Consider the following 115343-nt stretch of genomic DNA (forward strand, 5'->3'; position numbering starts at 1 on the left):
GATAGCTCCAAACCATAACAAGCCGTAGGACCACATCCCTATAATTATTGTAAATGCAGCAAAAGATACTATAAAAGGCCAACCATGAAAGTGAATGGGTACTAAAATTTTGCGAATCGCTTGGATGAGATTCATGAATACCATTTCTCCTTTATACAGTGCATTCACGCTATTGCACTCAAAAAATTACCTAGGGATACCTAGAATAGAAGACCTCTTTTATCAGAGTATACCAGCGATGTAAACATTTAAGACTGCTTGATTGCATATTTTACTGATATCTTAGTGATATAAAAAAACCTTTAAATTTATTTTATTGATTCACATTGTTTTTTCCACATAGAAGTATAAATACCACCTTGTGATATTAGATTTTCATGAGAACCACTTTCTACTACAGTTCCTTGATCGAAGACAATAATATTATCAGCATCGGTAATAGTAGACAGCCTATGAGCAATCACTAAGGTAGTGCGATTTTTTGAAAGAGTAGCTAATGCTGTTTGAATATGTCGTTCCGTGATGATGTCAAGGGATGAAGTGGCTTCGTCAAAAATAATGATAGGTGGATTTTTGAGAATGGCACGTGCTATAGAGACGCGCTGTTTTTCTCCTCCGGAGAGTTTTAACCCACGTTCTCCTACTACAGTATCATATCCATTCGGCAACTTCATGATGAATGATTTGAGTTGTGCAACTTCGACTGCAGCGCATAGTTCTTGGTCAGATGCGTTGGGATTTCCATAGAGAATGTTATAGCGTAAAGTGTCATTAAAAAGAATGGTGTCTTGTGGAATAATACCAATGGTTTGTCGCAGTGATTCTTTCGTAATTTTTTTTATATCTTGACCATCAATCGTGATAATACCGCCTTTTATATCATATAATCTATAAAGAAGTTTAGCGACAGTTGATTTTCCGACTCCTGATTCTCCAATTAATGCTGTTTTTTTGCTAGGAGCAATTTCAAAAGAAATCCCTTTAAAAATGCAATTATGGTGATTGTACGAAAAGGAAACGTTATTGAACACTATATGGCCATTTTTTATCTTTAAATCTTTGGAATTTACAGCATTTTGGATTTCTATTTTTTCGTTTAAGATATTGAGCAATTCTTCTATCTCTATAAAACTCTGACGAGAATCACGGTAGATTGTTCCAAGAATATTTAATGGTATGGCGAGTTGAGTGAGTAAGGTGTTGATGAAGACAAAGTCTCCAACAGTTTGTTCTCCTATATAGACGGCATGGGATGATATAATCATGGTTATGACCATACCTATGCTAAAAATCAAACCCTGTCCAAAGTTTAACCATCCTAAAGAGGTTGCGACAGATATTGCTGATTCTTTGTATTTAGATATATATTTTTCAAGCCTGTTTATTTCGAATTTTTCAGAATTGAAATATTGAATTGTTTCAAAATTAATCAAAGTGTCAAATACTTTAGCGTGGCATTCATGAAGTAAGTTATTCATTTTCTTAGAAAGACCGACACGCCAATTGCTTGTTATTATAGTAAACCAAACATAAAGGATTACGGTAACTGCCATGATGCTAACGTAAATATCGCCATAGCTATACCATAGGAAAGCCATGGAGATAGCGAATTCTAAAATTGTTGGTATCAGGTGGACAACTATGATGCGGATGATCATTTCGATGGATCGTATGCCATTACTTATTGCAGAAGATAATTTGCCAACTTTGTAATTAATGTGGAAACGTTGTGATAGTTTATAAACGTGTGAGACTACTTGATGATACAAGGTGCATGTAGCTCCTTGACCTATCTCCACATATAAAAAGTCACGAATATGATTTGAGATCAGATTTACAACGCGCATCGTTCCATAGGAAGTTATTAAAATCACTATTCCTATCGTTAGGTAGGATGTCGTTTTGCTGGCGGTTGACTGCTCAATTAAACTTTCTGTAACCCACTTCAATAAAAAAGGAATTCCGAGTATCACAAATTTAGATGCAATGACAGAAAACATTGCTCCTATAATTCGAACCTTTAGATCCCAGCGGTTCGCAGGCCACATATAGGGCCAAAGTTTTTTTAAAGTCCTCAGCGAAGGAAAGCGTGCAAATGCCATGTTGAAAGATCTTCCTTTATTATACTAGCTGACCTTAAAAGACCTATATTACTTACTAAGTATAATCAAGGGTACGCTGATTTTTATATGTAGAAGAGAAAATGAGAGCCATCACTAGCACCTATAAGATATAAAATAGTCACTCGCATTAAAGAAAGATAGAAAAAATGTAGAATAAACGCAAAACTTGAAGAAAAAAAATAGAATCTGCCAAAAAAATTTTTTTGGCAGATTGCTACGTTAAGATTTTTTCGTTTTATTCTTTCCACTATTTATAACGGTCGGCAACAAATAAACGACCATAGCAATAACAACTATACCAAAAACGATGGTACGTACCGTATCAATAGGTTGTTTTAGTATGAAAACACTACTTACGATCATCAAAAGTGGTGCGGTGTACTCCATAATTCCTACAGTAGATAGTTTAGCTCTCTTAATGCCATATGAAAAAATACAGAAAACAAACGAATTAAGAAGTCCGTATCCTATCAAGAATAAGGTGTCTGGGATATTCCCGAGGAAAAAATGTTCTCCACCCGAAAACCCATTCCACACAACATAAAACAATGCAGGAATAGCTAGAACACACATTTCTATAAAGAATCCCTCGCTGGAACCTACCGGAATTGTTTTACGCGCAAAGCAATAAGCACTCCATGTCACCGCGATAGCCAAGGACAAAAGCGGAATTCCACTGTGCAATGTCATGATCAACAAGGACAAAATAATGAGTAGTGCCGCAATAATTTGCAGATGATTTAGACGTTCTTTTAGAAATACCGATCCCAAAAATACGGAGATAACAGGAGTCACAAAATAACTAAAAGACGTTAAAAATCCTTGCCTTGTTAAGAGTGCATAAATGAAAAACCCCCAATGAACAGCGAGAATAGTTGCACTGAATACAAGCATGCCGACCGCTTTGGGATTTTTCAGGGTGTCCTTCAATAAAGATAATCCACCGGAGAAATAAACAATTGCAAAGAAAACTCCAGGCAAGGACCATAAGACACGATGAGAGATCACTTCAAGTACAGATACCTGTTCTAAGAATTGTGTATAGAGAGGTGTTATCCCCCAGAGGATATATGCACAAAATACAAAGAGAGTACCCATCATTGTTGGCAGGGAAGCATTTTCCTTGCTCAAGCCTTTTGAATATTCTTTTTTAGTTGCTCCTTTTCCCATGGTTTTTTCCTTTTAATTAATACTTTATTAGACGTATTGAAAAAGAGTACGCTAACACAATAAAAAATTATTTTGAAGATAAATGTGATATTTTATTGTTATTTTAACGATATTAATTATGTTATTCGATTAAATATAGAGATAAAAATTGATTGAACTTATTTGTAAACTAGAATATCCGAGTATATTGTCTCTTATTTCCTTTTAGTATAGTTTGCTGTAGATGAAGTTATGGCTATTATTCTAATCATTTCTTCATATAACCTCGTATACACTTTTATAATTACGTCCTATTTTATCTCGCTCATTTAGTAATATTATAAGGTAATCAAATAGGATTACGTATATTCCATTATATTTACCTAGTTCATTTAAAGATTTACAAATTATATTTTCTTAAGGGATATTTTTATTTGAATGAAACAAAGAAAAAACAAGGGGCGAAGATGTTGTAAACAAAAATTGGTTCAACCACTATTTTTTTGATTCTGGATAAAAATATTTTGAATTTTTGATTTAACATTATTATTTACAATTATTCTTCCATTTTCGGTGGATCCTGTATCTTAGTCAAAGAATCGTCATATTGTAAGCCATATGTTGCCAACATCAACATATCGGCGGCTTTCTGATTTGCTGCTTGGGCTGTGGCATAACGTTGGAAATCGTCCCTAGACTGCTTGGCTAACGCTCTTTTTTCTTGCTCCGTTTTTCCCTTATAATCCATATGTTGGTATCTGTGCCATATTATTGATGCTATAGCTTCCTCATTATTTGTTTTTTGGTACCTGTCTCTGGCTGCTAATATTTTTTCTTTTTCCGCCTCTGTTGGCTTTCTGAGATTTTCTATGACGGGCTGATTTCGTCGGAACGTTGGCTTCTCGGATTTTTTTATGGGTTCGTCGCCATGCGCATTATTTTCTGAATTTGGAAGGACTGGGGGATGTTGTGAATCTGAATGATCCAAGGGCGTTGGTTTCCTAGGTTCACCATCGTTTTTGTCATCTTTTAATATCGGAATCACTGGAGGATGCTGTGAATCTGAATGATCGCAGTTACTTACACCTAATACCACAGGGATAAGAACGGATACAATACCTAACTTTTTAATACTCACGCTATAACCACTTAACGGCAACGCCACCTATTCTGGTCAAGTGGTCGACTAGTAATATAATTTCGAGTATCTGTCAATATATTTTGACTTCTAAAGGAAGATACTGGCATGGATGCTTGTGTTGGTATTTAGTGATTATTATAACTGAGCATACTTTTCTTATGTTCATTTATTCTTTGAAGGTAACGGTTGATTGATGCCAGAACGTGCACTGATTTCTCCTGTTATCAATCTACAATATGATATGGGAGCACTTTTTTGCTGACCTGCATATCGATTCACTGTGATGATAACTATTTAGTATTTTGAAGATTGGGGAATGAGATCAAGAAAGATGTATGGAACCACTAATATGAGCTATAGTGTTTTTGAGATTAGGGTTTATCGAAGCGCTGTATTTTACTTTATAAAAAGGATATTTCCCTCCAATTTAACATAATGGACTTGCGATTATGGTTTCTGTTTCCACCGAGTCATGCGCTGTCCGTTGTCAGGATTTTTGTAATCTTCTAAAATAAATCCCTTACTTTCCAATTGTTTTCTGATGTAATCTGCCGAAGAAAATTTTTTCATTTTTAAAAGAATTAGACGTTCTTGTACTAATTTTTCAATAGCTATTGATATATTTTTATTAAGATGTTCTTTGCAGACTTCGATTCCTAAAATATGGGCACTGGCATTAAATATGGGAAGCAAATCATGGTTCTTTGTGCTTTCACGGGCCAATTTGTGGAGTGCTTGTATCGCTGATACAGTATTAAGATCATTATATAAGGCGGAAAGAACTGCAGGATCAATTATCCCCTTGGATGTTGAGGTTTGCGGCCATTTAGACAATAGTATTTCGGCTTCTGTTAATCGTTGGACAGTAAAATCAATTGGTTCTCTATAATGCGTCATGAGCATGGCCAGACGTATGACGGGAGCAGGCCAAGATCGTCCACCAAACTTTTTTGTTTCAAGGAGCTCGTTGATCGTAATAAAGTTGCCATTTGATTTTGACATTTTGCGGCCTTCTAAATTGAGAAAACCATTGTGAATCCAAATATTAGCTGTTTTTTCTATGCGATCAGCGCAACAAGATTGTGCTATTTCGTTTTCGTGGTGTGGAAAAATTAAATCCAGTCCTCCTCCATGAATATCAAATACTTTTCCAAGATAATGGGAAGACATTGCTGAGCATTCTATATGCCATCCAGGTCTCCCTCTACCCCAAGGGGATTCCCATCCTGGTTCCATCGGAGTAGATCTTTTCCAAAGAATAAAATCAGCAGGATTTTTCTTATGATATTTTTCTGGAACACGTGTTCCCATTTTTTGCTCATCGATTTTACGTCTGGAAAACGATCCATAATTTGGAATAGAGCTGGTATCAAATATAATTTCATTATTAGCTTCGTAGGCATGACCATGTAAGATGATGTTTTGAATTAAGTATATCATTTGAGGGATATGATTAGTGGCACGTGGTTGATGTGTAGGGGCAAGACATGCTAGTCGCGTTGTGTCTTTGACAAATTGTTGAGTATTTTTGCTTGTAATAATACTTATGGCATCGTTGATGGGTATAGATGGATGTTCTTGGCGTGCGCGTTCAATAATTTTGTCATCGATATCAGTGATATTGCGAACGTAAGTTACGCATTTTTCTCCATAATAGTACCGCAAAAGACGGTATAATACGTCAAAGACGATCATGGGTCTAGCATTGCCGATATGGGCAAAATCATAAACGGTTGGGCCACAGACATACATTCTAATATTCGAAGGATCGATCGCTTGGAATTCCGTTATTTTTCGTTCCAGAGTATTATATATTTTTATTTTTTTTTTCATAAGGACAGCCTCGTGAATGAGTGAATTCTAGTTCAAATTCAAATTATCGCATATTTTATCGCGAACAACCGTTTTATTCCTTTTATTATATATGATTAGAGAGAATATCAAAAAGTTTGATAGGTTTCGCTCCTCATCGGCGATTGTGCTCAGTATTAATCATATTTTTTGATATTATGAGGTAACTAGTTTTCTGGGGAATAGAAAATACCTTGAATGTTTAAATTTTTTCTATCAGAATCTCAGGATATTAAGATTTGTATAGATATATATATCATCAATTGATTGTTCATGTTAAAGATGTCACGTTTAAAAGGTTTTCATTTTCAGGTGGATTATGAGAAAAAAATTATTACAAGGGATAAGGCGTTCAATTTTGATTCGTGAAGGGGCTGTAGCTATTGAATTTGCAATATTAGTTATGCCGTATTTCATGTTAGTTTTTGCTATATTGGAAATTTCTCTTTCTTTTACTGCTGGACAGTTGTTTGAGAGTGCGGCGTATGATGTTGCGCGTAAAATTCGTACAGGTGAGATATCTAGCAAGAACACGCATTCCCTTACGGAATTTCGGCGGGTTTTTTGTAATGACCTGCGAGTTCTATTTAATTGTTCGGAAAATGAGATAGGAAGGCCATATGATTTGTACTTGGATGTCAAGCAAATTAAATCATTGCAGGAAATTACTGAGACAGTACCCCGTAAGGATAAATCTGATTCCAGTTCCGAAATAGATGATCGGAACTTTTCTTTTCATCCTGGTGGTCCTTCTACTTATAACGTATTGAGAGCATATTATCATTGGCCATTATTTACAGATCTTATGCGTCAGTACATTTCTTCAGTCAAGCATCCAGGTAAAAAAGGCGATTTTTTACTTTCATCGATTGTGGTATTTAAAAATGAGCCTTTTTAATGGATAAAATATGGTGAATAGTTCACGCATATATGTAATAGGAGCTATAAAAATTCAGTGGTTCTTTAATTTTCTGACTCGTGTCGTTCACGATACAGGCATTTTTTCCTAATAAAGAGAATGTCATATGAAATGTATTAAAAATTATATCTTACGATTTTTATCTCGGGAAAATGGTGTGGTTGCAGTAGAAATGGCAATTATTCTACCTATTTTGTTGCTAATTTACATGGCAGTATATGAGATAACCATGCTCTATACTTTGTCTAAACGTTTAACGCGTTTCGCAAGTCACATGGGAGACATGGTTGCACAAGAAACTTCAATCAATAAACAATATTTACAAGGTTTTGAGAATTTTTTACGTGCCACTATGTATCCTTATAGAACTCCAAATCATTCTATTATTGTGACTGGTTATTGGCTCGATAATAAGCAAATAGTTAGGAAAATGTGGAATTGGTCTTCCAGCAATGTGAAGGTTGAAAGAGAGGATATTCCTGCTTCCATCAAGGATGCTTCTACGTTTATTGTACGTGCTGAAGTTTCTATTAATTACCGTACGCTTGTTTTTTCAAAAATATTACCAGATTCTCTGAAAGGGGATATTGTTCTAAGGAAAGTTTACTACTATCGTCAACGTTTAGGTGATCAGATAGTTTGTAGAGATTGTTAAAATCTATCAAAAATTGAGTTATTGGAAAGAGACTCTAGAAGAATCAATAGAATTATTGGGATATAAGCTCAATATATAATTGGATCTTTTGATTTTATTTTCCTTGATAAATGGTCACGATTTTTGGTTGATAATGCATTTCTTTTTTAAACGTATTAGGAAAATTATTTATCCTATTCCGATGAGGTGATGATGGTCGTTGGAGTTAGACGTTTTCCCCAGAATCGTATATTTAAGCGCTAAAGGATATAGTAAGTGTTCGGCGGATAGAACTTTTTGAGAAAGGCTTGATTCCGTATCCTGTGAGGATACAGGTACAGCTGCCTGAGCAATAATTGGGCCTTCGTCCATATTTGCAGTAACCATGTGTACCGTACATCCGGTGATTTTAATGCCGGATTGTAAGACGCGACGGTGCGTATGAAGCCCTGGGAAGAGGGGGAGTAGGGACGGGTGGATATTAAGAATTTTATTCTTATAGGATTCCACGAAATCTCTGCTCAGAAGACGCATATATCCCGCAAGGCATATTAGATCTGGCTGTATAGAAGAGAGTTGCATGAGAATTGCTTTTTCATGCTCTCGCCGAGAAATATAATCTTTATACGGAATGGGAAAAGTAGGTACTTTTTCTTTTCGTGCTTTGACAAGTCCTTGTGCATTAGAATTATCTGAAAAAACCCCTACGATTTCAGCAGGATAATCATTTTTCTTAGTAGCTTGAATAAGAGAGAGCATATTTGTGCCTTCTCCGGATATAAATATCACAATGTTTTTACGAATCATAATATCAGCGATCCTTGATAGAGAATAGGGGGGCTTTTTTCACTACGTTGTGTTACTTCTCCTATGAGGATTATATTTTCATTGTTTTCTTGAAATTTTTTTATAATACAATCCTTGTTGTCAGGATGCACAATAATAACCATTCCAATTCCACAATTAAAAGTACGTAACACTTCAGCAGGCTTTACATGTGCTTTTTTAGATAGCCATGAGATAATTTGAGGAACTTCAACGGAATTCAAGTTAATACTAGCGGTCAGATGAGCTGGAATAGCTCTTGGGATATTTTCTGTCAATCCTCCGCCTGTAATATGTGCTAATGCTTTTATTTTTCCTGTTTTTCTGAGTATCTTCAGAAGAGGGGATACGTAAATACGTGTCGGCGTCAGAAGTGTTTCTCCTAAGCTATGTTCTGATGAAATAGGAGAGGGATCTTTCCATGATAATTGTGATAATGAAATAATTTTTCGTACTAGTGCAAAACCATTTGAATGCAATCCTGAAGAAGGTAATCCTAAAATTAGATCGCCTGCGCAGACGTTTTCAGGGGAGAGTAACTCTTTTCGTTCTACTGCTCCTACAGCAAATCCTGCAAGATCATAATCCCTATCATGATACAATCCTGGCATTTCGGCGGTTTCCCCGCCAATTAATGCGCATCCAGCTTGGCAACATCCTGCCGCAATCCCTTTTATGATACTGGTTGCTTGATCAGGATTCAATTGGCTGGTTGCTAAGTAATCAAGAAAAAATAATGGCTCAGCGCCATGAGTCAAGATATCATTGACACACATTGCTACTAAATCTATGCCAATGGTGTCATTTTTACCTGTTTCTATCGCAATTTTAAGCTTGGTGCCAACGCCATCACTGGACGATACCAGAATAGGATCTACGAAGCCTGCTTTTTTAAGATCAAAGAGACCTCCAAAACCACCTATTTCTCCGATAGTTCCCGCACGTTTTGTGGATTTTACAGCTGATTTGATCTGCGTAACAGTACGATTTCCCGCTTCTATGTTGACGCCGGCTTGTCCATATGTAAGTCCACGCTTTCGTTCATGATTCAAATTTATTCTCCTATATCTGAAAGATTTTTGTTCGTGATTTTAGAACGTATGAGGAAAAAATTATATGGTATATTTTTAATGATGTGGATATGTTATGCTGCAATAATCTTGTCTGTCTCACTTTTGGCACTTTCATTCCTGAGTATGATTATTACAGTGGCGATTGCTCTTGTGCAATATCTGAGGGGATCTTTTGTCAAATAATTAGTATTTTGATGGAGAATTCTAGACCATGAATCTTATGAAGGAGGATTATAGTTTCTTTGTTCCTGATAAGCAAAAAAATGACCAGCCAAAGAACAAGGAAGAACAGCTTTTTTTCTCTTTTCCTAGGTGTCTTGGAATCAGTCGAGACGATCTTTTGGTACATAGTGCTATTGAGCAGGCTGTACGTCTTATAGATTCTTGGCCATCTTGGCCATCACGTGTCGTGATTCTCGTTGGTCCAAGTGGTTCTGGAAAATCTTGTTTGGCTAATATATGGTCCGATAAGAGTAGATCTACAAGGTTTAGTAATATTGCCAAAAGCTTGGATTCTATTTTGATAGATACGCGAAAACCAGTATTACTAGAGGATATTGATCTCTTAGATTTTAATGATACCCAACTATTTCATATTATTAATAGTATTCATCAATATGATTCGAGCTTGTTGATGACGGCGCGTACTTTCCCCGTTTCTTGGGGAGTGTGTTTACCGGATTTATGTTCTCGTTTGAAGGCGGCAACAGTAGTCAAGATCAGTTTGCCAGATGACGATTTTTTAGAAAAAGTAATAGTTAAAATGTTTGCTGATCGGCAGATTTTTATTGATAAAAAACTTGCTGCTTACATTGTGCAACGTATGGAAAGATCTTTAGTTTTTGCAGAAAAACTAGTTGATAAAATGGATAACTTAGCCTTATCTCGGGGCATGGGGATCACGCGTTCCCTTGCTGCTGAAGTACTAAAGGAAACACAACAGTGCGATTAACCTTTTTCACAAGCATTCTCACGTAGTGTCTAAAATCATCAGTAATTAGTTTATTGCTTATTTCCAGCATGATATTTGTTTTTTCGCAGCGTCACACCACGACGAGCATTTCCGAACAACTATATACATTGTTCGGATATGCTAATCAGCTTGGTGCGGATGGCGGGACTCGAACCCGCACTCTTAATTTAAAGAAGCAGATTTTCTTACCACTACAATTTTCATTGCCACTGCTTTTTGCGCAGTGTTTGTGGTCTGGACTGTCCCTTCACCATAACATTTAAATGTTTTAGGTGCTGCCCGTCCAGTCTCTACACCTTCCTTGAAACAAGGCTTGGCTCGGGATTGGCTTGTGAGAGCTTTCCCCGAATTTGAGCAGTTCTACTCCATAGATTTCTCTATGGACACCCAATAACATTAAGTCTGCTGCGTCTACCGATTCCGCCACATCCACAATACTCATTTCACTTAATACACGATTCAAAATATAAACCGCATATGTGATCAGAATGGACTCATTGTATACTATTTTTCACAATCGTGAAGTAAAAAAAATATTTTTGTTTATAATTTGTGTATGGGCATACTGCATATGTATGGTTTTGATTATGAAAACTAATATTTTTTTATAAAAAATATTTTAAATCAATAGGATAAGGGATATTATAGAAGGAGATGTTGATAAAGATATTTTTGTTGTTGCGTGTATAAAATTTACAATTTATACCCTTGATTAACTTTTTTTTCTATTATAGGATATCCTTAATATATTCTTAACTTAAAAGTTGATTTTGGTGCTATAAAGGAGGATCAAGGTGAGTCAAACGCGATTGTCTATTCCTAAATCTCGTATGAATCTTGCTGTTGAAGATAAGGAAACTCGGTTGTATCGTCGATATTGGGAGGGGGAATATAAAACCTCTGGCCGTGTTTCTTCTTTTAAAAAAAGTTCTTTCGGTTTTTATATCGTAATGCTACTGTCCTTTTTTGCAGGTGTGTTGGTTTCTTTTTTTGGATTAATCTGATTCTTGTTAAGTATTCCGGTTGTATTTTCTCAATTATTTTGTTTGGAAGTAAAATCCCAAGGAGTAGAAAGATGGCTGAGTGCCCTCATTATGATATAAGGGGGTAGATCCCCAATTACAGAGGTGTTTTTCTCTGCTCTTTGAGATCATTATTAGAGTTTATACCATGTGGAATGGTTGGTATTTCGTATTTTAACGCTGGTGCAGTGTTAAAAAAGAAAATTTGTCGTGGTTGGCACATTTTTTTCTGTAAAGATGCTTTTACTTAGGTGGGTTCTGTGCTGTTTTAATGAGCTCAAAAGATTCTCTATTTGTATAGGTTTGATCGTTGAATTTGCGATTGGTAATTATTCCTTTGATTATGGGATATTCACCGAGTGCCGTTGCTATGTATTGTTGTACAATAGGAAGTAGCAGAAAACGAAGAAATTGTGTTGCTACACTTTTTTTTTTTGAAGATTCTGCAATTCCACCGACAGTCGAACAAAGTATATTTCCAATATCTTTCGGGAGAAAAGGGGTGTAGGAAACGGAAACTTCACTATGGTGGTTTTTAAAAATTGCAACAGAAGAGGCATTAATCAACGATATATCAACTTCTCCGTTTTCTATCGCTTGTATTTGGTCAATATCTCGTTGGCAGTAATATTTTTTATAAAATCTTGGACTACCGTCTTGTTTGGTGTTTGTTCCATTGTATTAAGCAATCTATGGAAAGATATATTATTAGGGGCGATGGAGAGTCTTTTTTTCCATTGTGCATTTGTCAGGTCGAAAACGCTTTTAGGTAAATCAGCGATTTTGATCCGTTTGGTAGAATATGCTAACACTTGAGTATCGAAGGAAATTCTCATCAATTTTTTGTTTTCATTTTTGAGTACAAAAGAATTCTTTTTGATGAGATGAGCGGGGAGCTTATGTAGTAAATCTTCATTTAAAGCAAGTGACGTTTCATCTTTAGTTATTATAACATCTACAGGGCTTCCTTGGGTTATAGGGGGTCTTTGTATGGAAGAAGTGTATATTGGACTGATTTTTACTCCTGTTCTTTCCTCGAAAGAGTGTATGATAGGAAGCATAACGCTTTGGTTTTGATCAGTATATAAAGTCAAATATTTGGTAGTATTTTCCGTGGAGAATGCTTCTGTGAAACCGCAAAGCAATAAAAGATATGTATATATTGTACGTTTAAACATGATTGCCTCAAGAAAATTATAAATAAAAATTGATTATAAAAAATTGGCATAATGTAATCACATTTATTTAAAAACATAAAGGAAATTAAGAATTGTAAATTATTTTATGATAATATGCCCGAGTGTATTGAAAATTTCGATATACATTTTGAGGTATTAAGTATCTGAAAAATAAAAGATAGTATACAATATTGTATCGACCTTATTGAGAAGATAGAGGGAGGGGAAAGTAGACCATCAAATTTTTTTCATGTGCTATTGAATAGTAGTGAAAGGAAGAATCATGCTAGCTAACACAGAGAAACAAGCGCTACAAACAGCAGATCATTTGGATTCTTGCATTGCAACTGTTATGGAGTGTTTAAAAGAATTAAAAGCTGAGGATATATGTCATATAGAAAACACATCCTTGCGCTCTTTAATATGTGATAACATGGTCATTGTTTCAGGTAGATCTACAAAACATGTGGCTTCTATTGCTGATAATCTGATTTCCTATCTTAAAAAGAAAAAAATTAAAGTTTTTGGTGTTGAAGGTTTATTAGCTTCTAATTGGGTTTTGATTGATATTGGAAATGTCATGGTCCATGTATTCCACCCAGAATCTCGCAAAATCTATGATTTAGAGAATATGTGGGTATAGTCAACAGTTAGCGAATTTTCGCACTCGAATCTAGGGCATCAATGTATATTGGTGCCCATTTTCATTTATCAAGATATTGCATTACTGCCGAAATTTTATTGATGAAAATGGCATTTAGATCATTATAAAAAATACATACTACTATTTCACAACAATATATGTTTTATAAGATTTTTTTATTTTTCTTCTGTTCAGAATTATTGAATTTGCACTATAATTGACAGAGGATTATACAATACTTGTCCTTTTTATGCACTTTTTAGCCGTATTCACATATTGGCAATATTTTTGAACGGTTACAATGTGGAATATTTTAAAAAAGGCTAAGAGTTTTTCGCTTATTTTTCAATTTACTATCAATGAGTATTGCAGGAGTAACAGAAATTCTATTACGTTTTCTAGTGGAGAAATATAATCTATTCAAAAATAGCTTGCCTTACTTAGATAATGGAGAGGAAGGGATAATTAGTATTGAAAAAGTTCGCAAGAATAGTAGTGGGTATTATGATGATTACTGGCGTAATATCGTATTGCACTTTGGATGGTTTGCCGGCAAAACCTGTGTTGACGGTGTACACATACAATTCCTTCGTTGCAGATGAAGGGGCTGGTCCTAAAATAAAACAGGCTTTTGAAAGAAAATGTAATTGTGAACTCAAATTAATTGGTCTTAGTGATGGCGTAGCTTTATTAAATAAACTTAGAATGGAAGGGGAAAATAGTGCTGCGGATATTGTACTTGGATTTGACAATAATCTTATTGATTTAGCTAGAAAAACTGGTTTGTTTGCGAAAAGTAACATTGATGCCAGTCAATTGAAATTACCAATAAAATGGGATGATGATATTTTTGTCCCTTATGATTATGGGTATTTAGCGTTTATTTATGATAAGAGACAAATAACTCAGCCACCTAAAAATTTTGATGAGCTGATTAACAGTACAAAACCATGGAAAATTATTTACCAAGATCCACGGACTAGTACATTAGGTTTAGGATTATTGCTCTGGATACAAAAAATTTATGGAGATAACAGCGCTCAAGTTTGGAAAAAAATAGCTACAAAAACGGCAACTGTTACTAAAGGTTGGACTGAATCATATGGATTTTTTTTAAAAGGTGAAAGTGATTTTGTGCTCAGTTACAGCACGTCTCCAGGTTTCTATCTCTTGAATTATGGGCAAGATGATTACGTCGCCGCACTGTTTAGTGAAGGTCACTATTTACAAATTGAAGTAGCAGCCCAATTGGTAAGGAGCAAACAACCTCAATTGGCACAAGAGTTTATGCAATTCATGATTTCTCCATCTTTCCAGAGAATTTTACCAACAACTAATTGGATGTATCCCGTTGTTGATATTTCTATGCCTGATGTTTATCAAGCAATACGGATACCGCAGAAGTCATTGCGATTTAACGCAGAAGAAACTACTAGATATCGCAATCAATGGATCTCTTCATGGCAAAATGCTGTCAGCCGTCTATAAGAAACGCTTTGTGGCCTGGTGTAATTATTTCTTGTTTTTTAAACTTTATTTTTTTTCTTGTTGTTTATTCTTTATGGCGACATATGCCTCTAATAAGTTGGCGAGAATTTATGGAGGATAGTTATTTATGGCATGTCATTGGTTTTACATTTTGGCAGGCATTACTTTCTACTTTATTATCTGTTATTCCTTCAATTTTTTTAGCAAAATCTCTTTTTCGGCGGCATTTTCCAGGGCGTATATTATTTTTGCGACTACATACTATGATTTTCGTATTGCCTGTATTTGTAGTGATTATGGGTGTATTCACTGTATATGGACGGACGGGATGGATTGCTCAATTGTGTCAATGGTTGGGTATTGTCTATCAATTTAATCTTTACGGAATCAAAGGTATTTTGTTAGTACATGTGTTTTTTAATATGCCGCTAGCTATTCGTATGTTGTTACAAGCGTTGGATAGCATTTCTATCGAACAACGTCAACTTGCGCTACAATTAGGCATGAATCCATGGTATTTTTTTCGTTTTGTTGAATGGCCTTATTTAAGAAGGCAAATTTTACCAACATCCTCTTTGATTTTCATGTTATGCTTTGCCAGTTTTGCGACAGTGCTTACTCTTGGAGGAGGGCCAGCTTCAACTACTATTGAATTAGCGATCTATCAGTCATTAAGTTATGATTTTGATCTCAATAAAGCAGCCTTTCTTTCCTTGGTTCAAATTTTTTGCTGTTTAAGTTTGGTATTATTCAATCAAAAATTTAATGTTTCTTTTTCTTCAGGATATAGTTCACGATTCTTGTGGAAGAATGAAGATGATAGTCGATGGAGCAGGTGGTGGGATTTTTTTCTTATCAGTTGTGCAATATGGTTTTTCATTCTTCCTTTGTTGGCCATTATCATTGAAGGCATGAATGCAAAGTTGTTATTGCGGCTATTACAACAATCTGGATTATGGAGTTCATTTTTCAATTCTATTTATATTGCTATAAATGCTGGTGTATTGTGTATGATCTTTACTATCATGTTGCTCTGGACTAAGAGAGAATTGCGTCTGCGTCGTCTAAAATTTTTTAATCACATTTTTGAATTGAGTGAATTATTAATTTTAGCTGTTCCGAGCATTGTATTAGCAGTAGGATTCTTTTTGTTACTCAAGAATACTGTTAATTTAACCTCTTCTTCCTATAGTTTAATAATAGTGACCAACGCTTTAATGGCTGTTCCTTATGCAGTTAAAATATTAGAAAATCCGATGTATGATTTAGCAGAGCGATATAATGCATTATGTATTTCATTACAAATCAAAGGGATAAATCGACTATACCTTATTGAATTTAAGGCTTTGAAGCGTTTGATGGCACAAACTTTTTCTTTTTCTTGTTTACTTTCGATAGGAGATTTTGGCATTATTGCGCTTTTTGGCAATGATAATTTTTGTACTTTACCGTGCTACCTCTATCAACAACTGGGTTCTTACCGTCAAAGTGATGCTGTAGTTACAGCGCTGTTATTACTATCACTTTGTTTGGGACTATTCAGTTTATTAGAATATTTGTCAGGAAAAGAGTATGATTAAACTAGATCACTTAATCTATTGCTATGATAATCTGAAAATGCAATTTGATTTTCAAGTGAATAAAGCTGAAAGAATTGTAATACTAGGTCCTAGTGGGGCAGGTAAAAGCACGTTACTCTCTTTGATGGCAGGATTTAAGTATCCAACACGGGGAAGTATTTTCTTAAACGGACAAAATCATACGCGTAGTTCTCCTTCTAAACGTCCACTTTCTATTTTATTTCAAGAAAATAATCTTTTCTCTCACCTGACTGTTTGGCAGAATATTGCTTTAGGTATTGCACCTAATTTGCGTTTAGATCACTATCAACATGCTCAAGTCAAACAAATGCTAGAAAAAGTTTTTCTTGAGGATTTTTTTAATCGATTCCCATCGCAAATGTCAGGAGGACAACGTCAGCGGGTGGCTTTGGCGCGTTGTTTAATTCGTCAGAAGCCTATTCTGCTACTAGATGAACCTTTTGCTGTTTTTGATCCTGCATTGCGTCATGAAATATTAGGATTATTGAAACAGGTATGTGATGAACGCCAACTAACCTTGCTCATGATTTCTCATAATTTAGAAGATTCCATGCAGATAGCAACACGGTTTATTGTTATTGCTGGAGGACAAATTGTCTATGATGGAGATCCAGATCGTCTTATGAATGGACTAATACCAGAGAGTACACTGCTGGGTATACCATCTCGTTGTTAATATTGTGGGAAAATGCGTGATCGCGATTCTATTTCATTTTTATAATGGGAATGTTTTGCGTTAATTTAATATATTTTATACAATGGTAGATTATAATTTCAGTAACGTTATAGCACTGTAGTCGACATTCATATTGGAAAGCATGGGATATGGTTCTGTGGAGAACTATTATTAAATGGAAGCCTATCTTGGCACATGTTTCGTATGTTGGTGTAGGGTTGAATATTTTCTTCTCAATTGAGCGATGAGGATTCTACGTATTGCTTAAAAATGGAATTGTCTTCATTCAAGCATCGGCAGATAAGGTAGCAGATTTTTCTTCACAGTAGTTTATTGCAAGGGTATTGAATAATCTTAAAATAAAATAACTATCCGTGAATCCGAATTAGTGATCAAAAATCGTTAGGAGAAAAATGTTTAACTCGAGAAAAGTGATGTTTGGGTAATTGTTCTCTAATACCTTTTGATGTGATATTTAGAGATTGAAAAGAAAAAATATAGATTTTTATGAGTTCGATTTTTTTTTAAATATTAAATAAATATTTCATTCTATTTAGATCATTTGTTGCGAGAAATTATAGGATGAGCGCTATGATTTATTCGCTGTTTCGAAAGATAAATGGGAGGAGATGTTGAATTGAGTAATAGTATTATTTTCTCTTGTAGCGGTTACAGTGAAGGAAAAATAAGCTTTATAATTTATGAACATTAATAATTATTTGAATAAAGTGTAATATTTGTGAGTATCGATTTAAACCATCCTTTAAGGAAAAAGACGCCTAAGAGAAAATCTTTTTATTCACAGATTATTTCTCGATTAGGTCTTTTTTTGTTGTTCTGTACTTTTATTGTCGGGCTTTCGATTTACATTTTAATTTCACATGCTTTTGTCGGAACGATATCAGAGATGATTCCGTACTCTGTTATTAGAGAAATTGCTCCTATTCCATTGACGATTCCTCTTAATATTGAGGATAAACAATCTCCTAGTAAGAGAGATAATAATACCGTTTGTAATCAACTTAAGAATGATTCATCCCAACATGATGGTCAAATTCAGAATGATATTTCTGGTAAGACAGTCGTCAATAAACCGACAAGATCGACGTCCATAGATTCCTTGCCAACGATAGAGGAAAGATTGATTCTAGGACTATCTAAAAAAGAGTTATTGGCAAAAAATAAGGTAGGACGGGAAGATACCGAAGTTCCTGCTATGGATAAGAATTTTTGTTCCAATGCTAGTGGTGCGCGTATAGCTATTGTTGTTTCTGGTTTGGGTATAAGTCAGACCGGAACACAACGTGCTATTAATTTATTGCCTGCAAACATCACACTTGCTTTTGCTTCTAATGGCAATAGTTTAGATAGGTGGATGAAAGAAGCAAAGAAAAAGGGGCAAGAGGCTATTTTACAGATTCCTATGCAGGCTTTTGATGAATCGTATAATGAAGATGATTCTTATACTTTAAAAGTAACACAAACAGTTCAGCAGTTACTTAATCGATTACGCTATTCTTTGCGACGTGGTACAGGATATTTCGGTGTTATGAATTATCGTGGAGCCATGTTATTGTCCAATAAGGAATCTGCGGAAGTTATCTTTAAAGAATTTGCTAAGCGTGGATTATTGTTTTTTGATGATGGTAGTTCACCACGTAATCTTACTAGAGTATTAGCTCCAAAATTGAATCTTCCTTATATGGTAGCTGATTTGTATTTAGATGATCAGGTAGACCGGGATAAGATCAGAGAGAAATTAAAGGGATTAGAAGAGATTGCTCGCACTACGGGACAAGCTATTGGTGTTGCAGTTGCTTTTGATGAGAGTATCGAAGTGATTTCACAATGGTTGCAACAGGAACATGTACGCGATGTATCAGTTGTTCCTTTATCGTGTTTAGCTAAATTATCGTCCCCTTCTTCATAAATGGATGGAATTGATTAATGAGAGTCAATAAAAATATTTTTTGAAAGAAAAGTTGGGTATGTATAGACGCGGTGTAGGGATTTTAATTTTGAATCAGGATGACCTTGTATGGGTTGGACGTCGCTGTTTTCATGATAATAATAAGCATTTATCACTGTGGCAAATGCCGCAAGGAGGGATTAATCCTCAAGAAGATCCTCTGGATGCCGCATATCGTGAATTATATGAGGAAACAGGAATCAAATCTATTTCTTTGTTGGGGCAAGGAGATTCGTATATACAATATGATTTTCCAGCGCATTGCATACAAGAGAATGGATATGTTGGACAAATGCAAAAATGGTTTGCTTTTCGATTTCAAGGATTAACAAGTGAGATTTGTGTTGATCGGACGGCATATGGATACGAATCGGAGTTTGATGCTTGGACTTGGGTTTCTTTATGGGATACGCCTAATATAGTCGTTGATTTCAAGAAAGAAGCGTATCGGCAAGTAGTTGCTGATTTTGCATATCTCATTAAATCAGAACCAATGGGTTGATGAATTTTTATCACCGTTTTATATAGAGCGCATCATTGATGTGTCTGTGATGTGGTAATAGCTATCGTAGAAGGATAGTATCCCTCCAGTAGAGATTATGATCTTGCATTGATAACTATTACAGTTTTTTGTTTTATAGACTCGGCAATCGCTCGGTTTGTATACCTTCATTGAGGATATAGCAGATCACTGTCGTTTTTTTACTGTCGTACTTACGACATTGGAAGAGAAGTCCTAGATTACGTATAAGTTCTGGAGAAAGAGATTTCGAATTCATTGTTTACAATGATTCGATAATCTACTTAGAAGCTGAAAAACCAGTCAAAGTAAACATAAAATGAGAGCTAAAACATTACTGGCATCTACTCTTGTGACGACCGCTATTACAATTATTGGATGTTCTCTAGTGGAAGACAACAGGATAGAGAGTTTGAGAATGGTCAAAGAAGCCAAGATGGAAGTGTTAGAAGCCCATAAGCTGGCTAAAGAGTATGTGGAACAAGCTAATCAACGCGTTAAAGAAGCTGAAGAACAATCTAATGCACGGCTACTTAAGGGACTTGGGATGGATGATCTTGTCCGATATTTTATGAATTTGGATAGCCAAAACCAAGCGTTTTTCATCGATACAATACAAAATAAGTATCAAGATGAAATGGAAGAATTAAGTGAATTTGGGGAGAAAGTATCGGATTACTAAAGTGTTAAAGTGGGTAGATATAAGATCCATTTCACCTCCGAAGGATTAAGAGATGAGTGATATGATACCATTCAATTTGGAACACAACCCTATTCGTATAGTTGTTGATGAAGATGGCAATTATTGGTTTATGGTGAAAGATGTTGCGGGAGGTTTGGATTTTACGTCTATCACTTAGATGAAGTAGCACACCTAACATTGTAGAGATTGTGGAATGGGATTTTTAATTGGAATAGCAGAATTAAAAATCAAGAGATAGATAGAGATGAAGCGAGAGAACAAAGGGGAAATACTGATATTATGATAGGTTTCCACTTTCACTGACATGATCATTCAAACTATCGATTTTCTTAAATAGATTGAAGATTAGTAGTAATTAGGCTATATTCTAGAAATAAAAGCGTTATTTAAATAATTTTTAGGCATTTGCAGCTTTAGAGTTTAATGCGTCCTCGTTTACTTTTTGACCATTTACCTTCAGTCCATCGGGTCCTATAGATATTGAAGCTCCTTTTTGCCCTGGATTTTGCGAGGATAGTACTAAATCTTTGTTTACTATACGTATTTAGCTCTTGTAGAACCCTCGGAATCGGCAATAGTTATGTTAGGCAGAGACGTATTAAAATCGTCAGCGTATAATGTGAGATTGCCAAATATCTTAGCATTGCTACCGCCCTCAAATATATTTTTAATTGCTTCTAACTGCTTATCTAACTATGTAATTTTTGTGCTAAGAACCTGATATTTTTCTTCCATCTGTGTCGTCCTATCCTGGAATGACTCATCCGAATTACTACAATTACTGACCAAAGCAGTTGATGCTAGTACAAATACTAATGCTATTTTTTGGCATCTATCAACATAATACTCATCCTATATTACCTAAAATATGACAATAATAAGGTTAAGACTAAGGATTCCATCTATGTCTCTTAGCCATCACTTCTGCCTTTGCTTGAGTCTCATGCAATCCTGTTCAACTTATCTTTATTTGCTGCTATTTTTTTATTTCCGCATTCTTTTGTGCTGGATCAGATTTAGGATCTCTTATGTCAAACTTTTTTGAGGGGTGCATGCCTTACAATAGTTTGGATTCCGGTGTAAGATTAGATTGTCAGGCAGAAACGAGGACAAAAATAAGGGGGATAAATTAATTACTTTTTGGAGGAGATGTATTTTCTTATAAGAAATATAAAATATCCTAAATTCAATTATTTATAATTTTTATGGTGATCCCGGCGCGATTCGAACGCGCGACAACCAGATTAGGAATCTGGTGCTCTATCCTACTGAGCTACGGGACCCTTGCGTTGTATATACAAAAAAACTAAGATTCCTGCAAAAACAGGAATTACAGTTCATTTTTAAGCACGTCTCTCGTTTTCAGATTTGTTAAATGTCAAGATAATGTCAAGTATACACATATAATAAAGTCATCTTGTCTTGATTAAAATGTCAATTTCCTGCTTATTTTCAATTTGTCAAGGGAATTTGAAAAGGTGATGCGCAAATCAATTCGGATTATAGGGATCGATCCTGGTCTTCGACGGACTGGATGGGGCATTGTGGATGTCGCGGGGGATAATTTATGTTTCGTTTCTTCTGGAACGATTGTCTCTTGTGTGCGACAGTCACTTGCATTTCGTTTGTGCCAATTATATGAGGGTTTGACAGATGTTATTAAGAATTGGCGCCCTGAAGAAGCAGCTGTGGAGCAAGTTTTTGTAAATAAGGATGCAGTGGCGACACTTAAGCTTGGTCAAGCTCGGGCAATAGCCATTTTATCGCCTGCCCTTGCTCGAATTCCTGTTTCTGAATATGCTCCTAATACCATTAAAAAAGCGGTTATAGGCGTTGGACATGGAGATAAAAAGCAAATTCATATGATGTTAAAGATGTTAATGCCAGAGAGTTTTTTTAAGGGAAAAGATGCGGCTGATGCGCTCGCGATCGCCGTATGTCATGCATATCATGCGAACTCTGGTTACTATAAAATTGCATCACAAGATTGAATTATATTGAATATATGTTCTAGGTGTAAGTAGAAAGTAGTAAAACTATGATAGGTAAAATCAAAGGCAATATTGAAGGATTATATGAGGATTATGTATTGATTGATGTACAAGGTGTTTGTTATATAATCTACTGTCCGATTCGTACATTGTCTTGCCTTGGCAAGATAGGCGACTTTTGTACTTTATTTGTGGAAACACATATGCGGCAGGATCAAATTCGGCTTTTTGGATTTCTATCGGATCTAGATCGGCAATGGTTTATGTTGTTGCAAAGTGTGCAGGGAGTAGGGGCAAGAGTTGCCATGGGAGTTCTCTCTCGTATTACAGCAACAGAATTGGTAGAATCGATAATATTGCAAAATAGTAAGGTTATTGCTCAGATTCCGGGAATTAGTATGAAAATAGCCAGTCGTATCATGACAGAATTAAAAGGAAAAGCGATCTCTCTATCCTCTGTAGTTCAGCAAGATATGTCTTGTGTGAACAAAGAACAGGCGCATATCTGTTCTATGCCTTCGTTTGCGATTAATGCTATCTCTGCGTTAGTAAATTTAGGTTACGGTCAAGATCAAGCGACAACAGCTGTTGTTTCAGTTCTTAAAAAAGAAAAGAATATTGCAGATGATAGTCAGATCATTCGCTTGGCTTTGAGAGCAATATCATGTTGAGTATTTTGTATTTATACATTCAATCCATGAAGATTAGCATGAGATGATGGATCGTGAGGGATTGCTATCTCGTAATGTTTCTCAGGAAGATGCTGATATCTCTTTACTGCGTCCGAGAACTTTAGAGGAATTTACAGGTCAAGTTGAAGCGTGTTCTAATCTGAAGGTTTTTATAGAAGCAGCAAAGGCGCGTGCTGAAGCGTTAGATCATGTATTATTTGTAGGTCCTCCAGGTCTTGGTAAAACTACTTTGGCACAGGTTGTTGCAAGAGAATTAGGGGTTAACTTTCGTTCGACTTCGGGTCCAGTTATTGCGAAAGCAGGGGATCTTGCAGCGTTGCTTACCAATTTAGAAGATCGGGATGTTCTATTTATTGATGAGATTCATAGACTCAGTATTATCGTAGAAGAGATTCTTTATCCAGCTATGGAAGATTTTCAATTGGATCTCATGGTCGGGGAGGGACCATCTGCACGTTCTGTAAAAATTAATTTATCACGTTTTACTCTCATTGCCGCAACGACAAGAGTTGGTTTGCTTACCAATCCTTTACAGGATCGTTTTGGTATTCCTATTAGATTAAATTTTTATGAAATTGAGGATTTAAAAACTATAGTACAGAGAGGGGCTAAATTAACAGGATTGGCTGTTACAGATGAAGCGGCATGCGAAATTGCTATGCGTTCTAGAGGAACTCCACGTATTGCTGGCAGATTATTGCGTCGTGTACGAGATTTTGCTGAAGTTGCACATGCTAAGACTATTACGAGGGAAATCGCAGATGCGGCGCTGCTTCGTTTAGCAATCGATAAAATGGGTTTTGATCAACTTGATTTGCGTTATTTGACAATGATTGCTCGTAATTTTGGAGGTGGTCCAGTTGGAATAGAAACCATTTCCGCAGGTCTTTCCGAACCTCGAGATGCTATAGAGGATTTAATAGAGCCTTACATGATACAACAAGGATTTATTCAACGTACGCCACGTGGGAGACTCTTAATGCCCATTGCTTGGCAACATCTTGGTATTGATATTCCCCATAGGTAGGATAAAGGCTTCTCTTTGTGGAAAGGGAAAGTAAACTGCGCTAGTTCTGTATTATTTACCTGTGCCGTGAATTTCCTTATATGTTTCTATTATGATATTTTTTTTACTGTGGTTTTCTATATTTGTATTTGAAAATTCACGATATAACCTAATTTAGTCTGAGATAATTTGATTAGGTCACAGAACGGCATTGGTAGCAGATGATTTTTATGATAAGCAAGTCTTGCGGAGTAAGATTTGATGTTATTAGCAATTGGATTTTAATCCTTATAGGAAAAATCCGTGAATAATTATGGATTGGCTATTATGGATATCAGTATTTTCGCTCTTTTTATGCAAATGGGATTAGCAGTCAAGTGTATTATTACTTTATTGTTTATTTTTTCTATTCTTAGTTGGAGCGTTATCATTCAAAAAAGTGTAAATTTTATTACGCTTCGCCGTCAATTTAGAGAATTTGAGCAACTTTTTTGGTCGGGACAGTCTTTAGAAACAGTGTGTAAATCATTAAAAAATCATCATAATATCGGTTTAGCTGCAATATTTATGTCTGCTATGAGTGAGTGGAAAAAAAGTTGTGACAAAGGTGCGCGCTCTCCTATTGGTATACAAGATCGTATAGATCGTATGATGGATGTAGCTATCGCTCGCGAACTGGAAGAGATAACAGAAAAATTGAGTTTTCTTGGGAGCATGTCTTCGGCTGGTTTACTTGTAGGCATTTTAGGGGCTGTTTTAGGAATGATGGGATTTTTTCAGAGCATTGCGGGCTACTATTCCAATAATGTTGTTTCCATTCCAGGAATAATAGAATCTTTGATAAGCATTCTTTTGGGACTTTGTGTCTCCATTCCATCATCTATAGCTTACAATAAGTTCATAGAAGATTCAAAGAAGTTTGCGATGCAAATGGAGGGATTCGCCAATGAGTTTTCTGCCATCCTATCACGACAAACTGAAGGGAATATATCCTAACCATGCTTTCGTGCTGTGTGAGAAATGAATCTATGATGAATATACGAAGCCAAGAGGGTATACGAAAAATACGTAGCAGAAGTAAAGGTAATCGTAACCTTACCATACTTGACGGAAGAATGAATAGTGAATTACAGTCGACTTCTCTCGTGGGTTTAGTGCTGGTTTTATTTATAATATTGATCGGCACTGTTATGGTGCTTATTCCAAAAGCTGAGTTCATTCTAGGTCTTGATATCAAGAGATATCCTATTATGATAGATGTGAAACGAGATGGAGAGATTCGCGTACAAGGACAACAGGTTTTACTCAATGAGATCACGAAAAAAATATAATTGTTGCAGAGTGGCAAGTTCAACGAATACATCTTGATTCAAGGTGAGCATGGTACGTCCTACGGGATAATAATGCGTGTTTTGTTAGATATTCAGAAAAGTGGACATAGAAACATTAGTTTCATAGTCCGAAATTAAAAGGATGGTAGGGCTGTGCGGTTAGAGAATGGTCTTGCAATATCGATGATATTGCATGTTATGTTCTTATTGCTGTTGTATTTCAACTTTAATGTCCAATTGTTGGTACCGATTTCTCGACGTGAAATGTTGTCTGTAGACAATATTTATAACGAGGATTATCATTCTAGTAAATATAAGAAAATAGAAGAACCAGTTGTTCAGTTCAAAGGAAGTAGTCAGGAGAATCTTGTGCGCGATTTTTCCGTTCAAGAAAATGGTGATAGATTCTCTGACCAGACGAAAACGCACGCCACTGAAAATGAAACCAAGCGCTCTTCTAGTAGTAAAGGAGAACAAGCATTGAAAGAATCGGCATTATTAAGAATGCCTGTGTCTCCTTATGATAAGCAAAAGATCAGTAAAGCAACGAATAAGGAGCAAGACCTGCAAGGGATATCTTTTGCAGAGAAGAAAAGTATTGATACCGTTGTGGTGCGACCAGATAAGAAAGAACTATTATCAAAGGTTGAAAAAAGTAGTAGAAAACGTATTCCTTCTCAAGATGCAATAGCTATTGTTCGCAATAGAGTTATAGCGAATTGGAATATTCCTTCTGATTTCAAGAGATTTAAAAAATTACGAGTTAAGATGCACTTTCAATTGAATCAAAAAGGTTTTGTGCTTGGAAAGATTAATGTTGATGTAGTTGGAGGGACAGAATTAGTTCGCCGGATGTTAAGAGAAAATGCAAGAAAAGCTGTTATAAAATCGCAAGCGTTTCGTCTTTCTCCGAGTACTTACAAGAGTTGGCGCAACATAACACTTTTTTTTGTGCCATCAAAAATGTAATATTTTTTCTCTTTTTTATGGGTATATGTTGTTATAAGGGTAAAGGAAGTGTGTCTTTGAGATTTTTTATAGCTGAGGAACTGAATATGAAGATAAATCTCTGTTTGTTATTGGTATTGATAGGTGGATTTTTCCCCACTTCAATACACGCTTTTGTAAAAGTTGCTACCAATAGTGCTAATTATTCTCCTGTTTCTATTGCTTTTACCAAATTTGTATCTATTGATGAATTAGGCGGTAAAGTTTCAGAGGTTGTGTCGAAAGACCTTCAAAGATCCGATGTGTTTAATCTGATATCCCAAGATTCATTCAAGCAAAAAATCACTAATCCAGATAGTATTCCTCGTTTTCAGGATTGGAATAGTTTAGGTGCTCAAGTTCTTGTAACGGGTCGGGTGATTAAAGAAGGGAAGGATCGTTTGCGTGTGGAGTTCCGGTTATGGGATGTTAAAGATCGCAAACAAATCATAGGGAAGAAATTTTTTTCCTCTCCTGCGAGTTGGAGGAAAATTGCCCATACCATTTCTGATGATATATACCAGAGTATTACTGGCGAAAAAGGTGATTTTAACTCGCGTATTTTATTTGTTTCTGAGAGTGTTGTTTCTGGTATAATAAAAAATAGTTTATGTGTTATGGATCGAGATGGTGCTAATATACGTTATTTGACGCCTAGTAGAGATCAGATTCTTTTCGAACCACGCTTTTCTCCTAATCAACAAAAGGTAGCATATGCTACTTATGATGATGAAGATATCCTCAGGGTTTATTTGATGGATACTAGGATTGATAGGGCTCCGAAGCGAATTGGGAACTTCCGTAGTATGATTTTAGCTCCTCGTTTTTCTTCAAATGGCAAGCGTGCGCTTATAAGTGTGCAAAAAGACGAAGCAATGGATATTTATAGTGTGGATTTGCAGTCGAATGCTACTGAGCGTTTAACTAATACTTTATTTATCAATATCTCTGCATCTTATTCGCCAGATTCTTCACAAATTGTTTTTGAAAGTGATAGGGAAGGAAAAGAGCAACTTTATGTTATGCAGTCAAATGGATCCGATCAAAAGCGTATTTCACAAGATAAAGAGGCGTCATACTTTGATCCTGTTTGGTCTCCTCAAGGCGATCTCATAGCTTTTACCAAATTTTCTGGAGAAAAGTTTGCGATTGGTGTGATGAAAAAAGATGGTTCGCAAGAGCGTCTATTAGTAGAGGATTCTAATTTACAGGCTCCTACATGGTCTCCTAGTGGTCGTTCTTTGATATTTTCTCGTAAAAAGGATGGGGATACAGGGTCGAAACTATATTCAATTGATTTAAATGGTCGCAATGAAACGTTGATTAATACGCCTGCATATGCTTCAGACCCACAGTGGGTAGGGTTTATGGATTAAGTGCATTTAATATACGTGTTTCTTTTTTGTAAAAACTTATGTCTTTTTTTCACAATATTTAATGACTAGGTAGGGCAAGAATGATAGTACGAAAGGGGAGTTTTTTATGCAATATAGTACTATTTTCATTATTTTATCGGCAATAACCATGATGAGTATTTCTGGTATCGATAACTTGGATACGAAGATATCATCTCCTGACACAGTATTAAATGAGAGTTCTTTGCAGGAGCAATTTTCTTCATCTGTTGGTGATTCTGTGTTTTTTGATACCAGTTCTTATTCCATTCGCCCAGCAGATATTCAAGTGTTATCTAATTTAGGATCTTGGCTTGAAAAACATGATTGTGATTTTCTTATAGAAGGTCATGCAGATGAACTAGGTTCCCGCAACAGTAGTATTGCTTTGGGACTTCGTCGTGCTTATGCAGTTTTTAATTATTTTGTAGCTAGAGGGATTAGCGCATCTCGCATGAAGGTTACTTCATATGGAAAGGAGATGCCATCTGTATATGGTCATGATGAGGATGCTTATGCGAAAAATCGTCGTGCGATCGTTTTTTTAAAGGGATGTCGTGCTAATACTTAATAGAAATCTTATCATCTAATTCCAAATTCATTTTTAGGGTGCTAGAATATTTCTAAAGGGATCAAAAGCGTTTTTGCCGATCGTATCACAGTATAGTTTGTGAATGCGGCCATATTCGTTTCATCATCGTTACAGTTCACTTTTTCAAAGTATATAGTCGTAAATGATATTTCTAATTAATTTTTTAGAATATGGGATCAGTATAATCTGTATAATGGAATGAATAGTAGTGGTATGGTATTTTGAATTATTCTTTGGTTTTTTAAGTAAGAACTGTACGACATAGATGTATTGTAACAACTGGTTGATGTAGGTATGATCTATGTTTTTATCCCCTATAGAAAGTGTAAGATTCTTTGTACGAAGTCTTGTGTATCCGGCGCATATTCTTGTGGCTGTTTCTGGTGGATCGGATTCTATGGGGCTTCTCATTGCGTTACATTCTGTCCTTTCAGATCGTTCTTTTGGAAAAATTAAATTTTCTGCGATTTCTGTTGATCATTGTCTGAGGGAGACAGCTAAGGATGAGGTGAGGTATGTCTCTGATGTGTGTTCTAGATTAAGAATTGCTCATTCAGTAGTTTCGTGGAAAAATTCAAAGCCTCAAACAGGATTAATGGCTGCTGCTCGGGAAGCGCGTTACGCATTGATCTCTGAACACGCTAAGACAATTAACGCAACGTTAATTATGACAGCACATACCTTTGATGATCAGTTGGAAACAGTTTATATGCGTTCTCAACGCGATTATGCTGAAAAGGGCATGGGTCTTTCTGGTATGTGTGATACTATTCTTTATGATCTCAATCTGTGGATTTCTCGTCCATTTTTACGCTGCCGTCGAGAAGATATACGTTCTTTTTTGTTACAACGCAATATTAGTTGGTGTGAAGATCCCAGTAATACTGATGATAGATTTGAACGTGTTCGTGTGCGACGTTTTGTTCGGGATATTGATCTCCATGCTTTATATCTCAAGATGAAAAAATTTCAAGATTTGCGCGTTAAAGTTAATAACGCTGTAGCTATGTTAATTCCCAAATATTTGACAGTTCATATGCGGTCAATCATTGCCATTTCACAGGATATCTTAAATATTGATTCAACCCTTTTGTTTTATTTGTTAAGGGTTTCTGCTGCGATTTGTGGTGGTCAAATTTCTTTGCCAGGATATCGCTCTATGGAAAGGGTAATGTTGTTTCTTAAAAGTGGGAAAAGGGGATGTGTTAGTATTGGACGAGTTGTGATAGATCGACGTGCAAATTTTTTATGGATAACACGTGCAGTACGAAATCTTCCTACGTTGATTCTTTACCCGGAAGAAACTACTGTTTGGGATGGAAGATATCAATTTCAAAATTTATCCGATTCACTCATTCAAATTGGTCCTCAATCATATAGGAAAGCGGATGTCCCTTCTGGTATTCCACCTATAATTGCGCAACGTGCTCTTTCAAGTATGCCATCTAAAGAAGGAGGCAAGCCTTTGTTAGCACCGTTTTCTCGCTTCATGACAAAATTTGATTTACCGGTTGCTTACGCATTTTCTATATCATTTGGCAAAGTATTTATTCCCCGATTGCCGTTTTTTTGAGGGAAAAAATATATTTTCATTGATTTTATTGAATAATTGTTATTAACATCTTGATTCTATTTGGATAATAGATGTTTTTTGGTCAGTCTGATAGTGAATTTTAGTATTCTGAGGTGTCTTCAATGAGCTTTAACGTTAGGAATTTTGTTTTATGGATTATGATAGCACTGTGTTTAATAGCGTCGTTCTCTATATTTCAAGCTCCTTCTGCTGGGCAAGATGGGGTTCAGGATATTTCTTATTCTCAATTTATAAAAGATGTAGATGCTGGACGCGTTCGTAAGATATCTGTGATAGGCACTCATATTACAGGATTTTATGTTAATGGCGAATCGTCTTTCCAAACTTACATGCCATTGGTTGGAAGTAAGCTTTTGGATAAATTACAATCGAAAGACATAGAAATTTCTTCCAGACCGGTTAATGATGGTTCTCCAGGATTGTTGAGTTATCTTGGTAGTTGGTTCCCTTTAGTATTAGTAGTTCTTGTATGGATGTTTCTCATGAGACAAATACAAGGAGGTGGAGCGCGTGGTGCGATGGGTTTTGGAAAATCCAAAGCTAAGTTGCTTTCTGGAAATGTTGGTAGTGTGACATTTAAGGATGTGGCGGGAGTTGATGAAGCAAAAGAGGATTTGCAGGAAATAGTAGATTTTCTTTGTGATCCTCAAAAATTCAAACGTTTAGGTGGGCGTATTCCTCATGGAGTTCTTTTGGTAGGGCCTCCAGGAACTGGTAAGACATTGTTAGCACGTGCTGTAGCGGGTGAAGCTAATGTTCCATTTTTTACTATATCTGGATCTGATTTTGTGGAGTTGTTTGTTGGGGTTGGTGCTTCTCGTGTTCGTGATATGTTCGAGCAAGCTAAGAATAATTCGCCTTGTATTGTTTTTGTTGATGAGATAGATGCTGTTGGTCGTCACCGTGGCATAGGTTTAGGAGGGGGAAATGATGAACGGGAGCAAACCCTCAATCAGTTATTGGTCGAAATGGATGGTTTTGAATCTAGTGAGGGTGTAATTCTTATAGCGGCAACTAATCGTCCTGATGTTTTGGATGCAGCTCTGTTACGTCCAGGTCGTTTTGATCGTCAGATAACAGTTCCGAATCCTGATATTGTGGGTAGAGAACATATACTTATGGTTCACAGTCGTAATGTTCCATTGGCTCCTAATGTTATTTTAAAAACGATTGCTAGAGGAACACCTGGGTTTTCTGGTGCAGATTTAAGAAATCTGGTGAATGAAGCTGCCTTGATGGCAGCACGTCGTAATAGGCGTTTGGTCACAATGCAAGAGTTTGAAGATGCAAAAGACAAAATTCTCATGGGAGCAGAGCGTCGTTCTACGGCGATGACGGAGGAAGAAAAGAAAATCACTGCGTACCATGAAGCGGGACATGCTGTTGTTGCATGTCATGTTCCAAAAGCAGATCCTCTTCATAAAGCTACCATAATTCCACGTGGGAGAGCATTAGGTATGGTAATGCAGTTGCCAGAAGCAGATCGTCATTCCACAACTTATGTATGGATGACATCTCGTTTAACTATTCTAATGGGTGGGCGAGTTGCTGAAGAGTTTACTTTTGGCGAAGACAATGTAACTTCAGGTGCCATGTCGGATATTGAATATGCGACAAAGTTAGCACGTGTTATGGTAACGCAATTCGGTTTCTCTAATTTATTGGGGAAAGTTTCTTATGAAGAAGGTCAACAAGAGGCTCTTCTTAGTCATCCAGTATCTCGTCCTAGAAGTATTTCAGAGGAGACTGCTCAAAAAATAGATAAAGAAGTTTTCCGTCTTATAGAAGAAGCATATCAAAAAGCGAAGTCTATTATACAGGAAAAAAATGATAATTTTGTTGCGATTGCTGAAGCATTATTAGAGTATGAGACACTATCTGGAAAGGAAATTGCTTCTTTAATTAGAGGAGAAAAAATAAGTAGACCTTCGGAAGACGATGGTGTTGCATTGTGTGCGTCTGTTCCACAGGCAGGAGTTCAAGAAGCAGAAGTATCTTGTTCGGAAGAGAAGGATAATGAAAATATTGATTCTTCCAATACTGATGATTTGGAAAAAGAAGACACTAAGAGTGTTCAGTAGTAGTATCGTGTTTTGCAATATGACTACGACAGTGAGTGACCGGTTTATGAAATTAAATATTATAGTAAGAGAATATATTTTTTTAATGTTTGGCATATTATATTGGTGACTTGTTTGGGTTTTTGAGTTTTTTTTATAGTCAATCCTCAAGGAAGTAGATATGAAGCGACGTTTTTTTGGTACCGATGGGATTCGTGGTAAGTCTAATACATTTCCTATCACCCCTAATTTTATGATGCGTATTGGTATTGCCGTGGGTTACTTGTTTAGAGGTAAAAAAAAGCATCGTAGAGTTGTTATTGGTAAAGATACTCGTTTATCTGGTTATATGCTTGAAAATTCATTGGTAGCAGGTTTTACTGCAGCAGGGATGGATGCTTTTATTCTTGGACCTATTCCTTCTCCAGCTGTTGCTATGCTTACGCGGTCTCTTCGTGCTGATGTTGGTGTTATGATTTCTGCTTCTCATAACCCATATCAAGATAATGGGATCAAACTTTTTGGTCCAGATGGTTATAAAGTTTCTACCGATATTGAGGATCGTATTGAAACCCTTCTTGAGGATGATTTAACATCATATTTGTCTTGTTATGATAGTATTGGACATGCGAAACGAGTAGATGGTGTACATGATCGTTATATTGAACATGTGAAACGTACTTTGCCACGTGATGTTACCTTGCAAGGTTTACGGATTGTTGTAGATTGCGCTAATGGCGCATCTTACAAGGTTGCTCCAGAGGTGTTTTGGGAATTAGGAGCCGATGTTGTCGTTATTGGAGATAAGCCTAATGGTATCAATATAAATCTTGATTGTGGTTCTACCAATGTATTATCCCTACAGAGAAAAGTACATGAAGTACGGGCCGATATTGGGATAGCCTTAGATGGAGATGGTGATCGGGTTATCATCGTTGATGAGAAGGGTGCCATAGTTAACGGAGATCAAATTATGGCTCTTATTGCACGGGAATGGATGAGTCATTCTTTGTTAAGAGGGAATGGTATTGTTACTACGGTAATGTCAAATATTGGTCTTGAAAGATTTATTGCAGGTCTTGGTTTATCTTTAAAGCGCACTGAAGTTGGTGATCGTTATATTATGGAGTATATGAAAAATAACGGATTCAATGTCGGTGGTGAGCAATCTGGTCATATTATTTTATCTGATTATGGTTCTACAGGGGATGGTCTTGTAGCGGCTTTGCAGGTATTACGTTATATCAAGCAATATGATAAACCTGTTAGCACAATTTGTCATTGTTTTGAAGAATATCCGCAGTTTTTGCGCAGTGTTTCAGTCAAAGATACTTCTATTTTAAACAGTTCTTCTATTGTACAGGCTATTGCTGATGCAGAGTCTGAGTTGCGGGGAATCGATCGGTTAATTGTTCGCGCTTCAGGTACAGAATCTCTTATTCGTATTATGGCAGAAGGAGATGATTTATCTAGAATTAAGCGTATTGTTGATGACTTAGCTAAAGTAATCCCAATGATTGATTCATAATTCTTGGATAGCAGTTGTACATTGATTCAATTTTGGAAAGGATGTTTCCTTTTTGATTGTTTATTATTTAGTCGCTATTTAAGGTATAAACATGCGTTTCATATTATGTGATTCAGCTTGGTAACTGATGTGATTAGAAATTTGCATGATGATTGTAGAAAGGAATTTATATGAAAAATTTTTTATTGCAAATTTTTACTTGGTGGAATGGTCAGACATTGGGGACAAGGTTTTTCACTTGGCGTTTTGGTCATATTGTTGGTAAAGATGAATTTGGTAATACATATTATGAAAGTCGTAAAAATATTAACGGTTCTTCGAGGCGTTGGGTTATATATAATGGGTATACAGATCCTTCTTCTATTCCTCCTATGTGGCATGGTTGGATTCATCATCGTAGGATAGGTGTGCCTAAAGCAGAAGAAGAAAATTCGTTTGATTGGCAGAAACCACATTGTGTGAACGCTACCGGCTCATTAAACTCTTATTATCCACGATTTAGAAGAGATAATATGGCTGGTACTAGCACTAAAGGTAAATATAGTGCTTGGTCTCCTGATTATTGATGTTTAATGGGTTTATTTCTTTAGGAACACGATTTTTGGGGATAGTTAATTTTTGAAGTACCGAGTTTTATTATTGATTTTATTTTTTGTATTTAGTCATGCTAAATTTGCAAATTCTGCTAGATTCGCAAATAAAGTAGCCGAATTTGCTGGTATGGATAAGATTACAGGTCGTGTTTTGACCTTTGATGTTGAAATTAACCAAAGTGCTCAATTTGGATCTTTGATAATTAAACCAATGGTTTGTTATTCAAGAGATGATCGCGAAGCTCAGCGTATTGATGCATTTGTATCAATTTCTGAGATTTTTACAGATCGTATAGTGCGGTCAATTTTTTCTGGCTGGATGTTCGCAGATAGCCCTGCTATGAATGCTATTGATCATTCGATATATGACATTTGGTTAATGCAATGTAAAGATCCTATTAACGATTCTATTAGTAATTCTGAATCAATTTCCAAGAAAGCATTAAGTGAATACTCTTCTACGGACATTACTTCTCAAGGATCAGAAAAAAGTTCTGGAAGTAGTTCAAATAAGACTTTAGAAAAAGAATCATCTCAACCATTAGAGAATAATTTAAGTATGGATTTAAAAGGGAGGCCTATTCAAGAACTAGGAAATAATCTATCTGATTCGGGTCTTAATGAACAAGATCATAATGACGTTCAGATCAGCAAATAGTCTTCTTTTTATGGCTATCAGAGCTGTCGTTTTCTCCTAATATTATGATTATCATCAATGAAGAAAAAATATTTTTATAGGGAATTTTTTTCTTTTTGTGAGATAATTCCTAGATTTTTTCTTATTAAATTAATTTTATCAGATATCGGGAAGAATTCTTAAAAAGAGTTAAATATTGGACATGTGGTGCTGAATGTTCTACTGCCTTCATTACGAGTTACAATCTCAATATTTTTTTACAACTGATTGTTTTAAGGAGATTCTTTGTTTATTAGCAGTCCCTTCGGCATATACCAGTCAAAATGTTCTTTGTGATTATACTGCAATAGAAAATCGTCAATCACAAAGTCAATTCGTATGTGTGCATGTGGAATGAATGCCGATGTAATATATTTAGCAGCAGGATATGCTGTACTTATGTGAAGAGAAATTACAAACTTCTTTCAGAAAAGCAGGAATATACTGAGGTAGTCAGCCTCTTTCTTACACTGTAAGGAATTCCTCTTCCTTCTAGGATGGATATCAATGTGAACGACAAGGAGTTTCAAATGTTTGAATTTTTCAAAATATCTACTTTGGTTGCTGTCGGATTTCTTTTCTGTCCTTTTAATGGTATGTTTACATTGATTGAATCACACACTATATCTTAAATTAGAATACAAGAAAATTTATAAGACAAAGGTTTTATTTTTTTATTAATTTCAAATTTGAAATAACCATTCTTTGATTCAATATAATATATTTTATTGCGCAATAAATAGCGAATGAGAAATTTAAAATCGACTCGAAGAGCATTTATCTAGGGTTTATAACTTTCTCTAGGCAGTTCTTTTATTGATAATTATTGAATATGCATAGACTACTACAAAGAAAATAGCCATGAGAATGACAACTGTGGGTGCTGCTGCACTATTGATGAAGAAACTTATATATATACCTACGAGAGTACATACCACAGAAATGATAACCGAAAGTAATATCATCGTCGTATGATGTTTAGATAAAAGAAAAGCAGTCGCTCCAGGAAGTACTAGCACCGCTGGAGGAAGAATGATTCCTATTGATTTTAAGGAAATCACAATAATAAGGGATAGTACAATTAAAAAATTATAATGCAATAATTTTATGGGAATTTGCATGGAATGAGCGTGCATAGGATCAAATATCATGAGAAGAAGATCATTCTTTTTGAGAATGAGAAAAGATATAGAAATAAACGCGAAAAAAGCCGTTGTTATAATATCTGATTTAGATATTCCCAACATATCTCCTAATAATATGTGGCTAAAATGAAGAGAGCTATGAACTTTCAATATCAGAATTATTCCAATAGCAAACATGCCAGAAAATACAATGCTCAAGACGAGGTCTTCTTGAAAATAGCTCTTCTCTTTAAGGTACCCAGCAGATAATGTACAGATCATCCCTGCGATAAAAGCTCCAATTTCTAATGGGATTCCTGCCATATGAGATAAAACAATCCCAGGGAGAACTGAATGTGAAATCGCTTCTCCTGCAAAAGATTGATTTTTTAAAATTATAAAACAAGATAGAACGGACATGGGAATCACCACTATAACAGTGATAATAAAACTATTTTGGATAGCAGGAAATGTCAAAGGCAACAGAACATAATGTAGGAAACTACTCATCAGACGTCCTCTTTTATAGATTGTTTATGAAGAAATGCACATACTTTGCCATTTATGAGGTTCTGTATTGTTTAGAGAAAAAGAAAAGACATAGTAAAAACAAACTGGTTTCTATGATTACAATTATTCCTCCAGGGCTACAGTCTAGGAAATAACTAATATATGATCCTAGAAAGCTACTAGTAGCACCAAGGAGAGAGCTTGAAACAAGATATGTCCCAAAAGATTTGCTCATTAACTTAGCTGTAGCACCAGGCGTGATGACGGTTGCAATGACAAGTAATATGCCCACTGTCTGGAAGCCAATCACTATCGTTATGGTTAATAAGCTAAAAAATAACATTTTCAATAATTTTACATTTATTCCTACCGAATGGGCATGTCTTTCATCAAAAAATAAAAGTACAAAATCTTTCCATTTCATGTATACAATGCATGCAACGCTAAAAGTTATAATCAAAACTTGAATCGTATCAGATCTACTCATAGAAAGAGTATTTCCTAAAAAAATATTTTCTACATAAACAGCAGATGGTGATAGTGACAACATAAACATAGCAAAAGAATAGAAAATTATATAGACCACGGCAATAGCAACGTCTTCTCGTAGCTTTGTTGTCTCTTTAATTTTCACCATTATACCGGTCGCTAACATTCCCGAAATAGTAGCGCCAACGGATAAAGGGATATTCAATCGATGGCAGACAACTATCCCAGGAAAAATCGCATGCGAAATTCCATTCCCAATGGAAGACCAACCTTTCAAAATTAAATATGCTGACAGCAAACCACAAACACATCCTATCAGAGTACTCATCCAAATAGCTGTATTCATGTAATTGTATGTAAAAGGTTCTAAAATTTGATTTATCATAGAATCAGCTTTTTTTTATGCACATGGTGGAATTTATTTGAGGATATACCTCAGCTTTAAAAGTTGTTTGAATATTACTCTCATTCAAGATACTCGACTGAGGAGATACTTGAGCTCCAAAGGTTTTTTGAATATTATCCTCATTAAAGATATCCGATGTTAACCCAGAAGCGAGCACTGTCTTTTTGAGAAAAATAGTTCGGTCACAAAAAGAAGGAATGGAATTAATATTATGCGTAGAAACCAAGATCATTATATCTTCGTTGAGTAACGATTTTAAGAGAAAAATCATTTCTCTTTCCGTCTTAAAATCAATTGCTGCAAAAGGTTCGTCCATGATGATAACCTGGCTTTTTTGGGCGAGTGCACGGGCAAGAAAAACGCGCTTTTGCTGTCCTATGGAAAGTTCGCCGATTTGTCTTTGGCGCATAGAAGACATCCCTACGTTTTCTAATGCCTCCGTTACGATTCGATAATCGTTGTTTGACGCTACACGTCGCCAGTTCATATGTTTGTAACGACCCATCATCACAACATCTTCTACGAGAATAGGAAAAGTCCAATCTATGGATTCTGTTTGGGGTATATAAGCAATGAGATCTGCTTTCAGCGCATTTTCCACGGTTTGATTGAAGATGGATATTGACCCTTTATCTAGTGGGATAAGCCCCATGATAGCTTGAAACAAAGTAGATTTTCCAGCCCCATTTAGGCCAATTAAGGCAGTTATTGTATTCTCGGGAATAAAAAGATTGACGTCTTCCAAAGCGCAATAACCATTAGGATATGTTACTGATATATCTTTTAATTCTAGTCCACCTTTCGTGGAAGCGACAGCTGTTTTCATCAAAATAAAGTATCCACAATTTTCGTTAGAGAGAATCTAAGTAAGTCTAAATAAGTGGGAGCAGGACCATCTGGTTTACTGAGGCTATCTACGTATAAAACCCCACCATAGGATGCATTTGTTTCATAGGCAACTTGTTTGGCTGGTTGATCAGAATTTGTACTTTCAGAAAATATAAATTTTATTTTATGGGAGCGCATCTGATTGATCGCATGACGCATCATAGAAGGACTCCTTTCAGAATCGGAATTAATTGGCCAGAGATATAGTGATTTGAAACCAAAATCTTCCGCTAAGTATACCAAACACCCTTCGCTAGTAACAAACCAACGTTTTTCAGGGTCCACTTTTTCAATTCTAGTTTTTAAGGGCAATATCGAATTTCGTATTTTTTCTGAGTACTCTCGTGCATTGAGTTCATATTTTTTAGCATTACTTGGATCTAATGCTGTCAATGCTTTTCTAATGTTTTCGATGTATATCATTGCATTGGTAAGGGACATCCAAGCGTGGGGATTAGGTTCACTGTCTACACTGGTATCTTCCGACACGCCAATAGGATTGATTCCGTCGGTGACGGTAATGATTTTAGTTCCTTTTTTTAAATTAGTGAAATACTTCATATAAGTTTCTTCAAGATGCAAGCCATTGCATAGAATCAGATCTGCATTTTGTATTTTAATTGCATCTGCAGATGTAACTTGATAACTATGAGAATCATTGCCCGCTTCTACTAAAGTGGTTACTGTTACCAAATCTTTAGCAATATTTTGTGTTATGTCTCCGATAATAGAAAAACTGGATAATACTACTTTTTTTTGTGTCGTAGCAGATGCCGACATGGGAATATATGAGAACAACAAACATATAAAATAACGTAACATATTCAATTATATACCTTTTAATAAAATACAACCTCAACACTCATGATTAATTCTATAGCATGGCCGGGTGCAATGGTCAAGATGATCTAGGGTTGAATTAAGTCAAGGTAATAGAGAATATTCATCGGTTTTTCAGGAGCTAATGGATTTTGCATGTGACACAACAAAAAAAACTTATTTCAGTTCTTTATACTAAGAAATAAAGAGAAAACATTGTGTAATTTGAGATTATTTGTAAACAATGAAAGAGAAGATAATAATTCATACATTTGTTTATCATGATATTATCCACCAAGTATGATGATTCCAGTTGTCTTTACAGAAAGATAGTCCGGAGATGAGCATTATAAAGAATCTTGAGAGAATCTGATAAAAAATGTGTTTAGTTGATAAGAGGATCAGATAATCTAGAGAAGTGACATTCGTTCTTCTTGACTTTTTGACTTTCTATTGGAAATATAAAGCCTAGCAAAATAATAGAGGAGTGGTGTAATTCTAGTATGTCTACAGTGTTGACATTTCCAGGACAAGGCAGTCAGGTAATAGGAATGGGGCGTGATCTCTACGATTCTTTTCCCGAGGCACGTCTTGTTTTTGAAGAGGTTGATCATACTTTAAATCAAAATCTTTCAGATTTGATGTGGAATGGTTCGCAAGAGGAATTAACTGCTACCTGTAATGCTCAGCCTGCTTTAACAGCTGTATCAATGGCGTTTATTCGCGTGATGGAAAAAAATGGTTTATGTGTTAAGAGGGATATAAGTTATGTCGCCGGACACTCGCTAGGGGAATATACAGCTCTTTGTGCAGCAAAAGCGTTTTCCCTATCTGATACTATCAGATTGGTGCGAGCTCGTGGCAAATCTATGCAGGAAGCTGTACCTCCGGGGTTAGGAAGTATGGTGGCTATTATCGGTTTAGATGATTGTGTGGTTGATTCTATTTGTGCACAGGCTTCTAGAGTTGGAATATGTGAGATTGCCAATGATAATGGTGGGGGACAGGTAGTGATTTCTGGATTGCAAGATGCTGTTAAATGCGCAGCTGATACTTGTCTGAATAAAGGTGCGAAGCGTGCCGTCTTTTTGCCTGTCTCTGCCCCTTTTCACTCATCGTTAATGACTCCCGTCTCTAAAGTAATGAAATGGATGTTGGATAGTGTTACAAAACAGGATCCAGTGGTGCCCATCTTGCCAAATTTTTGTGCAAGTCCAGTTTCTAGCATTGATGAGATCTCTAGACTATTGGTGGAACAAGTAACAGGAAGAGTGCGTTGGAGAGAGACTATACAGTGGTTTGCAAACCATGGTGTAAAGAGTGTCTATGAGGTTGGTTCTGGAAAAGTATTAACAGGTCTCGCCAAGCGTATTGATAAATCTTTATCGGCTGTTTCTATTAGTAAGGTTGAGGATATAGATTTAGCGCTCAGATCTATAGTTGGTTAGGATATTATATAGATGTTTGATTTAACAGGTAAAAAAGCACTAGTGACAGGTGCAAGCGGTAGTATTGGTCTTGCAATCGCTAAGATTTTATACAAACAAGGAGCTTCCGTTGGATTGCATGGTACTTCTCAAGAAAAATTGGAGAAAGTCGCAAAGAACTTTGATGATGTCGATCGTTTTCTTCTTTTCCCAGCTAATTTTTCAGATCGTGTATCTGTGGAATATTTGTCTAAAAGGGTTAATGAAGAGATGGGAGGAGTTGATATCCTTGTGAATAACGCAGGGATTGTGAGGGATTCTCTTTTTATGCGAGCGCGGTATGAGGATTGGGATGATGTTTTGTCTGTTAACTTAACATCGGCGTTTCTTTTAACCCGTCAATTAGTTCCTTTGATGATTAGAAATCGTTTTGGTCGTGTCATTAATATCACATCTGTTGTGGGATTTACGGGAAATGCTGGACAGGTTAATTATTGCGCAGCCAAATCTGGATTGACAGGTTTTACTAAGGCTCTTGCACAGGAAACAGGTAGGCGTAATGTAACAGTGAATTGCGTTGCTCCTGGTTTTATAGGAAGTGATATGACGGTTAATCTGACTGAGGATCAAAAGGGAAAAATTATTTCTTCCATTCCTATGAAGCGTATGGGAGCTGTTGATGATATTGCTGCTGCCGTGCTTTACTTATCTTCATTAGAAGCATCGTATGTAACAGGTCAAACTATTCATGTGAATGGTGGTATGGCAATGATTTAAGATATAAAGTACTTTTGTTACAGAGATATTGTTATAGGGTGTGGCGTTCTTTATATTTATAGAGGATGTTGTACGCTTTTTCATGTTATTAAGAGGATTTTATCTTAATATGATGTTATCGTTTTAGTTGACATGAGGATAGGGTATTGGGATATAAGGAGTAGTGGAGATCTGTATAGGCTCTACGTATTAATTCAAAAAAAGGATAATCAAACATGCCAAATGCTAATGACGATGTTTTCGAGGCCGTAAAAGAAGTAATTTTATCGCAACTTACTTCTGTTAAAGAAGATCAGATAGTGGAAAGTGCGCGTTTTATTGAAGAATTGGGTGCAGATTCTTTGGATGTTGTTGAGCTCGTCATGATTTTTGAGGAAAAATTTTCACTTGAAATTCCAGAAGAATCCGCTAACAAAATTTTGACTGTTAAGGATGCCGTTGATTTTATCAGAAAAGCCAAGCAAACGAATTAAGCAATAGTCTTGGTATACTTTAATTTAAATAGAGATCTAGTATTCCCGTTTAGCTTCGCTTATTTTTTTTATTTTTATATATTTCTGATGATAATAGTAATGTTTTAAAAAGGAAAATATAATTTATGAGACGTGTGGTTGTAACGGGACTTGGAATGATCACCCCCCTTGGGTGTGGAGTCGATGTGAGTTGGTCTCGCCTTATTGCGGGTGAGGTAGGAATTCGGCATCTGGATCAAAAATTTGATTTGGAAGGTTTGTCTTCTAAGATTGCGGGCTTGATTCCAGTTGGAAACGGTTCTGATGGGACGTTTAATTATGAGGACTGGATTCTTTCTTCGGATCTTCGCAAAATTGACCAGTTCATTCTGTATGGTATGGTCGCATCTGATATGGCGCTTGCCGACTCTGGATGGGCTCCTAAAACAGATAAGGATCGAAATTCTACAGGAGTAGTTTTTGGATCTGGTATGGGAGGACTGAATAGAATTGTGGAAAGCAGTAATGTGCTTCGGGATGGTGGCCCTCGCAAGATTTCTCCTTTTACTGTCCCTGGAAGTATTATCAGTCTTCTATCTGGTAATATTTCCATCCGTAATCAATTAAGAGGTCCCAACCATGCCGTAACGACAGCGTGTTCTAGTGGAGCTCATGCTATTGGTGATGCATCACGTCTTATTGCCTTCGGTGATGCAGATGTGATGGTTGCTGGTGGAGCAGAAGCACCTATTTGTCGTTTAGGAGTTGCAAGCTTTGCTGCATGTCGGGCTTTGTCAACTCGATTTAATGATGATCCTACAAGGGCTTCTAGGCCGTTTGATCAAGATAGAGATGGCTTTGTCATGGGTGAAGGGGCGGGAGCATTGGTCTTAGAAGATCTTGAGCATGCCAAGGCTCGTGGTGCTAAAATTTATTCTGAAATAATTGGATATGGTCTTTCAGGAGATGCCTTCCATATTACTATGCCACCAGAAGATGGAAATGGTGCGTATCGCTGTATGTCTTCTGCAATTGCTCGAGCCAAATTGTTGCCTAGTGATATAGATTATATCAACGCCCATGGGACGTCTACTATTGCAGATACCATAGAACTTGGTGCCGTTGAAAGATTGATGGGCGATAGCTGTTACCACGTCTCCATGTCTTCTACTAAATCTGCAATGGGGCATTTGCTTGGAGCAGCAGGCGCGGTTGAAGCTGCTATTTGTAATCTTGCAATTCGTGATGGTATTGTTCCCGCAACTCTTAATCTAGATAATCCAGCGAAAAAAACGTTCATAGATTTGGTGCCACACAGGGCTATTAAGAAGAATGTTAATGTTGCTATGTCTAATTCTTTCGGTTTTGGAGGAACTAACGTTTCTCTAGTATTTAGAAAGTTTCAAGATAATATCTAATAACTTGTAACTTGTTTTTTGTATCATTATGGTAATGGCCAACGTTTTTTAATGTATTGACGTTGGCGGATTATTGCCCTCTTGAGAGAGTAGTGTGGTTGAAGAAAGCGTCATTGTTAAAATTTTTGATTCCCTTGATAACTATATTTCTGCTTGCAATTGGGGTTCATATTCATGTGATCAGGGTCTACAATGCGACAGGTCCTCTCCAAAATGACACTATTTTTTTGGTGCGCAATAATATGTCATTGAAAGAGATTTCAAAAAATTTGTTTAATGGTGGAGTAATAGTAAATCCCTATATATTCCGCTATGTTACTCAGTTTTATTTTGGCTCTCGAGGTCTTAAAACAGGAGAATATGAGATAGAAAAAGGCTCTTCTATGTCTCAAATTGCTGAAAAGATTATGTATGGTAAGGTGCTGATGCACTCAATTTCTTTTCCTGAGGGATTTACAGTAAAACAGATGGCTAGAAGGCTGAAAGATAATCCCTTGCTCGTAGGTGAATTACCATTAGAATTACCTCTTGAAGGTACGCTGTGTCCAAGCACTTATAATTTTCCTTTAGGGACGCATCGCTCGGAAATTCTCAATCAGGCTATGCTGAAACAAAAACAAGTAGTTGATGAGGTATGGGAGATTCGTGATGTAGATCATCCAATAAAGAGTAAAGAGGATTTGGTTATCCTTGCTTCTATTGTTGAAAAAGAGACATCTCGTGCTGATGAGCGTGCCCATGTGGCTTCTGTTTTTATAAATCGTTTCTCAAAATCTATTAGACTTCAGTCTGATTCAACAGTTATTTACGGTATTTTAGAAGGGGATTATGATTTGACAAATAGGAAAATCAGTCGTTCTGATTTCTCTATAAAAACGCCTTATAATAGTTATCTTATGAATGGACTACCTCCAACGGCTATTTCTAATCCGGGTCGCTTATCTTTAGAAGCAGTTGCAAAGCCGTTACATACCGAAGATTTATATTTTGTCGGTGATGGTAAAGGGGGACATTTTTTTTCTACGAATTTTAAAGATCATACTATAAATGTACAGAAATGGCGTAAAATGTCTTTAGAATCGAAGCCTTAATTATTTAAGAATATTAGTCATAAAGTGACATATCTCAGTGGCATCTAATAATTATAGTGAATCATAGAAAATTGTAATAATCTTCTTATAACGGGTGATCTTTTTTCTCTTGGATGATATTTTTTGAATATTCAACATGGATTTAAATTATTATAGATCTTGTATAATCGAAAAAAATATGACTAAAGTCTTGCTCTTATACGAGAAACAAGTTACTAGAGTAGTCCATTGGGTTTATAAGGAAGATAAAAGTGATTTATCGGGCCCGTAGCTCAATGGTTAGAGCTAACGGCTCATAACCGTTCGGTTGGGGGTTCGAATCCCTCCGGGCCCACCATATTATGGTTTTATAGAAAAACGTTCAAAATAGTTCTTGTTGGAACTATCGTATAGTTTTTTGCACAACAACGTAGAGCATTATTTTTTCCAATAGAAAGAACGATGGTCGTATTTTGGTTGGTAAAAGTGAAATTATATTATCCTTCGGTATCGTGGTATCCGTGTACGATCTTACTAACGGCAGAGCATCATGGAATATGCCGATTGTAAGGATTTTCGTGGTGAAAAGAATTTTGATTACTGTATTCATTTTAAATATGTATCACCATCTCGATTAAAATACTGTTTTTTCGAAATATAATAAAATAAGTTGTGGTGTTCAGGATGAGACAAGCTTGTATTGCTACTTTAGAAAGAAATATGCGCAACGGAACACATGTGTTGGCATGATGCCAGACCGTTACCACCGGCAGCCCGGTATGTTTAATTTTTTGATGTCATTTTAATTTTTTAAGGACAAGTAGCAATGACTAGTATTTTAACCAATCACTCTGCAATGTCTGCCTCACAAAAGTTGCGGGATATTAATTATAATCTGGAAGTCGTGCAGGATCGCGTTTCTTCAGGATTACGCGTTTCTGATGCTGCTGATAATGCAGCTTATTGGTCGATTGCCCAAATAATGAAATCAGATAATGGGGCTCTTTCTGCAGTTTCTGATGCAATAGGCCTAGGATCTTCAAAAGTAGATATTGCTAAGGCTGGGATGAGTAAAGCTATTGATGTGATGTCTACCATAAAAAACAAAATAACTGCAGGTGTTGAACGTGGTACAGATTCAAAATCTATTCAATCAGAGATTACTCAATTGCAATCACAATTGAGAGATATTGCAAGAGGATCTTCCTTTAATGGAGAAAATTGGTTGAGAACAGATTTAGGTTCTTCGACTGCTTCTATTGCTAAAAGTGTTATTGGTTCTTTTATTCGAGATGATAATGGTAAAGTTCAGATCACAACTATAGATTATTATCTTGATCCGGAGACTGTGTTGCTTGATAGTTCAACTGATGGTACAGAGCGTTATGGTCTTCTTGATAGGAATCACAAGATCAAGGTTGAGCCACAAGTACTCAAGGATATAGATGTATCAGTCTATGATGCAAGCGGTACGATAAGTACGAAAAAATTCAAACTTGCCACTACTAGCGGAGCTTGGTTAAAGGCGGCAAATGCTACTTTTGACCAAGCAAAAGGCATTGCAACAATCCCAGTGCCTTTGCCTGCTGCACCTGCTGCACCTAATACTACTTCTGGCACTAGTGGTAGCAAATCACCATCGGTAGCGGCATCTGCTACATATATCCGCATGGGTAACTCTGATATATGGGTACGCGCTACTACGAAAAATAGCATTACCAGTGATCCAGGATATACAAATTCTACTGTAGCAAAAGTAGGTAATACACACTACTATGTTGATACTGAATCAACTACTTTAGATAGCCGCAAAGACCTGCCTAAGGAGATTGACTCAGGCTATTCTATGGTAACACTAAACATTACACGGCATGCTAATACTGATGCGTATAATGAAAAGCTTGCTATGGAAGAGATGGTTTCGTTCATTGATACCCAAATAAAATGCGCTACTGCCGCGGCGGGGAAAATAGGATCAATTAGTTCGCGGATTCATTTGCAAGAAGATTTTATAAAACTTATGCGTGATGCTGTTGAAAAAGGTGTCGGTCGTTTGGTTGATGCTGATATGGCATCGGAATCCACTAGACTTTCTGCATTGCAGACACAACAACAATTAGCTGTTCAGGCGTTGTCTATTGTTAATAATTCTACAGCGAGAATTTTATCCCTTTTCCGTGGTTAAAATTCACTCAATGGTAGTGCTTGAAGAACCGTTTTTTTGATTAAAATCGGTTCTTCAAAAATATTTCGTCACCCATTGTATTGGTAGTGTGATTACTTAATGTATCAAATTTTCTATTATTCGAAATTTTGTAATAAAGCGGTTTTGATGGTTTTATTATATGGTGAATTAGCATGAGTGACGCTGTTTTATCTCGTCTTGAAGATTTTAGTCGATTAGGTTCATTATCGGATAAAATTGTCTTGTCGGAGACGATCATTTCCAATTCCACTGCAGATGTAACTTTTTCTTCGATTGCTGATTTTCAAAAAGAACAGGATAAAGCCTATCAAGAAGGGTATAACAAAGCTATTCACGACCGAGAACTTTATTGGAAATCTAAGAATGATTTTATACAGCGGTCTCATGACAATGAGATTGCTGATTTGCGTGAATTATTTGAATCGTCTACGAGCAAAGCTATTGCGATCGCTGTTAGAGATTCTTTCAAATGTTTTTCAGATTCTTTGGAATGTGAAGTAATACGGATTTTAAAATCTGTTTTAGATATAGGTTTGTCTCGTAAAGCTGCTATCGAATTTGCAGCAGTGGTTGTTGATTTCCTCAAGAAAGGGGATTGTGGTAAAATTGTCATCCATGGTCCAAAAAATTTGCATTCGCTTATTGAGGAATGTTTGGGTGAATATTCCTCAGCGGTTTGTTATGAGAATGCTGATACAGTGGAATTTTCTACTAAAATTTTTGGTAGTGTGATTAAAACACGACTTGAATCTTGGTTATCTGATGTAAAAGCGAAAATAGTAAGCCAACAGGTTTCGAAATGAATTCTCATGGAGATAAAAATCAAGAAAATGACCAGTTTATTATTATAAAGAAAAAAGTAGCTATAGATGATACACCAAATAATTTAGGATCTTGGAAAATTGTTTATGCGGACTTTATGACAGTATTAATGGCCTTTTTTTTAGTCATGTGGATTATTAATGCTACTGATGATGATACAAAGAAAGCCATAGAACAATATTTTAATCCTTTCGGGAAAAATTTAATGACTGCTTCTAAAGGCATTTTTGATGAACAAAATCCTCCCGAACGTTCTTCGCAGAATAAGATTGATCTATCAATAGATGAACATATTACCAAGAATAGTGTGGATTTGAAGATTGGTAGTACTAATCAAAAAAAGCAATACCAAAGGTTAGAAAATAATATTTTTTATCTCAGTAATTCGCAACAAAGCGAACATTGTAAAAATTCGTTGACGCGAGATTCAGAGAAGGGAAAAGATCTTTGTAAGAGTACAGATCTGGAAAAAAGCATAAATAAGGAAGAGAATTACTTTCTTCCTCCATTGAGTAAAGAAAAAATTCTTGCAATGAAAAGAAAGAAACGATTGCAAGACTTAGCAAAAAAAATAAGCTCAACACTGTCAGGATTAGTGGCGGATAATATTGTGAAAGGAGTATTATTCGAAACGACTCGTACAGGAATATTGATCTCAATTATTGATCAGCGAAATACTCCTATGTTTGATAAAAGCTCTTCTATACCACTACCTGAGACGATTGTAGTTCTTCAAAAAATTGGTGAAGTACTGGCTCATAGTACCGAAGTAATTTCTATTCGTGGGCATACCGACGCTAGCCCATTTCGTAATATAGCGAGAGATAATTGGAGATTATCATTAGATCGTGCATATAGTGCGTATCAAGTTTTGATGAAATCTGGAGTTTCTGAAGATCGTATATCAAAAATTTCAGGTTTTGCACATCATCGCCTTAAAATTGCATCAGATCCCATGAATTCAGCCAATAGACGTATAGATATTTTAGTAGAAGATAGACAAGGATAAATCATTCTATGAATCAAAAATATCTCATTTGTACAATGATGGTGGCTATGGATGTATTTTTTAGTTTTGCAACGGATCAGGATTTGGTTCGTACTATTGTCCCATATCAATGTGTACGATCTTTGCAACGTGCACTAGATGAGGCAATGAGAGGAGATATTTCTTTGCAGAAAAAGATTCCTGATATAGTCAAAGAAACTGGTGTACAACTGCGTGCAACTCATATGGATGTTTTTGTAGATAATCGTAATATTGATGCAGTTTGGATATACACAATTATTTCTCAAGATCTTTCTGTTGTAGATGATTTAATTGCAAAAGATACAAAAGGTTATTTTGATATCGCTATTGTGTACGCTCTTAAAAAATATTTTTCAGGTCAACTCGAAGAATCTTCTAAAGAATTAAGTAAAATAAAAGATAAAGATAATACACGGGGTATTGTACCATACCTCCATCTTCTTATTGGTCGTGCTATGATGCCATTTTCTTCACAACAAGCAGTGCATTTTTTTGATTACGTGCGTCTTACGTCTCCTGGTACTTTCTTAGAAGAAATTGCTTTGCGTAACTTATTAGAAATTACGCAAAATGAAGTTGGAGAGCGTGCATTTGGTTATATTCGGGCTTATGTAACTCAATTCCATCATTCTATTTACAAAGATCATTTTATAAGTGTGTTATTGCGTTTTTTCTTGCATGGTCAATTGAAATTACCCGATGAAGATATTGTATTTACAATATCTTTTTTTTCTTTAGAGGAGCAACGAGCGATTTATTTGAAAATCGCTCAAAATTCCGTTATTTCTGGCAAAAGGAAAATAGGATTTTTAGCAATTAAGCAATTGAAAAGAATAATTGATAGACTTGATTATAAAGATTTGGCGACTATACAGCTCTATGAGAATATATTGAATATTCCTTTTGTAGATATCATGTCATTACAACGTAGTACATGTAATATTCCTTATTATTCTCTTATGGAACAAGATAGGTATTTAAAAAAAGCTTCTGAGATTATTATGTCTGAAATAGGGAAGTCTTTGATCGATATCGATTTTGAGCATATTCAGAAAGATTTATTGCTAGATAAAAAAGAACCAAGGCATACGAATGTGAGCATGGGGATAGAGTCATTTATTAAAAAAAATCGCTCCCAAATAGAATCAATAGATGTTTTGCTTGCAGAAGCGAGATGAATAATGAAGGAAGTCAACAATATCTCCTATAAAGGTCTTCTTGAGGCTAATCAATATTCTTTAGGTCATAACGATGATCGGTTAAATTCTATTCAAGAAGAAAAGCGGAATAATTCTACTAAAACTATAAATAAAAATCCTAATAAACAAGATTTTGATGTTCAAAATAAATCTTTATTTGAAATTTTTTTAACTACAATTCCCGACGCAGATAACCATATTCATGAGGATGAAGAAAGGTTGATTGATAATGATTTGATATATAATTCTTACAAAGGAGCTATGTATCCTAGTGCATCACAATATTTCACTGTACGGGATCTTTCTGCTAGTGAGAAGGATTTTCCTTCTATCGAATCTTTTGCTTCAAAGAGCCCCCAAGATATTGAGGATATTTCAGGATTTTTATCCCCTGACTTTTCTATTCTTTTAAAGAACAAAACAGATAGAGACTATTCTGATGGGTTATGTACCATAACAGATGTATTTTCCCAATTGAAATCAGATTCTGGTTCATTTAGTAATTATCTGAGGCATAGAAAAGAAATGTTTTCAGAGGATGTTCCCTTGAATCCGGTTGATTTTTTGTTAGAAAAGCAATTGGATACAGCATCATTAGGTGAAGAAATATGCAATTTAAAAGGTTTTTCTGTCCCGAGTAGATACCAGTCTAGTGATAGTCTTGATGCTTTGATGTCTACAGAGAGTGTGCTCAATCAAAAATCTTTTATGCGTGTTACCATGATTCCAGAATCTGTACATTACACAGATACAGGTTCTATTAAGGCTTTAACAATACAGATGAAACCTAATAGTCCTGATAACATTGTTGCTACGCTGTGTTTGTCCGGAGAAAAATTATCTGTCAAGCTACGAGTAGAATCGGATTTTCTTTATAAGAAAATTCAAAGTGGACGCCAAAATATTTTAGATGCATTGAATTTTTCAGGATATACAATGGATCGTTTTGACGTGGAGTTTGTGCGGAAAGACTCCTTAGATCTTTTAAAGGATTCAATGAATTATTGCGCACAACAGCAAGGTTTTACGCACTCAAACGAGTTTGAAAAGAAAAAATTGTATTTTCCTGAAAGAGAGCGCACGGAGAAAAAATTTTTTTGGGGAGAGAAGAGGAGTGGTCTTATTTATAATAAGGGCGAAATTATAGGAATATATTCTAATTATATCTATGTATAAGATTTCGGATAGTATGGAACTTAATGCTTTGCATAATATTTTTTATACTATGATGCCATGCGCTTTCTGCTTATCGCTTTTTTTCAGGTAATTGAGTAATTAAAAATATTTTTAAACACCACATTAAAAGCAACGATAAAGATTACGTGACCTGAAAATATTTTTTCCCGATTAATGTGCTATTTTTTTTTATTAAGTATGCTTTTTCAAAAGGAAAAGTTTCTGATAAATCTATGACAAACTCTATCATAAATAGATAAAATAATGATTGGATGGATTTGTTATTGTAGAATTTGGAAATTCCTGTATCTGAAAAGTAGAATATATATTCATAGGGCTACTTTTGAATTATTGAGAAATTATTTTTTTTTAAAAATGCATGATAATAAAATAAAATAGAATCTTATGGAATAATAACTATATGTATTATAGAATATATTAATTAATATGTATTTTACATTCATTTTTATAAAATATTTTGATATCATTTATATTATAATATAATTATTTATTTGATAATCACGTTTATATTTTGATCTAATTTTGGTTTGTATTTTTAAATTCAAAAGTTGCTAGTAATATTTTATTTTAAATAACAGAAAATATAGTTCTAAAATAATTTTTATAGGTCATAAATCCATTATTTAGTATAATATATATGAATAAAAAAATATCATATGTTACTACTCATAATAAAGTTAAATATAGAAAATATTTCAAATAGTATTTTTTAAATTTTGGCGTTGATTTTGAATAATCGAATAAGTATTCCATTTTTTTCTTTTATATCTAAATAGCATCATCATAATCGACATAATTATTCGTAAATAAAATTAATATTTGAAGTTAACGCAATTAGTAAATTATCTCAGTTACTTTCTGTAATTGATCATTATTTCTTTGATTCGTACCGATAATCTTACACAACGTGTGATTCGGAGGTAAAAAAGATGTTTGTTTTGATTGATGATCGTGCTTTAGTAAAAGATGGTTATATTGCTCTTTTTGGGGATGATGGAGTTTCTTTAGAAGGATTTAATTCCCTTGAGTTTGAAGAATGGTTGCAATCTTCAGCGCGAGAAGATGTCTCTGCGATTGAAGCTTTTCTGATAGGGAAAGGGGAGAAAGTTCTGGAATTGCCACGGATTATCAGAGCTCATTCACAAGTACCATTAATTGGCATCAGTGATTATCCATCTTTGCAAACAACCTTAGATTTTTTTGATTCTGGGGTAGATGATGTTGTGAACAAGCCTATCCATCATCGTGAAATATTAGCAAGAGTCGCTGCTATTTATAGGCGTTTAAAAGTATCTAATAATCGCGCAGAAACAGGGCCTATTCGCGTATTCTCAGATGGGCGTGATCCAGAGGTGCAAGGTGAAGTTTTTCCTTTGCCTCGGAGAGAACGTCGAATCTTAGAATATCTCATGGCTAATAGGGGAAAAAGAGTCGCTAAAACACAGATTTTTAGTGCTATTTATGGCTTGTTTGATGAAGCGGTGGAAGAAAATGTGGTTGAAAGTCATATTAGTAAATTACGCAAAAAATTACGTAACAAACTAGGATTTGATCCTGTTGATTCTAAGAGATTTCTTGGTTATTCCATCGATTGGAATTAAGCTAAGAGCGTTTATTACCATCAGTCCTACGCAAGGAGCATAACCTATTCTCTGCTAGATTTATAATATGTGGAGAAGTGCAATGGGCATTTTAGGAAGTATGAAGACCGCTATGTCCGGTATGGATGCGCAATCTAATCGGGTATCGGCGGTAAGTGATAATATAGCGAATGTAGATACAGTTGGATACAAGCGTACGGCTATTGCATTCTCGTCGCTTGTGTTCCCATCTACGTCAAACTCGTATGTCTCTGGTGGGCTAGAAATTTCTACAAAGGATATGATATCTGAACAAGGATCTCTTATGCATACAGCGTCTAATACAGATTTAGCTATTCAAGGTAAGGGGTTTTTTATCGTCAAAGGTAGAGATAATGTTAATTGTCTGACAAGAGCTGGTGATTTTCACATAAATAATGAAGGTTTTCTAGAAAATGTTGCTGGAGGTGTATTGCTCGGATATCCCTTAAAAAATGCCTCTGCTCCTTTGATAGTCAATAGTTTTCAGGGACTAGAAAGAATTAATGTAAAACATGCTGAACTAAGCGCAATGCCTACTACTACAGGATTTATTTCTAATAATCTTGATAAAAATGCGACGATAATAACACCTGACAAGACTCCAAAACATAATGGGAGGGATGCAGAATATACGCATAAGAGTTCTTTTGCAGCCTATGATACGTTAGGATCTTCTGTCGTTTATGATGTGTATTATACAAAGACTGGGGATAAAAAATGGGAAGTATCAATTTTTCGTCAAGATCAGTCAACGAATAATAGTTTTCCGTATAATGTTGCTCCCTTGAATACTGTCGAGGTATCCTTTGATCCTGTAACAGGGTATTTAGCTAATTCTTCTCACAAGGCAATATCTTTTAATGATAATACTTCAGGGATAGATCAGCAGATAACAATTGATATATCTAAAACTACTCAATTAGCAGGTGGTTTTATCCCTCAGAAGTCTGAGATTAATGGTCATGCTCCAGGCAAGCCAAAAGATTTTTCTGTTTCTAAAGATGGTTATGTAGACATCATTTATGATGATGGTACGCGAGTTCCAATTTATCGTCTGGCGATTGCTACTGTTCCAAGCGAAGATAATTTAAAGCTCTTTGATGGTAATACATATCTTCCAACACGTGATTCTGGTGATATCAGTATCGGTTTCCCTGGTCATAATCAGCACGGAGAGATTTTTTCCGGAGCGCTAGAAACTGCCAATGTTGATATTGCTAGTGAATTAACAGAACTAATAGAAGCACAACGCAACTATGCAGTTAATTCAAAAGTATTTCAAACAGGTTCTGATTTTATGGATATTTTGATTAGTCTTAAAAGATAATTTTTATTAAGGAAACTATGACAATGTCTCTTTTAGCTGTATTCAATAAAGCACAGAACATTTGTAATAATGCTAGTCAACAATTTGCATCTATTGTGCGAAACATAGAGAATGCAGACAATAAAAATTATGTTCGTCGGGATACTATGACTACTATAAGTCCTGAAAACGTGACAGTTGTGACTCAACGCTCTGAAAATAAGAATATGTTTGACAAAGTGTTGCATGCGCATTCTTCTGCTATAGGACAGCAAAGGCTTCTGCAGAGTTTTGAAGCGTTAAAAGAGATGATGAGTGCGGATGATCATTATAATAATTCTCCTACGCACTATATATCTAAGTTGCGAGACTCTCTTGAATCATATTCTAAGAATCTTTCTGAGGATATCTTGGGAAAAACAGTGATTGATAATGCAGAAGAAGTTGTTCAAAATTTTAATACTTCTGCACGGGAAGTACAAAAGATTCGTGCAGATGCTGATAAAGAAATTGAGTTAGAGATTTCTAATTTAAGAAGATTCTTGTCTGAATTAACAGTAGTTAATGATGCTATTAAATTCAAAACTGCTTCTAAGCATGATGCTCATGATTTTCTGGATCAGCGTGATGTATTATTGCAAAAAATTTCTGAAATCATTGGTATCTCTACTATTGTGCGTAATAATAATGATATGGTTGTCTATACTTCGGATGGCACTACATTATTTGAAACAGTTCCACGAGATATCAATTTTGAGAAAATGAATTCGTATACCGTTACGAGTGAAAGCAATCCTATTTTTATTGATGGTGTGGTCGTTTCTTCTAATCAGGGATCTGCTGTGCCCAAAGGTAAAATAAAAGCGCTTTTGCAAATCCGTGATAGTGTAGTCCCAATTTTTCAAAATCAACTTGATGAGATGGCGAGGGTTCTTATTGGTTCTTTTTCGGAAAAAGATCCAATAGCGGGTAATTCTGAAAATGTTCCTGGTTTGTTTATTGCTGATGGCATCAAGGATCTTGATAATAAATTATGTCAGGGGATCTCTGAAACCATTTGTGTTAATCCCCAATATCGGTCTAATCCATCGTTTTTACGGGATGGTGGGTCTGTTTCGAAGAAATTTTTATGGAATGTTAAAAATTTAGCAGGATATCCAGACCTTATTAACCACTACTGTGATTCTTTTAATAAAAATTTTATTTTTGATCCTGTGGCGGGGATAAATACCAACGTTACTTTATTAGAATATGCTCGTAATTCTATTGGATGGTTAGAAAAAAATAGATCTGATAGCCATGATTTGCACATGAAAAGTCAAGTTGTTTTTAATCATATTTCTGAATCTTATTCAAACACTGTAGGTGTTAACCTCCAAGAGGAACTCAGCTTTCTCATAAAAGTAGAGCAATCCTACAATATCTCTAACAAGCTTATAATGTTCACTGATAAGATGTTACAAACTTTATTGGAAGGAGTTAAATAGACTATGAAAACAACAGGTATTTCAACATCTTCTATATTTGAGCGTATGAATATTCTCACTAAGGAGTTGAATAAAGATTCTGTTAAGTTACACGAAGAGATGGTTACAGGACAGTCTTCAGATTATGGTTTGCAATTAGGGGCGCGAGTAACGAGCATTCTGGAATGGGAACAAGAAAAGAATCATATCGCAGAAAGGCTCCATTCTAACAGTCTCGTAACAAAACGTTTGTCCACATCGCAAGCACATCTCAGTAGCATGCAGAAGATTGTTCAGGATATGGTGGGGCCGCTTGTTATATTATTGGAAGGGAAGACTGATAATAATAAATTTCCGATCAATGCTGGTATGCTCAGAGATTCATACGAATCTTTTGTGACGTTTGCTAATATGACAGATGAAGGACAATACCTATTTTCTGGTATTAATAGCTCAGAAAAACCTTTGAACGGTTATTTTACGAAGGATTCTTTAGCAAAGAAATCTTTCGATCAAATGTTACAAGGTTTTCTTGAGGAAAATTCCAAGTCTCTCTTAGCAGGGCAACATTTAGAAGTCTCTTCTATGAATGCTCAGCAAATGACTGATTTTATAAAACAATTAGAAGATAAATTTTCAGATGACGAATATTGGGCAAACAATTGGTCAAACGCTTCTGATCACAATATCAAATATCGTATAAAAGACACAGAAGGTATTGATGTTTCCGCTAATGTTAATATGCGTGGAATACGAGATATTATGTTTGTTGCAGTGATTGGAACAGAATTTTTAAGTAAAAATCTGACAGATGGAGCTCGAAATGTTCTGACCAAAAAGATGCTTTCTACTGTACAACAAGGATTGTCAGGCATCATCGAGCAACGTGCTGTTTTAGGGATCTCTGAAAAAAATATTAATGAAGAAAGAGTTTTCCTCCAGAACAAAAACAACATTATTGATACTTACATTTCAAAATCGATAGGCGTTGAGCAACATACAGCACACGCTCAATTATCAACACTAATCAATAAGATTGAGATGTCCTACATGATCACTACTAAACTCCAGAAGTTAAGTATACTAAACTACCTTTGATATTTTTCCAGTGCAAGAAGAGAGTTATACATGCGTCAGTATTATCATGAGACTATACAGGAATCTTCCATAGAATGCAGAAAACGCGAACACTGGATCCTAGATAGGTCGATTTCTTTATTATCCATCGCACATAAGTCGTTACCAAATAGTAAACAAGCCGTTGAAGCACTGTTTTATACAAGTCGTGTATGGGTCGTTTTTATACAGGATCTAGTCTCAGAGGATAATCATTTACCTCAGGAAGTAAAGTTAAATCTTATTTCAATTGGCTTATGGGTTTTGAAAGAATGTGAGCGTATTAGGCGTAATAAATCGAATAGTTATCAGGATATCATTGATGTTATTTCTATTGTGAGGGATGGATTAAAGTGAATAGCCCTTTACGTATTTCCCTGAAAGCGGGTGAACGAATATTTTTAAATGGTGCCGTCGTACGAGTGAATAACAAAGTGATTCTTGAGCTTTTGAACGATATTACATTTATACTAGAACATCACGTCATACGAGAAGAAGAAGCAATAACACCATTCCATCAGTTATATCTTATAGTGCAGATGATTTTTCTTGTGCCTACCAAAAAGGATTATTTAATAGATCTTGGTCGAAGATATATAAACATTCTTTTCAATATTATTCAGAATCAACAGCTGATTTTAGCACTGAAAAACATTGAATCGTTGATAAATTCAGGTCGATTTTTTGAAGCTCTTAAAAATATTCGTACTCTCTCTTTTATAGACAATATAGACCCCAATGGTAGTGCAATTTTTGCATCAATTTTTCAATCTATTCGCCAGGAAATTAAATCATGGAAATCAACACAGAAGTAAATCCTACACAGCAAGAATTTTCGAAATCGAAATCTAAAAAGACGCTTGGTCAAGATGCTTTTTTAAAGCTTTTAATTACCCAGATCAAACACCAAGATCCAACGGAACCGATGAAAGCGAGTGAACAAGTTGCTCAATTAGCAGTCTTTTCTCAGATGGAGCAATCTGTACAAATGAATTCTACTCTGCAAGAGTTACTAAAAAGCAATAACCTAGCACAGGCTTCTAGTTATATTGGAAAAAATATTACCAATGCGGATGGTTCTATCAGTGGTGTCGTAAATGCTATTCAAGTATCATCAACTGGTTTAACAGCAATCACGGTGGATAATACGGAAATTCCAATCACAACAGGGATTCGGATATCTAATTAAGGTTTTAGGAATTATAGTCACTTGTAATTGATATAGTAGACATGAGATTGAGATGAATGAAGCCGATGTTTTGGAAATTGCTCGAGCTGCAATGTGGACTATTCTATCTTCAAGCGCTCCAGTGCTATTTTCTGCGATGTTTCTAGGTATTTTGATCGCTTTTTTACAAGCTTTGACTCAGATACAAGAAGTAACTCTGACCTTTGTTCCTAAAATTATTGCTGTTTTTATCACTCTCATTATCTCAGCGCCGTTCATTGGTGGACAAATATCTTCTTTTGTCACTTTGGTGCTTTCACGTATTCAATCTTCTTTGTGAGGGGGATAAAATGTACTATAACAGCAACACTGTTTCCAAATTGTCTGTAGCCTGTACATCGGAAACGGGAATTTCAAAATTATCGGGGAATCCCTGCAACCTTGCTGCTTCTCGAGGCGTCAGTTTTGCGAGGGTTCTTGTCTTTTTGAGCGATTAAATTTCACTTCCATCTTTGTAATAACGGGCAGAAAGCGTGTTTGTGGTTGCGGAATTTTCAAAAAACAGACCGTAGCCAAAACCTTTTCCAGCAATTTTATTATTTTCTTTTCTCTTTTGATGCCCTTCCCACAGTTTATTGCTAATCGTAGATTTATCATCTATATGTTCTTCTAGAATATCTCCCAATCTCGGTTTTATTCCTAGAGGAGTGGGAAATTTAAATTCTACGGACGGGTTAAGGAAGTCTATAATATATAATCGTTCTCGTCTTTGCGGTACTCCGAAATCACAAGCTTTCAACACTGAATATGATACTCTGTGTATCCTGTACGTAGTGTCCTTCTTCTATCATGTCCTCTCAAATGCTTAACGTTTTCAAGAAGAAAATATTTTGGCTGCTTGCTAGATAGAACTCGCTTGATATCAAAAAATAAAGCTCCTCTGTCGTCAGTAAAACCTTTTTTTATCCCGCTTGAGAAAACGGCTGACAGGGAAATCCTGCCAATAAAACATCATGGTCGGGAATATCTTGTGTCTTAATTTTAGCTATATCTCCAAATATAAGTGTATTAGGGAAATTAGCTTGATAAGTTTTTACTGAATACGGGTTAATTTCGGAAGAAAAAAAACATTCCACATTCCTGTGGTTGAACGTTTGTTCAAGATCTAAGCGTATTCCCCCTATGCCACAAAACAAATCAGTTATTTTTAGCATGATTATCCCAACAATCAAATATCCTTGGAAGAACTGTGAAAAAATACTTTTCGAAACTAATTACATTGTGTCATTCCTTCAAATGCTTTTCTTTTTTTACCTTATCTAAAACCACTAAAATGATGTTGTGTTTATCTATTCGTTCAGCTTTGTTTTCTGCAATTTCAGAATCAACAGTTAGAAGATGGATAGTAGGCATATTAGAACGCTTTTGTTCTTCTATAACTTCTTGCCCGTTCCCGTAGAGTGGTTTTCATCGTTCCTATTACGACGTTTTGGCGTTATTTTTCTAAATGATCCAGACTAGGTAAAATCGAATCGACTATGCCACCTACATTATACTTAGCGAAAGTGCTTTTCCCGACTTCTTTTTGTGCATCAAATGGGTAACGAAGGTGTTTATATTATACAGGGAATAGATAATGTATTCAAATTCTTGTCCATCCCTAGATCTTCTAGATTGTGTATTGCTGAGAACCCATTCATATAAATATGGGGTAATTTTGCTCATATAATCCCCAAATTTCTTAGTTAAAGTATTATGAAAAAAATTTTGATTAGCAGTTTTAAGATTAAATAGTTCAGTGCTCAACTCAGTGATTAGCATTTTCGGCACTTCATAATTATTACTAATATTCTTGAGTATTATTTCATTGAATTGCATTTCCTCTTTTAAAAAATCCTTATAAGATGATTCTCGAAATAGACAGATAACGTGAGAAATGTTTTTTTATCTATCGACGAACGTATCCTATCTTCATATTTTTTAATTGACTTGGCAACTACATCTTTAGAAGGCGTAATGTGTTTCTTCCTAGAATTTTTTAAGAAGCACTTAAATTCTTTAGTGTTTAACTCATCAAGTTTATCCATACAGGCCTATCTTTTTAATGTAAAATTAACAATAGGTTGCAACATGACTCTCCCATTTAGGTCTATGCTTGGATAGTATTTAATTGTTAAAATGAGAATTACAATTTTAGATACTTGGCGATAGTTTATTCATTTTCACACAATTCTTGTGCACTAGAGACACTTATATCCAGTTATTTTTAGGTTGAGATGATGAGATGCAAAGATGATACAATCATTAATAGGAATATCTGATTCAAATGATCGGAATCATTTGCACGATTTCGCTTTTTCTTTTTGTATTGTTTTGATTATATGTATTCTTTTCTTGCCTATACCTACTGTGCTTCTTGATGTGGGATTAGCTTCTTCCATCGCACTGTCAATATTGATCTTGATGGTAGCATTGTGGATTGAAAAACCTTTGGAATTTTCATCTTTCCCCACAGTTCTTCTTATTGTGACAATTATTCGTTTGTCATTAAATATTGCTACTACGCGTGCTATTCTATCATTTGGGCATGAAGGATATGGAGCTGCAGGAGGGATTATCGCTGGATTTTCATCTTTGGTCATGTCGGGAGACTTTGTGATAGGATTGGTTGTATTCATGATTTTGATTACAATTAATTTTATTGTGATCACAAAAGGTGCAACGCGTATCGCAGAAGTTGGAGCTCGTTTTACTTTAGATGCAATTCCTGGAAAGCAGATGGCCATTGATGCAGATCTGTCTTCTGGTCTTATTGAAGAAGAGGAAGCTAAAAGGCGTCGTAAAGAATTGGAAGAAGAAAGTGCATTTTTTGGTGCCATGGATGGGGCATCAAAATTTGTACGTGGAGATGCTATAGCAAGTATTATCATCACAGCAATTAATATCGTAGGCGGTATTGTTATTGGATGTTTTCGCTATGATATGTCGATTCATCACGCTGCAGATGTCTTTGTTAGACTATCGGTAGGAGATGGATTGGTATCACAGGTGCCAGCGCTGATTATTTCTTTATCAGCTGCTTTTTTAGTATCTCGTACGACTTCAAAAGGATCGACTAATACAGCTATCGTAGAGCAGTTATCGCATTATCCTCGTGCGTTATTGATTTCAGCATTTTTTATGATTGTTTTATCTGTAATGCCGAATTTACCCGCTTTCCCTTTTATAATGTTGGGTGGTTTTTTTGCTTGTGCGGGATTCTATGTTCCTTATAAAAATGAATTGCAACGTCTTGCAAAAGTTGCTCAAATTCAAGAAGCTTCCAAACAAAACCAACATTCAGCACAGCTGAATTTTATTACGTCAGGAGTTGAATTGGTTCTTGGAAGTTTGGTTTCGAATCGGTTACTTTCGTCTCAAGAGGATCTTTTTTTGCGGGTTTCCAAAATACGTAGAAAGTTTGCTGTACAGTATGGATTTATAGTTCCCGAAATCAAGGTGACAACGGATATCTCTTTGCCTGAAAAGGGATATACGATTAGAGTATATGGGACAACAGTTGCAATCAGCGAACTGCGTGTTGGAGAAGTTCTCGTTATTTTAGGATCTGGTCAAAAACCTACTTTTCCAGGAGATGAGGTCAAAGAACCTGCTTTTGGTATGCCAGCCTTTGCTATAATGGAAAGTTTTTCAGATGATTTACGGCGTCAAGGATTCCATCCTATCGATAATCTTGCGGTTGTTCTTACTCATTTAAGTGAAGTTATTCGTAATAATTTATCTCAACTTCTTTCCTATAAAGATGTTAAGAATCTCATTAGTAGACTTGATCCTGAGTATCAGAAACTTGCAGAAGAAACATGTTCTTCTCATATATCATATTCTGGTATACAAGCGGTTCTAAAATTACTATTAGCAGAGCATGTATCTATTAGAAATTTGCCGTTAATATTGGAATCCATAGCCGAAGTAGCTCCTCATTCTCGTAAGACGTCACATATAGTTGAACAAGTGCGTATTCGGATGGCACAACAGATTTGTGGTGATTTAGCGCCGACAGGGATTTTAAACATTCTTAAATTAGGCAACCATTGGGATATGATTTTTTATCAGGCCATACAAAGAGATTCTAAAGGAGAATGTGTAGATTTTAATGTTGAGCCACGTGCTGTTGAGATGTTTTCAGAGAATGCTACGAATTCAATTCGTCAATATATAGATAAGGGCATACCGTTGACTATTGTTACGCTACCAGAAATTCGCTCTTATATACGCATGATACTTGAACGAAATTTTCCATCTTTGGCAGTTCTTTCACATATGGAAATAGCCAAAGGATTGAAAGTCAACATTCTAGGGACAATTTCATGACAATTTCTCCAGAAATTATCATGATGTCTCTATTTTTAATTGTTTGCCGTGTTGGTAGTTGCATTATGTTATTGCCAGGCCTTTCGATGTCATATATTCCCATGCAAGTACGATTGTGTTTTGCCATGGCATTTTCTATAGTACTTCTTCCGTTTCTATGGGATACAATTGATCTACAAAATTTTGTAAATAGGGCATATTATTCAAAATTGGTAATGGTAGAATTATTTCTAGGTTGTGTGCATGGATTGTTGATACGTGTATACACACTTGGTTTGCAGTTTACGGGAAGTGTGATATCCACGGCAATTGGTTTAAATTTACAGACAAGTATGGGAATATCGGATTCCCTAGCAGAAACACCGCTCAATTCTTTGATTGGAATCATAGGTTTATTGGCATTATGGGTAATAGACTTTCATCACCAAGTTTTTTACGCACTAGTGAAATCGTACGGGACAATTCCTATTGGACAAGAATTGAATTTTGGCAATATCTTTTCTTCTTTTGTTAATATGTTGCAAACGACATTTATGATTATGTTAAGGTTATCTAGTCCATTTTTATTTTTTTATATAGTATTTAATATTTCTATTGGATTGCTCAATAAATTAGTACCGCAGATTCCTATTTATTTTATCTCTACTCCTTATCTGATAGGATTAGGGTCTTTGTTTTTGTGTTTGTCGATTGAGATTATTGTATATCAATTTTCGCATTCTTTCCTATATGGATTTTTTTAATAGTATTAAGGAGTGCATGATGCGATCTCGTAAATCACGAGCATTATACAAAATTATTACCGCGCAATGTTGTATTAAAAGCATTGCAGAAAGCAATCTTGCTTATACTATATCTGAACGTAAGAAAATAAACATTTTAAGAGAAAAATTAAAAGATTCCATCAATTCGACGGCATTAATGAATCCTGCTCTCGCGTCTCATTATTTAAAATTTTATCATTCTTTAAGTCAAAATGACCAAAAGATGGCGAGTTTACAGTTGGTTCAAGAGAATACACTCTTATCTGAAAAGATAAAAATTGACCGGTTAACCGAGATGAAGGATGAAACCTATCTTTTAGAAGAACGTCAATATGATGATGAAAATAATAACGATAATATAGAGCAGCGCATACTATTTAATGCAGTTTCCCGCAAGTTTATGTCTTTATAGCTTATTTATTGTTCATCAAAACATGGCGGTTTATATGCAAGTCCTTCCTATTAGTAATATCTCTCATTCGCAAAGTATGGGCGGTAACCTTGCCAAAATTTCACAAGATGATTCTTCTTTTCAATCTTTCCTTCAATTAAAAGATGTACAGGAAGCATGTGACAAATCAAAGTCTGTACCAGAGATGACACAAAAGTTACAAGGTATTATGTTTCAATATTTCATTAAATCTATTTTGCCAGAAGAAACAGTTAAGTCTTTGGGAGGAGGGTTTAATGGAGATTTTTGGCAGGAAATTCTAGCAGAAAATATAAGTGATGTCATCGTAAAACAACAAAGAATAACGCTTGATTTACCTGAGATAAGTAAATGAAGTTTAGCTCTTCTCTAGCATGATTTTAGTAAATTATAAGATAGATTGCATAGAATAAAGTGAGAAAATAATATTGTGTCTACGTCGAGCGATTATCGTATTCAAACAGTATTGAAAAGAGTAATAGCAGTTATAGATAATGAAAATAAGAATTTAAAAAATAATAGCCAGTTTGATATTAGTATTTCAAACGACCATAAAGGGCGTTGTTTGCATGAGTTATCTGTTTTGATTCTTTCATGTGAAGAAATATCATGGGATCATTTAGAACAAATACGCACCTTGCATGAAAAATTAGCATTAAATTCTTCTCTTTTAGAGTCTTATCTAGATGCTGCTCGTGTAGTTGCTGATTTATTTAAGAAGCAATTGCAGGAGATAGATGCTGATGGCACTTATCATGATGGATTTTGCGAATCTTTGAATCCATGTAAAACCACCACATAGTATTTTATTAACAAAGGTGAATATTTTTTAAACACCTTATCTATATTTTTTTTAAATAATTTATCTGGATGTTGCTTGTGTAGTTGCTAATTTATTGAAAAAGCAGTGACAAGATAACATGATGGATATACGAGATTTTTTAATATATGCTGAAATTTTTATTTTCCGGAATATGGATATCGGTCGTAACACTTATATCCTTTTATATGTTGTTTTTACGTTCCATGGATACAATGGTCGAAAATCATGTACCGCCACTTGCTATAAAAAATACTAATATCATCAAGAGTGAATTAGTTTCTATTCCCAGCGTTTCTAATGGTGTACTGCAAGCTTATTTTCTTGTAAAATTGTCTTTTATTGTCAATGATAGTCAAGAGAGATCTTATTTAAAAGAAATTGCCACTGACTATCTTTATACATTACTTTCAGGTCCTCCTATGGGTGATTTTGTGCAAATTAAGGCTTTTGGGTTTGATAATTTGCGTAAAAAGATAAAGGAAGATCTTAATTCGAGATTAGGATCTCAATTTATATCAGAAGTTTTAATTGATGAATTGAATTACTTGTCTATCGTAGATATGCGTTCCAATTGTTTGCGTTTAGGAAGTAATGCATCTGATCTTATGACTCAAAAAGGATCTTTAATTGAGAAAAACAAAGAACCATTAAAATAATCAAGTGTTTTTAATTATTAGATTTTGAAGTTTCACTGTTGTATGATAGAATGGGGTTGTATTTTAAAAGAAATTGAACTATCCCATGTGTGTTTGCAGGAAAATTTTCATCGATAGCATCAATTTCTACTCCTGCTTCGTGGTAATTCCATCGTTTGTTCTATGATGTGCATATGCAGTGGAAATTATTGACATTTTGGCTGTGACTCTTGTTCCTTGTTGTTAGTGGTCGAGGATGTGCATTGTCTTAATTGATAACATAGGGGGAGAATGTATGGGTTCTTTGATAGATGGAAAAGTTGTAGCTTCTGTACTTACTGATAAAATTGCTGAATCTGTTGCGTTTTTGAAAAAGGAAACAGGTGTTCAGGTCGGTCTTGCAGTTGTGTTAGTAGGAAACGATCCTGCTAGCTGTTCTTATGTATCAGCTAAAACACGGATGGCTAAACATTGTGGTTTTCATTCAGTTCAGTATAATTTTCCTGTAGATATCTCTCAGATTGATTTGGAAAATGCTGTATTATCACTCAACAAAGATGATTCGATACATGGCATATTAGTGCAACTACCACTTCCTTCTACGGTATCTGAGCAGTCGATTATCCAATCTATTGTTCCGGAAAAAGATGTAGATGGTCTTCATGTGGTTAATGCAGGCAAAGTGATGATCGGTGATTTTACGACAGGTCTTGTCCCTTGTACTCCAGCAGGAGCAATATTATTAATTGAGCAATTTAAAGGATGTGATCTATCGGGTCAACATGCTGTGGTCATAGGGCGATCTAATCTTTTTGGTAAGCCGATGGGGCAATTATTGCTTTCTAGAAATGCAACAGTTACTATGGCACATTCCAAGACTAAAAATTTGCCGGAAATCTGTAGAACCGCTGATATCCTTGTTGTTGCCGTTGGTAGACCTCGTATGGTGCAAGTCGATTGGATTAAAACAGGATCTTTGGTTATAGATGTAGGTATTAATAGAATCAATTCTCCTCAACTAGGAAAAACTGTATTGGTAGGAGACGTTGCAGATGAATGTAAATCTGTTGTAGGAGCGATTACCCCTGTTCCAGGAGGAGTCGGTCCAATGACGATAGCAATGCTTATGGCGAATACAGTCATTGCAGCGTACCGCTCTTTGGGGATGAAATCACCAAAATTTGATGCACAATCAATAGCAAAAAAAACTATATAAAATCATTAATTTTTAAGATTAAGAAGTCCAATGTACTTCAAGAGGGGATTGTGCGTTCCATAAGATAGCTCGTATAGGCATTTCTAGTGCATCATCTCCTGAAATGGCTTTTTCTAAAACGTGTTTTTTCTGTGTTCCCTCGATATGTAATGCTAAAAATTGTGCATCATGTAGTGCAGAAAAAGTCATGGTCATCCGTTGTTCATTACTAGTGTAATCTTTAATGGCAATGACAGATCTGGGTGTATGCGTGTCAAGAGCTATAGAAAGAGTATCTCCTTTAGGGAAAAAAGAGGCTGTGTGTCCATCTATTCCCATTCCTAAAACCACAACATCAAATGGAAAATGGATCAATTGACAAATTTTTTCATTTGCTATTCGAATTGCTTCTTCTATTGTTTTTTGTGGATAGTAAAGAGGGATAAAAGATGCTTTTTGAGCTTTATTTTGGAGAAAAAACTTTGAAATAAAAGATTGATTTGAACGCAAGTTTTCAAGTGGCACGAAACGTTCATCGACTAAGGTAACTACTACTTTATGCCAATCAACATTTATAATGGATAGTTCTTCCAAAAAAAATCGAGGTGTTAATCCCCCAGATAATGCAATGCTCGCGGTTCCTTTGTTTGTTATACCAATCGAAAGTTGTTCTGCTACCTTTTTTGCTAATTTCTGTGCTAATCGTTTTTTGTTCTCTGCAACATATAATTTATATTGTAGCATTGATAATCCTTAAGTATTGTTATGCCACCTGCGTCCATCTTTTTGTAGTAATACATCGGACTGATCTGGTCCCCACGTACCTGCAGCATAATAATCAACTTTTTGATTTATAATTTGCCAACTTTTGAGTATAGAATCACTCCATTTCCAAGTTTCTTCAACTTCATCATATCCCATAAAAAGTGTTTGGTTAGCATGAATGATATCCATAAGTAAGCGTTCATATCCATCTGGGGTACGCTTTATTCTTTTAGAACAACAACATATTCTTAAAGCAGTTGTTTTTAGTTTCATGTTACTTGTACTATGGTCTTTAGTGGTAATAAATTGTTCTATTTCCCCATTATTTTGTAAACGTAAAATCAATTTATTGGTTTCTATTTTGGACATCTGATGATCAAAGATAGTACAAGGTGCGGGTTTAAGAGCAATAACAATTTCTGAGATATGTTTGGCGAGATATTTCCCAGTACGGAGGTAAAAGGGGATTCCAGACCATCGTGGGTTGTCAATATTTGCTTTTATTGCGACGAAAGTTTCAGTATCAGAAATACCTAGCGGAATTTCTTCAAGATAACCTTTTACAGGAATACCATTAATAATCCCAGATTGATATTGTCCTCGTACTGTTAATTTTTGTACGTTTTCAGGGGTAATCATTTGAAGTGCTTGTAATACTTTTATTTTTTCGTTTTTAATAGACTTTGCTTCTACAGAAGGAGGCATTTCCATGGCAACGAGACAAAGCAGTTGCAAAAGATGATTTTGGATCATATCGCGTAACGCACCTGTGTTATTATAGTAGTCAACTCGGTCTTCTACCCCAATAGTTTCTGCAGTGGTAATTTGCACATGATCGATGTACTTATTATTCCAAAGTGATTCGTAGAATGTATTGGCAAATCGGAACACCATTAGTCCTTGAACTGCTTCTTTCCCAAGATAATGATCAATGCGAAAAATTTGACTTTCTTTGAATATTTTTCTGGTAATTGCATGAATTTCTTGTGCGGAACTGAGATTGCTCCCAATAGGCTTTTCTAATACTACGCGCGTATGTTCTGTGACGAGATTATTTGCGTGTATTCTTTGGGAAATTTTTCCAAAAAATGCTGAAGACATGGCTAGATAAAAAACTCTGATGCGTGTTTTATCAATGTCTAATAACTTTCCTAATAGTTCCCATCCGTAGTTCTTTTCCACGTCTAAATTAATATAGAAAATCAGAGAAAGAAATTTCTGCACTTTTAATGGATTATATTCACCATCCTTTAGGTATCTTTGAAGCTCTTTATCAACAAAAGACCGATAGCTTTCGACGGTCATCTTGATTCTACAGATGCCGATAATCCGACTAGATATTTGATTTTCTTCTCGATTTGTATAGTTATTGTATAGGGCAGGGAAGAGTTTGCGTTTTGCAAGATCTCCTGTACCTCCGAATATAATAAAATCAGAGTTGTGAATGTTGGGAGTATGATTTTGCATTCTAATTACTACTTACAAGTGGTGTATAAAAGGGTGGCGTAGATAGCTTGCTTTTGAATATGTGCTTTTTAATAAGTACAGTGTTGTGATTGCAATGTCATGTAAACGATTTACCGCAAAGTATATTAAACATTCAGTAATAAAAATTCTCTTTCCCAAGGGCTAATAACTTGCATAAAGGTTTCGAACTCATTTCTTTTTAAATTCGCATACATATCAATAAATTGTGAGCCGAAAATATCTTTGAAGTGAGATGTATTTTCTAAAAGGGTGACAGCTTCTAATAATCCACGGGGCAAGTTAATTGCTTCTTGATTAGCGGATTTCATAGTAGGGGGGGTTGGTTCTATTTTTTGTAAGATGCCTAATAATCCACATGCTAATGATGCGGCAAGAACTAGATAAGGATTCGTATCTGATGATGGGAGGCGATTTTCTATTCTTTTAGTTTTGGCATCGGAGAAAGGTATACGGAACGCTGTTGTCCTATTATCATATCCCCAAGCGTTATTGACAGGACACCCCATATCAAGAACCAGTCGACGATAAGAATTTCCATAGGGAGCTAGCATCACTAAGGCATTAGGAATATATTTTTGCAGACCACCTATAAAATATCTAAAGTTATCTGTCTCAGAGCCATCAGGATTGGAGAAGATATTTTGATTGCTTTTGATATCTAAGACCGATTGATGAATATGCATGGCGGATCCAGGATAATTTTGCATTGGTTTAGCCATAAAGGTGGCATAAATGTCATGTTTGAAAGCGGCTTCACGGATAGTTCTTTTGAATAAGAAAACTTGATCTGCTAGTTTTAAAGGGTCGCCGTGGCGTATATTTATTTCGAATTGAGCAGGGCCTTCCTCATGAATTAAAGTATCTATTTCAAGTCCTTGTTTTTCAGAAAATTTCCATATGTCATCAATGATTTCATCAAATTCATTGATTCCCATAATAGAATAGCTTTGCCCTCCAAGGATTGAGCGCCCAGAACGACCTTTCGGAGGTTGCAATGGATAATCAGGATCTTCATTTTTAGCAATAAGATAGAATTCAATTTCTGGTGCAATTATTGGTTTTAATTCATTTTGGGCATAAAAATTCAAAACTCTTTTGAGAACATTACGAGGCGTATAAGTAACTTCCTTACCATTATAATCAACGACATCACAGACTATTTGTGCTGTTGGATCCATTTCCCATGGAACAATGCTTAAAGTAGAAAGGTCGGGAGATAGTCGTAGATCTCCATCTCGTTCATTGTGAAATAAATAAGGAGAGTGAAGAGATTCTCCGGATATGGTATGGCGGTAGATTGCAGAAGGAACTGTTAGAGGTATATTGGAGATAAATTTTGATGATGGCATCATCTTACCACGAGGAATTCCCGCTAGATCTGGCGTAATGCATTCTACATCTTCGATACGATTATCCTTAAGCCATTTTGCTGCTTGCTCCCAGTTTTTCACACCTCGTACGTTCATTGGAGATTGATCATTTTTATTCATAGCAAGAAATCACTTAATTGGTATATGTTAATACGGTTATATGAGAACTTTAATAGTCGTTGTTCACTTATCATGTCCTGCGATCGTATTCTAACATCAATATACAAAATAATAAATAAGACCTCTGCCGGCGTATATTGTATTTTATGAAAGGACATTTCTATGATCACTTTATTATTTCTCAAAAGATAAAATTATCCGTATCTCTCGTATGAGTTGTGTCATCTCTTACCTTGGATTGTATTGCCATTATTTCTAATTTTCATCACTCAATAAAAAATCATAGTTTCATTTGCTATTCTGTGAAAAATCAATAATTGATACATCACTGAATCGTCTATTGGATAATCTGAGAATTATGGAATAAGATCATCATCTTTTGATGATGCTCTCTAATTAAAAAATACTTCGATTACGAGAAAGAAGATGTATTTTCTTTACATTACAATAAAATCAAATATTATCAGAATCTCGTTTGTTTTGTTTTCTCACAGGAGAAGTTATATCAATTCCAATCTAAACTTCTGCCGTGTTGATACTCATTAATGAACTGTTTCTTCATAGGCTTATCATAGGAGATACTATCTCTGGATTAGAAATAGCGAATAAATGTTATTAGCCACAAAACTTTCAGAGGATGCAAAAAAACCTAGATTGCGTTTAATCATATGACGCTCATCATATTAATTGATTTCTGATTGCCACAGAGCAACATCGGCTTGCATGGACACCTCCGTTGGCATCCAATGATTATGACAAGTAGAGACACTTTTCCCATGCCCATTTATATTTTAAAGGCAATAGCTAATTCACGTCAGAACGTACATTGATCATTCTTTTTTTATCTGCATAATCGTGCAGAACCTTTTTAATGAGATCCAGACCTCTAGTATCATCAAGATGATCTAGAGGAGATCAGTATTTTACAGCACAAAAATGCAACATATTAGTACCAATCGTAGCGCTTCTCAAATTATTCCGATTTACCTCAAATCCGATGTATAGTATGAGAACTCAATATACTAGTGCTACTCATGAAATTCTCCAATATATTATTATTGGCATACTTCACATTCCGTGTCTGATGTACAAGATGATGGAATGCCAAGAGAATGAGTGCTAGAGTTAGGGTCTGTTACGGGAACAGCATTGAGTTTTCCATCAACTCCTTTAAGAGTAGATTTCTCTACCGAAGTAGCTGATCGAGATCTCAAATAATAAGTGGTTTTCAAACCCATCAACCACGCCTGTCGATAAATGAAATCCAGCTTTTTCCCGCTTGGTTCATCCAGATAAAGATTTAATGATTGTGCCTGATCAATCCATTTTTGTCTTCGTGATGCTGATTCAATTAACCACATAGGATCTATTTCAAAAGCAGTCGCATGAATTTTCTTCAGATCATCAGGAATACGCTCTATGTTTCCAATACTTCCATCATGATACTTCAGATCTGAAATCATTGCTTCATCCCAGAGATCCCTTTGCTTGAGTTCGTTAACAAGGAAAGAATTGACCACCGTGAAATCGCCTGACATGTTTGATTTAACGTAAAGATTTTGATAGGAAGGGTCGATAGACTGAGATACGCCGCAGATATTAGCGATCGTTGCTGTAGGTGCAATCGCCATACAATTTGAGTTCCTCATGCCGATAGTTTTCACACGTTTCTTCAACTCATCCCATGGTAAGCGTGAAGTTCTATTCATGGCTAATTCATCACGTACTTCTGCTAGTAATCCAATAGAGTCTATAGGAAAAACGCCTTGATCCCATAACGATCCTTTAAAACTAGAATAAGCTCCTCGTTCCTGAGCTAGCTCAACCGAAGCTGATATTGCATGAAAAGAAATGAATTCCATACTTTCATCAGCGATTTCAACGGCTTCAGGGCTTGCATATGGAATATGGAGTAGGTGTAAAGCGCTTTGAAAGCCCATTAAACCAAGACCTATAGCGCGATGTGTGTGATTAGATTTTTTGGCTTTCTCAATCGTATGACAATTTATATCAATAACGTTATCTAACACTCGCACTGCCGTGCGAATGGTACTAGCTAATTTATCATAGTCAAATTGATTATTTGCGAAATGCGCAAGTAGGTTAATGGATCCTAGATTACAAACAGCTGTTTCCTCACTGGAACTGTTGAGGGTAATCTCTGTACAGAGATTAGAGGAATGGACTACGCCAACATGCTGTTGAGGCGAACGAATATTGCAAGGGTCTTTAAATGTTATCCAAGGATGCCCCGTCTCAAACAGCATTGTGAGCATTTTGCGCCATAACGCGACAGCCGAAATCTTACGAAATACCTTTATTTCCCCGCGATCTGCTTGTCTTTCATAATTTTCATATGCTATCTCAAACTCTTTCCCATAAAGATCATGAAGATCAGAGACTTCATCAGGAGAAAACAACGTCCATCCTGCATTCTGGGTAACTCTTTTCATAAAGAGATCTGGAATCCAGTTTGCAGTATTCATATCATGAGTACGTCTACGGTCATCGCCAGTATTTTTTCTCAGATCTAAAAATTCTTCTACGTCAATGTGCCAAGTTTCTAAGTAGGCACATACTGCTCCTTTACGTTTTCCTCCTTGATTGACAGCCACTGCTGTATCATTAGCGACTTTAAGGAATGGGATGACCCCTTGGCTTTTTCCATTCGTTCCGTGGATATGAGCTCCTAGCCCCCGAACAGGAGTCCAATCATTTCCAAGACCTCCGGAATATTTAGCTAACATAGCATTCTCTTGCAAGGCTCCGAAAATTCCATAGAGATCATCAGGAACAGTGGTGAGAAAACAAGACGAAAGTTGAGGGTGTCTTGTTCCAGAATTAAAAAGAGTGGGTGTAGAGCACATAAAATGGAAAGAAGAAAGAAGATTGTAAAATTCAACGGCTCTCTTTTCTTTTTCAGTTTCTTTTAGAGCAAGACCCATAGCGACGCGCATGAAAAATGCTTGAGGCATCTCAATGCGTGATCCATTAATATGCAGGAAATAGCGATCGTATAGTATTTGCAATCCAAGATATTCAAATGCGAAATCTCTTTCATACTTCAAGTCATTAGCCAAGTATACAAGATCAAAATCCATCATTGATTCATGGAGCAAACGTGCTTTTACCCCTTCTTCAATATAGCGACAGAAGTATTCAGGATATAAACACTGCATTTCGTGGTGCGTCGCTTTTTGGGGTTTTTTATAAACAGTCGTCAAAACCTCACGACGCAATTTTTCAAGAAGAAAACGTGCTGTGACCTTTGCGTAGTTTGGCTCTTTTTCAATAAGAGTACGAGAGGAAAAAATCAATGCGGTTTCTAAATCACTTTCGCTCAAACCGTCATACATGTTTTTATAAGTTTCGCTTAAGACTATTTTTGATGAAACATCCTGTAAGCCTGAGCAAGCCTCTTCCACTATCATTTCCAATCTTTTGGAATTGAAGGAGATTAGGGTGCCATCATCCATCATTATTTTTAACTTTGGTGCAATAGGTGCATCGCTCTTTGAATGAGATTGGGCAGCACGAACGTCAGATCGTTCTTCACGATATAGAACATACTCCCTCGTAATCTTGTGATGACCACTCTGCATGAGAGAGCATTCTACTTGATCTTGGATATCCTCAATATGCACTATAAGAGCAGATTTGTTATGCTGTAATAGCCTTGTGACCGTTTGCTCGGTTAAATTTTTGATAATATCTTGTACGCGAATTGATCTGGATGCTCCTTTGCCTTCAACAGCCATAAAAGCTTTCATAATCGCTCGGCTTATTTTTGAAGGATCAAAAGAAGTCACCCCTCCATTGCGTTTGATTACTTGCACTCCTTTGATTTTTTCGGGAAATGGATAAGCCAAAGAAGGAAATGCATCTTCATCTCCCTTATTCACATCTTTAGAAGGATGCATTCTTAATTTCCTCCCACAATATTCTACTTCCTGTTGAGCCTTTCTGTGCGATATTTAAGTAAATTAATCCAAAATATTTCATTAGGCGGATCTCCCATTTGGATTTAACAATCGACGTAAAAACCCATCTGCTGTTTGAATGGGGGCAGGTATTGTATGCGGATTTGGATTGAACCTCCTATTTGGAAGCCTTTCCATCGAGACACTGGAAACGACACCTTTCTCTCCAAATGTGATTTTTAGAACAATATATTCCATAATCTTAGGAGATAAAAATTTTACAGGGAACCACTTTTTCTTTTGTGAAACGTAGTAAAAAGACTGCGATCTATTACCATTATGCAGAATACTGAAAGAAGGACTCCCCAGAGATTCAATCACATGACTACGCGACGATCCTTGAGATACGAGAGAAATAGCAGACATATCTAAGGAAGCTCCGCTTATGCTTCCATAAGAAACATGATAATCAACCACAAGTCCTATTACAATTATAAAGAGCGCTTTATTAAAAGAAAGCTTCCCAAAGAAAAAATTATTTAGGAATAATATCTTCTTCATTTCTCCTCACAGCTGATGTTTCGTTTTTAGTATCCTCCTAACAAAGCATACATCAGTAAAAAAACCATCATCACTTACAATCTTATACAATCTTATCCACAAATAAAATATACATTACATGATTCTCATAAGAAAATTCGGTAAAAGTAGGCAATGATTATAACAAAATTTTTTAACAGTTGTAGCAAAATAAGGGTGGGGTCAATTGAGAAACCATAGTAACTATTCATATCCCGTTAGTGTACAAGCGGTTTTTTCTACTCCGATGAATCTGAAACTAAAGGCGGATTCTTTAGATTGTAAAAAATTAGCAGAACAATTAGGGGTAATGTCGGTTGAAAGTTGGTGTGCTGATGTTAAGCTTTCTGTTTGGAAAAAAGTGGGAGTTCGTATGTCAGGTAACCTGTATGCAACCATTATACAATCATGTGTCATTACTTTAGAGCCATTGCTGTCTGAAGTAGAGGATACATTAGGATGTATTTTTGTGCCTTCTTCTTCAAAGTTCTTGTATCCAAATGGTGATACTTCTGGTAAAAAAAACGTTGTAGTGATACGAGAACCTGATATTTTACCCTTTTCAGAGGATGGAGTCATTGACATTGGTGCGGTAATTGCTGATTTTACAGCTATAGCAATTAATCCATATCCTAAAAAAGAGGGGATCACATTTTCTAATATATATGATACAGATCAATTAAAAAACTAAATCTATATTTAGTTTTTAGCAGCAATTAAAGTTGAGACGGAAAAACGCAAAAGAATATCAAATAATGTTACAATAATAAATATCGTATATGGTTAGGGATATTTTAATGTCTGTGAGGGTAGTAGTAGATGAATCAAATGGATGTATTGCAAGGGGGTAACGTCGATACGATTTCTCTTGATCTTATGGGAGGAGATTTAGGGGCGAGGGATCTTATTTTAGGAGCCTCTAAATTTCTTGAAGCTCATCCTCGGATTCGTTTTTTAATGTATGGGGATGCTAAGGTTTGTTTGCCAATTTTGGATTCTCACCCACTCTTAAAAGAGCGTAGCTGTTTTCATCACTGTGAGGTATCTATCGCGATGGATGAGAGGCCGGCAGATGCGTTGCGTAGGGGTAGAAATGTGTCTAGTATGTGGCGTGCTATTGAAGCGGTGAAGAAAAATCAAGCTGCTTCTGTCGTTACTGCTGGCAATACTGGTGCTCTGATTGCTATGGCTAGATTATGTTTAAGTAGGATCAGCGGAGTGGATCGTCCATCTCTTGCGGCATTTTGGCCAACTGTTAAGGGGAAGTGCATTATATTGGATGTCGGTGCTACTATCGGGTCTACTGTATCGCATATGGTGCAACTTTCTATTTTGGGTAGTTTTTTTGCTCGTTCCGTTGCGGGAATCAATTGTCCATCTATAGGATTGCTTAATGTTGGAACTGAGGAAATAAAAGGGAACGATGTCTTACAAGAATCGGCGCGTTTATTGCGTGGAGAGTGTTGTGGTGCTTTTAAATACAAGGGTTTCATTGAGGCGAATGATATAGCAAAGGGTTTTGTAGATGTCATCGTAACCGAAGGATTCTCTGGTAATATTGCCATTAAAGCCGCAGAAGGGGCGGTTCGTCATATTTCAGGAGTTTTGCAGAAATCTTTAAATAGGACATTGTTATCTAGGATTGGTTGTTTGTTAATCAAAAAATCTTTACGGGAGGTAAAAGAAGGATTTGATCCGCGTAATTTTAATGGGGGAGTCTTGCTAGGAGTTGATGGGCTTGTTGTAAAAGGGCATGGGAGTAGTGATGCTAAGTCGATATTTAATGTTTTAGGTATTGCTCATAATATGTCTCAAAATGGTTTTATAGATATGGTGAAGGATGATATGCAGCGAGTTCGGGATAGTTTGCTAGATGTGCATGAGAAGAAAATTGTGTCAGGTAGTGGAAAGTGATAAACGTGATTCGTTCTACCGTACGAGGGATTGGTTTATCTCTTCCTCGGAGGGTGTTGTCTAATTCTGATTTAGAGAGTATTGTAGATACCTCCGATGGTTGGATTAAAAGGCGTGTTGGTATCAGTCGACGGCATATCGCTGGAAAAGATGAGACAACTGCTTCTCTTGGAGAGGCGGCTGCGCGTGATGCATTGCATCATGCGGAAATGAGTGTAGACGATATTGATTTAATAATTGTAGCTACGTCGACTCCAGATCAGACTTTCCCTTCGACTGCTGTCAATATTCAGAATCGTTTGGGAATGAAGCGCGGTTTTGCCTTTGACATGCAGGCTGTTTGTTCTGGATTCGTTTATGCAGTGACTACAGCAGATTCATATATACGCTCAGGAGTTGTGCGACGTGTTATGGTAATAGGATCTGATACGTTCTCGCGTATTGTTGACTGGTCTGATCGCTCTACTTGTGTTTTGTTTGGCGATGGTGCTGGGGCTTTGATTCTTGAGGGAGTGGAAGTGAAAGGCTCTAGTATGGCTGATACAGGTATCTTATCAACGTATTTATGTTCTGATGGTTCTTATATTGACAAGTTATACGTAGATGGTGGGCCTTCTACTTCTAGAACTGTGGGTTGTATTCGTATGGAAGGAAAGGCGGTTTTTAAGTATGCGGTGGAAAAGGCCGTGGAATTGATAGAAAAAGTTTTTGATTCTACTCATTTGACAATTGAAAATATTGATTGGTTTGTTCCACATCAAGCTAATTGGCGTATTATCAATAGTATAGTAGACAAGATGAAGATTCCTTTTGATAAAGTAATTGTTACGGTGGATATACATGGCAATACTTCTGCTGCTTCTATTCCCCTTGCTTTAGCTGTAGCGGTGAAAGAAGGGCGTGTTAAAAAGGGGGATTGCCTTTTGTTGGAAGCAATGGGCGGAGGATTTACTTCGGGGACTGTACTATTACGATGGTAGTTAGATAATGTTTGTCGTGTTGAGATTTTTTTGCGTGGATGGTGATAATAAATTGGATGGTATGTCATGAGCAAAACTATAACCCGATCGGATTTGGTAAAATCTATTTCAAAAGAATTTGGTCTTTCTAGGAAAGATTCTACTCGTTTTGTTACGACCCTATTTAACGAAATTTGTGATTCTGCGGTGCGTGGAGAAGCAATCAAGATTTCTTCTTTTGCTACTTTTCATGTAAAGCAAAAGGGTTCGCGTGTTGGACGTAATTTACAGACCAATCAAGAGGTAAAAATTGATCCTCGTCGTGTAGTGGTGTTTAAGGCATCTTCTATTTTGAAAAAAAGGATCATGGATGATATGCGTGGTAGAAAATGTAACAAGGATGATGTTACTTCTCCATCAGGATCGTATTAGTAGTTTCGGCGATTCTTTCCCTTTGATGCTAGGTTTGACTTTTCCATTTTTTTAAAGTTCTTTTTTAAAGAATAATTCTGTTCTTGAAATTTGGTGCCTAGATGCGCAGTATGATGATTATGGTGGAGATGTACTGCTTATATCAAATATTTTGAGCGAATACGTTTATTCGGGTACTTGTAAATTAAGTTCACTGCAGATTTTTAAATTCTAAAAATATATTCTTAATAAAATTTTTCTTTGTTTTCGCTTAATTATTATACTAAGCCTATTTTATGGATACACTATATTCTTATTATCTTGTGTTTTTTCAAGAGAAAAGAAGGAAAAGCGGAAGTGCCGGAAAAAAATAAACGTGAAAAACCTGAACGCAAAAAATGTATATATTTTTATTCCTCATGCGATCGTTTTAATACACACCACCTCTACCTGTTGCATATTATTTAAAATAAAATATCAGCTCAAAGAATTATTAAGTCACCTTTTGAGCTAGCATAGCTGTCTCATAACGTTCACAGACATATTCCCAGTTCACAAGGTTGGTAATGAAGGATTCAATGTAATGCGCACGCCTATACTTGAAATCTAAGTAATACGCATGTTCCCACACGTCTATACCAAGGATAGGTATTGCTCCATTTATGAGAGGGTTTTCGGCGTTTTGGGTTTTTGATATCTCTAGTTTTCCATTTTTTACGGATAACCATCCCCATCCAGATCCAAATTGTGTAGAAGCGGCTGTAATAAGATCTGACTTAAACTTTTCAAAGCTCCCAAAATTATCATCGATGGCATCGCTTAGCGCTTGAGGTACTTTTCCTTTTCCATCATTTTTCTTCATACATGCCCAAAAAAGATTGTGATTATAATATTGGGAAGCATTATTAAAAAGACCGGCATTAGATCCATGTGATTTTATTATAATTTCCTCAAGAGACAAGTGCAACATTTCGGCATCAGATGCGAGCTTTAATGCATTGTCGGCGTAATTCTTATGATGCACATCATGGTGATACTCAAGTGTTTCTTTCGACATATACGGAGAAAGGTCATCATAACTATAAGGTAAATTTGGCAGTTTAAAGTCCATACATTTTACTCCATTTTATGCTATCTAAGAACATAAAGATTCTGGATAGAGTCAAATAATTTGTTGTCAAAACTAAACCCACTCCATAGAAAAGATATTTTTTCAACGAAATATAATTGTCCGTAGATTGCTGTTAAAATACACTGTAAGGTTACTAGATGCAAAACTATAAAGCAAGATCAAAATCAGAAGAATCGTTGTTAAAACTGTCCATTTGTATGACAATTTTTATGGCATCGGTAAATCTCATTATTGGTACGATTACAAACTCTTCCTCAATTGTTTTTGATGGATTTTATTCATACTTAGAAGCAGGGATGACAGCGCTTTCTTTGTTGGTAGCCAAACTCATTGCGCGAGATGTTTCAAAAGTTGATTATCGCGAGCGTGAGAGATATTTCCAGTTTGGTTTTTGGCATTTTGAACCGATGGTTTTGGCTTTTAATTCTGTTATATTGATATGTGTAGCGCTTTATGAATTTTTGATTTCTATTTTAAATATTATATCAGGTGGGCATGATATTAATTTCGAAAAAGCTGTCATTTACTCTTGTGTAGCTTCATTTATTTGTTTGATGATGGGCGTATACGAAAACAGATGCAATCGGGAAATAAAATCTGATTTTATCGCATTGGATGCAAAATCTTGGATTGTCGCAGGATACCTGTTATTGGCTGTTGTGATCGCTTTTTTATGTGCCATGTTGTTGAGAGATAGCGCGTACGATTGGATTATTCCTTACGTTGACTCGATGGTTTTGATGTTCATTTGTTTGTTTATTCTTCCATCGGCAATTTGTACGATGAAGAGCGCAACTTTTGAAATTTTTCAGATGACTTCGCCTGATCTTGATAGTCAGGTAAGGGAAGCGCTCTATCCTATTGTGATCCGTCATGGTTTTCTTGACTTCTACACATACGTTACCAAGGTCGGTCGTTCTCGCATTATAGAGATATACTTAATCGTCCCCGCACATTATCCAATTAAGAGAATAGCATCTCTTGACGCTATAAGACATGAGATAGGAAATGCTATTGGTGGATTAGGGGAAGAAAGGTGGCTGACAATTTCATTTACGACACAGAAAAAATGGGCAATTTAAATTTTTTATTTTATGGGAGGGAATATGGGGATATTGAATCTTTGATACGTATAATGAGAGGGTTAGATAGGTTGCAACTAAATTATTTTAGTTGATAGCGCATTTATGTTGTGCTCTTATGAAGGGTGATAGCGTTTCATTCTCCTCATCGCTGAGTTGATGAATTTGGGTTTTTCAGCTGTTAATTTTGGCTTTGGACAGATCAACGATGTTACCACTAAATCATCTGAAGGAAAGAAACTGAAGATGAGAGGCGATCAAAGCTAACGTTTTAAAAAGATATTTTATGCGAAGTGACTCATTATCTAAACTAACTAGTGATCACATTTTAAAAGAAAATTTACACCTTGTACATATGTTTTCCTCAGTTCTTTTTCATGGAATTACTAGGTCATTGGAAATAAGAAGAGGATGTTATTCCTGATTTAACAAGTCATCCATATTACAGCATCTAAAATATTTTATTTGTTAATTAGAAGAAGGTTGATTGCCTCAAAAAATAACCTAAACCTTACTGTTACGGTCGTGCTGAAAAAATAACTTAATATGAATGAATTACGATTTATATATGGCTCCCCGGGCCGGATTCGAACCGGCGACCTGTCGATTAACAGTCGAATGCTCTACCGCTGAGCTACCAGGGAAAGTACTAACGCGTACTAATGTACATCAAAATTAATATCCATTTTCTTCTAAAAACCAAAATATCTTCTGTTTTCTGAAATTGCAAGAATTACATCAAAGTCAACATACTACTCGAGCTTATACATTGACTATGCGCTTTTTACAATGCTTTAAAAAAAGAATATATGTTGAGTGTTGGTGTTCATTGTTTTTTGTAATAGTCATAGAAAAAAGATGGGTTATTTTTTATAGGAGATTGAAAGTGATATTTTCGGGAGGTTATAAAAACCGTTAAATTGATTCTCGGCTATATGATTAATAGGCTGTTGCGAGGGATTTACTCTGAGATATGCATCGGGGTTTAATTGCGTGATGAAAGATGACGGTGTGTGTATTTGCGTAAATTATTGCGGATTCGCTCTAAGGGAGGTAGTTCCGAATTGTCAGCAATAAATTTTAATCCGGTTATTTTTTCATATGCTGCAATGTAGGTTTGTGATGTGCGAAGTATGATATTTTCAGGAATATCAGGAATATTATCCCTATAAGGATTGCAACGCGTGAGTATCCAATTGCGAATAAAATCTTTATCTAATCCAATGGGAGTAATTCCTTCTCTAAAGGATTTTTCGTAGGTTTCAACCTCCCAGTAACGACTAGAATCTGGCGTATGAATTTCATCAGCTAGAATGATGTTTTGTTTTTTATCTATGCCAAATTCATATTTACTATCCACGAGAATCAAACCGTTTTCTAGTGCAAGTTTGCATCCTCGCTCAAAGAGAGAGAGAGCATAAGAAGAGATTGTTTCCCATTGGTTTCGAGTTAAGATTCCTCTGTGGATAATTTCATTTGGGGATATAGGTTGGTCACAACCAGAAGCAGATTCTGAAGATTTTGTTGTAGGAGTTATCACAGGATATGGTAATTTCTGATTGTCGGACATATTATCAGGCAGTAGATATTCATATATCTTACGTTTTCCATTTTTATAAAATGTAAGAAGGGAAGTCTTGGTATTGCCCGCTAAATAGCCACGCACAATTAATTCTATCGGGAACATTTGCAATTGTTGTCCCACTAAGACATTAGGATCTGGGTAATCTAAGGTATGATTGCTACATATATCTGATGTATGGTGGAACCAATATTGTGTTATTTGATTTAACACTTCACCCTTATATGGAATGCAAGCGATATTTTGATCAAATGCGCTCAATCTATCTGTTGCTATGGTAATGCGGGTTCCATCGCTTAAAAAGTAGTTTTCTCGAACTTTGCCAGAATAGTAATTTGGCAATTCAGGAATATAGGCTTTGGAGAGAATTCTCATTGTTGGTAACCTTGTAGTGAATGTTGCCTGTACTATTAATATCCTAATTCTAACACATAGAGTCAAATATTGGTTATTGTATCTTTGAGTATTATTGGTTGGAGTATTTTTTTTGAGTAATTTTGGTTGACTTGGTTATGTGATCTGTTTAGTACTGGTGACGTTATTTGAGAATAGAATAGAGAGAAGAAAGGGAGACGTGGACGGCGGTTTTTTTTATTTTTGTAATTATGTTATTAATTACGATGTGAGAGGTTCGTTGTTCATGTTTTTCTGTTGTTATGACGTTGGAAGATGTTTGTAGCATTGGATTTTACATGGCAGTGCCTTTGGCAAGAACATGAGAGTTTGATCCTGGCTCAGAACGAACGCTGGCGGCAGGCCTAACACATGCAAGTCGAGCGCGTATGCGAATACGAGCGGCAGACGGGTGAGTAACGCGTAGGAATCTACCTTTTTCTACGGGATAACGCATGGAAACGTGTGCTAATACCGTATACGCCCTATTGGGGGAAAGATTTTATTGGAGAGAGATGAGCCTGCGTTGGATTAGCTAGTTGGTAGGGTAAGAGCCTACCAAGGCTACGATCTATAGCTGGTCTGAGAGGACGATCAGCCACACTGGGACTGAGACACGGCCCAGACTCCTACGGGAGGCAGCAGTGGGGAATATTGGACAATGGGGGCAACCCTGATCCAGCCATGCCGCGTGAGTGAAGAAGGCCTTAGGGTTGTAAAGCTCTTTCGCCGGAGAAGATAATGACGGTATTCGGAGAAGAAGCCCCGGCTAACTTCGTGCCAGCAGCCGCGGTAATACGAAGGGGGCGAGCGTTGTTCGGAATAACTGGGCGTAAAGGGCGCGTAGGCGGGCGATTAAGTTAGAGGTGAAATCCCAGGGCTCAACCTTGGAACTGCCTTTAATACTGGTTGTCTAGAGTTTAGGAGAGGTGAGTGGAATTCCGAGTGTAGAGGTGAAATTCGTAGATATTCGGAGGAACACCGGTGGCGAAGGCGGCTCACTGGCCTGATACTGACGCTGAGGCGCGAAAGCGTGGGGAGCAAACAGGATTAGATACCCTGGTAGTCCACGCCGTAAACGATGAGTGCTAGCTGTTGGGTGGTTTACCATTCAGTGGCGCAGCTAACGCATTAAGCACTCCGCCTGGGGAGTACGGTCGCAAGATTAAAACTCAAAGGAATTGACGGGGGCCCGCACAAGCGGTGGAGCATGTGGTTTAATTCGATGCAACGCGCAGAACCTTACCAGCCCTTGACATGTATAGGACGATATCAGAGATGGTATTTTCTTTTCGGAGACCTTTACACAGGTGCTGCATGGCTGTCGTCAGCTCGTGTCGTGAGATGTTGGGTTAAGTCCCGCAACGAGCGCAACCCCTGCCTCTAGTTGCCATCAAGTTTAGGTTTTTACCTAGATGTTGGGTACTTTATAGGGACTGCCGGTGATAAGCCGGAGGAAGGTGGGGATGACGTCAAGTCCTCATGGCCCTTATGGGCTGGGCTACACACGTGCTACAATGGTGGTTACAATGGGTTGCGAAGTCGCGAGGCGGAGCTAATCCCCAAAAGCCATCTCAGTTCGGATTGCACTCTGCAACTCGAGTGCATGAAGTCGGAATCGCTAGTAATCGCGGATCAGCATGCCGCGGTGAATACGTTCTCGGGCCTTGTACACACCGCCCGTCACACCATGGGAGTTGGTTTTGCCTGAAGACGGTGTGCTAACCGCAAGGAGGCAGCCGGCCACGGTAGGGTCAGCGACTGGGGTGAAGTCGTAACAAGGTAGCCGTAGGGGAACCTGCGGCTGGATCACCTCCTTTCTAAGGAAGATGTTGAGTATCATTGAATTTATTGAGTGATCTGAACGTTTTTTGAAGATTAAAGCTTTTAATTAAGCTTGATATAAATTTGCTGTTGTGAAGCAGCGTTTTTAAAAGGATCGCCGTCCATGTTTCTCTTTCTTTTCGGATTTTTTGCGATGATGGGGGGTCGTTAATATTTGGTTTTGAGGGCCCGTAGCTCAGGTGGTTAGAGTGCACCCCTGATAAGGGTGAGGTCGGTAGTTCAAATCTACCTGGGCCCACCACTTTTTGTTCAGGGGGCCGTAGCTCAGTCGGTAGAGCGCCTGCTTTGCAAGCAGGATGCCAGCGGTTCGATTCCGCTCGGCTCCACCATTGGCGTAATTATGGAATTTTGTTCTGATTTTTTGGAGCAAGAGTTTTTTGAAAATTGAATAGAAGATATATTTTTTTGTATTTTTTATGTTGGCATTGTATGCGACATATAAGATACCGGCGTTGTTAACCGCACGTTGAGAATTTATCTCAGGAAATTGGTCTATTGAAGAAGCATAAGGATATTATGTTTTTTTAATTATAAAGAGTTTGCAAAGAACTTTATGACGATTGACAATGAGAGTAATCAAGCGCGAAAGGGCATTTGGTGGATGCCTTGGCATGCACAGGCGATGAAGGACGTGATATGCTGCGATAAGCTATGGGGAGCTGCAAATAAGCATTGATCCGTAGATTTCCGAATGGGGTAACCCGCCTTATGTGCCTAGGAAACTGAACTAAGTTGGTTTAATTTTCTAGGTATTTTGAAGGTATCTTTATCTGAATGAAATAGGGTAAAAGAAGCGAACGCAGGGAACTGAAACATCTAAGTACCTGTAGGAAAGGACATCAATTGAGACTCCGTTAGTAGTGGCGAGCGAACGCGGATCAGGCCAGTGGTAGGAAAGATTTAAGTAGAATTACCTGGGAAGGTAAGCCATAGTGTGTGATAGCCCCGTATACGTAATAATTTTTTCTATCCTTGAGTAGGGCGGGACACGTGAAATCCTGTCTGAATATGGGGCGACCACGCTCCAAGCCTAAGTACTCGTGCATGACCGATAGTGAACTAGTACCGTGAGGGAAAGGCGAAAAGAACCCCTATGAGGGGAGTGAAATAGACCCTGAAACCGAATGCCTACAAACAGTCGAAGGCCGCGAGGCTGACGGCGTACCTTTTGTATAATGGGTCAACGACTTAGTGTGACAAGCGAGCTTAAGCCGGTAGGTGTAGGCGTAGCGAAAGCGAGTCTGAATAGGGCGTTTAGTTTGTTGCATTAGACCCGAAACCGAGTGATCTAGCCATGAGCAGGTTGAAGGTTGGGTAACACCAATTGGAGGACCGAACCCGTATCTGTTGCAATAGATTGGGATGACTTGTGGCTAGGGGTGAAAGGCCAATCAAACTCGGAGATAGCTGGTTCTCCGCGAAATCTATTTAGGTAGAGCGTTAACTGAATACCCTCGGGGGTAGAGCACTGGATAGGCTATGGGGGCTTACCGCCTTACTGCTCCTAACCAAACTCCGAATACCGAGGAGTACTAGTTGGCAGACACACAGTGGGTGCTAACGTCCATTGTGGAGAGGGCAACAACCCTGACCTCCATCTAAGGTCCCGAAGTCATGGCTAAGTGGGAAAGGATGTGAAGATCCCAAAACAACCAGGATGTTGGCTTAGAAGCAGCCATCATTTAAAGAAAGCGTAACAGCTCACTGGTCTAGATAAGGATTTTTGCGCCGAAAATGTAACGGGGCTAAAGCCATGCACCGAAGATGAGGATTTGTTTATTTTTAAACGAGTGGTAGCGGAGCGTTCCGTAAGCTGATGAAGGAGGACTTGTGAGAGCCTCTGGAGGTATCGGAAGTGAGAATGTTGACATGAGTAACGATAAAGAGGGTGAGAAACCCTCTCGCCGAAAGACCAAGGGTTCCTGCTTAAAGTTAATCTGAGCAGGGTTAGCCGGCCCCTAAGGTGAGGCGGAAACGCGTAGCTGATGGGAACCACATTAATATTTGTGGGCCTGGTGGAAGTGACGGATCAAGTATATTGTACATTTTTATTGGATTAAGTGTGCTTTGGATTGGTTCCAGGAAATAGCTCCACCGTATAGACCGTACCCGAAACCGACACAGGTGGTCAGGTAGAGCATACTAAGGCGCTTGAGAGAACTGCGTTGAAGGAACTCGGCAAATTGCGCGCGTAACTTCGGGATAAGCGTGACCTTTTTTTGGGCAACCAAGAGGAGGTGTCACAGATTAGGGGGTAGCGACTGTTTACCAAAAACACAGGGCTCTGCGAAGTCGTAAGACGAAGTATAGGGTCTGACGCCTGCCCGGTGCTGGAAGGTTAATAGGAGGGGTGAGAGCTCTGAATTGAAGCCCCAGTAAACGGCGGCCGTAACTATAACGGTCCTAAGGTAGCGAAATTCCTTGTCGGGTAAGTTCCGACCTGCACGAATGGCGTAACGACTTCCCCACTGTCTCCAACGCAGACTCAGTGAAATTGAATTCCCCGTGAAGATGCGGGGTTCCTGCGGTTAGACGGAAAGACCCCGTGCACCTTTACTATAGCTTTACATTGGCGTTTGTTTTGATATGTGTAGGATAGGTGGTAGGCACTGAAGCGAAGGCGCTAGTTTTTGTGGAGCCATCCTTGAAATACCACCCTTATCAAAGTGGATGTCTAACCGCGCTCCGTTATCCGGGGTCGGGACATTGTATGGTGGGTAGTTTGACTGGGGCGGTCGCCTCCGAAAGAGTAACGGAGGCGCGCGATGGTAGGCTCAGAGCGGTCGGAAATCGCTTGTTGAGTGCAATGGCATAAGCCTGCCTGACTGTGAGACTGACAAGTCGAGCAGAGACGAAAGTCGGTCATAGTGATCCGGTGGTTCCGCGTGGAAGGGCCATCGCTCAACGGATAAAAGGTACGCCGGGGATAACAGGCTGATGACCCCCAAGAGTCCATATCGACGGGGTTGTTTGGCACCTCGATGTCGGCTCATCGCATCCTGGGGCTGGAGAAGGTCCCAAGGGTTTGGCTGTTCGCCAATTAAAGCGGTACGTGAGCTGGGTTCAGAACGTCGTGAGACAGTTCGGTCCCTATCTGCCGTGGGTGTAGGAATATTGACAGGATCTTTCCCTAGTACGAGAGGACCGGGATGGACGTATCTCTGGTGGACCTGTTGTTATGCCAATAGCATAGCAGGGTAGCTAAATACGGAATGGATAACCGCTGAAAGCATCTAAGTGGGAAACCAACCTGAAAACGAGTATTCCCTATCAGAGCTGTGGGAGACTACCACGTTGATAGGCTGGATGTGGAAGCTAGGTAACTAGTGAAGCTGACCAGTACTAATAGCTTGATTGGCTTGATTGCTCTTATTGTCCATAGTCATAAATTTTTAAAGACCATTTTCCATTCGTTTTTTATAGACTTGGTGGCTTTTGCGGGGTTTCTGCACCCGTTCCCATTCCGAACACGGCCGTTAAATGCCCTAGCGCCTATGGTACTTCATCTTAAGATGCGGGAGAGTCGGTCGCTGCCAGGTCTATAAAGGACGGATTGTTTTTTTTAGTAATGATGAGATTATTATCGCGGGGTGGAGCAGTCTGGTAGCTCGTCAGGCTCATAACCTGAAGGTCGTGGGTTCGAATCCCACCTCCGCAACCATTGTATTACGGGTCTCCCTCACAATGAACCAAATCCTAAAAAATCAAATTGTGGATTCTTTGAAAGTCTTATCTATCCCTGGAGAAAAAAACAATATCGTAGAGATGCAACGGCTATCTGAGATATTTATCGTCCACAATACCGTCTATCTCTCCATCACCGTTCCCCACACTATCGCACACCAATTGCAATCCTTGCGCTCCAACGCTCAACAGATAATACAAAATATTCCCACTGTGAAAAATGCCGTCGTCACACTCACAGAAAATAAAAATCCCCCACAACAAAGAAATAATCTAAATGTTAAAAAATTCGTCGCAGTGGCTTCTGGAAAGGGAGGGGTTGGAAAGTCAACTACTGTTGTCAACATTGCATGTGCATTGAAAAATAAAGGCAAAAATGTTGCTATATTGGATGCGGATGTTTACGGTCCTTCCATACCAAAACTTTTAAAAATATCTGGGAAAGTAGAAATATCAGATAAAAAATTCTTAAAACCTAAGGAAAATTATGGCATTAAAATAATGTCTATGGCTTCCCTCGTAGATGAAAATGTTGCAATGATATGGCGGGGACCAATGGTACAATCTGCTATAATGCATATGTTGCATAATGTGGTTTGGGGACAATTAGATTTTTTGTTGATAGATATGCCTCCAGGAACTGGTGATGCTCATCTAACAATAGCACAAAAAATACCTCTTTCAGGTGTTGTAATTGTTTCTACTCCGCAAGATTTGGCTTTGATTGATGTAAAAAGAGCAATTTCTATGTATCAGAAAATGAATATACCTATTATTGGTATGATTGAAAATATGAGCTATTTCTTGGCTTCTGATACTGGTAAAAAGTATGATCTATTTGGAAACGGTGGGGCGCGTTTTGAAGCAGAGAAAATAGGCATACCTTTCTTGGAATCAGTGCCTTTTGATATGGATGTTAGAGTGCTATCAGATTTAGGAATTCCAATCGTAGTGCATAATATGAATTCAGCAACTTCGGAAATATATCAAGAAATTTCAGATCGTATCCAACAATTTTTTGTTTAAATAATTTAAAACTTTCATAAGGATATCTTCCTTAAGATTTTATCATTGTCGGGAATAAATATTTTTTGTATTATTCCTATGATATCAAGGGTTCGTTTTCTTCTATAGAACAATATTAATCTTGAGCGAGGTTTTCCTATATGCTGTATCCGTGATGATCGGATTAAAAAATGAATACATATTTAGGATGATCCATTTTTATTGTTATACGATATAAAAGAATCTTTTCTTAGTCGATAAGAAAAAAATCACTAAGGAAGCTACTAATTTATAAAGGCAAATGTTTTGTTATCATGAATACTCAGACCGAAGATCTTCAAAAGAATAGTCCAAATCCTTTTTACCTTATGTTTGAATCCATAGGTGTTGTTTATGGAGATATTGGTACTAGTGTTCTCTATGCTTTTAAAGAAGCGTTAAAAACAACAACAATGAATCATACTCTTCTTGTGGAAAGGACCGAGGTTATAGGTTTAGTTTCCCTCATGATTTGGGTTCTTACCATCGTTGTGACAATAAAGTATATCTTATTGTTATTAAGGGCAGATAATGATGGTGAAGGTGGAATATTATCCCTCCTTGCTTTGTTATTAAAAAAAATTCCTAAGCGATCAACTGTATTAATAGCATTGGGCTTGGCTGGTTCTGCGTTGTTTATTGGCGATAGTATGGTAACACCAGCGCTATCTGTCCTTTCTGCAGTAGAAGGTGTGAGGTATATAGCTCCGGAATTAGATAATTTTATTATCCTAATTGCTTTAGGAATATTAGTTCTATTATTCATGTTGCAATCTCACGGCACTAAAGGAGTGGCTTGTTTTTTTTCTCCTATTATGGTCGCTTGGCTTTTAATGATAACAGTATCAGGATTGATCCATATATCGGATGATTGGGGTATTCTCGCTGCTTTTAATCCTATGTATGCTTTGCATATGGTTTTTGGAAAAGGAACTATTTCCCTCGTTGTTTTGGGTTCGGTTTTTTTAACCATTACGGGGGCAGAAGCGCTCTATGCTGATCTTGGACATTTTGGTCGTAAACCAATTCAATATGCTTGGATGGTTATCTTTCCAGCCTTAGCAATCAATTACTTAGGACAAGGAGCTCTGGTACTTTCCAATCCTGAAGCTATCAAAGATCCTTTTTATATGATGTTTGGAGGATGGTTTTTACCTTTTGCAGTTTTAACAGCAACATGTGCAACGGTTATTGCTAGTCAAGCCGTGATTACAGGAACATTTTCATTAGCAAGACAGGCGATTCATTTGGGCTTTTTACCGCGTATGAAGATATTCTTCACCTCAGAAACTTTTAAAGGACAAGTGTTTTTGCCAAGCATTAATTTGTTTCTATTTGTTGGAGTTCTCCTATTTGTAATTGGGTTTAGGCATTCTGAATCTTTGGTTGCGGCATATGGAATCTCTGTCAGTGGGACTATGGTCATTTCCACAATTATGTTTTCTGTTTTCGTTCATGTGTGTTGGAAATGGAAAATTTCTAAGGTTATCATCTTCCTCTTTCCATTATTATCGATTGAAATGACTTTCTTAGGAGCGAATTTATTTAAGGTACTTGATGGTGGATATACTCCATTGCTGATTGCTTCTCTTTGTATCATCGTAATGTGGACATGGAGAAGAGGTACAAATCTTTTATCTACACTCACTCGCCACGCTGATATTCCAATTCACTCCTTTATAATCTCAATAGAAAATTCAAGCCAACAAGTTCCAGGTACTGCAATTTTTCTGACGAGTGATTCACAAGCTGTCCCAGATGCTTTATTACAGAATATCAAACACAATCGCATTTTACATGAACAGAATATTATTCTGACGATTAATACAGCTAATCAACCACGGATCCCAAAAGAAAAACGCTTTGTATGCGAAAAGATTTCCGAACACTTTTCGCGTGTTGAATTATTTTTTGGGTACATGGAAGAACAAAATGTTTCTCAAGCATTGGCAGAGTTGAGAAATAATGGATTAAAATTTGAAATTATGAACACATCATTTTACTTAGGACGTCGTAAATTAGTACCGACATCACGAGCTGGAATGCCTAATTGGCAAGATCATTTGTTTATTATGCTTTCTACTTATGCAGAAGATCCATCTGACTATTTTCACTTACCTGCCAACCGAGTAGTAGAAATTGTTTCTCATGTTAATATTTAGAATTATTTGTATAAATATAATTATAAAATAAAATCATGTGTTTAACTATCTCTTATCATCTAAAAGATAAAAGACAGAAGAGATTAATTGTGCGATGTTTTCTTTTTGCATGTAAAATAGCTCAATAATTTTACCTATCTTTTTATGCGACATTTGTAGGTATAGGTAGCTATTTTAATTCTTACAGGAGTCGAGGTTTAACCCAACGTAGTATTTTTATCGCCTAAAACAGTGCAGTACTGACTGCTGTGACTTGATGTATTTAGAACACAAATAGTGTTGAAGGGTACAACTTTCAAATTTGGAAACATCATACTGCCACAACTAAAGCAGATCTCGTTAACGTTAGAACAGAAGTTAAAAATGAGATTCATCTTTACGGTTACTAACGATTAGTTCAAATGCGAATTCGAAACTCCACGCAATATATATTCCCAAACTTGGATGGATGCACATGCACAGGGTGGTAAATTTATGTCAGAGATGGTCTCCCACATGGATGACTGTTGATTTGTTAGAATCATAGCGGATACGACAGACAGACATTCACATCTTTTAAAAGACGACAGCCAAGGTGTGAGATAGAGGTCAGTGTACTGCTTTCCACGGGAGAGATGATCTCGAGGTGCTAGGACGCGTCAGTTTTCAAACGTTCAGTAAATTATGGCAAGGTTAAAAATTGAATCTTGCCAAGATGCATGCTTGTATTGTGACCTTGTTTTCTGATGTTATGAATAAGTTCACCTCATGCGATGATTTCACACTACTGGCATTGAGAATTTGAATATATGTGAAATGATGCACCAATATTTTGGTTTGCTTCTCATTGTAGATATGAGCGTATTTAAGTTCAGGTGACAGTTATATGCATGGCGGGCGATCCCAGAAAAAAGACGTTCTTGGCTTTTTGTACTAAGCAGTTTACGATAGAGATCTGAATGTTGTGATCAACTTGAAAAGTATGGTCATTGAGTCTGTGGAGAGGCAATTCTTTGTCAGGATGGCAAGTTATTAACCATGCTACGTTTATAGGAAATTCTTTAGATTGACTGTATGGCGTCTAGAAAAAAATCGGAATTACAAAAATTCATAAACTTGCAAAACCTATAATCCGCTTGCTATAGGCAAAAGGCTTAGAGCTATTCAAGATAAAAAAAGATGAGCTGTATAGAATTCAGGAGTTGATCGGTGGGTATCATAGCGGTCGGATAATTTAAAAGAGGGGAAAAACACTCCCTAATTAAGTACTGCTTGCAAAAAATATAAGAACTCATGCATGGATAAAACGGCTAGGCGATAGGAAATCATAAGAATTCATAGACGACCAATGTTCCTCTAAATAGAAAATCATTCACTACCGCTTTATGCTATAAATCACTTACAAGTAAAATTAATTCATCCATATAATCTACATCCATAGTTCATATCCATAAGATATTATAGTTTATATCGTACTATTGATAAAATAATTAGAATTTAGAATATGGATTGCTGATGTCTTTTTTAAATATTCGAAATTTTTTTTACAACTGTAAAGGAAGCATATCGATACTAACGGCTATTCTTCTGCCTGTGATTTTTATTGTTATGGGGTTGGTTATTGAAACATCCCATAAATTTTTTGTGAAAGCAAAACTACACTACATCCTAGATCATTCTCTCCTGTATACAGCGACAAAAATATTAAATCAAGAGAATGGTAACAATGGAAAGAAACAAAAAAATGATTTTAGCTATAGAATAATAAAGAATATTTGGCAAACGGATTTTCGAAACGAATTGCGAGAGAACGGTTTTGCGCAAGATATCAATAATATAGAGCGATCGACATCACTTAGTATCATCATAGATGATCAACATAAAGATTATAATTTATCAGCGGTCTCTCGATATGAGATGCCATTCATATTTTGTACTTTTCCTTGGTGTGCAAATAGTAGCCATGCCCCGTTGCTGATAACGAGCTCTGTAAAAATAAGTTCTAAATCTGATATTGGATTAGATATGATGATGGTTTTGGATGTTTCCCTGTCTATGAACGACCATTTTGGTCCTGGTATGGACAAGCTAGGTGTTGCAACACGATCTATCAGGGAAATGTTGGATATAATTAAATCAATTCCGGATGTGAATAACGTTGTTCGCAGCGGATTGGTGACATTTTCCAGCAAAATAGTACAAACTTTTCCGTTAGCATGGGGAGTGCAACATATTCAGGAAAAAATAAACCGTCTTATATTTGGTTCTACTACAAAATCAACTCCTGGATTGGAATATGCTTATAATAAAATTTTTGACGCGAAAGAGAAATTGGAACATATCGCAAAAGGACATGATGATTATAAAAAATATATCATATTTCTGACAGACGGTGAAAATTCTTCTCCAAATATAGACAATAAAGAAAGCCTTTTTTATTGTAATGAAGCAAAAAGAAGGGGGGCAATAGTTTATGCAATTGGCGTGCAAGCCGAGGCTGCTGATCAATTTCTCAAGAACTGTGCTTCGCCAGACAGGTTTTATTCAGTGCAAAATTCACGTAAGCTACATGATGCCTTTTTACGCATTGGTAAAGAGATGGTAAAACAACGCATATTGTATAATAAATAGGCAAAGGTATGCTGTATTATTAAGTGCATGCAAGTTTAATGTTGTTGTACCTCTGAAATATATCTCGTTTAGGGATTATTTCCAACTCTTATACGTGATTTATTACAACTCTGATTGTATCATGATACACGGGGTAAGGAGGTATTGGTTATTTTTCATATCAAGATCGCTTTTGGAAATATTTGCATAGTACAAGAGGTTAATATCTAATTTTATGCAACAATATATGATATAAGGGATACTAACTTATGGGTAACAATGAAAATTGTTGTTTGTTGCAGATTTTTCTATCCTAACGACGTCAATGCATGAGAGATTTGATTTGTATGTTTTATGAATGTGTCAATGTAGCATATTTTCAGGGTATCTTTAAAATGTGGTGTTCATTAGTAGATTTTCAAAAGAAAGAAAGTTACCCTTGACACAATATTTAGAAAAATCACCTAGTTTTGTACATTTGCAAGTGCATTCTTCGTATTCCTTGTTGGAAGGAGCTCTTTCTTTAAATAATATTTTAGATAAAATTGCCGCAGATCAACAACCTGCTATTGCGATTACTGACACAAATAATCTTTTTAGTGCATTGGAGTTTTCGCAAAAAGCTTGTGCTGCTGGCATTCAGCCTATTATCGGCTGTCAACTAGATATTGATATGCAAGATAATTTAAAAATGACTAATCAGGGAAAAACACCTTTCCCAACTGTTCCTTCTATAGTTCTTTTAGTATCGACTGCCGAGGGATATCAGCGATTAATTGAGCTTGTCAGTCGTATGTATCTCCTAGATCAGGGAAAACAATCTGTTCGTATTTGTTTGTCTTGGTTGCAAGAGATAGGGACAGAAGGCCTTATTATGTTAACAGGTGGGAGTTCTGGTCCGATAGATAGAGCTTTTTTTTTCAATAGTTCTCAAGTAGCAGAAAAACGGCTTCTTACTTTTAAAAAGCTTTTTGGCGATCGTCTCTACGTCAATTTACAGCGTCATCGGGGATACGATCGCTATCGTGAAAGTCAGGTAGTTCAATTAGCATACACGCATGAATTGCCTTTGGTTGCAACTAATAATTCCTTATTTCTATCTGAAGAAGATTACGAAGCTCATGATGTATTGATGGCAGTGGCACATTCAACTGTCGTGTCTCAGAAAGATCGTCCACGAGTCACGCCTGATCACTATTTGAAAAATCGTTCTGAGATGGTCTCTATATTTTCGGATTTACCAGAAGCTTTAGAAAATACAGTAGAAATTGCTCGGCGTTGTTCTTTTATTCTTCAAGTACATGCACCGATCTTGCCACGTTTTATTGAAAAAGAATGTGATGATATTCAAAAAGAAGAAGAAAATGAGTTGCGCAATAAAGCAGTAGCAGGATTAGAAGTACGCCTTGCCCAAGGTGCCATAGCAAAAGGATACCATGCACAAGATTACAGACAACGTCTTGATTTTGAGTTGAATGTCATCGCACGTATGAAGTTTTCAGGATATTTCTTGATCGTTGCTGATTTTATACAATGGGCTAAAAAAAACAATATTCCGGTAGGTCCTGGACGTGGTTCAGGAGCAGGTTCTGTCACTGCCTATGCTTTGACAATTACTGATATTGATCCTTTACGTTTTTCACTTCTCTTTGAACGCTTTTTGAACCCAGATCGGATGTCGATGCCAGATTTTGATATTGATTTTTGTCAAGATCGACGTGATGAAGTTATTCGATATGTACAAAACAAATATGGGCATGAACGAGTTGCTCAAATTATTACTTTTGGCTCTTTGCAGGCTAAGGCAGCATTACGTGATGTGGGGCGAGCTTTGCAAATGCCGTATTCTCAGGTTGATCGTCTTTGTAAGTTAATACCTAATGATCCGGCGCATCCTGTTTCTCTTCAAGCTATTGCCGATGATTCTCGTTTTCGAGAGGCTAGGTTAGCTGATCCTTCTGTGGATCGTCTTCTTGAAATTTCTCAAAAATTAGAAGGATTATATCGACATGCTTCCACTCATGCAGCGGGTATTGTCATTGGTGATCGTCCATTATCACAATTAGTACCTATGTATCGTGATGTACGATCCGATCTGCCAGTAACACAATTTAATATGAAATGGATTGAAAAAGCTGGTTTAATTAAGTTTGATTTTCTGGGTCTTAAAACGCTTACTTTATTACAAAAAAGCCTCGATTTTCTCGCTCAACGGGGAGTAAAAGTTGATTTATCACTCATTCCTTTTGATGATCACGAGACATATCATCTTCTAACGACAAAAGGCACTTTAGGTATATTTCAATTGGAAAGTTCTGGAATGCGTCAAGCCTTGGAAGGTATGCAACCGGATTGTATTGAGGATATTATAGCTCTCGTTTCATTGTATCGTCCGGGACCAATTGACAATATCGTTGTGTATAATAATCGAAAAAATGGAAAAGAAAAAATAGTTTCTATTCATCCATTAATTGATCCTATGCTCAAAGAAACCCAGGGAGTTATTATCTATCAAGAGCAAGTTATGCAAATAGCTCAATTACTTTCAGGATATTCTCTCAGTGAAGCAGATGTCTTGCGTCGGGCAATGGGGAAAAAAATTAAAGAAGAAATGGATAAACAGAAAGAGCGTTTTATTTCTGGAGCAAGCAAAAATGGTATAAGCAAAACAATAGCTGTGAATATTTTTGAATTATTAGCGAAATTTGCAGACTATGGCTTTAATAAATCACATGCTGCTGCTTATGCGGTTATTTCTTATCAAACCGCATGGATGAAAACGCATTATCCTGTTGAATTTTTAGCCGCTTCCATGACTCTAGAAATGGATAATGTAGAAAAAATTAAGAAATTTTGTCAGGATGCACGTCAATTTAACATTCAAATTATGCCTCCATCGGTGAACACCCCATGTGTAGATTTTAAGGTGGGAGATAATCGTATTTATTATTCTTTGGCTGCTATTAAAGGTGTAGGAACGACAACAGCACGTCATATTATGGAAGCGTCTGCCGACAAACCATTTGATAGCTTAGAAGATTTTTGCTCGAGAGTGGATTCAAAGAAATTAAATCGTCGGGTATTAGAAAGTCTAGTTTTTGCAGGAGCGTTGGATTGTTTTGGATATAGTCGTATGCAATTATTACAATCTCTTGATAATATTCAAAAGTATGCGCAGTGGGTTGAAAAAAATCGTACAAACAAGCATGAAAATATTTTTGCTCATGAGAAGGGAACTTTTTCTGACAAAATTACTTTGGAGAAATTCTCAGTTGAGAATTCTTCTGTGCGATTTGAAAATGAACAACGGGTATTAGGTTTTTATTTTTCAGGACATCCTCTTGATGTGTATAAGCCAATACTACGGAAAATGGGTATTAAGGGTTATGAGGAAAGCGTTGCTACTATCAGGGGTAATAATATCCGATTAGCAGCAATGGTGGTATCGAAACAGCAAAAGAAGACACGCAAGGGGAGTAGAATAGGTTGGGTGACTTTTTCTGAGCCAGCAAAGGAATATGAGGCAATTTTTTTCCCTAAAAATAATAATAGAAAGGGAAAAAAGAAGCCAGATGGGAATCATGATTTTTTATTTCTTGAAGATTGTTATGATCATGCAATAGAAATGAAGCTGCAAGAAGCAGAAGAAGACCCCAATTTTTTATCATTACAGGAACAACAGCAATTAGAAGAGGAAAAACCTCGTTTATTAAGAGAAAAGAAACCATATATTATTGTTGTTTCTCAAGAAGATAAGTTATCACTTCAAAGAGATTCGATTCGCCTATTGTGGGTGGAATCTTTAGAAAAGAAATCCATGGAGATGTTGGATTCTTTGCGGGTATACCTTCAAGATCGCAGTCCCCTTCGAGAAATTCATAAATATTTTGAAAATCGTCAAACTCAAAATTATGATAAACAGGGAAAGATAGGTCTGATTTTTTTGAGATCACAAGGAAAAATAGAAATAGAAATAACGCTGGATCACTATCCTATATCGCCAGAAATTGCCTTTGATCTTGAACATATTACGGGTATAACCAAGGTCGTTCAAGTAATACATAATGAATAATTCAGCGTAAAACTCTTTTTCTTCAGTATGTCCTTAGCATTTAGGGATAGAATAAGAATTATGATATTCCAAAAGTAGATAAAAATATGAATTATCCTCGTGATTTTATAAAAGATCTTTTGATTCATATTCCTATTTCCAATTTAATAGGTCAGTATGTTGATTGGGATCGAAGAAAGACGAATGCTGTAAAAGGTGATTATTGGGCTTGTTGTCCTTTCCATGATGAAAAAACACCAAGTTTTCACTGTAATGATAGTAAAGGATTTTATTATTGTTTCAGTTGTCATGTAAAAGGGGATCATCTTAGTTTTTTATCAGCATTATTGGGATGCTCTTTTATCGAATCTGTACAAAGATTAGCGGCAATAGCAGGTGTTCCATTACCGGTTGTTGATCCTAAGATAGAAAAAAAAGAAAAAATACAAACGGATTTAATCAGGCTTATAGAAGTAGCTACTGATTTTTTTCATCATTCTTTGAAAAATGCACGTGATAAGCGATTGCATTATTACCTAGATGAACGTGGAATCGATTCTCATGCGATAGAAATGTTTAAGTTAGGATATGCTCCAGATAGTCGTTACTCTTTGAGAGAACATCTCCGTCAAAAAGGTTTTTCTGAGGAAAAAATCATTGAAGCAGGTCTTTTAATTGATGGGGACAATAGTGCTACTTCTTATGATAGATTTCGAAATCGTCTTATTTTTCCTATTAGGTCTTCTAGAGGACAAGTTATTGCTTTTGGAGGACGTACTCTTTCAAAAGGGGAGAGCGTTAAATACCTTAATTCACCGGAAACAATTCTTTTCCATAAAGGTAAGAATCTGTATAATTTTTTCGGAGCTCTTAATTATCTTCAAAAATCAATAAGAAAAGATGTGCGCCGGAATAGTTCTTCTTTTATCATACTCGTTGAAGGTTATATGGATGTCCTTTCCTTGTGTCAGGCTGGCGTACAAAATGTTGTTTCTTCTCTTGGCACCGCTTTGACGGAATATCAATTACGTCTTCTATGGAAGTTATCTCCTCGTATAGTGTTATGTTTTGATGGTGATGATCCTGGTTTGCGTGCTGCTTATAAAGCTATTGATCTTGTATTATGTCATTTAATACCTGGGAACAGAGTTAATTTCGTTTTATTATCGAGAGGAGAAGATCCGGACAGTTTTATACGATGTTATGGTAAAACAGCTTTTGAAAAACTCATCGTCGAATCATTGCCATTAGTTGATATGCTTTGGAAGCGTGAAACGGAGAATCGTTCTTTTAATACTCCTGATGAGCGTGCTGAGTTAGAAATACACCTTAAAAATTGCATTAATCATATTAAAGATCAAAAATTAAGGTATTATTATTCTCAAGCTATACGAGATCGTCTTCAGCAGTTGTTTCAGAAATATATAACAGAACATTCTGGATATGGTCGATATTGGAAAAAAAATGCAAGACATAGAGATCAAAAAGGGCCCTCACAACGATTAATGCAGTCCTCTCTTGTAAAAGGAAAACTCTCTAAAAAACCATCTTTGCGAGAAGCGGCGTTGCTATTAACTTTGATTAATCATCCAGCGATTTTGCAAGAACAATATCAAGAATTAGCTGATATTCGTTATGATAATAATGAATTGCAAAAACTATGGTCTTTTTTATTTAGTGATTTTGTAGAGCAAAAATATTTTTTGCCTGAAGAAATACATCAAAGACTTTGTGAACGTGGTTTCGGTGAACTATTAAAACAGCTTGATAGACAAGTTCGAGATGCAGGGCTTTGGAGTGCAACCACTGAAGCAAATATTGTAGATGTGCGGCAAGGGTATCAACAAGCTTTAGCATTATACAAACGTTTTCGGTTATTATCTCGCCAAAAAGAAGAAATTGAAAAGCAAATCGCTCAAGTGACCGCCAAAGGAGAGGCAGAAAAGACTGCTATCTTGATTTCTATCCTGCATGAAGTTCATATTCAGATTCATCAAATCGAATCTCAAGAAGCCATGATAGAAGGCTTTGGAAAAATGTCTGGGCGATTGTAAAAAATGATTTATTTTTCCAAAATACCTGTTTCAGGGCAAGATAGCACAGAGTAGTTTCATGCTTTAAATATGAAAAAATACAATAAAAATAAAAGATATACCAATAAAGTAATAGGTAATTTATCATACTTTATTGTAGTGATAGACATCAGCATTGCTTGTGTGTACAGTTTTATTCATTCTAGGCTGTTTATAATGATATTTCCCAATGTTGATTGAGAATTTTAACTAAATATTTGTAAAAATAGATGAAAGATTTGTCCTGTATTCGTAAAGGTGAATTTTAAAACCACGATTACGATTCTTTTTGCTATTTTTAGTAAATAAAGCGTTTAGATATTTATTAAAAAGTTGATGTTACCAAGGGCATTCATTGGTTGATAAGAGGGGAGTAGCACAATTGTTCTAGAGTAATTGTTATTTTATTTTTAATGCAATTTGAGAAAATTATTTCATATTTTTTTTTGCATTTTTATTTTTCGCATTTTAAATCTGTTACAAGAAAAGGTCATAGCCTTATGAAGAATTCAACTGTTCAATGTGCTCTTCGAAGCATTATAGCAGAAAAGAGAGGGTTAAGTTCTTTAGAATCATCTTTGCAAGGGGAATTATCTTTTCAATTCCATTGTGCTGTAGAAAAAATCAAAGCTATTAAAGGTCGTGTTGTTATTACTGGAATTGGTAAGAGTGGTCATATTGGTTCAAAATTAGCTTCTACATTGGCTTCTACAGGAACTCCTTCATTTTTTGTGCATGCTGCCGAAGCGAGTCATGGTGATCTTGGTATGATCACGCGAGATGATTTGATTATTGTTCTATCGTGGAGTGGGAGTAGTGATGAATTAAAGGCTATTTTATATTATGCACGTCGATTTTCTATTCCATTAATTGCTATCACATCGGAAAATAAATCAGTTGTGGCATGTCATGCAGATATTGTTCTAACATTGCCGAAAGAACCTGAATCATGTCCACATGGTTTGGCTCCGACAACTTCTGCTATTATGCAATTGGCAATAGGAGATGCGTTGGCAATAGCGCTTCTGGAATCGCGAAATTTTTCAGAAAATGATTTTTATGTTTTGCATCCAGGTGGAAAATTAGGCACGTTGTTTGTTTGTGCGTCCGATGTCATGCATTCAGGGGATAGTATTCCTCTTGTGAAGATTGGTTGCCCATTAATAGATGCTATTACTATTCTTTCAGAGAAAAGATTTGGTTGTGTTGCAGTCGTTGATGAAGGTCAAAAGTTGAAGGGTATTATAACTGAAGGAGACATATTCAGAAACTTTCACAAAGATTTAAATACACTCAGTGTTGAAGATGTTATGATAAAAAATCCTAAGGTTATTTTGGAGGATACTCTTCTAACGGTTGCTATGCAACTTTTACGGCAACACAATATTTCTGTTCTTATGGTTGTGGATGATTGTCAAAAAGCAATAGGTATCGTTCATTTTTTAGATCTGTTGAGATTTGGCATAATATAAAATTTTTTTGTCGAGGATGAGCGTAGCGTAGCAGCAAAATTGCATTAATGTAAACGGAAACATTGGTGTATTTCCTTTATTTTTTTCTTTCTAGAATATTAATTTTAAAGGTAGTTGATGTTAAGAAGTCAAGCTACCTATATAGTGAAAAGATTATTGAGAATATGATTTCGGATTATTATTTCTATAATATACTCTGAACGGTGCCAATTATACTGTTTTCAATAAATCATAATGCACACAGTACGAGGGAGAGTGTCCTTATAATCTTTCATATTATAGAACAACAATAGATCATGAAAATACTGCTATTTTTCAATTCTTAGGTTTAGAAACTAAGAGTAGAGCGAAATGGATTTTATTGTTTTTTATGGAAAACTTGGTTGACAGCCAAGTATTGTATCATCTACCATCTTGGATTAGACTCAATGCCGTGAGGTTTAACTGCATCTCATGATGTGGAATAGTTGGAGATCAGAATGACTGAGTTCACAGGTTCTGCGGCGTCGTTGGCTAATTTCATTTGGAAGAATGCAGAAGACCTTTGGGGTGATTTTAAGCACACTGATTTTGGTAAAGTCATTTTGCCATTCACATTGTTGCGTCGGTTGGAATGCGCTTTGGAACCAACGCGAAGTGCCGTCAGGGAGAAATATCTTGCTTTCGGGGGCTCTAATATTGATTTAGAATCTTTTGTCAAAGTTGCTGGCTATTCTTTCTACAATACCTCAGAATATTCTCTTTCAACACTTGGTAGCACTAATACTCGTAATAACCTTGAAAGTTACATTGCTTCTTTTTCGGATAATGCTAAAGCTATTTTTGAAGATTTTGATTTTTCCAGCACAATTGCGCGCTTAGAAAAAGCAGGGTTACTTTACAAAATTTGCAAGAATTTTTCTGGAATTGAGTTGCATCCTGACACAGTGCCAGATCGTGTGATGAGTAACATTTATGAGCATCTGATAAGACGCTTTGGTTCTGAGGTAAGTGAAGGTGCAGAAGATTTCATGACGCCTCGCGACGTCGTGCATCTTGCAACAGCGCTATTACTTGATCCTGATGATGCTTTATTTAAAGAAAGCCCTGGGATGATTCGCACATTATATGATCCGACATGTGGTACAGGTGGATTCCTGACCGATGCGATGAATCACGTTGCCGATTGTGGTAGTCATCATAAAATTCCTCCGATTCTAGTTCCACATGGACAGGAGCTAGAACCGGAGACTCACGCTGTGTGCGTGGCTGGTATGCTGATTCGCCGTTTGGAGTCAGATCCTAGACGTGATTTGTCCAAAAACATTCAGCAGGGAAGCACGCTGTCTAAAGATCTGTTCACAGGAAAGCGTTTTCATTATTGCCTCTCTAATCCACCTTTCGGTAAGAAATGGGAAAAAGACAAGGATGCTGTCGAAAAGGAACACAAAAACGGCGAATTAGGTCGGTTTGGACCAGGATTACCCAAGATTAGCGATGGTTCCATGCTTTTCCTAATGCACTTGGCAAATAAATTGGAACTTCCCCCAAACGGTGGTGGTCGTGCCGCTATCGTATTGTCCAGTTCTCCGTTGTTTAACGGTCGAGCGGGCTCTGGTGAGTCTGAAATTCGTCGTTGGCTATTAGAAAATGATTTGATTGAAGCCATTGTGGCATTGCCAACGGATTTGTTTTTCAGGACTAATATTGCCACCTATCTTTGGATCTTATCTAATAGGAAAACGGAGGAGCGTAGGGGTAAGGTTCAATTGATCAATGCTACTGATTTATGGACTTCTATTCGCAACGAGGGAAAAAAACGTCGCATTATTAACGATGATCAGCGACGCCAGATTCTGGATATTTATGTATCAAGGGAGAACGGCAAATTTTCCCGAATGCTGGATTATCGTACCTTTGGTTATCGTCGTATCAAAGTGCTGCGCCCATTGCGTATGTCCTTTATATTAGATAAAACAGGTTTGGCGAGATTGGAAGCGGATATTACGTGGCGTAAACTTTCGCCCTTACATCAGAGTTTCTGGTTGGATATCCTTAAGCCGATGATGCAGCAAATTTATCCTTATGGCTGGGCGGAAAGTTTTGTCAAAGAGAGCATTAAGTCCAACGAAGCTAAGACATTGAAGGTGAAAGCTAGCAAGTCCTTTATTGTCGCTTTTATTAATGCTTTCGGGCGTAAAGATCCCCGAGCCGATCCGGTGACTGATGTCAATGGTGAATGGATCCCAGATACGAATCTAACAGAATATGAAAATGTGCCTTATCTGGAGTCCATTCAGGATTACTTCGTTCGTGAAGTCTCGCCACACGTTCCAGATGCTTATATCGATAAAATTTTTATTGACGAGAAAGATAAAGAGATCGGACGCGTAGGCTATGAAATCAACTTTAATCGCTTCTTTTACCAGTATCAACCGTCGCGTAAACTGCAAGATATTGATGCAGAACTCAAAGGAGTTGAAGCTCAAATTGCAACCTTATTGGAAGAGATGGCGACAGAGTGAAGCACTATAAAGCTTACCCACAATATAAAGATTCTGGGGTTCAATGGATTGGGGCAATACCCAAGCATTGGAAAGTCGTTCCTATCAAAAGGTTTACAAAATTAAATACGGGAAGGACTTCAGAATCTGGTAAAGACATTATTTATATAGGATTAGAGGATGTTGAATCTGGAACGGGTAAATACCTTCCTAAAGATGGTAATTCTCGTCAATCTGATACTTCTACTGTTAGTATCTTTGCGAAAGGTCAAATACTCTATGGGAAGCTAGGACCCTACCTGCGTAAGGCAATTATTGCTGATTTTGATGGTATATGTTCGACACAATTTTTAGTACTCCAACCAAAAGATGTTTTGCCAGAATTGCTCCAAGGCTGGCTTTTATCCATCGATGTGACACAGCGTATTGAAGCGATCTGTGAAGGAGCTACAATGTCTCATGCAGATTGGAAAGGTATTGGCAATATTCCAATGCCTATACCTCCGCTTGCTGAACAAGTACTAATACGGGAGAAAATCATAGCCGAAACGGTTCGCATTGATACCCTCATTACCGAGAGAATCCGTTTCATTGAACTGCTCAAGGAAAAGAAGCAAGCGCTCGTTTCTTATATAGTGACAAAAGGGTTAAATCCCGATGTGAAGATGAAAGATTCAGGGATTGAGTGGGTCGGGCTAGTGCCGGACCATTGGGAGGTAAAGCCATTCTTTGCACTAGTGACAGAGCTCAATCGAAAAAATACAAAACTCATTGAATCTAATATCTTGTCGCTTAGCTATGGCAACATAATCCAGAAGCTAGAAACGAGAAATATGGGGCTAAAGCCAGAATCCTATGAAACTTATCAGATTGTCGATCCTGGTGAAATTGTGTTCAGGTTTATTGATTTGCAGAATGATAAACGCAGCCTGCGATCAGCTCAAGTAATGGAAAGAGGAATAATCACTTCTGCATATATGGCAGTCAAACCTCACGGCATTGATTCCACCTATTTAGCATGGCTAATGCGGTCATATGATCTTTGCAAAGTATTTTATGCAATGGGTAGCGGGTTAAGACAATCACTGAAGTTTGAGGATGTCAAAAGGCTTCCTGTCCTTGTTCCTCCAATCAAAGAACAGTTCGATATCACCAATGTAATCAATGTAGAAACAGCTCGCATTGATGTTTTGGTAGAAAAGATCGAGCAAAGCATCGTTTTGCTTAAAGAACGCCGTTCATCATTTATTGCGGCGGCAGTGACCGGCCAGATTGACTTGCGAGGAGAGTCGCAATGAACACGTATTCACACATTAGGAAATGCTTACTAGCTGATTTTGAGCTGAAGAACGATGCGGTTTCTTAAATCGTTTTTGGAAGGAGATGAGAATAGTTTTCTGCTATGAATTCACTCTTGTTTGGTTTTTTGGCCTTTCTGTATGCGTATGGTGGATCAGTCGTTTTTAGCTTGTTTGAATCCTTCTTCGTTGAGAAAGAAGATGGCGAACTTTTCATCAGGATAATGGTTTTTGAAATCAGTTGGAGTAGGGGAGAATTCTATGTAGACCTCTTGCCATTCAATTTCGCCAGTCGTTCGTCGTATCAACAACGCAGCAATATCCTTAGCCATAGGAAAGAGATTGCAATAGATCAGAGAAGAACTCCCATTACACAAAAACTTAGTATGGGGAATTTATCGGAGTTACAGGAGTAACTATTAGTCGATATGAGAAGGGATTAAGACAGCTCTTAAAATTAAGCGAGTGTTAAAAAAATCACTTGATTGAATCTATTGTGGTGATGGAGTAATTTTGCTGAAGAAATTAAAATGCCAATCTAGCGGAATATCTTATCAGCAAATAACAAGTCAAGGAATACTTGAATGAATTGGGGCTTGTTACATTTTAGTGTTTTTAAGTGGAGTATAATATTTGATACTGGATGGAATAACCCACTAGGGAATGGTGTAAAATCTAAGTGATGGCTTTGGATTTTTAGGGTTCTGCGCCCCATAGGAGAAGCGTGGGAAAATAATAGCTTCCCTGATAATATATGGTGCTTTCAAGTAATTTTAGGAAACCGCCTATAATTATTTTGAAATGAGGTGATGATATCTAGGTAATACTTGTCATCAAAGATCGTAGGGGAATATGAATAGGTTATCGATTGTTGGAACTGCGTATCTTTTGGAATATCTAGGTGGATAGTGGCTTCATATGAAGAAATAATTTCAGGTTATAAAGGGAAAATTCCAATTCTAGAATGTAAATAGTTGAAAATACTTTCCAAAAAAACTACAAGATACTATTGCTATATGTTGACAGACATGGGGTCAAAACTTTATTAGATAGTAGATGATTCATTTAGGCATGATTGTTGATCTTTATTCCTGAAGGTCTCCGATCTTATAAGAGTCTTTTTATTGGGATGTAGCCAAGTGGCAAGGCAGTGGTTTTTGGTACCGCGATCCCTGGTTCGAATCCAGGCATCCCATCCATTTTGTAGCATCAAGAATAGCAATAAGAAATTTTAGTTTAGGGGAATATGACAGGATATCCTTTCTATTTTTGGGGAAAGATTTCACACGGTATCGGATTGTTTTTATGGGATGTTCTAGATGGGCGGGTTTTTCAATTCTATAGGGTTGTAGTCCGTATAGCCCTTATTTTTGAGTATGGTCGTCGATTTATCGGAAATATTTAGACAAAACAGTAAAAACATTTTTTGGGGTATGATCTATTTCTACAATTGAGAGAAATAACTTTTTGTGCGTTGCTCTGACTTGTTCTATTAGTGTATTAGTGAGGATAGCCACTAGTAAATATTTGTCAGTATTTTATACAGAGTGAAATTTATCATTTTGCATGTATTGGTACAACGTATTGATGCTATGAGAACACTTTCGCGGATACATCAATATTGCCGTTTTTTCCCAAGATTAGGAAAAATCTGTAGTATGGCGCCTATGCTATACAAATAAATTCCGCATACACTAAAAGCAAAGCTAAACCATCGGCATACCTGAAAATTTGATATTAAAGCATAGAATCCCAAAAGACACCAGCAAACGAATACGAAAAAATTGAGAGGACGTAATCGAACAACTCTAATAGGATGTAAGAAATTAACAGGTACGAATGTAAGAATGACAGATGTAGTAATGACTATTGTTGAAACGAGAACACTTGCATTCAGGGCTATCAGAGAAAAAACGACCATATTCCATACTGCAGGAAATCCAGAGAAGAAGTGTTCTTCCGTTTTCATATTTGTATAAGCATAATAAATAGAGCTCGATATAACCATCATTCCTGCTGCAACAGATGATCCAGTGCTATTGCCCAATAAATTGCTCTGATATAGCGCAAAAGCAGGGAGGACAACATAGGTCAAATAATCAATGATATTATCAAGAGTATCTCCAGACCAATTAGGAAGAACTTCCTTGACGCGCATTTTTCGAGCAATAGGTCCATCAAATCCATCGATAATCAGCGCTAATCCGAGCCACCAAAACATATCAACGATCCTGTACTGAGCTGCTGCTGTGACGCCAAGAAATGCAATAAAAGATCCAAAAGCTGTCAGAATATGCACCGAAAATGCACTAACGCGTTTATGCGAAAAATTTTTGTAATTCATTTTTCCAATCATTGGATAGTTATGACGACTCTAGCTCACAGGAATTCTATCATATTTCTAGTTTATATAAAAGGTGGAAATTCTATCCTCCATAATTATTATATAATGCAGCCACAAGAAAATCATTGTTGCCTAACCACTGGTCAAAATTTATAATATATTGGCAATGGATGTTTATGTATTTTAAAAAGCGAAGAAAAAATGGGTTTCGATTAAAGGTGCGTTTCAATGAATCATTTTGATGTGATTATTATTGGTAGTGGTCTTGCAGGTTCTGTTGCTGCGATTGGTGCCGCTAAAAAGGGTTTTTTGACGGCACTTGTTTCTCCGAGATCTTTTTTGCAGGATTTACGCACGACTATGCTTATGGGTGAAGGAATTGACTTTTTAAAGGAGATCAACGTATGGGATTTTCTTCAAGATATAGCAGAACCCGTATCGTCTTTCAGATTAGTTGATATCACAGATCGCTTGATAACGGCTCCAGATGCCATATTTCACTCTTCTGAGATTGGTTTAGATGCGTTCGGTTATAATATTCCTAATCATGTATTGATGGAATCTTTTGCGGAGAAAATTTCTCAAGATCCTCTTATTCATTGTTTTGATGCTTTGGCGAATGAGATCCAAATAGGAGAGGAAGAGGTTACAATTCTTCTTTCTACGGGACAACAAATTGTTGGTCAATTTCTTATCGGTAGTGATGGGCGCAATTCATCTGTTCGTCGACAAATGGGTTATGGAGAGAATAAATGGTCTTATCCACAGAAAGCACTTGTTCTCAATTTTCAGCATTCTATGCCTCATAATGGTCGATGTGTAGAATTCCATAAGTCTCTAGGGACTATTACTCAAATTCCTTTGAGGGAAAATTTTTCTAGTTTGGTATGGATAATGGAATCTCAAGAAGCGGATTTCTATTATAAACTTCCTGTCAATGAAATAGCGCGCAGGCTTGAACAGTATCTCTATCCTGTGATTGGTAAGATTGAGGTGGTGACAGATGTGCAAATTTTTCAATTGTCAGGGATGATATCGCATTGTTTTGGTAAGAAGAGGGTAGTGCTCGTTGGAGAAGCGGCGCACGCATTACCCCCTATATGTGGGCAAGGTCTCAATTTATCCATGCGAGATGTTATCATTTTATTGAACTTGTTTCAATCTGAGCATATGTCTTTTCGAGCTATAGGAAATCGTTACCATGCTATGCGCCGTGGAGATATTATTAAGAGAATTGTAGGTACAGATCTGTTTAATCGATCACTATTTTCGCGATATCCTCTGTTGCAAATTTTGCGTGCAGGAACGTTTCATCTTTTAAAAAGAGTTACACCTCTTCGCCACCAAGTCATGCGTCAATCGCTTTTTTTACGCGATTTATGATGTTCTAGGGAGTGTTTTGCTCAAAGTTATTTTCCTTATAACAGCAATATATACCATATATGGCGATGATAATATAACAGACAGCTGGAACAAACATTGCATCTCTTAAACTGGCAATATCTACAAGATATCCCACGCCCAAAGGAATAATGACACCCCCTGATATAGTTGTACATATAATGCCAGATCCCCCAGATGCTTGGTCTTCTAGGCTAGCACTTGCTAGAGAAAATATTGTGGGAAACATAATGGAATTAAACAGACCAACTGCTATGAGAGACCATCCTGATATAAAACCAGTGGTATAAGAAGAAAGGATTACTAAAGAGCATGCTGTGGTTGCGAATGCACACAGAGTTTTTTCTGCAGAAAAACGGGACAGTATCCAAGTTCCAATAAAACGACCAATCATTGCACTACCCCAGTATATCGCAGTATGTTGACCAGCAGATATTCCGTCCAAGTGCAGAGTATCATGGCGCATCAAGTAATTAGCCATAATACTGCCAATAGCTACTTCTGCACCAACATAAAGAAATATACATACTGCACCCATTGTAAATCGAGGATTTGCCAATATATCTAGTGTTTTGAGAAAACTTATATGATTTCTTTTATGATCAGCAAAACTATTGCGTTGCATCCAGCATAACCAAGTAGCAAGGAAAAGAATGATAGCAAGTACCAAATACATTTGGGAGATAACTCTTGCTGTATCAGTTTGGTAATCTTTCATAGTATCCGCTAACATGGATGTATTGGGACTTGCCAAGTTTCCTAGCATTAATACTGAACCGATATAAGGGAAAATCGCCGTGCCTAGGGAATTAAAAAATTGGGCGAAAGTCAGTCGACTAACAGCTGTATTAGGATCACCGAGTAAAGAAATAAAAGGGTTGAGGGCAACTTGGATTATAACAACCCCTATTGCTAAAATACATAGGGCGATTAAAAACACTTTAAAAGTTGTAATTTCAATGGTAGCTGTGAATAGAATGCATCCTAATGACATAATCAGTAATCCTGTGCAAATGCCTTTTATATATCCATATCGTTGAATGAACATTCCAGCAGGAATAGAGAAGAAAAAGTAGCAAGAAAAGAAAATGGCTTCCACAAGCATTGCTTGTAGATAGGTGAGGGAAAAGCTATTTTGTAGTTTTGGGACGAGAATAGAGTTTAGACTGGTTATGCCACCGAATAGAAAAAATAAGATGAAAATATAAATTTTGGTACACTGAATATTGCGAGCAATGGTATCTTTCATGATCTTTTTCTCCTAATAGAAAGCAGTAAATTTATAAAGAATAGCAGTAAATTTATAAAGAATAATCGATAATGGCTTTTAGTATTTAAGTTTGTTTATGTCAGAGAATATAAAATCAGGTATATATTTCATCTATTACACGATGTAAACTATATTAGTTGTCTATAAGATGATTAACTATTATTCCACATAACACTCTCATAATATGGGTCTCTGCAAGGATCAGAGAGAGATTTTTGGGGAAAATTCTGGAAAAGATGAGCTGTTTTAAAGGTGATATCATTTTATTTTTCTAGCCATAATCAATCTGTTGAGTTTTAAGGATGACTAGGCAATAGAATATAATAGACAATAGAGGGTAATCTATTTTTTGTTCAGGGTTTTGAAGCCGATATCTCGTCGTATCGCTCTGACGTCATCGTTCATGAAGTAATAAAACGCATGTCGAGTGCCTAGTGAATATTCAAGAGGCTGTAATCCACCAACAATTCAATGGACATAAGAAGCTGCGAATCTAGCAAAAGATTAGGCGATCGTACGATGAAGAAAATGGTGGGTGATGCCGGATTCGAACCAGCGACCAACTGATTAAGAGTCAGCTGCTCTACCGCTGAGCTAATCACCCATGGGGAATATTTTAACATGTCGAGCTGGTATAGTCATTATTCTAGCTTTTGTCCAGTATAGTAATCAATTGAAATGCCTTATGTGATGATAACACATGATGCTATTTTTTTTTGATTATACGTTCATATGTAACAAAGGTATTACGTGAAAAAAAGAAAAAATTCACTCTAATGGCACGTATCGTACTCGCTATATTTTTTGCCTAAAGATCAGAAGCTATAATATTGGGTAGGGGGTAGTGGTAGAGGGAATAACTCTAATATATTTTTTGTTTTTTTAGGAGAAGGGCTTCCCCTTTGATCTTCTTGATTTGAACTACTGGGCACATCGTGACTTCTTTTCTTTCCCTCACTATGAACTGTCGCACCTACTAACTGCTCGCAACCATCTCCCAGTGGAGCCAGTGGAGACAAAACGTTTAGTGCTACTGTAGTAGGGTAGGATGGCGCTTTATATTTTTCAAAAGCAAATATTTCAGAGCAAAACAACACCAAACATTGGATGCTGAGTATGCAAACGAGTAAATTTCGACAGGCAGAACGCAAAAACATAGAACAACACGCCTCCCCTTATAATATACTAAAAGAACTAGCGTTAATTATAACATATCTTTAAGAAAATGGCAATGATCATGAAAGATTGGAAAAGCTTTCATGTAATAATAAGACGATCGCTTAAATATTTTGCTAGATAACCAAAGGCACGATCATAGATAATTATTGTCAATCCCATTTCAACTCTGCTCCTTGTTGATATTCTGTGACCCGAGTTTCGAAGAAGTTTTTTTCCTTTTTCAAATCTATTACTTCACTCATCCAAGGGAAAGGGTTTTCTGTATATTTGAACAAAGGTTCTAAACCGATTTGGTGACAACGACGATTGGCGATGAACTGCATATATTGTTCACATGAGGGAGCATTTAACCCCACGAACCCTTTTGGCATTGTTTCATGTGCATAGGCGATTTCGAGGAGGGTAGCTTCATGGAGCATGGTGCGACTTTTTTGTTGGAACTCTTTTGTCCAAAGATGGGGGTTTTCGATTTTAATTTGGTTGATGACATCAATACCAAAATTGAGATGCAGTGATTCATCTCGCATGATGTATTGATATTGTTCGGCGATTCCCACCATTTTATTGGCTCTTCCTAGCGATAGTATTTGAGCAAACCCCGTGTAAAACCACATTCCTTCAAACACGACATAAAAAACGAAGAGATCTTGTAAGAATTCTTGATCTGCGTCTTTTGTTCCAGTAGTGAAGGATGGAGAGCTCAGAGTTTGAGTATACTGTAAAGCCCAATTGGCTTTAGCGGTGATGGAAGGGACTTCTCGATACATGTTAAATAGTTCTCCTTCATCAAGACCGAGACTAGTGATAATGTATTGGAAGGTATGGCTATGCACTGCTTCTTCGAATGCTTGTCGTAGGAGATATTGTCGACATTCAGGATTAGAAAGATGGCGATAGATTGCTAGGACAATATTGTTAGCGACTAGGCTTTCAGAAGAGGCGAAAAATCCGAGGTTACGTTTAATCATCAGGCGTTCATCATCTGTCAATCCGTTTTTTGATTTCCACAGTGCAAGATCGTCTTGCATAGGTACTTCGGTTGGCATCCAATGATTATTGCAAGCAGATAAATACTTTTCCCATGCCCATCCGTATTTTAGGGGTAATAACTGATTGACGTCGGAGCGGGCATTCAACATGCGTTTATCATCGACATTGACCCGCTTTTCTCCTGCTTGAATAGGGCTTAATCCTGTGTTATTTGCCATGTGTGATCCTTTATTTTTTGCTGTTAAAAATTTGCGAAAATGTTAGAAAAATCGTTAAATCAATGGTTTTTTTGCAGGTTATTTGGACGGTAAGGAGGAGATAAGTAGTTGATTTTTTTTAGAAGCAAATTATGCGATCTCTTTCGCTTAATGGATAAGAGCTTTCTAGGATTTTTCGTGCTTTTTTTTCATCTTCTCCCATATATATTTTTAATTTTTCTATGTCTTTAAATTTTATTTCTGGACGTAAGTAATCAAAGAATGAAACAGTGCATCTTTGTCCGTAGATTTCTTGAGAAAAGTCAAAAATAAAACTTTCTAGAAGAAGAGGTCCGTTTGGGACCATAGTTGGATTTCTACCAAAATTTGCAACTCCGCTATAAGACGTTTGGTCTTGTGTGCGAAAGCGGATAGCATAAACCCCTTCTTTGAGTAATATATCAGGTGAAAGCTGCATATTAGCAGTAGGAAATCCTAGCGTTCGTCCTATTTTTTCCCCATGAATGACGTCCGATTCAATGGTGAAGCGATACCCGAGCAAGTGAGCAGCATTCAGAACATGACCCTTTGTCAGTGCGGTTCTAATATTGCTGGAAGATACAATTTGAGATTTATTATTGCGCAATTCATCAATGAAAACGGTATGAAAACCATATTTTTCTCCTCTTTTTTGCAAGATACCTCTATCTCCAGCGCGATCTTTTCCAAAACGGAACTTAGTTCCCGTAATTACTGTTTTTACTTCTAGCCATTCTACCAATACTTTTTGTATAAATTGTTCGGCGGAATAATTGGCTGTTTCTAAAGTGAATTTATATCGAATAAGTGCAGAAAACCCCATTTTTTCTAGGATTTTTTCCTGAATCGATGGTGGGCTTAATGTAAATATTGGGGAAGAAGATTGTATAATAGTACGGGGATGAGGATTGAATGATAGAACTGTAATAGGAGAATTATTAGCTATTTTAATCGCTTGTTCTAGTATCAGATGATGTCCAAGATGTATTCCATCGAAATTTCCGATGGCAACCACTCCACCTTTTAAATGATTTGGTAGTGATTGATTAATTTCAATGTTATGGAAAACGTGCATGGTTGTCCTTGTTCAGATTAGTTGTTGGATCCACCAATGAGGATATAAATTTTTCTTAGTAAAGAAATTTTGCAGCATCTGAGCATCAATGTTATCGTTGAACAAGTATTCATGCCTATGGATTCCGTCACTGACGTATAATGCATCTATGCCGGATTGCAGGGCTCCTTTTATATCGGTATCCATTCCATCTCCTATAGCGAGGATACGTTTTTTATTGAATGAATTACATAAAGAGGATATTTTTTTAAATGCCATTTCGTAAATAGGCAAATGGGGTTTCCCAATCATTTTAACTATGCCGTTCAGTTGTTGATAGATAAGTGCCAATGCTCCAGCACAAGGAATAATTTTATTACCACGGTTGGCGACGATATCAGGATTAGCGCAAATAAGAGGAATGTGGCGATGGGCAAAACGTTCTAGAAGCATACGGTAATCTTCGGTTTTGTCTTTTTCATCGTCGTATAGTCCGGTGCATAGTATGGTTTCTGCGTGTTGCTCATTGACTATTTTAATATTGAGTTTTTCAAGTAGAGCATAATCTCTTTGAGGGCCTATGAAAAAGATATTGTGTGATTCCTCTACAAGAAGATGGTGTGTTAAATCCCCAGAAGTGATAATATCGTCCCAGAATTGAGATGAAGATCCTAATGATTGTATTTGAGAAATAACACTTGCAGATGGGCGTGGAGAATTGGTAAACAATATTACTTTCAAACCATTTTCGCGTGCTTCTTTGAGGGCGGGAATGGTGCCAGGAAGAAATTTTTGTCCATTATGGAGGACTCCCCATACGTCACAAAGGATGACATCGTAATAGGGTAGAATTGTTCGCAGAGATGTGATTTCTTTCGTCATTGACTGCCTACTATATTCGATCGCATCCGTAATAATGCATGCATATTCAATATTTATTAGATATAACTATTTTTTGTCAATTTGTTCCGTGATTGCATGTATTACAAAATGAATTTGTTTATTCTTAATCCCTCCTCTTGACTTCAAAGCTATTTATTCCTAAATCCTTGTTACTAGTGCTCGCCTTGGTGGAATGACAACAATGGCGAGAAAATTATTTGTATGTCGTTATTATATTAGTTTTACGTTAAAGGAGTTTAGAGTATGGTAGGTGAGCATAAGAACTATTTACGTCCTACAAGGGGTCGTGTAGTTGTACGCCGTCTTCAAAGTGAAATAAAGACTGCAACCGGTAATATTCTGATACCTGATACTGTTTCTGAAAAGCCTTCTGCTTCTAGTGGTGAAATCATGTGGGTTGGTGCTGGTGTTATGGATCAGAGTGGAAAAGTAATTGAGCCTGAAGTCAGTAAAGGTGACATTGTCCTTTTTGGCAAGTGGTCTGGGACAGAGATTAAGCTTAACGACGGTGAAGAGTATCTTGTGATGCAAGAATCAGACATCATGGGTATCGTTGTTGAGGAGAAAAAAAATAAGTAGGTGTTTGGATGGGGTCTTATATGGATCCCTGTTGGTGATTTGATTTTGTAAAATCTAGGAGTTTTAGTCTATGGCTGCTAAAGATATTAAGTTGGGTACTGCTGCGCGGGATGCTATTGCATATGGTGTTAATACGCTTGCCGAGGCTGTAAAATGTACTCTTGGTCCTAAAGGGCGTTGTGTTATAATTGGCAATTCTTTCGGTGCTCCTCGCGTTACTAAGGATGGTGTCACTGTTGCTAAAAGTATCAGTTTTAAGAATCATTTTCATGAGGTCGGTGCTCGTATGATACGAGATGTGGCGACTAATACAGAAGATAGTTCGGGAGATGGTACCACTACGGCTACTTGTCTTGCTCAAGCAATTTATAATGAGGGTCGGAAATATGTTACCGCAGGTCTCAATCCTATGGACATAAAACGTGGTATCGATCTCGCCGTTCAAGAAGTGGTTGAGTATCTTAAGGCGAATCATAAGAAGGTGGGAAGTCGTGAAGAAATTATCCAGGTAGCGACTATTTCTGCTAACGGTGATAGAGAGATTGGTGAAAAGATTGCTTATGCAATGGAACAGATAGGTCCGCATGGAATCATCACCATTGATCAGGCTAAAACAGCGACTACTGAAGTGAGAGTTGTTCAAGGTATGCAGATTGATCGGGGATATATCTCTCCTTACTTCGTAACCAGCACCGAAAGGATGACGGCTGAGGTTGAGAATCCATATATTTTGATTTACGACAAGAAAATATCAGCGCTTCAACCGTTACTTCCAATATTGGAAAGTGCAACACAGTCGGGTCGTCCTTTGTGTATTATTGCTGAAGATGTGGAAGGGGATGCGTTGGCAACTCTTGTTGTTAATAGAGTGCGTTGCGGGTTGCCAGTTCTTGCAGTGAAGGCGCCTGCTTTTGGTGATCGTCGTAAGGAAGTTCTTCGCGATATTGCCGCTGTAGTTGGGGCTACTGTTATTTCCGAAGAAATTGGTCTTAAGCTTGAAAAAGCCACGATTGCTGATTTGGGTTCTGCTAAAAAAGTTGTCATGTCTAAAGATGATACAACAATCGTTGGGGGAAATGGTCCTTCAGAGAGAATTGAAGGTCGTATTAACGAAATTCAAAAAGCTATTGAAGATACTAAGTCCGATTATGATCGTGACAAACTAAAAGAGCGCTTAGCTAAGTTAGCAGGGGGTGTTGCTGTCTTAGAAGTTGGAGATGTAACTGAGGCGGCGTTGGGCGAGAAAAAAGATCGTTACCAAGATTCACTTGATGCTACGCGTGCTGCTTCTGATGAAGGTATTGTCCCAG

94 protein-coding genes, 8 tRNA genes, 3 rRNA genes and 3 pseudogenes (2 of these 108 cut by a window edge) are annotated in these 115343 nt (G+C 36.7%); 75 read left to right on the top strand and 33 right to left on the bottom strand.

The genetic code is table 11. The features are described from left to right. The 5 genes from CD16_RS03155 to cysS all read right to left on the bottom strand — a co-directional run. A protein-coding gene (locus tag CD16_RS03155) for a phosphatidylserine decarboxylase (RefSeq protein WP_015452582.1) crosses the window boundary here: on the bottom strand, positions 1-135 show its beginning. The gene continues 564 nt to the left of window position 1, outside the view; the window shows 135 of its 699 coding nt (coding positions 1-135); the start codon lies at positions 133-135; its stop codon lies beyond the left edge, outside the window. 173 nt (positions 136-308) lie between these two features. Beyond that, the gene (locus tag CD16_RS03160; protein ID WP_015452583.1) at positions 309-2102 is read right to left on the bottom strand and encodes an ABCB family ABC transporter ATP-binding protein/permease; all 1794 of its coding nucleotides are present in this window, start codon (positions 2100-2102) and stop codon (positions 309-311) included. A 240-nt stretch (positions 2103-2342) separates the two neighbouring features. Beyond that, complete coding sequence (locus CD16_RS03165) at positions 2343-3293, bottom strand: EamA family transporter (RefSeq protein ID WP_015452584.1); 951 nt, start codon at positions 3291-3293, stop codon at positions 2343-2345. 535 nt (positions 3294-3828) lie between these two features. After that, on the bottom strand, positions 3829-4410 hold the full coding sequence (locus CD16_RS03170) for a hypothetical protein (RefSeq protein ID WP_236301242.1): 582 nt from the start codon (positions 4408-4410) through the stop codon (positions 3829-3831). Positions 4411-4860: 450 nt separating this feature from the next. Then, positions 4861-6246, bottom strand: a complete 1386-nt coding sequence (cysS, locus tag CD16_RS03175; RefSeq protein WP_015452586.1) for a cysteine--tRNA ligase — start codon at positions 6244-6246, stop codon at positions 4861-4863. Between the two features lie 337 nt (positions 6247-6583). Here cysS and CD16_RS03180 point away from each other — a divergent pair, with 337 nt between their 5' ends. Then, positions 6584-7162 (top strand): TadE/TadG family type IV pilus assembly protein, encoded by a 579-nt coding sequence (locus CD16_RS03180; protein WP_015824911.1) that lies wholly within the window; start codon positions 6584-6586, stop codon positions 7160-7162. A gap of 127 nt (positions 7163-7289) precedes the next feature. Then, on the top strand, positions 7290-7838 hold the full coding sequence (locus CD16_RS03185) for a TadE/TadG family type IV pilus assembly protein (protein ID WP_015452588.1): 549 nt from the start codon (positions 7290-7292) through the stop codon (positions 7836-7838). 168 nt (positions 7839-8006) lie between these two features. On the opposite strand, the gene purN is transcribed toward CD16_RS03185, so the two are convergent. Then, positions 8007-8624 carry a phosphoribosylglycinamide formyltransferase gene (gene purN / locus CD16_RS03190; protein ID WP_015452589.1) on the bottom strand — a complete coding sequence of 206 codons (618 nt, stop codon included), beginning with the start codon at positions 8622-8624 and terminating at the stop codon, positions 8007-8009. Then, the gene (purM, locus tag CD16_RS03195) at positions 8621-9694 is read right to left on the bottom strand and encodes a phosphoribosylformylglycinamidine cyclo-ligase (RefSeq protein WP_015452590.1); all 1074 of its coding nucleotides are present in this window, start codon (positions 9692-9694) and stop codon (positions 8621-8623) included. Before purM ends, purN begins: the two co-directional genes overlap by 4 nt. Before the next feature lie 232 nt (positions 9695-9926). On the opposite strand from purM, the gene CD16_RS03205 reads away from it, so the two are divergent. Together CD16_RS03205 and CD16_RS03210 are read left to right on the top strand one after the other, a co-directional pair. Then, positions 9927-10667, top strand: coding sequence for a P-loop NTPase family protein (locus CD16_RS03205; RefSeq protein ID WP_015452592.1), 741 nt, complete (start codon positions 9927-9929; stop codon positions 10665-10667). An 815-nt stretch (positions 10668-11482) separates the two neighbouring features. Next, on the top strand, positions 11483-11692 hold the full coding sequence (locus CD16_RS03210; protein ID WP_015824912.1) for a hypothetical protein: 210 nt from the start codon (positions 11483-11485) through the stop codon (positions 11690-11692). Between the two features lie 261 nt (positions 11693-11953). On the opposite strand, the gene CD16_RS03215 is transcribed toward CD16_RS03210, so the two are convergent. Both CD16_RS03215 and CD16_RS03220 read right to left on the bottom strand, forming a co-directional pair. Continuing rightward, on the bottom strand, positions 11954-12277 hold the full coding sequence (locus tag CD16_RS03215) for a hypothetical protein (protein WP_015824913.1): 324 nt from the start codon (positions 12275-12277) through the stop codon (positions 11954-11956). A gap of 23 nt (positions 12278-12300) precedes the next feature. Beyond that, positions 12301-12888, bottom strand: coding sequence for an ABC transporter substrate-binding protein (locus CD16_RS03220; RefSeq protein ID WP_015452595.1), 588 nt, complete (start codon positions 12886-12888; stop codon positions 12301-12303). A 283-nt stretch (positions 12889-13171) separates the two neighbouring features. Here CD16_RS03220 and rsfS point away from each other — a divergent pair, with 283 nt between their 5' ends. From rsfS to CD16_RS05790, 8 genes are all read left to right on the top strand, one after another. After that, positions 13172-13531, top strand: coding sequence for a ribosome silencing factor (gene rsfS, locus CD16_RS03225; protein ID WP_015452596.1), 360 nt, complete (start codon positions 13172-13174; stop codon positions 13529-13531). Between the two features lie 471 nt (positions 13532-14002). Continuing rightward, entirely contained in the window at positions 14003-15019 is a 1017-nt protein-coding gene (thiB, locus tag CD16_RS03230) for a thiamine ABC transporter substrate binding subunit (RefSeq protein ID WP_015452597.1), read from the top strand. Next, positions 14992-16599 (top strand): thiamine/thiamine pyrophosphate ABC transporter permease ThiP, encoded by a 1608-nt coding sequence (gene thiP / locus CD16_RS03235; protein WP_015452598.1) that lies wholly within the window; start codon positions 14992-14994, stop codon positions 16597-16599. The genes thiB and thiP overlap by 28 nt, the downstream gene beginning before the upstream one ends. Positions 16600-16636: 37 nt before the next feature. Beyond that, positions 16637-17296, top strand: coding sequence for a thiamine ABC transporter ATP-binding protein ThiQ (gene thiQ / locus CD16_RS03240; protein WP_236301243.1), 660 nt, complete (start codon positions 16637-16639; stop codon positions 17294-17296). A gap of 739 nt (positions 17297-18035) precedes the next feature. Then, a complete protein-coding gene (locus CD16_RS03245; RefSeq protein ID WP_015452600.1) occupies positions 18036-19226 on the top strand; it encodes a divergent polysaccharide deacetylase family protein in 1191 nt (396 codons plus the stop codon). A gap of 58 nt (positions 19227-19284) precedes the next feature. Continuing rightward, a complete protein-coding gene (locus CD16_RS03250) occupies positions 19285-19767 on the top strand; it encodes an RNA pyrophosphohydrolase (RefSeq protein WP_015452601.1) in 483 nt (160 codons plus the stop codon). Between the two features lie 337 nt (positions 19768-20104). Then, on the top strand, positions 20105-20467 hold the full coding sequence (locus tag CD16_RS03255; protein ID WP_015452602.1) for a hypothetical protein: 363 nt from the start codon (positions 20105-20107) through the stop codon (positions 20465-20467). 52 nt (positions 20468-20519) lie between these two features. Next, the gene (locus CD16_RS05790; RefSeq protein WP_015824915.1) at positions 20520-20645 is read left to right on the top strand and encodes a BRO-N domain-containing protein; all 126 of its coding nucleotides are present in this window, start codon (positions 20520-20522) and stop codon (positions 20643-20645) included. A gap of 1049 nt (positions 20646-21694) precedes the next feature. Here CD16_RS05790 and CD16_RS03260 read toward each other — a convergent pair. Further along, positions 21695-21771 (bottom strand) — tRNA-Arg (locus CD16_RS03260). Positions 21772-21969: 198 nt separating this feature from the next. On the opposite strand from CD16_RS03260, the gene ruvC reads away from it, so the two are divergent. From ruvC to CD16_RS03325, 13 genes are all read left to right on the top strand, one after another. Beyond that, on the top strand, positions 21970-22479 hold the full coding sequence (gene ruvC, locus CD16_RS03265; RefSeq protein ID WP_015452604.1) for a crossover junction endodeoxyribonuclease RuvC: 510 nt from the start codon (positions 21970-21972) through the stop codon (positions 22477-22479). A gap of 47 nt (positions 22480-22526) precedes the next feature. After that, positions 22527-23150 (top strand): Holliday junction branch migration protein RuvA, encoded by a 624-nt coding sequence (gene ruvA, locus CD16_RS03270; protein ID WP_015452605.1) that lies wholly within the window; start codon positions 22527-22529, stop codon positions 23148-23150. A 43-nt stretch (positions 23151-23193) separates the two neighbouring features. Next, positions 23194-24198 (top strand): Holliday junction branch migration DNA helicase RuvB, encoded by a 1005-nt coding sequence (gene ruvB / locus CD16_RS03275; protein ID WP_015452606.1) that lies wholly within the window; start codon positions 23194-23196, stop codon positions 24196-24198. Between the two features lie 282 nt (positions 24199-24480). Next, positions 24481-25173 carry a MotA/TolQ/ExbB proton channel family protein gene (locus tag CD16_RS03280; protein ID WP_015452607.1) on the top strand — a complete coding sequence of 231 codons (693 nt, stop codon included), beginning with the start codon at positions 24481-24483 and terminating at the stop codon, positions 25171-25173. 32 nt (positions 25174-25205) lie between these two features. Continuing rightward, positions 25206-25508: a hypothetical protein gene (locus CD16_RS03285; RefSeq protein WP_015452608.1), complete on the top strand. Its 303-nt coding sequence runs from the start codon at positions 25206-25208 to the stop codon at positions 25506-25508. 153 nt (positions 25509-25661) lie between these two features. Further along, the gene (locus CD16_RS03290) at positions 25662-26477 is read left to right on the top strand and encodes a hypothetical protein (RefSeq protein WP_015452609.1); all 816 of its coding nucleotides are present in this window, start codon (positions 25662-25664) and stop codon (positions 26475-26477) included. 86 nt (positions 26478-26563) lie between these two features. Beyond that, positions 26564-27871 (top strand): Tol-Pal system beta propeller repeat protein TolB, encoded by a 1308-nt coding sequence (gene tolB / locus CD16_RS03295; protein ID WP_051927344.1) that lies wholly within the window; start codon positions 26564-26566, stop codon positions 27869-27871. 106 nt (positions 27872-27977) lie between these two features. Further along, positions 27978-28460, top strand: coding sequence for an OmpA family protein (locus tag CD16_RS03300; RefSeq protein ID WP_015452611.1), 483 nt, complete (start codon positions 27978-27980; stop codon positions 28458-28460). Positions 28461-28782: 322 nt separating this feature from the next. Continuing rightward, positions 28783-30054 carry a tRNA lysidine(34) synthetase TilS gene (gene tilS, locus CD16_RS03305; protein WP_015452612.1) on the top strand — a complete coding sequence of 424 codons (1272 nt, stop codon included), beginning with the start codon at positions 28783-28785 and terminating at the stop codon, positions 30052-30054. A 122-nt stretch (positions 30055-30176) separates the two neighbouring features. After that, complete coding sequence (gene ftsH / locus CD16_RS03310) at positions 30177-32156, top strand: ATP-dependent zinc metalloprotease FtsH (protein WP_040055304.1); 1980 nt, start codon at positions 30177-30179, stop codon at positions 32154-32156. 160 nt (positions 32157-32316) lie between these two features. Continuing rightward, positions 32317-33663 carry a phosphoglucosamine mutase gene (glmM, locus tag CD16_RS03315; RefSeq protein WP_015452614.1) on the top strand — a complete coding sequence of 449 codons (1347 nt, stop codon included), beginning with the start codon at positions 32317-32319 and terminating at the stop codon, positions 33661-33663. Positions 33664-33833: 170 nt separating this feature from the next. Continuing rightward, positions 33834-34229 carry an NADH:ubiquinone oxidoreductase subunit NDUFA12 gene (locus CD16_RS03320; protein WP_015452615.1) on the top strand — a complete coding sequence of 132 codons (396 nt, stop codon included), beginning with the start codon at positions 33834-33836 and terminating at the stop codon, positions 34227-34229. A 73-nt stretch (positions 34230-34302) separates the two neighbouring features. Continuing rightward, a complete protein-coding gene (locus CD16_RS03325) occupies positions 34303-34914 on the top strand; it encodes a DUF2155 domain-containing protein (RefSeq protein ID WP_240532073.1) in 612 nt (203 codons plus the stop codon). Positions 34915-35732: 818 nt separating this feature from the next. Here the strand turns inward: CD16_RS03325 and CD16_RS03330 are convergent. The 4 genes from CD16_RS03330 to CD16_RS03345 are packed head-to-tail and all read right to left on the bottom strand — an operon-like array spanning position 35733 to position 39171. After that, the gene (locus CD16_RS03330) at positions 35733-36566 is read right to left on the bottom strand and encodes a metal ABC transporter permease (protein WP_015452618.1); all 834 of its coding nucleotides are present in this window, start codon (positions 36564-36566) and stop codon (positions 35733-35735) included. A gap of 52 nt (positions 36567-36618) precedes the next feature. After that, complete coding sequence (locus tag CD16_RS03335) at positions 36619-37440, bottom strand: metal ABC transporter permease (protein WP_015452619.1); 822 nt, start codon at positions 37438-37440, stop codon at positions 36619-36621. 4 nt (positions 37441-37444) lie between these two features. Beyond that, positions 37445-38287: a metal ABC transporter ATP-binding protein gene (locus CD16_RS03340; RefSeq protein WP_015452620.1), complete on the bottom strand. Its 843-nt coding sequence runs from the start codon at positions 38285-38287 to the stop codon at positions 37445-37447. Then, a complete protein-coding gene (locus CD16_RS03345) occupies positions 38287-39171 on the bottom strand; it encodes a metal ABC transporter solute-binding protein, Zn/Mn family (RefSeq protein ID WP_015452621.1) in 885 nt (294 codons plus the stop codon). The genes CD16_RS03340 and CD16_RS03345 overlap by 1 nt, the downstream gene beginning before the upstream one ends. 500 nt (positions 39172-39671) lie before the next feature. On the opposite strand from CD16_RS03345, the gene fabD reads away from it, so the two are divergent. The 19 genes from fabD to fliQ all read left to right on the top strand — a co-directional run bounded on the left by fabD (position 39672) and on the right by fliQ (position 57784). Further along, on the top strand, positions 39672-40616 hold the full coding sequence (gene fabD / locus CD16_RS03350; protein WP_015452622.1) for an ACP S-malonyltransferase: 945 nt from the start codon (positions 39672-39674) through the stop codon (positions 40614-40616). Between the two features lie 12 nt (positions 40617-40628). Further along, on the top strand, positions 40629-41372 hold the full coding sequence (fabG, locus tag CD16_RS03355; RefSeq protein WP_015452623.1) for a 3-oxoacyl-[acyl-carrier-protein] reductase: 744 nt from the start codon (positions 40629-40631) through the stop codon (positions 41370-41372). Between the two features lie 215 nt (positions 41373-41587). Then, complete coding sequence (locus CD16_RS03360) at positions 41588-41845, top strand: acyl carrier protein (protein ID WP_015452624.1); 258 nt, start codon at positions 41588-41590, stop codon at positions 41843-41845. Positions 41846-41970: 125 nt separating this feature from the next. Beyond that, on the top strand, positions 41971-43242 hold the full coding sequence (gene fabF / locus CD16_RS03365) for a beta-ketoacyl-ACP synthase II (RefSeq protein ID WP_015452625.1): 1272 nt from the start codon (positions 41971-41973) through the stop codon (positions 43240-43242). A gap of 242 nt (positions 43243-43484) precedes the next feature. Then, on the top strand, positions 43485-44333 hold the full coding sequence (mltG, locus tag CD16_RS03370) for an endolytic transglycosylase MltG (protein ID WP_236301244.1): 849 nt from the start codon (positions 43485-43487) through the stop codon (positions 44331-44333). 261 nt (positions 44334-44594) lie between these two features. After that, a tRNA-Ile gene (locus CD16_RS03375) sits at positions 44595-44670 on the top strand. 468 nt (positions 44671-45138) lie between these two features. Continuing rightward, complete coding sequence (locus CD16_RS03380) at positions 45139-46497, top strand: flagellin N-terminal helical domain-containing protein (protein ID WP_015452627.1); 1359 nt, start codon at positions 45139-45141, stop codon at positions 46495-46497. Positions 46498-46670: 173 nt separating this feature from the next. Then, positions 46671-47321 (top strand): hypothetical protein, encoded by a 651-nt coding sequence (locus tag CD16_RS03385; protein ID WP_015452628.1) that lies wholly within the window; start codon positions 46671-46673, stop codon positions 47319-47321. Further along, positions 47318-48349: a flagellar motor protein MotB gene (locus CD16_RS03390; RefSeq protein WP_015452629.1), complete on the top strand. Its 1032-nt coding sequence runs from the start codon at positions 47318-47320 to the stop codon at positions 48347-48349. Before CD16_RS03385 ends, CD16_RS03390 begins: the two co-directional genes overlap by 4 nt. An 8-nt stretch (positions 48350-48357) precedes the next feature. Then, a complete protein-coding gene (locus CD16_RS03395; protein WP_015452630.1) occupies positions 48358-49548 on the top strand; it encodes a chemotaxis protein in 1191 nt (396 codons plus the stop codon). A 3-nt stretch (positions 49549-49551) separates the two neighbouring features. Continuing rightward, positions 49552-50745, top strand: coding sequence for a hypothetical protein (locus tag CD16_RS03400; protein WP_015452631.1), 1194 nt, complete (start codon positions 49552-49554; stop codon positions 50743-50745). Positions 50746-51695: 950 nt separating this feature from the next. Further along, a complete protein-coding gene (locus CD16_RS03405) occupies positions 51696-52367 on the top strand; it encodes a response regulator transcription factor (RefSeq protein WP_015452632.1) in 672 nt (223 codons plus the stop codon). Between the two features lie 82 nt (positions 52368-52449). Continuing rightward, the gene (locus CD16_RS03410; protein ID WP_015452633.1) at positions 52450-53715 is read left to right on the top strand and encodes a flagellar hook protein FlgE; all 1266 of its coding nucleotides are present in this window, start codon (positions 52450-52452) and stop codon (positions 53713-53715) included. Between the two features lie 23 nt (positions 53716-53738). Next, complete coding sequence (flgK, locus tag CD16_RS03415) at positions 53739-55181, top strand: flagellar hook-associated protein FlgK (protein WP_015452634.1); 1443 nt, start codon at positions 53739-53741, stop codon at positions 55179-55181. A gap of 3 nt (positions 55182-55184) precedes the next feature. After that, a complete protein-coding gene (locus tag CD16_RS03420; RefSeq protein ID WP_015452635.1) occupies positions 55185-56258 on the top strand; it encodes a flagellar hook-associated family protein in 1074 nt (357 codons plus the stop codon). A gap of 30 nt (positions 56259-56288) precedes the next feature. Next, positions 56289-56633: a flagellar biosynthesis regulator FlaF gene (flaF, locus tag CD16_RS03425; protein ID WP_015452636.1), complete on the top strand. Its 345-nt coding sequence runs from the start codon at positions 56289-56291 to the stop codon at positions 56631-56633. Continuing rightward, the gene (locus CD16_RS03430) at positions 56630-57091 is read left to right on the top strand and encodes a flagellar biosynthesis repressor FlbT (RefSeq protein WP_015452637.1); all 462 of its coding nucleotides are present in this window, start codon (positions 56630-56632) and stop codon (positions 57089-57091) included. The genes flaF and CD16_RS03430 overlap by 4 nt, the downstream gene beginning before the upstream one ends. Next, the gene (gene flgD, locus CD16_RS03435) at positions 57070-57465 is read left to right on the top strand and encodes a flagellar hook assembly protein FlgD (RefSeq protein ID WP_015824918.1); all 396 of its coding nucleotides are present in this window, start codon (positions 57070-57072) and stop codon (positions 57463-57465) included. Before CD16_RS03430 ends, flgD begins: the two co-directional genes overlap by 22 nt. A 52-nt stretch (positions 57466-57517) precedes the next feature. Beyond that, positions 57518-57784 (top strand): flagellar biosynthesis protein FliQ, encoded by a 267-nt coding sequence (gene fliQ, locus CD16_RS03440; RefSeq protein WP_015452639.1) that lies wholly within the window; start codon positions 57518-57520, stop codon positions 57782-57784. A 15-nt stretch (positions 57785-57799) separates the two neighbouring features. On the opposite strand, the pseudogene CD16_RS03450 reads toward fliQ, so the two are convergent. The 3 genes and pseudogenes from CD16_RS03450 to CD16_RS05890 all read right to left on the bottom strand — a co-directional run bounded on the left by CD16_RS03450 (position 57800) and on the right by CD16_RS05890 (position 58857). Beyond that, a pseudogene (locus CD16_RS03450) lies at positions 57800-58246 on the bottom strand (DNA cytosine methyltransferase). Continuing rightward, a pseudogene (dcm, locus tag CD16_RS05960) lies at positions 58240-58658 on the bottom strand (DNA (cytosine-5-)-methyltransferase). Before dcm ends, CD16_RS03450 begins: the two co-directional pseudogenes overlap by 7 nt. A 70-nt stretch (positions 58659-58728) precedes the next feature. Continuing rightward, on the bottom strand, positions 58729-58857 hold the full coding sequence (locus CD16_RS05890; protein WP_015452643.1) for a hypothetical protein: 129 nt from the start codon (positions 58855-58857) through the stop codon (positions 58729-58731). Between the two features lie 879 nt (positions 58858-59736). Here CD16_RS05890 and flhA point away from each other — a divergent pair. From flhA to folD, 7 genes are all read left to right on the top strand, one after another. Beyond that, positions 59737-61815, top strand: a complete 2079-nt coding sequence (gene flhA / locus CD16_RS03475) for a flagellar biosynthesis protein FlhA (RefSeq protein ID WP_015452646.1) — start codon at positions 59737-59739, stop codon at positions 61813-61815. Then, positions 61812-62558, top strand: a complete 747-nt coding sequence (locus CD16_RS03480) for a flagellar biosynthetic protein FliR (protein WP_015452647.1) — start codon at positions 61812-61814, stop codon at positions 62556-62558. The genes flhA and CD16_RS03480 overlap by 4 nt, the downstream gene beginning before the upstream one ends. Positions 62559-62574: 16 nt before the next feature. Then, a complete protein-coding gene (locus CD16_RS03485; protein ID WP_236301245.1) occupies positions 62575-62991 on the top strand; it encodes a hypothetical protein in 417 nt (138 codons plus the stop codon). A gap of 22 nt (positions 62992-63013) precedes the next feature. Further along, positions 63014-63364 (top strand): hypothetical protein, encoded by a 351-nt coding sequence (locus CD16_RS03490; protein ID WP_244611709.1) that lies wholly within the window; start codon positions 63014-63016, stop codon positions 63362-63364. Positions 63365-63439: 75 nt separating this feature from the next. Then, on the top strand, positions 63440-63811 hold the full coding sequence (locus tag CD16_RS03495) for a hypothetical protein (RefSeq protein WP_015452650.1): 372 nt from the start codon (positions 63440-63442) through the stop codon (positions 63809-63811). Between the two features lie 146 nt (positions 63812-63957). Then, a complete protein-coding gene (locus CD16_RS03500; protein ID WP_015452651.1) occupies positions 63958-64488 on the top strand; it encodes a flagellar basal body-associated FliL family protein in 531 nt (176 codons plus the stop codon). A 274-nt stretch (positions 64489-64762) separates the two neighbouring features. Then, positions 64763-65683 (top strand): bifunctional methylenetetrahydrofolate dehydrogenase/methenyltetrahydrofolate cyclohydrolase FolD, encoded by a 921-nt coding sequence (folD, locus tag CD16_RS03505; RefSeq protein ID WP_015452652.1) that lies wholly within the window; start codon positions 64763-64765, stop codon positions 65681-65683. A gap of 18 nt (positions 65684-65701) precedes the next feature. Here folD and pgl read toward each other — a convergent pair whose 3' ends face one another. The 6 genes and pseudogenes from pgl to bamE all read right to left on the bottom strand — a co-directional run bounded on the left by pgl (position 65702) and on the right by bamE (position 73886). After that, positions 65702-66406 carry a 6-phosphogluconolactonase gene (gene pgl, locus CD16_RS03510; protein ID WP_015452653.1) on the bottom strand — a complete coding sequence of 235 codons (705 nt, stop codon included), beginning with the start codon at positions 66404-66406 and terminating at the stop codon, positions 65702-65704. Positions 66407-66415: 9 nt separating this feature from the next. After that, a complete protein-coding gene (gene zwf / locus CD16_RS03515) occupies positions 66416-67894 on the bottom strand; it encodes a glucose-6-phosphate dehydrogenase (protein ID WP_015452654.1) in 1479 nt (492 codons plus the stop codon). A gap of 125 nt (positions 67895-68019) precedes the next feature. Next, a complete protein-coding gene (locus CD16_RS03520; protein WP_015452655.1) occupies positions 68020-69405 on the bottom strand; it encodes a glutamine synthetase family protein in 1386 nt (461 codons plus the stop codon). A 608-nt stretch (positions 69406-70013) separates the two neighbouring features. Further along, positions 70014-70239, bottom strand: a pseudogene (locus tag CD16_RS05795) (ribonucleotide-diphosphate reductase subunit beta); the annotation flags it as partial. A gap of 221 nt (positions 70240-70460) precedes the next feature. Next, a complete protein-coding gene (locus CD16_RS03525) occupies positions 70461-73325 on the bottom strand; it encodes a ribonucleoside-diphosphate reductase subunit alpha (RefSeq protein ID WP_015452656.1) in 2865 nt (954 codons plus the stop codon). An 81-nt stretch (positions 73326-73406) separates the two neighbouring features. Further along, on the bottom strand, positions 73407-73886 hold the full coding sequence (bamE, locus tag CD16_RS03530) for an outer membrane protein assembly factor BamE domain-containing protein (RefSeq protein WP_015452658.1): 480 nt from the start codon (positions 73884-73886) through the stop codon (positions 73407-73409). A 205-nt stretch (positions 73887-74091) separates the two neighbouring features. Between bamE and CD16_RS03535 the strand changes: the two genes are divergently transcribed. The 4 genes from CD16_RS03535 (at position 74092) to CD16_RS03550 (ending at position 77209) form a co-directional block, all read left to right on the top strand. Continuing rightward, positions 74092-74595, top strand: coding sequence for a DUF177 domain-containing protein (locus CD16_RS03535; protein WP_015824920.1), 504 nt, complete (start codon positions 74092-74094; stop codon positions 74593-74595). Positions 74596-74723: 128 nt separating this feature from the next. Then, complete coding sequence (gene plsX, locus CD16_RS03540; RefSeq protein ID WP_015452660.1) at positions 74724-75818, top strand: phosphate acyltransferase PlsX; 1095 nt, start codon at positions 74724-74726, stop codon at positions 75816-75818. 5 nt (positions 75819-75823) lie between these two features. Then, positions 75824-76798 carry a beta-ketoacyl-ACP synthase III gene (locus tag CD16_RS03545; protein WP_015824921.1) on the top strand — a complete coding sequence of 325 codons (975 nt, stop codon included), beginning with the start codon at positions 75824-75826 and terminating at the stop codon, positions 76796-76798. 66 nt (positions 76799-76864) lie between these two features. After that, the gene (locus CD16_RS03550) at positions 76865-77209 is read left to right on the top strand and encodes an integration host factor subunit alpha (protein ID WP_015452662.1); all 345 of its coding nucleotides are present in this window, start codon (positions 76865-76867) and stop codon (positions 77207-77209) included. Positions 77210-77681: 472 nt separating this feature from the next. Here the strand turns inward: CD16_RS03550 and CD16_RS03555 are convergent, their stop codons facing one another. Continuing rightward, entirely contained in the window at positions 77682-78299 is a 618-nt protein-coding gene (locus tag CD16_RS03555) for a superoxide dismutase (RefSeq protein WP_015452663.1), read from the bottom strand. Between the two features lie 158 nt (positions 78300-78457). Between CD16_RS03555 and CD16_RS03560 the strand changes: the two genes are divergently transcribed. After that, entirely contained in the window at positions 78458-79402 is a 945-nt protein-coding gene (locus CD16_RS03560) for a cation diffusion facilitator family transporter (protein ID WP_015452664.1), read from the top strand. 569 nt (positions 79403-79971) lie between these two features. Here CD16_RS03560 and CD16_RS03565 read toward each other — a convergent pair. Both CD16_RS03565 and CD16_RS03570 read right to left on the bottom strand, forming a co-directional pair. Then, positions 79972-80046, bottom strand: a tRNA-Asn gene (locus CD16_RS03565). A gap of 341 nt (positions 80047-80387) precedes the next feature. Continuing rightward, entirely contained in the window at positions 80388-81359 is a 972-nt protein-coding gene (locus CD16_RS03570; protein WP_015452665.1) for a phosphoribosylaminoimidazolesuccinocarboxamide synthase, read from the bottom strand. Between the two features lie 336 nt (positions 81360-81695). On the opposite strand from CD16_RS03570, the gene CD16_RS03575 reads away from it, so the two are divergent. The 16 genes from CD16_RS03575 to CD16_RS03650 all read left to right on the top strand — a co-directional run bounded on the left by CD16_RS03575 (position 81696) and on the right by CD16_RS03650 (position 105276). Further along, positions 81696-83197 (top strand): 16S ribosomal RNA (locus tag CD16_RS03575). Positions 83198-83386: 189 nt separating this feature from the next. Next, positions 83387-83463, top strand: a tRNA-Ile gene (locus CD16_RS03580). A 12-nt stretch (positions 83464-83475) separates the two neighbouring features. Further along, a tRNA-Ala gene (locus CD16_RS03585) sits at positions 83476-83551 on the top strand. Positions 83552-83796: 245 nt separating this feature from the next. Further along, positions 83797-86589 (top strand): 23S ribosomal RNA (locus tag CD16_RS03590). A gap of 57 nt (positions 86590-86646) precedes the next feature. Further along, positions 86647-86761 (top strand): 5S ribosomal RNA (gene rrf, locus CD16_RS03595). The 16S, 23S and 5S rRNA genes sit together here with 3 tRNA genes alongside, the layout of an rRNA operon. A gap of 45 nt (positions 86762-86806) precedes the next feature. Next, a tRNA-Met gene (locus tag CD16_RS03600) sits at positions 86807-86883 on the top strand. Between the two features lie 23 nt (positions 86884-86906). Beyond that, entirely contained in the window at positions 86907-87932 is a 1026-nt protein-coding gene (locus tag CD16_RS03605; RefSeq protein WP_015824922.1) for an Mrp/NBP35 family ATP-binding protein, read from the top strand. Between the two features lie 293 nt (positions 87933-88225). Next, positions 88226-90112, top strand: a complete 1887-nt coding sequence (locus CD16_RS03610; protein WP_015452667.1) for a potassium transporter Kup — start codon at positions 88226-88228, stop codon at positions 90110-90112. Between the two features lie 1494 nt (positions 90113-91606). Continuing rightward, positions 91607-92722 (top strand): vWA domain-containing protein, encoded by a 1116-nt coding sequence (locus tag CD16_RS03615; RefSeq protein WP_015452668.1) that lies wholly within the window; start codon positions 91607-91609, stop codon positions 92720-92722. 418 nt (positions 92723-93140) lie between these two features. After that, positions 93141-96773 (top strand): DNA polymerase III subunit alpha, encoded by a 3633-nt coding sequence (gene dnaE, locus CD16_RS03620; protein WP_040055306.1) that lies wholly within the window; start codon positions 93141-93143, stop codon positions 96771-96773. Between the two features lie 86 nt (positions 96774-96859). Next, positions 96860-98806: a DNA primase gene (gene dnaG / locus CD16_RS03625; RefSeq protein WP_015452670.1), complete on the top strand. Its 1947-nt coding sequence runs from the start codon at positions 96860-96862 to the stop codon at positions 98804-98806. A gap of 518 nt (positions 98807-99324) precedes the next feature. Then, positions 99325-100296 carry a KpsF/GutQ family sugar-phosphate isomerase gene (locus CD16_RS03630; RefSeq protein WP_040055321.1) on the top strand — a complete coding sequence of 324 codons (972 nt, stop codon included), beginning with the start codon at positions 99325-99327 and terminating at the stop codon, positions 100294-100296. A 479-nt stretch (positions 100297-100775) separates the two neighbouring features. Further along, entirely contained in the window at positions 100776-102800 is a 2025-nt protein-coding gene (locus CD16_RS03635; RefSeq protein ID WP_015452672.1) for a type I restriction-modification system subunit M, read from the top strand. After that, positions 102797-104077, top strand: a complete 1281-nt coding sequence (locus CD16_RS03640; RefSeq protein WP_015452673.1) for a restriction endonuclease subunit S — start codon at positions 102797-102799, stop codon at positions 104075-104077. Before CD16_RS03635 ends, CD16_RS03640 begins: the two co-directional genes overlap by 4 nt. Positions 104078-104181: 104 nt before the next feature. Further along, entirely contained in the window at positions 104182-104493 is a 312-nt protein-coding gene (locus tag CD16_RS05655) for a hypothetical protein (protein WP_015824924.1), read from the top strand. Between the two features lie 709 nt (positions 104494-105202). Further along, positions 105203-105276 (top strand) — tRNA-Gln (locus CD16_RS03650). Between the two features lie 416 nt (positions 105277-105692). Here CD16_RS03650 and pcsA read toward each other — a convergent pair. After that, positions 105693-106421 (bottom strand): phosphatidylcholine synthase, encoded by a 729-nt coding sequence (gene pcsA / locus CD16_RS03655; protein WP_192943154.1) that lies wholly within the window; start codon positions 106419-106421, stop codon positions 105693-105695. Positions 106422-106649: 228 nt separating this feature from the next. Between pcsA and CD16_RS03660 the strand changes: the two genes are divergently transcribed. Continuing rightward, the gene (locus tag CD16_RS03660; RefSeq protein ID WP_015452676.1) at positions 106650-107804 is read left to right on the top strand and encodes an FAD-dependent monooxygenase; all 1155 of its coding nucleotides are present in this window, start codon (positions 106650-106652) and stop codon (positions 107802-107804) included. A gap of 4 nt (positions 107805-107808) precedes the next feature. Here CD16_RS03660 and CD16_RS03665 read toward each other — a convergent pair whose 3' ends face one another. The 6 genes from CD16_RS03665 to CD16_RS03690 all read right to left on the bottom strand — a co-directional run bounded on the left by CD16_RS03665 (position 107809) and on the right by CD16_RS03690 (position 113433). Continuing rightward, complete coding sequence (locus CD16_RS03665; RefSeq protein ID WP_015452677.1) at positions 107809-109071, bottom strand: sugar MFS transporter; 1263 nt, start codon at positions 109069-109071, stop codon at positions 107809-107811. A gap of 550 nt (positions 109072-109621) precedes the next feature. After that, positions 109622-109696: transfer RNA gene (locus CD16_RS03670), tRNA-Lys, on the bottom strand. Between the two features lie 211 nt (positions 109697-109907). Then, positions 109908-110249: a hypothetical protein gene (locus CD16_RS03675; RefSeq protein ID WP_015452678.1), complete on the bottom strand. Its 342-nt coding sequence runs from the start codon at positions 110247-110249 to the stop codon at positions 109908-109910. A 171-nt stretch (positions 110250-110420) separates the two neighbouring features. Further along, a complete protein-coding gene (locus CD16_RS03680; RefSeq protein ID WP_015452679.1) occupies positions 110421-111479 on the bottom strand; it encodes a ribonucleotide-diphosphate reductase subunit beta in 1059 nt (352 codons plus the stop codon). Positions 111480-111597: 118 nt separating this feature from the next. Then, positions 111598-112572, bottom strand: coding sequence for a bifunctional riboflavin kinase/FAD synthetase (locus CD16_RS03685; RefSeq protein ID WP_015824926.1), 975 nt, complete (start codon positions 112570-112572; stop codon positions 111598-111600). A gap of 12 nt (positions 112573-112584) precedes the next feature. Next, positions 112585-113433 (bottom strand): TIGR01459 family HAD-type hydrolase, encoded by an 849-nt coding sequence (locus tag CD16_RS03690; protein ID WP_015452681.1) that lies wholly within the window; start codon positions 113431-113433, stop codon positions 112585-112587. A 264-nt stretch (positions 113434-113697) separates the two neighbouring features. Here CD16_RS03690 and CD16_RS03695 point away from each other — a divergent pair, with 264 nt between their 5' ends. Together CD16_RS03695 and groL are read left to right on the top strand one after the other, a co-directional pair. Next, positions 113698-114033 (top strand): co-chaperone GroES, encoded by a 336-nt coding sequence (locus tag CD16_RS03695; RefSeq protein WP_015452682.1) that lies wholly within the window; start codon positions 113698-113700, stop codon positions 114031-114033. A 70-nt stretch (positions 114034-114103) separates the two neighbouring features. After that, on the top strand, positions 114104-115343 hold the 5' portion of the coding sequence (groL, locus tag CD16_RS03700; RefSeq protein WP_015452683.1) for a chaperonin GroEL. 416 nt of this gene lie beyond the right edge of the window; 1240 of the gene's 1656 nt are visible here — the first part of the coding sequence; the start codon lies at positions 114104-114106; its stop codon lies beyond the right edge, outside the window.

The sequence above is a fragment of the Candidatus Liberibacter asiaticus genome (assembly GCF_000590865.3).
GTDB classification, from domain to species: Bacteria; Pseudomonadota; Alphaproteobacteria; order Rhizobiales; family Rhizobiaceae; genus Liberibacter; species Liberibacter asiaticus.

Excerpts from the sequence above, each read along its gene's own strand:
- CD16_RS03160 (WP_015452583.1), bottom strand. The coding sequence starts at position 2,102 with ATGGCATTTGCACGCTTTCCTTCGCTGAGGACTTTAAAAAAACTTTGG.
- CD16_RS03165 (WP_015452584.1), bottom strand. The coding sequence starts at position 3,293 with ATGGGAAAAGGAGCAACTAAAAAAGAATATTCAAAAGGCTTGAGCAAG.
- cysS (WP_015452586.1), bottom strand. The coding sequence starts at position 6,246 with ATGAAAAAAAAAATAAAAATATATAATACTCTGGAACGAAAAATAACG.
- CD16_RS03180 (WP_015824911.1), top strand. The coding sequence starts at position 6,584 with ATGAGAAAAAAATTATTACAAGGGATAAGGCGTTCAATTTTGATTCGT.
- CD16_RS03185 (WP_015452588.1), top strand. The coding sequence starts at position 7,290 with ATGAAATGTATTAAAAATTATATCTTACGATTTTTATCTCGGGAAAAT.
- purN (WP_015452589.1), bottom strand. The coding sequence starts at position 8,624 with ATGATTCGTAAAAACATTGTGATATTTATATCCGGAGAAGGCACAAAT.
- CD16_RS03205 (WP_015452592.1), top strand. The coding sequence starts at position 9,927 with ATGAATCTTATGAAGGAGGATTATAGTTTCTTTGTTCCTGATAAGCAA.
- CD16_RS03220 (WP_015452595.1), bottom strand. The coding sequence starts at position 12,888 with ATGTTTAAACGTACAATATATACATATCTTTTATTGCTTTGCGGTTTC.
- rsfS (WP_015452596.1), top strand. The coding sequence starts at position 13,172 with ATGCTAGCTAACACAGAGAAACAAGCGCTACAAACAGCAGATCATTTG.
- thiP (WP_015452598.1), top strand. The coding sequence starts at position 14,992 with ATGGCAAAATGCTGTCAGCCGTCTATAAGAAACGCTTTGTGGCCTGGT.
- thiQ (WP_236301243.1), top strand. The coding sequence starts at position 16,637 with ATGCAATTTGATTTTCAAGTGAATAAAGCTGAAAGAATTGTAATACTA.
- CD16_RS03250 (WP_015452601.1), top strand. The coding sequence starts at position 19,285 with ATGTATAGACGCGGTGTAGGGATTTTAATTTTGAATCAGGATGACCTT.
- CD16_RS03255 (WP_015452602.1), top strand. The coding sequence starts at position 20,105 with ATGAGAGCTAAAACATTACTGGCATCTACTCTTGTGACGACCGCTATT.
- CD16_RS05790 (WP_015824915.1), top strand. The coding sequence starts at position 20,520 with ATGAGTGATATGATACCATTCAATTTGGAACACAACCCTATTCGTATA.
- ruvC (WP_015452604.1), top strand. The coding sequence starts at position 21,970 with ATGCGCAAATCAATTCGGATTATAGGGATCGATCCTGGTCTTCGACGG.
- ruvA (WP_015452605.1), top strand. The coding sequence starts at position 22,527 with ATGATAGGTAAAATCAAAGGCAATATTGAAGGATTATATGAGGATTAT.
- ruvB (WP_015452606.1), top strand. The coding sequence starts at position 23,194 with ATGATGGATCGTGAGGGATTGCTATCTCGTAATGTTTCTCAGGAAGAT.
- CD16_RS03285 (WP_015452608.1), top strand. The coding sequence starts at position 25,206 with ATGATGAATATACGAAGCCAAGAGGGTATACGAAAAATACGTAGCAGA.
- tolB (WP_051927344.1), top strand. The coding sequence starts at position 26,564 with ATGAAGATAAATCTCTGTTTGTTATTGGTATTGATAGGTGGATTTTTC.
- CD16_RS03300 (WP_015452611.1), top strand. The coding sequence starts at position 27,978 with ATGCAATATAGTACTATTTTCATTATTTTATCGGCAATAACCATGATG.
- tilS (WP_015452612.1), top strand. The coding sequence starts at position 28,783 with ATGTTTTTATCCCCTATAGAAAGTGTAAGATTCTTTGTACGAAGTCTT.
- ftsH (WP_040055304.1), top strand. The coding sequence starts at position 30,177 with ATGAGCTTTAACGTTAGGAATTTTGTTTTATGGATTATGATAGCACTG.
- glmM (WP_015452614.1), top strand. The coding sequence starts at position 32,317 with ATGAAGCGACGTTTTTTTGGTACCGATGGGATTCGTGGTAAGTCTAAT.
- CD16_RS03320 (WP_015452615.1), top strand. The coding sequence starts at position 33,834 with ATGAAAAATTTTTTATTGCAAATTTTTACTTGGTGGAATGGTCAGACA.
- CD16_RS03330 (WP_015452618.1), bottom strand. The coding sequence starts at position 36,566 with ATGAGTAGTTTCCTACATTATGTTCTGTTGCCTTTGACATTTCCTGCT.
- CD16_RS03335 (WP_015452619.1), bottom strand. The coding sequence starts at position 37,440 with ATGATAAATCAAATTTTAGAACCTTTTACATACAATTACATGAATACA.
- CD16_RS03340 (WP_015452620.1), bottom strand. The coding sequence starts at position 38,287 with ATGAAAACAGCTGTCGCTTCCACGAAAGGTGGACTAGAATTAAAAGAT.
- CD16_RS03345 (WP_015452621.1), bottom strand. The coding sequence starts at position 39,171 with ATGTTACGTTATTTTATATGTTTGTTGTTCTCATATATTCCCATGTCG.
- fabD (WP_015452622.1), top strand. The coding sequence starts at position 39,672 with ATGTCTACAGTGTTGACATTTCCAGGACAAGGCAGTCAGGTAATAGGA.
- fabG (WP_015452623.1), top strand. The coding sequence starts at position 40,629 with ATGTTTGATTTAACAGGTAAAAAAGCACTAGTGACAGGTGCAAGCGGT.
- CD16_RS03360 (WP_015452624.1), top strand. The coding sequence starts at position 41,588 with ATGCCAAATGCTAATGACGATGTTTTCGAGGCCGTAAAAGAAGTAATT.
- fabF (WP_015452625.1), top strand. The coding sequence starts at position 41,971 with ATGAGACGTGTGGTTGTAACGGGACTTGGAATGATCACCCCCCTTGGG.
- mltG (WP_236301244.1), top strand. The coding sequence starts at position 43,485 with ATGTCATTGAAAGAGATTTCAAAAAATTTGTTTAATGGTGGAGTAATA.
- CD16_RS03380 (WP_015452627.1), top strand. The coding sequence starts at position 45,139 with ATGACTAGTATTTTAACCAATCACTCTGCAATGTCTGCCTCACAAAAG.
- CD16_RS03385 (WP_015452628.1), top strand. The coding sequence starts at position 46,671 with ATGAGTGACGCTGTTTTATCTCGTCTTGAAGATTTTAGTCGATTAGGT.
- CD16_RS03390 (WP_015452629.1), top strand. The coding sequence starts at position 47,318 with ATGAATTCTCATGGAGATAAAAATCAAGAAAATGACCAGTTTATTATT.
- CD16_RS03395 (WP_015452630.1), top strand. The coding sequence starts at position 48,358 with ATGAATCAAAAATATCTCATTTGTACAATGATGGTGGCTATGGATGTA.
- CD16_RS03400 (WP_015452631.1), top strand. The coding sequence starts at position 49,552 with ATGAAGGAAGTCAACAATATCTCCTATAAAGGTCTTCTTGAGGCTAAT.
- CD16_RS03405 (WP_015452632.1), top strand. The coding sequence starts at position 51,696 with ATGTTTGTTTTGATTGATGATCGTGCTTTAGTAAAAGATGGTTATATT.
- CD16_RS03410 (WP_015452633.1), top strand. The coding sequence starts at position 52,450 with ATGGGCATTTTAGGAAGTATGAAGACCGCTATGTCCGGTATGGATGCG.
- flgK (WP_015452634.1), top strand. The coding sequence starts at position 53,739 with ATGTCTCTTTTAGCTGTATTCAATAAAGCACAGAACATTTGTAATAAT.
- CD16_RS03420 (WP_015452635.1), top strand. The coding sequence starts at position 55,185 with ATGAAAACAACAGGTATTTCAACATCTTCTATATTTGAGCGTATGAAT.
- flaF (WP_015452636.1), top strand. The coding sequence starts at position 56,289 with ATGCGTCAGTATTATCATGAGACTATACAGGAATCTTCCATAGAATGC.
- flgD (WP_015824918.1), top strand. The coding sequence starts at position 57,070 with ATGGAAATCAACACAGAAGTAAATCCTACACAGCAAGAATTTTCGAAA.
- fliQ (WP_015452639.1), top strand. The coding sequence starts at position 57,518 with ATGAATGAAGCCGATGTTTTGGAAATTGCTCGAGCTGCAATGTGGACT.
- CD16_RS05890 (WP_015452643.1), bottom strand. The coding sequence starts at position 58,857 with ATGCCTACTATCCATCTTCTAACTGTTGATTCTGAAATTGCAGAAAAC.
- flhA (WP_015452646.1), top strand. The coding sequence starts at position 59,737 with ATGATACAATCATTAATAGGAATATCTGATTCAAATGATCGGAATCAT.
- CD16_RS03480 (WP_015452647.1), top strand. The coding sequence starts at position 61,812 with ATGACAATTTCTCCAGAAATTATCATGATGTCTCTATTTTTAATTGTT.
- CD16_RS03485 (WP_236301245.1), top strand. The coding sequence starts at position 62,575 with ATGATGCGATCTCGTAAATCACGAGCATTATACAAAATTATTACCGCG.
- CD16_RS03490 (WP_244611709.1), top strand. The coding sequence starts at position 63,014 with ATGGCGGTTTATATGCAAGTCCTTCCTATTAGTAATATCTCTCATTCG.
- CD16_RS03500 (WP_015452651.1), top strand. The coding sequence starts at position 63,958 with ATGCTGAAATTTTTATTTTCCGGAATATGGATATCGGTCGTAACACTT.
- folD (WP_015452652.1), top strand. The coding sequence starts at position 64,763 with ATGGGTTCTTTGATAGATGGAAAAGTTGTAGCTTCTGTACTTACTGAT.
- pgl (WP_015452653.1), bottom strand. The coding sequence starts at position 66,406 with ATGCTACAATATAAATTATATGTTGCAGAGAACAAAAAACGATTAGCA.
- zwf (WP_015452654.1), bottom strand. The coding sequence starts at position 67,894 with ATGCAAAATCATACTCCCAACATTCACAACTCTGATTTTATTATATTC.
- CD16_RS03520 (WP_015452655.1), bottom strand. The coding sequence starts at position 69,405 with ATGAATAAAAATGATCAATCTCCAATGAACGTACGAGGTGTGAAAAAC.
- CD16_RS03525 (WP_015452656.1), bottom strand. The coding sequence starts at position 73,325 with ATGCATCCTTCTAAAGATGTGAATAAGGGAGATGAAGATGCATTTCCT.
- bamE (WP_015452658.1), bottom strand. The coding sequence starts at position 73,886 with ATGAAGAAGATATTATTCCTAAATAATTTTTTCTTTGGGAAGCTTTCT.
- plsX (WP_015452660.1), top strand. The coding sequence starts at position 74,724 with ATGAATCAAATGGATGTATTGCAAGGGGGTAACGTCGATACGATTTCT.
- CD16_RS03550 (WP_015452662.1), top strand. The coding sequence starts at position 76,865 with ATGAGCAAAACTATAACCCGATCGGATTTGGTAAAATCTATTTCAAAA.
- CD16_RS03555 (WP_015452663.1), bottom strand. The coding sequence starts at position 78,299 with ATGGACTTTAAACTGCCAAATTTACCTTATAGTTATGATGACCTTTCT.
- CD16_RS03560 (WP_015452664.1), top strand. The coding sequence starts at position 78,458 with ATGCAAAACTATAAAGCAAGATCAAAATCAGAAGAATCGTTGTTAAAA.
- CD16_RS03570 (WP_015452665.1), bottom strand. The coding sequence starts at position 81,359 with ATGAGAATTCTCTCCAAAGCCTATATTCCTGAATTGCCAAATTACTAT.
- CD16_RS03605 (WP_015824922.1), top strand. The coding sequence starts at position 86,907 with ATGAACCAAATCCTAAAAAATCAAATTGTGGATTCTTTGAAAGTCTTA.
- CD16_RS03610 (WP_015452667.1), top strand. The coding sequence starts at position 88,226 with ATGAATACTCAGACCGAAGATCTTCAAAAGAATAGTCCAAATCCTTTT.
- CD16_RS03615 (WP_015452668.1), top strand. The coding sequence starts at position 91,607 with ATGTCTTTTTTAAATATTCGAAATTTTTTTTACAACTGTAAAGGAAGC.
- dnaG (WP_015452670.1), top strand. The coding sequence starts at position 96,860 with ATGAATTATCCTCGTGATTTTATAAAAGATCTTTTGATTCATATTCCT.
- CD16_RS03630 (WP_040055321.1), top strand. The coding sequence starts at position 99,325 with ATGAAGAATTCAACTGTTCAATGTGCTCTTCGAAGCATTATAGCAGAA.
- CD16_RS03635 (WP_015452672.1), top strand. The coding sequence starts at position 100,776 with ATGACTGAGTTCACAGGTTCTGCGGCGTCGTTGGCTAATTTCATTTGG.
- CD16_RS05655 (WP_015824924.1), top strand. The coding sequence starts at position 104,182 with ATGAATTCACTCTTGTTTGGTTTTTTGGCCTTTCTGTATGCGTATGGT.
- pcsA (WP_192943154.1), bottom strand. The coding sequence starts at position 106,421 with ATGAATTACAAAAATTTTTCGCATAAACGCGTTAGTGCATTTTCGGTG.
- CD16_RS03660 (WP_015452676.1), top strand. The coding sequence starts at position 106,650 with ATGAATCATTTTGATGTGATTATTATTGGTAGTGGTCTTGCAGGTTCT.
- CD16_RS03665 (WP_015452677.1), bottom strand. The coding sequence starts at position 109,071 with ATGAAAGATACCATTGCTCGCAATATTCAGTGTACCAAAATTTATATT.
- CD16_RS03675 (WP_015452678.1), bottom strand. The coding sequence starts at position 110,249 with ATGTTTTTGCGTTCTGCCTGTCGAAATTTACTCGTTTGCATACTCAGC.
- CD16_RS03680 (WP_015452679.1), bottom strand. The coding sequence starts at position 111,479 with ATGGCAAATAACACAGGATTAAGCCCTATTCAAGCAGGAGAAAAGCGG.
- CD16_RS03685 (WP_015824926.1), bottom strand. The coding sequence starts at position 112,572 with ATGCACGTTTTCCATAACATTGAAATTAATCAATCACTACCAAATCAT.
- CD16_RS03690 (WP_015452681.1), bottom strand. The coding sequence starts at position 113,433 with ATGACGAAAGAAATCACATCTCTGCGAACAATTCTACCCTATTACGAT.
- CD16_RS03695 (WP_015452682.1), top strand. The coding sequence starts at position 113,698 with ATGGTAGGTGAGCATAAGAACTATTTACGTCCTACAAGGGGTCGTGTA.